Origin of the sequence: Leptolyngbya subtilissima AS-A7, assembly GCF_039962255.1 — a bacterium.
Classification (GTDB): Bacteria; Cyanobacteriota; Cyanobacteriia; order Phormidesmidales; family Phormidesmidaceae; genus Nodosilinea.
The window spans coordinates 57,672-170,761 of sequence record NZ_JAMPKY010000013.1; the positions used below are offsets into that span (position 1 = coordinate 57,672).

At 54.7% G+C, this 113,090-nt stretch carries 89 protein-coding genes, 2 tRNA genes and 4 pseudogenes (1 of these 95 only partly in view); 45 read left to right on the forward strand and 50 right to left on the reverse strand.

Annotation, left to right across the window (positions count from 1 at the left end; genetic code table 11):
- The 5 genes from NC979_RS23860 to NC979_RS23880 form a co-directional block, all read right to left on the reverse strand.
- Positions 1 to 1,051: the 5' portion of a mannitol dehydrogenase family protein gene (locus NC979_RS23860; RefSeq protein WP_190522402.1), read on the reverse strand. Its footprint begins 443 nt before the window's first position; 1,051 of the gene's 1,494 nt are visible here — the first part of the coding sequence; its start codon is at positions 1,049 to 1,051; its stop codon lies beyond the left edge, outside the window.
- The gene (locus NC979_RS23865) at positions 1,005 to 2,207 is read right to left on the reverse strand and encodes an ABC transporter ATP-binding protein (RefSeq protein ID WP_190522404.1); all 1,203 of its coding nucleotides are present in this window, start codon (positions 2,205 to 2,207) and stop codon (positions 1,005 to 1,007) included. Before NC979_RS23865 ends, NC979_RS23860 begins: the two co-directional genes overlap by 47 nt.
- A gap of 222 nt (positions 2,208 to 2,429) precedes the next feature.
- A complete protein-coding gene (locus NC979_RS23870) occupies positions 2,430 to 3,251 on the reverse strand; it encodes a carbohydrate ABC transporter permease (protein ID WP_190522406.1) in 822 nt (273 codons plus the stop codon).
- Position 3,252: 1 nt separating this feature from the next.
- Positions 3,253 to 4,170 carry a carbohydrate ABC transporter permease gene (locus NC979_RS23875; protein WP_190522408.1) on the reverse strand — a complete coding sequence of 306 codons (918 nt, stop codon included), beginning with the start codon at positions 4,168 to 4,170 and terminating at the stop codon, positions 3,253 to 3,255.
- A 172-nt stretch (positions 4,171 to 4,342) separates the two neighbouring features.
- Complete coding sequence (locus NC979_RS23880; RefSeq protein ID WP_190522410.1) at positions 4,343 to 5,692, reverse strand: ABC transporter substrate-binding protein; 1,350 nt, start codon at positions 5,690 to 5,692, stop codon at positions 4,343 to 4,345.
- 166 nt (positions 5,693 to 5,858) lie between these two features.
- On the opposite strand from NC979_RS23880, the gene NC979_RS23885 reads away from it, so the two are divergent.
- The 3 genes from NC979_RS23885 (at position 5,859) to NC979_RS23895 (ending at position 8,797) form a co-directional block, all read left to right on the forward strand.
- On the forward strand, positions 5,859 to 6,659 hold the full coding sequence (locus NC979_RS23885) for an SDR family NAD(P)-dependent oxidoreductase (protein WP_190522412.1): 801 nt from the start codon (positions 5,859 to 5,861) through the stop codon (positions 6,657 to 6,659).
- Positions 6,660 to 6,763: 104 nt separating this feature from the next.
- A complete protein-coding gene (locus NC979_RS23890) occupies positions 6,764 to 7,753 on the forward strand; it encodes a sugar-binding transcriptional regulator (protein ID WP_190522414.1) in 990 nt (329 codons plus the stop codon).
- A gap of 63 nt (positions 7,754 to 7,816) precedes the next feature.
- On the forward strand, positions 7,817 to 8,797 hold the full coding sequence (locus tag NC979_RS23895) for a carbohydrate kinase family protein (protein WP_190522416.1): 981 nt from the start codon (positions 7,817 to 7,819) through the stop codon (positions 8,795 to 8,797).
- A 98-nt stretch (positions 8,798 to 8,895) separates the two neighbouring features.
- Here the strand turns inward: NC979_RS23895 and NC979_RS23900 are convergent, their stop codons facing one another.
- The 3 genes from NC979_RS23900 to NC979_RS23910 form a co-directional block, all read right to left on the reverse strand.
- Entirely contained in the window at positions 8,896 to 9,672 is a 777-nt protein-coding gene (locus tag NC979_RS23900) for an intradiol ring-cleavage dioxygenase (RefSeq protein WP_242024155.1), read from the reverse strand.
- Positions 9,673 to 9,765: 93 nt separating this feature from the next.
- Positions 9,766 to 11,232 (reverse strand): xylulokinase, encoded by a 1,467-nt coding sequence (xylB, locus tag NC979_RS23905; RefSeq protein ID WP_190522418.1) that lies wholly within the window; start codon positions 11,230 to 11,232, stop codon positions 9,766 to 9,768.
- A 15-nt stretch (positions 11,233 to 11,247) separates the two neighbouring features.
- On the reverse strand, positions 11,248 to 12,648 hold the full coding sequence (locus tag NC979_RS23910) for an NAD(P)/FAD-dependent oxidoreductase (RefSeq protein WP_190522420.1): 1,401 nt from the start codon (positions 12,646 to 12,648) through the stop codon (positions 11,248 to 11,250).
- A 690-nt stretch (positions 12,649 to 13,338) separates the two neighbouring features.
- Here NC979_RS23910 and NC979_RS23915 point away from each other — a divergent pair.
- Entirely contained in the window at positions 13,339 to 13,908 is a 570-nt protein-coding gene (locus tag NC979_RS23915) for a type 1 glutamine amidotransferase domain-containing protein (protein ID WP_190522422.1), read from the forward strand.
- A gap of 520 nt (positions 13,909 to 14,428) precedes the next feature.
- Here the strand turns inward: NC979_RS23915 and NC979_RS23920 are convergent.
- Positions 14,429 to 15,334 carry an AEC family transporter gene (locus NC979_RS23920; RefSeq protein ID WP_190522424.1) on the reverse strand — a complete coding sequence of 302 codons (906 nt, stop codon included), beginning with the start codon at positions 15,332 to 15,334 and terminating at the stop codon, positions 14,429 to 14,431.
- Between the two features lie 82 nt (positions 15,335 to 15,416).
- On the opposite strand from NC979_RS23920, the gene NC979_RS23925 reads away from it, so the two are divergent.
- The 3 genes from NC979_RS23925 to NC979_RS23935 all read left to right on the forward strand — a co-directional run bounded on the left by NC979_RS23925 (position 15,417) and on the right by NC979_RS23935 (position 16,623).
- Entirely contained in the window at positions 15,417 to 15,584 is a 168-nt protein-coding gene (locus NC979_RS23925; protein WP_190522427.1) for a hypothetical protein, read from the forward strand.
- Positions 15,581 to 15,736 (forward strand): class I SAM-dependent methyltransferase, encoded by a 156-nt coding sequence (locus tag NC979_RS23930; RefSeq protein ID WP_347403968.1) that lies wholly within the window; start codon positions 15,581 to 15,583, stop codon positions 15,734 to 15,736. The genes NC979_RS23925 and NC979_RS23930 overlap by 4 nt, the downstream gene beginning before the upstream one ends.
- 80 nt (positions 15,737 to 15,816) lie before the next feature.
- Entirely contained in the window at positions 15,817 to 16,623 is an 807-nt protein-coding gene (locus NC979_RS23935; protein ID WP_190522428.1) for an aldo/keto reductase, read from the forward strand.
- A gap of 50 nt (positions 16,624 to 16,673) precedes the next feature.
- Here the strand turns inward: NC979_RS23935 and NC979_RS23940 are convergent, their stop codons facing one another.
- Positions 16,674 to 17,219, reverse strand: a complete 546-nt coding sequence (locus NC979_RS23940; RefSeq protein ID WP_190522431.1) for a pyridoxamine 5'-phosphate oxidase family protein — start codon at positions 17,217 to 17,219, stop codon at positions 16,674 to 16,676.
- Positions 17,220 to 17,314: 95 nt separating this feature from the next.
- Here NC979_RS23940 and NC979_RS23945 point away from each other — a divergent pair, with 95 nt between their 5' ends.
- Together NC979_RS23945 and NC979_RS23950 are read left to right on the forward strand one after the other, a co-directional pair.
- Positions 17,315 to 17,578 carry a hypothetical protein gene (locus NC979_RS23945; protein WP_190522433.1) on the forward strand — a complete coding sequence of 88 codons (264 nt, stop codon included), beginning with the start codon at positions 17,315 to 17,317 and terminating at the stop codon, positions 17,576 to 17,578.
- 1,778 nt (positions 17,579 to 19,356) lie between these two features.
- Positions 19,357 to 20,184, forward strand: a complete 828-nt coding sequence (locus NC979_RS23950) for an SPFH domain-containing protein (protein WP_190522436.1) — start codon at positions 19,357 to 19,359, stop codon at positions 20,182 to 20,184.
- Between the two features lie 368 nt (positions 20,185 to 20,552).
- On the opposite strand, the gene NC979_RS25500 is transcribed toward NC979_RS23950, so the two are convergent.
- Positions 20,553 to 20,675 carry a zinc-ribbon domain-containing protein gene (locus NC979_RS25500; protein WP_199308976.1) on the reverse strand — a complete coding sequence of 41 codons (123 nt, stop codon included), beginning with the start codon at positions 20,673 to 20,675 and terminating at the stop codon, positions 20,553 to 20,555.
- Positions 20,676 to 21,107: 432 nt separating this feature from the next.
- On the opposite strand from NC979_RS25500, the gene NC979_RS23955 reads away from it, so the two are divergent.
- Together NC979_RS23955 and NC979_RS23960 are read left to right on the forward strand one after the other, a co-directional pair.
- On the forward strand, positions 21,108 to 21,473 hold the full coding sequence (locus NC979_RS23955; RefSeq protein ID WP_190522438.1) for a PadR family transcriptional regulator: 366 nt from the start codon (positions 21,108 to 21,110) through the stop codon (positions 21,471 to 21,473).
- Positions 21,463 to 22,236 (forward strand): hypothetical protein, encoded by a 774-nt coding sequence (locus NC979_RS23960; protein ID WP_199308977.1) that lies wholly within the window; start codon positions 21,463 to 21,465, stop codon positions 22,234 to 22,236. The genes NC979_RS23955 and NC979_RS23960 overlap by 11 nt, the downstream gene beginning before the upstream one ends.
- 602 nt (positions 22,237 to 22,838) lie before the next feature.
- On the opposite strand, the gene NC979_RS23965 is transcribed toward NC979_RS23960, so the two are convergent.
- Positions 22,839 to 24,575, reverse strand: coding sequence for a tetratricopeptide repeat protein (locus tag NC979_RS23965; RefSeq protein WP_190522440.1), 1,737 nt, complete (start codon positions 24,573 to 24,575; stop codon positions 22,839 to 22,841).
- A 68-nt stretch (positions 24,576 to 24,643) separates the two neighbouring features.
- The gene (locus NC979_RS23970; RefSeq protein ID WP_190522442.1) at positions 24,644 to 25,009 is read right to left on the reverse strand and encodes a hypothetical protein; all 366 of its coding nucleotides are present in this window, start codon (positions 25,007 to 25,009) and stop codon (positions 24,644 to 24,646) included.
- A 322-nt stretch (positions 25,010 to 25,331) separates the two neighbouring features.
- Between NC979_RS23970 and NC979_RS23975 the strand changes: the two are divergent.
- Positions 25,332 to 25,547 (forward strand): annotated as a pseudogene (locus NC979_RS23975) (IS1 family transposase); the annotation flags it as partial.
- A 149-nt stretch (positions 25,548 to 25,696) separates the two neighbouring features.
- Positions 25,697 to 26,365 (forward strand): tetratricopeptide repeat protein, encoded by a 669-nt coding sequence (locus NC979_RS23980; RefSeq protein ID WP_190522444.1) that lies wholly within the window; start codon positions 25,697 to 25,699, stop codon positions 26,363 to 26,365.
- Positions 26,366 to 26,516: 151 nt separating this feature from the next.
- Here NC979_RS23980 and NC979_RS23985 read toward each other — a convergent pair whose 3' ends face one another.
- Complete coding sequence (locus NC979_RS23985; protein ID WP_190522445.1) at positions 26,517 to 27,206, reverse strand: response regulator transcription factor; 690 nt, start codon at positions 27,204 to 27,206, stop codon at positions 26,517 to 26,519.
- Between the two features lie 59 nt (positions 27,207 to 27,265).
- Complete coding sequence (locus tag NC979_RS23990) at positions 27,266 to 28,561, reverse strand: ATP-binding protein (protein WP_190522448.1); 1,296 nt, start codon at positions 28,559 to 28,561, stop codon at positions 27,266 to 27,268.
- A 324-nt stretch (positions 28,562 to 28,885) separates the two neighbouring features.
- On the opposite strand from NC979_RS23990, the gene NC979_RS23995 reads away from it, so the two are divergent.
- The 4 genes and pseudogenes from NC979_RS23995 (at position 28,886) to NC979_RS25455 (ending at position 32,515) form a co-directional block, all read left to right on the forward strand.
- Positions 28,886 to 30,274, forward strand: a complete 1,389-nt coding sequence (locus tag NC979_RS23995) for an efflux RND transporter periplasmic adaptor subunit (protein ID WP_190522450.1) — start codon at positions 28,886 to 28,888, stop codon at positions 30,272 to 30,274.
- A gap of 265 nt (positions 30,275 to 30,539) precedes the next feature.
- On the forward strand, positions 30,540 to 31,769 hold the full coding sequence (locus NC979_RS24000; RefSeq protein ID WP_190522452.1) for an ABC transporter permease: 1,230 nt from the start codon (positions 30,540 to 30,542) through the stop codon (positions 31,767 to 31,769).
- 3 nt (positions 31,770 to 31,772) lie between these two features.
- Positions 31,773 to 32,224 (forward strand): annotated as a pseudogene (locus NC979_RS25450) (ABC transporter ATP-binding protein); the annotation flags it as partial.
- Between the two features lie 93 nt (positions 32,225 to 32,317).
- Entirely contained in the window at positions 32,318 to 32,515 is a 198-nt protein-coding gene (locus tag NC979_RS25455) for a hypothetical protein (RefSeq protein ID WP_431191116.1), read from the forward strand.
- A 503-nt stretch (positions 32,516 to 33,018) separates the two neighbouring features.
- Here NC979_RS25455 and NC979_RS24010 read toward each other — a convergent pair.
- The 4 genes and pseudogenes from NC979_RS24010 to NC979_RS24025 form a co-directional block, all read right to left on the reverse strand.
- Positions 33,019 to 33,387, reverse strand: coding sequence for a hypothetical protein (locus NC979_RS24010; RefSeq protein WP_190522454.1), 369 nt, complete (start codon positions 33,385 to 33,387; stop codon positions 33,019 to 33,021).
- A gap of 290 nt (positions 33,388 to 33,677) precedes the next feature.
- On the reverse strand, positions 33,678 to 34,106 hold the full coding sequence (locus NC979_RS24015; RefSeq protein WP_242024156.1) for a nuclear transport factor 2 family protein: 429 nt from the start codon (positions 34,104 to 34,106) through the stop codon (positions 33,678 to 33,680).
- A 3-nt stretch (positions 34,107 to 34,109) separates the two neighbouring features.
- A complete protein-coding gene (locus NC979_RS24020; RefSeq protein ID WP_190522455.1) occupies positions 34,110 to 34,454 on the reverse strand; it encodes a hypothetical protein in 345 nt (114 codons plus the stop codon).
- A gap of 91 nt (positions 34,455 to 34,545) precedes the next feature.
- Positions 34,546 to 34,781, reverse strand: a pseudogene (locus NC979_RS24025) (IS4 family transposase); the annotation flags it as partial.
- A gap of 29 nt (positions 34,782 to 34,810) precedes the next feature.
- On the opposite strand from NC979_RS24025, the gene NC979_RS24030 reads away from it, so the two are divergent.
- The gene (locus NC979_RS24030) at positions 34,811 to 35,134 is read left to right on the forward strand and encodes a tyrosine-type recombinase/integrase (protein WP_347403969.1); all 324 of its coding nucleotides are present in this window, start codon (positions 34,811 to 34,813) and stop codon (positions 35,132 to 35,134) included.
- On the opposite strand, the gene NC979_RS24035 is transcribed toward NC979_RS24030, so the two are convergent.
- Positions 35,126 to 35,449, reverse strand: coding sequence for a site-specific integrase (locus NC979_RS24035; protein WP_190522457.1), 324 nt, complete (start codon positions 35,447 to 35,449; stop codon positions 35,126 to 35,128). The genes NC979_RS24030 and NC979_RS24035 overlap by 9 nt on opposite strands.
- 564 nt (positions 35,450 to 36,013) lie before the next feature.
- Positions 36,014 to 36,098, reverse strand: a tRNA-Ser gene (locus NC979_RS24040).
- 182 nt (positions 36,099 to 36,280) lie between these two features.
- On the opposite strand from NC979_RS24040, the gene NC979_RS24045 reads away from it, so the two are divergent.
- Positions 36,281 to 37,585: a TldD/PmbA family protein gene (locus NC979_RS24045; RefSeq protein WP_190522459.1), complete on the forward strand. Its 1,305-nt coding sequence runs from the start codon at positions 36,281 to 36,283 to the stop codon at positions 37,583 to 37,585.
- Here the strand turns inward: NC979_RS24045 and nei are convergent.
- Both nei and NC979_RS24055 read right to left on the reverse strand, forming a co-directional pair.
- Positions 37,575 to 38,402, reverse strand: a complete 828-nt coding sequence (gene nei, locus NC979_RS24050; protein WP_190522461.1) for an endonuclease VIII — start codon at positions 38,400 to 38,402, stop codon at positions 37,575 to 37,577. The genes NC979_RS24045 and nei overlap by 11 nt on opposite strands.
- Positions 38,403 to 38,408: 6 nt before the next feature.
- Positions 38,409 to 39,581 (reverse strand): tetratricopeptide repeat protein, encoded by a 1,173-nt coding sequence (locus NC979_RS24055; RefSeq protein ID WP_190522463.1) that lies wholly within the window; start codon positions 39,579 to 39,581, stop codon positions 38,409 to 38,411.
- A 217-nt stretch (positions 39,582 to 39,798) separates the two neighbouring features.
- On the opposite strand from NC979_RS24055, the gene NC979_RS24060 reads away from it, so the two are divergent.
- The 6 genes from NC979_RS24060 to NC979_RS24085 all read left to right on the forward strand — a co-directional run bounded on the left by NC979_RS24060 (position 39,799) and on the right by NC979_RS24085 (position 47,652).
- Positions 39,799 to 39,966: an isochorismate synthase gene (locus tag NC979_RS24060; RefSeq protein WP_190522465.1), complete on the forward strand. Its 168-nt coding sequence runs from the start codon at positions 39,799 to 39,801 to the stop codon at positions 39,964 to 39,966.
- Between the two features lie 714 nt (positions 39,967 to 40,680).
- Entirely contained in the window at positions 40,681 to 42,582 is a 1,902-nt protein-coding gene (locus tag NC979_RS24065; protein ID WP_190522468.1) for a transketolase C-terminal domain-containing protein, read from the forward strand.
- 105 nt (positions 42,583 to 42,687) lie between these two features.
- The gene (gene atzD, locus NC979_RS24070) at positions 42,688 to 43,734 is read left to right on the forward strand and encodes a cyanuric acid amidohydrolase (RefSeq protein ID WP_190522470.1); all 1,047 of its coding nucleotides are present in this window, start codon (positions 42,688 to 42,690) and stop codon (positions 43,732 to 43,734) included.
- A 42-nt stretch (positions 43,735 to 43,776) separates the two neighbouring features.
- On the forward strand, positions 43,777 to 44,334 hold the full coding sequence (locus tag NC979_RS24075) for a sugar O-acetyltransferase (RefSeq protein WP_190522472.1): 558 nt from the start codon (positions 43,777 to 43,779) through the stop codon (positions 44,332 to 44,334).
- A 343-nt stretch (positions 44,335 to 44,677) separates the two neighbouring features.
- Positions 44,678 to 46,723: an EAL domain-containing protein gene (locus tag NC979_RS24080; protein WP_199308978.1), complete on the forward strand. Its 2,046-nt coding sequence runs from the start codon at positions 44,678 to 44,680 to the stop codon at positions 46,721 to 46,723.
- A gap of 497 nt (positions 46,724 to 47,220) precedes the next feature.
- Entirely contained in the window at positions 47,221 to 47,652 is a 432-nt protein-coding gene (locus tag NC979_RS24085; RefSeq protein WP_190522476.1) for a hypothetical protein, read from the forward strand.
- A 38-nt stretch (positions 47,653 to 47,690) separates the two neighbouring features.
- Here the strand turns inward: NC979_RS24085 and NC979_RS24090 are convergent, their stop codons facing one another.
- From NC979_RS24090 to NC979_RS24105, 4 genes are all read right to left on the reverse strand, one after another.
- The gene (locus NC979_RS24090) at positions 47,691 to 48,068 is read right to left on the reverse strand and encodes a hypothetical protein (RefSeq protein WP_190522478.1); all 378 of its coding nucleotides are present in this window, start codon (positions 48,066 to 48,068) and stop codon (positions 47,691 to 47,693) included.
- Positions 48,069 to 48,081: 13 nt separating this feature from the next.
- The gene (locus NC979_RS24095) at positions 48,082 to 48,939 is read right to left on the reverse strand and encodes a TIGR02587 family membrane protein (RefSeq protein ID WP_190522480.1); all 858 of its coding nucleotides are present in this window, start codon (positions 48,937 to 48,939) and stop codon (positions 48,082 to 48,084) included.
- 67 nt (positions 48,940 to 49,006) lie between these two features.
- Entirely contained in the window at positions 49,007 to 49,954 is a 948-nt protein-coding gene (gene rbsK, locus NC979_RS24100; protein ID WP_190522482.1) for a ribokinase, read from the reverse strand.
- Positions 49,955 to 50,043: 89 nt separating this feature from the next.
- Positions 50,044 to 50,316, reverse strand: a complete 273-nt coding sequence (locus NC979_RS24105) for a hypothetical protein (protein WP_190522484.1) — start codon at positions 50,314 to 50,316, stop codon at positions 50,044 to 50,046.
- Positions 50,317 to 50,558: 242 nt separating this feature from the next.
- On the opposite strand from NC979_RS24105, the gene NC979_RS24110 reads away from it, so the two are divergent.
- A complete protein-coding gene (locus tag NC979_RS24110) occupies positions 50,559 to 51,974 on the forward strand; it encodes a NupC/NupG family nucleoside CNT transporter (RefSeq protein ID WP_190522486.1) in 1,416 nt (471 codons plus the stop codon).
- 179 nt (positions 51,975 to 52,153) lie between these two features.
- Here the strand turns inward: NC979_RS24110 and ggt are convergent, their stop codons facing one another.
- From ggt to NC979_RS24125, 3 genes are all read right to left on the reverse strand, one after another.
- The gene (gene ggt, locus NC979_RS24115) at positions 52,154 to 53,746 is read right to left on the reverse strand and encodes a gamma-glutamyltransferase (RefSeq protein WP_190522489.1); all 1,593 of its coding nucleotides are present in this window, start codon (positions 53,744 to 53,746) and stop codon (positions 52,154 to 52,156) included.
- Positions 53,747 to 53,886: 140 nt separating this feature from the next.
- Entirely contained in the window at positions 53,887 to 54,903 is a 1,017-nt protein-coding gene (locus tag NC979_RS24120) for a response regulator (protein ID WP_190522490.1), read from the reverse strand.
- Positions 54,887 to 57,778, reverse strand: coding sequence for a response regulator (locus tag NC979_RS24125; RefSeq protein ID WP_190522492.1), 2,892 nt, complete (start codon positions 57,776 to 57,778; stop codon positions 54,887 to 54,889). Before NC979_RS24125 ends, NC979_RS24120 begins: the two co-directional genes overlap by 17 nt.
- Before the next feature lie 420 nt (positions 57,779 to 58,198).
- On the opposite strand from NC979_RS24125, the gene NC979_RS24130 reads away from it, so the two are divergent.
- Positions 58,199 to 58,672: a hypothetical protein gene (locus NC979_RS24130; RefSeq protein WP_190522494.1), complete on the forward strand. Its 474-nt coding sequence runs from the start codon at positions 58,199 to 58,201 to the stop codon at positions 58,670 to 58,672.
- An 88-nt stretch (positions 58,673 to 58,760) separates the two neighbouring features.
- Here NC979_RS24130 and NC979_RS24135 read toward each other — a convergent pair whose 3' ends face one another.
- The 5 genes from NC979_RS24135 to NC979_RS24155 all read right to left on the reverse strand — a co-directional run bounded on the left by NC979_RS24135 (position 58,761) and on the right by NC979_RS24155 (position 61,692).
- Positions 58,761 to 59,396, reverse strand: coding sequence for a DUF4142 domain-containing protein (locus NC979_RS24135; protein WP_190522496.1), 636 nt, complete (start codon positions 59,394 to 59,396; stop codon positions 58,761 to 58,763).
- Positions 59,397 to 59,576: 180 nt separating this feature from the next.
- A complete protein-coding gene (locus tag NC979_RS24140) occupies positions 59,577 to 59,996 on the reverse strand; it encodes a DUF2267 domain-containing protein (protein ID WP_242024157.1) in 420 nt (139 codons plus the stop codon).
- 406 nt (positions 59,997 to 60,402) lie between these two features.
- The gene (locus tag NC979_RS24145; protein ID WP_190522500.1) at positions 60,403 to 60,864 is read right to left on the reverse strand and encodes a hypothetical protein; all 462 of its coding nucleotides are present in this window, start codon (positions 60,862 to 60,864) and stop codon (positions 60,403 to 60,405) included.
- 24 nt (positions 60,865 to 60,888) lie between these two features.
- Complete coding sequence (locus tag NC979_RS24150; RefSeq protein WP_190522502.1) at positions 60,889 to 61,116, reverse strand: hypothetical protein; 228 nt, start codon at positions 61,114 to 61,116, stop codon at positions 60,889 to 60,891.
- 270 nt (positions 61,117 to 61,386) lie between these two features.
- Complete coding sequence (locus NC979_RS24155; RefSeq protein ID WP_190522504.1) at positions 61,387 to 61,692, reverse strand: hypothetical protein; 306 nt, start codon at positions 61,690 to 61,692, stop codon at positions 61,387 to 61,389.
- A gap of 508 nt (positions 61,693 to 62,200) precedes the next feature.
- Here NC979_RS24155 and fusA point away from each other — a divergent pair.
- Complete coding sequence (gene fusA, locus NC979_RS24160) at positions 62,201 to 64,294, forward strand: elongation factor G (protein WP_190522507.1); 2,094 nt, start codon at positions 62,201 to 62,203, stop codon at positions 64,292 to 64,294.
- Positions 64,295 to 64,568: 274 nt separating this feature from the next.
- On the opposite strand, the gene NC979_RS24165 is transcribed toward fusA, so the two are convergent.
- Together NC979_RS24165 and NC979_RS24170 are read right to left on the reverse strand one after the other, a co-directional pair.
- A complete protein-coding gene (locus NC979_RS24165) occupies positions 64,569 to 65,573 on the reverse strand; it encodes a protochlorophyllide reductase (protein ID WP_199308979.1) in 1,005 nt (334 codons plus the stop codon).
- Positions 65,574 to 65,757: 184 nt separating this feature from the next.
- Entirely contained in the window at positions 65,758 to 67,221 is a 1,464-nt protein-coding gene (locus NC979_RS24170) for a phosphoglucomutase/phosphomannomutase family protein (protein WP_190522511.1), read from the reverse strand.
- A gap of 363 nt (positions 67,222 to 67,584) precedes the next feature.
- Here NC979_RS24170 and NC979_RS24175 point away from each other — a divergent pair.
- Positions 67,585 to 67,658 (forward strand) — tRNA-Pro (locus NC979_RS24175).
- A 343-nt stretch (positions 67,659 to 68,001) separates the two neighbouring features.
- The gene (locus NC979_RS25460; RefSeq protein WP_431191115.1) at positions 68,002 to 68,265 is read left to right on the forward strand and encodes a hypothetical protein; all 264 of its coding nucleotides are present in this window, start codon (positions 68,002 to 68,004) and stop codon (positions 68,263 to 68,265) included.
- A gap of 162 nt (positions 68,266 to 68,427) precedes the next feature.
- On the opposite strand, the gene NC979_RS24180 is transcribed toward NC979_RS25460, so the two are convergent.
- The 5 genes from NC979_RS24180 to NC979_RS24200 all read right to left on the reverse strand — a co-directional run bounded on the left by NC979_RS24180 (position 68,428) and on the right by NC979_RS24200 (position 77,498).
- Complete coding sequence (locus tag NC979_RS24180; RefSeq protein WP_190522513.1) at positions 68,428 to 68,568, reverse strand: hypothetical protein; 141 nt, start codon at positions 68,566 to 68,568, stop codon at positions 68,428 to 68,430.
- A gap of 173 nt (positions 68,569 to 68,741) precedes the next feature.
- Entirely contained in the window at positions 68,742 to 70,598 is a 1,857-nt protein-coding gene (cas12k, locus tag NC979_RS24185) for a type V CRISPR-associated protein Cas12k (RefSeq protein ID WP_190522515.1), read from the reverse strand.
- 528 nt (positions 70,599 to 71,126) lie between these two features.
- Positions 71,127 to 74,423, reverse strand: coding sequence for a helicase-related protein (locus NC979_RS24190; RefSeq protein WP_190522517.1), 3,297 nt, complete (start codon positions 74,421 to 74,423; stop codon positions 71,127 to 71,129).
- Positions 74,420 to 76,288, reverse strand: coding sequence for a phospholipase D family protein (locus NC979_RS24195; protein WP_199308980.1), 1,869 nt, complete (start codon positions 76,286 to 76,288; stop codon positions 74,420 to 74,422). Before NC979_RS24195 ends, NC979_RS24190 begins: the two co-directional genes overlap by 4 nt.
- Entirely contained in the window at positions 76,272 to 77,498 is a 1,227-nt protein-coding gene (locus tag NC979_RS24200) for a DUF6361 family protein (protein WP_190522519.1), read from the reverse strand. Before NC979_RS24200 ends, NC979_RS24195 begins: the two co-directional genes overlap by 17 nt.
- A gap of 286 nt (positions 77,499 to 77,784) precedes the next feature.
- Here NC979_RS24200 and NC979_RS24205 point away from each other — a divergent pair, with 286 nt between their 5' ends.
- Positions 77,785 to 79,632 (forward strand): tetratricopeptide repeat protein, encoded by a 1,848-nt coding sequence (locus NC979_RS24205; RefSeq protein ID WP_190522521.1) that lies wholly within the window; start codon positions 77,785 to 77,787, stop codon positions 79,630 to 79,632.
- 40 nt (positions 79,633 to 79,672) lie between these two features.
- Here NC979_RS24205 and NC979_RS24210 read toward each other — a convergent pair whose 3' ends face one another.
- From NC979_RS24210 to NC979_RS24230, 5 genes are all read right to left on the reverse strand, one after another.
- The gene (locus NC979_RS24210; protein ID WP_190522523.1) at positions 79,673 to 80,074 is read right to left on the reverse strand and encodes a hypothetical protein; all 402 of its coding nucleotides are present in this window, start codon (positions 80,072 to 80,074) and stop codon (positions 79,673 to 79,675) included.
- Between the two features lie 60 nt (positions 80,075 to 80,134).
- Positions 80,135 to 80,383 (reverse strand): NfeD family protein, encoded by a 249-nt coding sequence (locus NC979_RS24215; protein WP_190522525.1) that lies wholly within the window; start codon positions 80,381 to 80,383, stop codon positions 80,135 to 80,137.
- A 273-nt stretch (positions 80,384 to 80,656) separates the two neighbouring features.
- Entirely contained in the window at positions 80,657 to 83,875 is a 3,219-nt protein-coding gene (locus tag NC979_RS24220) for a UvrD-helicase domain-containing protein (RefSeq protein WP_190522527.1), read from the reverse strand.
- On the reverse strand, positions 83,862 to 86,639 hold the full coding sequence (locus NC979_RS24225) for a PD-(D/E)XK nuclease family protein (RefSeq protein ID WP_190522529.1): 2,778 nt from the start codon (positions 86,637 to 86,639) through the stop codon (positions 83,862 to 83,864). Before NC979_RS24225 ends, NC979_RS24220 begins: the two co-directional genes overlap by 14 nt.
- A gap of 3,683 nt (positions 86,640 to 90,322) precedes the next feature.
- Complete coding sequence (locus tag NC979_RS24230) at positions 90,323 to 90,634, reverse strand: hypothetical protein (protein WP_190522531.1); 312 nt, start codon at positions 90,632 to 90,634, stop codon at positions 90,323 to 90,325.
- Between the two features lie 217 nt (positions 90,635 to 90,851).
- Between NC979_RS24230 and NC979_RS25465 the strand changes: the two are divergent.
- The 4 genes and pseudogenes from NC979_RS25465 to NC979_RS24245 all read left to right on the forward strand — a co-directional run.
- A pseudogene (locus NC979_RS25465) lies at positions 90,852 to 91,088 on the forward strand (pentapeptide repeat-containing protein); the annotation flags it as partial.
- A 24-nt stretch (positions 91,089 to 91,112) separates the two neighbouring features.
- On the forward strand, positions 91,113 to 91,457 hold the full coding sequence (locus NC979_RS24235) for a pentapeptide repeat-containing protein (protein WP_347403967.1): 345 nt from the start codon (positions 91,113 to 91,115) through the stop codon (positions 91,455 to 91,457).
- Positions 91,458 to 92,427: 970 nt separating this feature from the next.
- Positions 92,428 to 94,437: a beta strand repeat-containing protein gene (locus tag NC979_RS24240; protein ID WP_190522535.1), complete on the forward strand. Its 2,010-nt coding sequence runs from the start codon at positions 92,428 to 92,430 to the stop codon at positions 94,435 to 94,437.
- Positions 94,438 to 94,900: 463 nt separating this feature from the next.
- Entirely contained in the window at positions 94,901 to 96,199 is a 1,299-nt protein-coding gene (locus NC979_RS24245) for an ABC transporter substrate-binding protein (protein ID WP_190522537.1), read from the forward strand.
- Between the two features lie 8 nt (positions 96,200 to 96,207).
- Here the strand turns inward: NC979_RS24245 and NC979_RS24250 are convergent, their stop codons facing one another.
- Positions 96,208 to 97,263, reverse strand: coding sequence for a serine/threonine-protein kinase (locus NC979_RS24250; protein ID WP_190522539.1), 1,056 nt, complete (start codon positions 97,261 to 97,263; stop codon positions 96,208 to 96,210).
- A 2-nt stretch (positions 97,264 to 97,265) separates the two neighbouring features.
- Entirely contained in the window at positions 97,266 to 98,591 is a 1,326-nt protein-coding gene (locus NC979_RS24255; protein WP_190522541.1) for an AAA family ATPase, read from the reverse strand.
- A gap of 438 nt (positions 98,592 to 99,029) precedes the next feature.
- Between NC979_RS24255 and NC979_RS24260 the strand changes: the two genes are divergently transcribed.
- The 10 genes from NC979_RS24260 to NC979_RS24305 all read left to right on the forward strand — a co-directional run bounded on the left by NC979_RS24260 (position 99,030) and on the right by NC979_RS24305 (position 112,624).
- Complete coding sequence (locus NC979_RS24260; protein WP_190522543.1) at positions 99,030 to 99,272, forward strand: NfeD family protein; 243 nt, start codon at positions 99,030 to 99,032, stop codon at positions 99,270 to 99,272.
- A gap of 155 nt (positions 99,273 to 99,427) precedes the next feature.
- Positions 99,428 to 100,216: a tetratricopeptide repeat protein gene (locus NC979_RS24265; RefSeq protein ID WP_190522545.1), complete on the forward strand. Its 789-nt coding sequence runs from the start codon at positions 99,428 to 99,430 to the stop codon at positions 100,214 to 100,216.
- Between the two features lie 42 nt (positions 100,217 to 100,258).
- Positions 100,259 to 100,486, forward strand: a complete 228-nt coding sequence (locus NC979_RS24270) for a hypothetical protein (RefSeq protein ID WP_190522547.1) — start codon at positions 100,259 to 100,261, stop codon at positions 100,484 to 100,486.
- A 250-nt stretch (positions 100,487 to 100,736) separates the two neighbouring features.
- Entirely contained in the window at positions 100,737 to 104,825 is a 4,089-nt protein-coding gene (locus NC979_RS24275) for an alpha/beta fold hydrolase (protein WP_199308981.1), read from the forward strand.
- A 1,348-nt stretch (positions 104,826 to 106,173) separates the two neighbouring features.
- Positions 106,174 to 106,503, forward strand: a complete 330-nt coding sequence (locus NC979_RS24280; RefSeq protein ID WP_190522549.1) for a hypothetical protein — start codon at positions 106,174 to 106,176, stop codon at positions 106,501 to 106,503.
- Positions 106,504 to 106,712: 209 nt separating this feature from the next.
- A complete protein-coding gene (locus NC979_RS24285) occupies positions 106,713 to 107,294 on the forward strand; it encodes a phosphatase PAP2 family protein (RefSeq protein WP_190522551.1) in 582 nt (193 codons plus the stop codon).
- Between the two features lie 359 nt (positions 107,295 to 107,653).
- Positions 107,654 to 108,325 carry a C40 family peptidase gene (locus tag NC979_RS24290; protein WP_347403970.1) on the forward strand — a complete coding sequence of 224 codons (672 nt, stop codon included), beginning with the start codon at positions 107,654 to 107,656 and terminating at the stop codon, positions 108,323 to 108,325.
- 12 nt (positions 108,326 to 108,337) lie between these two features.
- Positions 108,338 to 108,559: a hypothetical protein gene (locus NC979_RS24295; RefSeq protein WP_190522553.1), complete on the forward strand. Its 222-nt coding sequence runs from the start codon at positions 108,338 to 108,340 to the stop codon at positions 108,557 to 108,559.
- A 1,006-nt stretch (positions 108,560 to 109,565) separates the two neighbouring features.
- On the forward strand, positions 109,566 to 110,078 hold the full coding sequence (locus NC979_RS24300; RefSeq protein ID WP_190522554.1) for a hypothetical protein: 513 nt from the start codon (positions 109,566 to 109,568) through the stop codon (positions 110,076 to 110,078).
- Between the two features lie 32 nt (positions 110,079 to 110,110).
- Entirely contained in the window at positions 110,111 to 112,624 is a 2,514-nt protein-coding gene (locus tag NC979_RS24305) for an ATP-binding protein (RefSeq protein WP_190522556.1), read from the forward strand.
- Between the two features lie 129 nt (positions 112,625 to 112,753).
- On the opposite strand, the gene NC979_RS24310 is transcribed toward NC979_RS24305, so the two are convergent.
- On the reverse strand, positions 112,754 to 113,090 hold a 337-nt coding region (locus NC979_RS24310; protein ID WP_206755272.1), incomplete at its 5' end, for a hypothetical protein.

Sequence of the window (113,090 nt, forward strand, 5' to 3'; positions counted from 1 at the left end):
TGGGGGTGACTTCATCCATCAGGTGCTCGACAGCCTGGCGAATTTGGGCATTGGCCATGGCTTCGTGAACGTAGCTGTAGCCTTTGAGCGAGCCGAGATAGCCAATCAGCTGGTGGCTGGTGTTGAGCAGCCGGATCTTCATCATCTCGTAGGGGTGGACGTCGTCGGTCATCTGCACGCCGACGCTTTCCCAGTCGGGGCGTCCGGCACTGAAGCGATCTTCAACCACCCACTGCAAGAAGGGCTCGGCCACCACGGGCCAGGCGTCGTCAATGTCGAATTGGTCGGCCACCATTTGCAGGTCGCCGGGGGCGGTGGCGGGGGTAATGCGATCGACCATGCAGTTGGGGAAGGCGACGTTCTCTCTGATCCACTCGCCCATGTCGGGGTTTTGCAGCTCGGCGAAGGTGGTCAACATTCTGCCCACCATATCGCCGTTACCCTGGATGTTGTCGCAGGAGAGCACGGTAAAGGGTGCGATGCCCCGTTGCTGCCGCCGGGCCAGGGCGGCGGTGAGAAAGCCGTAGACTCCCTGGGGCTGGTCAGGGTTTTGCAGGTCGTGCTGAATGGTGGGATGGTTGGCGTCGAATTCGCCCGTGCCCTCGACGACGTAGTAGCCGCCTTCGGTGATAGTCAGGGTGACGATGCGGCACTGGGGGTTGGCCAGGACTTCGATGACAGCCTCGCGGTCGGCGGGGGCGAATAGGTATTGGGTGATCGAGCCGATGACGCGGGCGTCGTCACCGGCTGGCGATCGCTCCACCAGGGTATACAAACAATCCTGAGACTCCAGGGCATCGCGCATTCTCTGGTCAAACTCCAGCAGACCGACACCGCAGATGGCCCAGTCGCTGCCGGGGTTTTGCTCCAGGTAGTTGTCTAGATAGAGCGCCTGGTGGGCGCGGTGAAAGCCGCCGACCCCGATGTGGACAATGCCGGGGGTGACGGCGCTGCGATCGTACCGGGGCACGCGCACGCGATCGCTCAGCTGGCCGAGCGATCGCTCATTCAGCTTGACGAGGGACTTCGTGGTGTTGGATGGGCTGTTCATAGGTCTGCTCTCGCGGGGCTTTGGTTTGTAGCGGGACTTCGGGATGGCGGGTGAGGCTGAGGGGATGGCGCTCGGCTTTGGGAATGGCTTGGCCTTCGCCATCGAACAGGTGGCAAAGGTGGCCATCGATGGTGACGGGAACGCGATCGCGCACCTTGGCCCGGCTGTTGCCGTCGGTCTGCACGATAAAGGTGTCGCCGCCAGCGACCTTGACGTAGAGGTAGGTTTCGCCGCCCAGACGCTCCACCACCAAGACTTCGCCCATCAGGGTGGGGTTAGTGGCATCGATCCGCAGGTGCTCGGGGCGAATGCCCAGGGTGGCGCGATCGCCCGCCATCAAAGTTCTCGGCTGCACCGGAATGGTAATGGTGGCATCGCCCGGCAGGCGCACGGTGGTGCCAGAATCTTGCACCCCGGTGGTTTGCACCGAGAGAAAGTTCATCTTGGGCGAGCCGATGAACCCGGCCACAAACAGGTTGCGGGGATGATGGTATAGCTCTAGCGGCGAACCGACCTGCTCGACTACGCCGCCCTGGAGCACCACAATCTTGTCGGCCAGGGTCATAGCTTCGATCTGGTCGTGGGTGACGTAGATCATGGTGGATTGCAGGCTTTCGTGCAGCCCCGACAGCTCAATGCGCATCTGCACCCGCAGCGAGGCATCCAGGTTCGACAGGGGCTCATCAAACAAAAACACCTTGGGGTTGCGCACCAGGGCTCGGCCAATGGCGACCCGCTGCCGCTGCCCTCCCGAGAGCTTGCCCGGCTTGCGATCGAGCAATGGCTCCAGCTGCAAGATCCGCGCCACATCCCGTGCCCGCTCCATACGCCGCTCCTTAGAAACCCCGGCTAGGCGCAGGCTAAAGGCCATATTCTCGGCCACGGTCATGTGGGGGTACAGGGCGTAGGTTTGGAACACCATCGCCAGCCCTCGTTGGTCGGGCGGCACATCGTTCATGCGCTCGCCATCGACGAGCAGGTCGCCGGAGGTGATGTCTTCTAAACCGGCGATCATGCGCAGCAGGGTCGATTTGCCGCAGCCGGAGGGGCCGACAAAGACGACAAATTCTTGGTCATGAATGTCGAGATTGACGCCTTTAATAACTTCGTTGTCGACGTAAGTTTTATGGATATCTCGTAACGTGACGGTTGACATAGGTGGCTCACCTTATTAAGTGAAAAGTTAAACAATTGTGGTTTTGCTGAGAGGTCTTTTGGGAAAATTATCTGTCATAGCAATAGGGCCTTGCTGGTCCTCCCCTGCCCCCCTTAAAAAGGGGGGAGTGCTGTTCAAATTCCCCCTTTTTAAGGGGGAATTAGGGGGATCTCCACCTTCGCTACAGGAAACAGAAATTTGCGAACAACCTCCAAACAATTTCTACTTGACGGCCCCAAAGGTGAGACCTCGCACCAGCTGCCGCTGGCTGACCCAGCCAAAGATCAAAATGGGGGCGATCGCCATGCTAGAAGCCGCCGATAGCTTTGCCCAAAACAAACCCTGGGGGCTAGAAAATGACGCAATAAACGCCGTCAATGGAGCCGCATCAAAGGTGGTCAAATTGAGGCTCCAGAAGGCTTCATTCCACGACAAAATAATCGAGAGCAGAGCAGTGGAGAAAATTCCTGGCAGGGCTAGGGGCAGCAGCACATGCACCAGTTCCTGATAGGTAGAAGCGCCATCCATGCGATCGGCTTCGAGAATTTCCTTTGGCACTTCTTTGAAGAAGCTGTAGATCATCCACACCACAATTGGCAGGTTAATCAACGTGTAAATGATGATTAAACCGATGCGGGTGTCTAGCAGACCCGTTTCTCGTGCCAAGATGTAGATCGGCACCAGCACGCCCACGGCGGGCAGCATTTTGGTCGACAGCATCCACAGCAGGGTGCTCTTGGTGCGCTTGGTGGGGAAAAACGACATGGCGTAGGCTGCCGGAATCGCCAACAGCAGCGACAAAATCGTCGCCCCCAGGGAAATCACCACGCTGTTCAAGGCAAAGTTAAAGTACGAGGCTCGAGTCTGCACCGCCACGTAGTTTTCTAGGGTGGGCCGAAAGAACAGCTGGGGCGGCGTGGCGACCGCCGCCACCTCGGTCTTAAAGCTGGTGATAAACATCCAGAAAATCGGGAAGAACAGCAGGCAGGCCACCAGCCAGCCCAGCAGGGGAATCCACCAGCGGTAGGATTGCTTAGTTGCCATATCAAGAGTCCAAATTACGAGCAACACTGCGCATCAGGAAAATCGCCACGATGTTGGCCAGCACGACGGCAATTAAACCGCCCGCCGAGGCTCCACCGACGTCAAATTCCAGCAGCGCTTTGAGGTAGATGTAGTAGGCCAGGTTGGTGGTGGCGAGGCCAGGGCCGCCCCCGGTGGTAACGAAAATTTCGGCAAAGATGGTGAGAAAGAAAATCGTCTCGATCATGGCGACCACGGCGATCGCCCGATTGAGGTGAGGCAGCACCACAAAGCGGAACAGCTGCATGGCACTGGCACCATCCATGCGGGCCGCCTCCATCTGGTCAGTATCGAGGGACTGAATTGCCGTCAGCAAAATCAGCAGGGCAAAGGGCAGCCACTGCCAAGCCACGATGATGATGATCGCCAGCAGCGGAAAGTCGGCAAACCAGTCGATCGCACCCAGGCCGAGCCCCCGCGTGATCTGGGCAAACAGCCCGTTCACCGGGTGCATCAGCATGTTTTTCCAGATCAGGGCGCTGACCGTGGGCATGACAAAAAATGGCGAAATTGCCAGCACCCGCGCCACGCCGCGACCGGGAAACTCCTGGTTGAACAGCACCGCCAGCACGGTGCCGAGGCCAATCGTAATTGCCAGCACCGACACTACCAGCACCATCGTGATGCCGATCGAAATCCACAGAGTCGGGTCGGTGAGAATGTAGGCAAAGTTAGCGAAGCCGACAAACTCGCGATTGTCGGGAATCAGCAGGTTGTAGCGCTGGAAGGCAAACCAGATGGCCATCGCCAGCGGCACCACCATCCAGAGCACCAGCAGAATCACCGACGGTGCCACCAGCAGCCGAGCGGGAATCGAGCGGTGCGATCGCGCCCGCGCGGGCGGCGGCGAGTGGGTAGGGGTTGCGATAGATGAGGTCATGGGGAAGGGGTGGATAGGTGGATGAGTGGGAGGGTGGGGGAGTAGGCGAGTGGGAGGGTGGGAGGGTGGATGAGTGGGGAGTGTTGGGTTATTGGATGTTGGGTATCAGGTATCAGGTATTGGGAAAAAGCAACTACCCATCCACCCGCCTACCCTCCCACCCCCTACCCGTCTACTCGATATAGCCGGTATGACGCATGAACCGTTCAGCGACGGTTTGCGACTGGGCGATCGCTTGGTCAACCGAGACCTGATCAGCTAGGGCTGAGGCCATGCGCTGGCCGACTTGGGTGCCGATTGCCTGAAACTCAGGGATATCGACGTACTGCACGCCTTTGTAGGGGGTGGGCAGTGGGGATGGGTTGGTGATATCAGCTGCCTGGATGGAATCCAGCACGATTTTTGCAAAGGGGGCGGCTGCTTGATAGTCAGGGTTCTCGTAGGTGGAGGTGCGGGTGCCGGGGGGTACTGAGACCCAGCCGTATTCGTCCGCTACCAGCTGCACGTACTCCTTGGAGGTGGCCCAGGCGACGAAGCGCTCGGCGGCCTCGGGCGACTGGGATGTGGCTGGAATTGCTAGCGCCCAAGACCACAACCAGTTAGAGCCGTTGGGGTAAGACTCGACTGGGGCGCGGGCAAAGCCGAGGCGATCGGCCACCTGCGACTGCTCAGGGTTCGAGAGCAGCCCGGCAGCGACGGTGGCATCGATCCACATGCCGCACTTGCCGGTGGAGAACAGGGCCAAGTTTTCGTTAAAGCCGTTGGAACTGGCTCCGGGCGGCCCGTACTGGTTCATCACATCAACGTAATAATTGACGGCGTTTTGCCACTCGGGGCTGTCGATGGTGGGCTGCCAGTCCATGTCGAACCAGCGGCCGCCGAAGGTGTTGACCAGGGTGGTGAGAAAGGCCATATTCTCGCCCCAGCCCGGCTTGCCCCGCAGGCAAATGCCGTAGACGCCGTTGGTTGGGTCGTGCACCTGGCTGGCCCACTCGCCCACCTGGGCATAGGTGGGGTTGGGGGGCACCGTAATGCCCGCCTTGTCAAACAGGTCGGTGCGGTAGTAAAGCATCGAGCTTTCGCCGTAGAAGGGCACCGCATAGAGGTTGTCTTCGTAGGAAAGCCCGGTGCGAATCGGGTCGATCAGGTCGTCAACGTCGTACTCGGCGGGCAGCCCGTCGAGCGATCGCAGCCAGCCCCGCCTGGCCCAGATTGGCGTTTCGTAGGACCCAATCGTCAATACATCGAACTGACCGCCCTGGCTGGCCACATCGGTGGTGGTGCGCTGGCGCAGAATGTTTTCCTCTAGCACCACCCAGCGCAGCTCGATATCGGGGTTGTCGGCTTCGAAATGGCTCGACAGGTCTTGCATCACCACCATGTCGCCGTTGTTGACGGTGGCGATGGTTAGACGAGTGCGGTCCCCGGCCTGGGGGCCTGCTGAACAGGCATTGACCAGCTGCACCAGCAGCAGGCCAATGAGGAATGCTGCCAGCATTCGGGCTCGGCGAAATAAGCGCATCGCACGGCTCCTCGAATTGCTAAAAAATAAACTAAATTGAACTTATGCTCTAGTCATGGGCAAAAGCCCAATAATGGAATCATACTGATGTCGCTTCCCAGGGGCGAGGCGTTCAGTAGTATTCGCAACAATTCTTGATTGCAGTTCTAATCTTGAGGCCACCTGTATGAGCGCGACGGCAACCTACGATTTCCAGGGCAAAACCATTCTGATTACTGGTGGGGCGGGGGAAATTGGCAAAGCTACCGCTCACCGATTTGCCGCCAACGGAGCAACAATTGTGTTGCTAGATATTAACGAGATGAGGCTGGCCGAGGTCGCCCAGGGGCTAAAAGACTATGGCAATCCTGTGTACACCGTTCGCTGCGATGTCACCGATGCCCAGGAGGTGGCCGACATGATTGCGATCGCCGTTGAGCAGGTGGGTCAGCTCGACTATGTGTTTAACAATGCCGGCTACCAGGGTGCGTTTGCCAAGACCGATGAATATCCTGAGGAAGACTTCCAGAAGGTGATCGACATCAACGTGGTCGGTGTGTTTCACATTCTCAAGGCCGCTGCCCAGCACTTGCGGAAGGCGGGCGGGGCGATCGTCAACATGGCTAGCCACGCCGGGGTAGATGGGCCGCCCAACATGCTGGCCTACGCCGCCTCAAAGTTTGCGGTGGTTGGCATGACCCAGACCGCTGCCAAAGACCTAGCCCCTTATGGTATTCGCGTTAACGCTCTGTCACCGTCGCTAGTTGGCCCCGGCTTCATGTGGACTCGGCAGACTGAACTACAGGCGGGGGTAGGATCGCAGTACTTTGACGCCGACCCCAAAGTGGTCGAGCAGCAGATGATCAACTTGGTGCCGCTGCGCCGGTTGGGTCGGTTGGAAGAAGTTGCCAACGGAGTTGCTTTTTTAATGAGTGATGAGGCTAGCTATATTACTGGCTTCAATTTGGATATTACGGGAGGACAATAGAATTGAGCAAATATTCTCTAGCGGACGATATGCTCAATCATTCTTTGGGTAGATCTTTAATCAAATAAAATCCTTCTTTAGGCAGTGGTGGATGAGGTGACCAGATGGGAGACATGTATGCGGAGAAACGCGATGGTCGGAGACCGGCCCAGCAGGGCCATCGTAGGCTTGACCTAGCGGCCCACGCCGCCTGGCTCTACTACATTGCCGGTAATACCCAGGAGGAAATTGCCGCTAAACTCAACGTGTCGCGGCAGGCAGCCCAGCGCTTGGTGGCCTTGGCCGTCAGCGAAAAGCTGATCAAATTTCGCCTCGACCATCCCCTCAGCCACTGCATCGCCCTGGCCGAGGCCCTGCGGGATCGGTTCGCTCTATCGATGTGTGAAGTCGTGCCCGACCCCGCCGTCGGTGGCGACCTCTACAACGGCTTGGGCGTCTGCGCGGCGACTTACCTGGAAACCTATCTTGTTGCCAGAACCCCTTCTATTCTGGCCTTTAGCTCGGGGCGCACCCTGCGGGCCATGGTGGATCAAATTCCCTCAATGGATCAGCCTCAGCACAAGATTGTCTCGATTGTGGGCAACATGTCGCACTGCGGTCTGGCCGGTCGCCATGAGGTGGTCATGCATTTGTCTGATCGGGTGGGGTCGCAGACCTATCCGGTGCCCACTCCAGCGGTGGCCACCAGCGTGGAGGAGCGCGACCTGCTGCAAACCCAGCGATCGTTTCTGGCGGTTAAGGCCCTGGCGGAGCAGGCGAAGGTTACTTTTGTTGGCGTTAGTCACATCGCCTGGAACGCGCCCCTGCACGAGGACGGCTTTATCAACGATGCCGAACTGACCGAGTTAATTGAGCTGGGGGCTGTGGGCGAAATTGCGGGTTGGGCGTTCAACTCCCAGGGAAAGTTGCTGCAAGCAGGTACCAACAGCCGAGTTGCGGGTGTGCCCCTAGAGCAACCAGCCCGGCGTCTGATCATCGGCGTTGCTGGGGGGCTTCGCAAAGCCGAGGCCATTCGCGCGGCCCTACAAGGTCGGCTGATTAGCGGGTTGATTGCCGATGAAGCCGCCGCCACAGCGATTTTGATGAAGGGATAGCTGTTATCGACCCGAGATCGGCTAGCTCGGACAAATGGGTTTAGAGCGATTTAGGAGAAAACCATGACCGAGCCCGTGATTTGTTTAGGAGAATGCTTAGTCGATCGCCTGTTTGAGGTCGGTGAAACCCCTGGGGCAGCCTCAAGCCAGGGCATCGATTATCCCGGTGGAGCGCCGGCTAACGTGGCCTCTGCGATCGCTAAACTCGGCACCCCCACCCGCCTAGTCAGCGCTCTGGGCGAGGATGACCTGGGCGATTGGCTAATTGAGGTCTTGCAGGAGCAGGGGGTGGCATGCCAGATTCAGCGGGTGGCCGATATGCCTACCCGCACGGTGCTGGTGCAGCGGGATGAAACGGGCGATCGCCAGTTTATCGGCTTTAGCGCCCCCGACCCCGCTGCCTTTGCCGATGCCTACCTTACCCCCGACTGGATAGATACCGTCGATTTTAGCGGGGTAAAGTATAAAGTGATGGGGACGCTGGGCTTGGCTTACCCCACCACCGCCAGCGCCATGGAGCGAGCGCGGGATAAGGCCCAGCAGGCCGGGGCCAAAATTGTGATCGATCTAAACTGGCGGCCAGTGTTTTGGCCTGAGGTAGAACTCGCACCACCCAAAATTCGGGAATTTTTGCAGATCGCCGATCTGCTCAAGCTCTCTAAGGAAGAAGCTCAATGGCTGTTGGATACGGATTCCGCTGCTGAGATCTGCCAGCAGTTCCCCCAGTGTGAGGCCGTGCTGCTCACCGACGGGGGCAACGGCAGCACCTGCGCCACGAAACAGCACAGCGTCTCACTCCCGGCCTTTGATGTCAGCAGCAAAGATACCACCGGGGCGGGGGATGCCTTCCTGGCCGGAATTCTTCATCAGCTTTGCCAGCGGGGATGGAATGTTTGGCAAGACCCAGCTGAGATTAAAGCGGTTTTGCGCTACGCCAGCGCGGTAGGGGCACTGACGACGTTGAAACCGGGGGCGATTGCCGCCCAGCCCACTCCCCAGGAGGTCGATGCCTTTTTACACCAACAGGCCGCTGCCTCTAGCTAAAAAATCTGAAATTCCGCTTCAAAACCCGCATCTCCGTAGGGGCATAGCATGCTATGCCCCTACAACTTAGAGGTCATTAAAAGGAGCTGGACTGCCGATCAGGTTAGCTCCAGCCCAATCTCAAAATGTCCGGTGTAGCCCTCCCCAGCTTGGGTGAGGGAGAGCATGAGCTGATCGCCACCGCTGCGAAAGATACCGTCATTCTGATTACTGGTAGTGCGCTGGCCTCTAGCGTTATAGGGGGCCTGGGCGTAGATGCGATCGCTCAAAGCATCGTCAAAATAAAGCTGTGAGGTAAATTCATAGCCCTGATTTGCGGCAGTATTGCTGCGAATTTTGAAGTGAATATGTACAGCCCGGCCCGGATACCAACCTGGGTAAATGGTGGTGAACTCAACCGTGCCGTCAGCGTTGGTGACTTGGGACCCGCGCAAAAACTTTTGGCCTAGGGTGTTGGCTCTGCGATCGGCTACATCTGAATAGGCTCCCGTGGCATCGCAGTGCCAGACGTCTACCATTGCGCCTGCCAGCGGCACACAGGCATTAGCACCTACTTGGGAAACGCGAAATTGCAGCGTTAGGGGAACACCCGGTTTCACGGTGCCAGTCGTCGGGTCAGAGCGAATATCAGAGCGATTTAGCGCTTCATCAACAAAATAGGGGCCTTCGGTCTGCTGAGGGCGTACGGTGCAGGCAGGCTGCGCTGCCGCTGCCTCGGTCGGGGTTTGGGCTACGGTACTGCTCAGTTCAGCCGAGGCCGAGGGCTTGCGGAAGCAGCCGAATAGCGAAACCATCAAGGTGCCACCGATGAAGCCTAGGGCATCGCGACGCTTGAGGCTGAGGCCATCCGTTCCGGATACATATTGTCTTGGCATTAGGTTAGGGGCATTGGTACATCGACAGCTTCCATTGGGCCAAACCAAAATGACGGTTTACCCTAAACTTGCATTACAGCGTTGTCATCATCCCTACCTCACCACTTTGAGCGACTCGTAAAGTGGGGTGTATCGTTCAAATGCCGCCTCATAGGCTGCGTGCTTTTGGGGCTGCACCGCCTCGATCGCCTCAGGCAGCATGTCAAACGCCTCCGCCAGTGACGGATAGGCCCCTACCCCCACCATCGCCAAAATCGCCGCTCCATAGGCCGCTCCCTCCTCGGCTTTAGGCGCGACCAGTTCGGTGTGCAGTACATCCGCTAGTAGGTGGAACCAGAGGGGCGATCGCACCCCACCCCCCGTTGCCAGTAGCTGATTCACCGGAGAAATTTCCTGAATTACCTCTAGGGCTGCCCGCAAGCTAAAGGCCACCCCCTCCAGCACTGCTCGAATCAGGTCGCCCTGGGTGTGGGCCAGCGACAAATTCACCCAAGCCCCCCGCGTGTCGGGGTCGAGGTAGGGGCTGCGCTCGCCCGCCAGGTGAGGCAAAAACAGCACGCCCCGCGCCCCCGGTTCAGATTTTTCGGCCAGAGCCATCAGGTCGGCAAAGGCGATGTCGGGAGCAAAGGTGTCGCGGTACCAGCGCAGGGCCCCCCCCGCCGCTAGCGTTACCCCTAGCAGGTGGTAGCCGCCATCGGCATGGCAAAACAGGTGCACCCGCCCTTGGGGGTCGGGGGTGGGAACATCGCAGGGGGCAAAAATCACCCCCGACGTGCCGATGCTGAGGCTGCCCCGCTTCAGATTGCGGTCTGAAATTCCTAAACCAATGGCCGCTGCGGCATTGTCACCGCCCCCCGCTACCACGGGCAGTCCTGCCGGGAGTCCTGTCCGCTCAGCCAGTTCCTGCTTTAGCCGTCCAGCGATCGCGGTTGATTCGACCACGGTAGGGAACAGGTCGGGGCTAATATCGAGAGCAGTAAGGATGTCCTGATCCCACTGCCGGCTGGCCAGGTTTAGACAGCCAATGCCAGAGGCATCAGAGGGTTCCGTCACCGCTTCGCCAGTTAGCATATAGCCGAGGTAGTCCTTAGGCAGCAGAATTTGTCGCACCTGCTCGTAGGCCTGGGGTTCCTCCTTACGTAGCCACACCAGTTTCGGCAGCTGAAACCCGGTAATCGCTGGATTGCCCGTCCGCTGAATCAGGTCTGAGCGGGACACCGCTGCCTCAATCTCCGCCACGGCAGCCCCCGTGCGCTGGTCATTCCAGAGAATTGCTGGGCGAATCACCTTGCCCGCCCCATCGAGCGGTACCATGCCGTGCATTTGCCCTGACAGCCCTAGGGCGATCGCTCGCTGCCCCTCAATCTGTCCGGCTACCTCACTTAGAGCCGTCAAACTAGCCTCGACCCAGTCGGCAGGCTGCTGCTCCGTCCAGCCGGGGTGTGGCGTCAGCAGAGGATAACTCTGGGTTGTTTGGGCAACCACTTGGCCTTGCAGATTGACGGCGATCGCCCGCACCCCGCCGGTTCCCAAGTCTAAACCAATGACTACGTCTGCCAATTCAGCCTCCCCTGTCTACGATTCTGCAATGACCGGTGCCTTGAATTCCCCTGAGCTGCGCTCTGGCGCATCATGCCGCTCAACCCGCTGGGGCTCTTGATCCACAACCATCGGCTCATCCAGACGGCTCTCTTCCCAGGTAATCAGCCGTGACCCGCCCTTGCGAGTGAAATAGCTCCACAACCACTGGATCATCACCACCAGCTTGTTGTCAAACTCAATTAGGTAATAGATGTGCACAAAAATCCAGATCAGCCAGGCGGGGAAGCCCCACAGCTTGAACCGTCCCATATTCACCACCGCCGCGTGATGGCCGATCACCGCCAGGCTGCCCACGTCGTCGTAGTGGAAGGGAGGCATCTCTTTCCCTTGAAGCCGCTGCTGAATCAGCTTGGCGATGTAGGCCCCTTGCTGCATTGCCACGGGTGCGACGCCGGGCAGGGGCTGCTCGCCTTGGTGGGCAAAGTGCGCTAAATCTCCCACCACAAAAATGTTCGGCTGCTCGGGCAGGCTTAGATCAGGATTCACAATCACTCGACCTGAGCGATCGAGCTGGGCCCCGGCCCGAGCAGCCAGCACCTTGCCCAGTCCAGAAGCCCTTACTCCAGCGGCCCAGAGAATGGTTTTGGCCCGCACCTGCTCTGTCTGCTCGCCCTGACGTACCGTCACTACATCGTCCTCGATGTCGGTTACTAGTGACTGGGTGCGCACTGTCACGCCTAGATCCTTCAGCGATGCGGCGGCTTTGGCCGACAGGTCAGCGGGGTAGGGCGGCAGTACGCGATCGAGCCCTTCCAGCAGCAAAATGCGGGCTTCGGTGGTGTCAATGTGGTGAAATTCGTCCTTAAGCGTGTGAAAAGCCAGTTCGGCTAAGGCCCCAGCCAGTTCCACACCGGTTGGCCCACCACCTACCACTACAAATGTCAGCCAGGCCCGCCGCCGCTCTGGATCTGACTCTTTTTCAGCCGCTTCAAACGCCCCAAAAATTCGTTTCCGCATTTCTAAGGCATCTTCAAGGGTCTTAAGCCCCGGTGCGGCGTCCTCCCATTGGTCATGGCCGAAGTAGTGGTGGCTAACGCCCGTGGCCACAATCAGCGTGTCGTAGGGCAGAGTTGTATGGTTTAGTGTCACCTGCTGCTGCTGGGGGTCAACATCAATCACCGCATCCATCAGCACTCTGACATGGCGGTAAGCACTCAAAATAGTTCGCAAGGGGGATGAAATATCCCCGGGCGACAGCTTGCCAGTGGCAACTTGATAGAGCAGCGGTTGAAACAGGTGAAAATTTCGTTTGTCAATTAACGTGACTTCAACGTGTTGAGACTTTCCCAAGGCTTTAGCGGCATAAAGCCCGCCAAACCCTCCTCCAACAATCACAACCCGGTGAGGCTTGGTCTCAATAGCGGTATTTTTCATGGAACTCGCTCCATCTTAAATAGTCTCTGCTGAAGATCGCTGGGGAGAATCTCGCTGTTTTAGGCTGTTTCAACACAGCGCGCGATCGCTCTATTGGACAAACTATGTCAGCCGATTTTTAGAAAATGTAGCTGGCTCTATCAACCGAAAGACATAGCTAATCGCTGCTTTGCCAAAAAGCTGTGGTCCAAATTAGCGCTGATTAGCTTCAGTTTAAGTATTCAAAAGGGACTTGTGGGTTCTCAATCTTCCATCACAGTTCTCAATCCAGTAAAGACGTTTTTAATCCCTGCTTTTCGTTGGCAACTGCAGTAGTAGACCCATTCGTCTGCCCTGAGGTAGGTTTAGCGACGGCGGTTTGGCCCTACCGCTCTAGGTGTGGCTAAACCGCTGCCGTGAACGGACTAACTCCACCCGCGGCTAGACGTTGCCCTCGGTTCAGATACCTAAGCTGAAGACAGCTCTTGGCAACAAATCTGCAAGCTTCAGCCTGTGGCCCCGACCAGTTAGCAGGCGGTGTAACCAACGCATCCGCAACGGCTAGCACAGCCCGTCAAATTGAGTGAATGGATGCTGATTGTGCTTAGCACGACTGAGGATGTGCTGCCTTAATTTCATGGGCAGAATTTGGCTGAGAGCGGTGGAAATCTAGAACCGACAGGCAAAACCTTAACCCGCAGGAGAAATAGCATGGCCCAAGAACTTAAAAACCGCAAAGTGGCAATCTTAGCCACCGATGGATTTGAGCAAGTTGAGCTAACCGAGCCCAAACAGGCCCTCGAGCAAGCCGGTGCCCAAGTCCATGTGATCGCCCCTGAGGGTGACTCCATTCAAGGATGGAATCACCACGACAAAGGCGACACAGTGCCGGTCGATCGCACCCTTGATCAGGTTCAGCCCAGCGATTACGACGCTCTCGTCCTGCCCGGTGGGGTGCTGAATCCCGACCAGCTGAGAACTAACGAGCAGGCGGTTCAGTTTATCAAAGCGTTCTTTGCCGATAGCAAACCCGTAGCGGCAATTTGTCACGGGCCTTGGACGCTGATTGAAGCCGATGTGGTCAAGGGTCGCACCGTCACCTCCTGGCCGTCTCTAAAGACCGACCTCAGCAATGCCGGTGCCACCTGGGTTGATCAAGAGGTGGTCGTCGATCAGGGGTTAGTTACCAGCCGCAATCCTCACGATTTGCCCGCCTTCAACAGCAAAATCGTGGAGGAATTTTGTGAGGGCAAACACGTGGCCCAAGCCCAAGCCGTTTAGTCCAACTTTAATCCTTAAGCTCTATCCGGCTGGTTTCTGCTTCCTGCTGAACGCAAAACGTTGCTTGTTCTCGACTGATGCTCCTAAAGCGAACTCCCCGCTAGCATCAGTCGAGACGATGACCCCGTAGGCGATTCAGCGGGGCTTAACGGTCCAGACCGGGCTGATCTACAAAATCAAGCTTTGCAACGGAGAGGGAGGCATTCGAACCCTCGCTGGGTTCCCCCAAAGCAGTTTTCGAGACTGAAGTATTAATGTCTAAAACGCTTTGAAATCAAAAGGTTTGGCGTTCAACTATTTTAAACGATCTAATTTTGAATTAAAACTGTCTCTGCCCCCAACTTGGCTAAAGATATATCTTGAGCTTTAGGGTGGTTAAGACAATGGCCTATTTTTCAGATTTGCTTATATTTGGAAATGTGCCATTGCAATGGTGAGGTCAGTTAAAGCTCACGGCATATTAGGGCGATCGCCTCTCGCACCATTGCTCTTCTATTGTTGGCCGTGCCAGGATACCAGCCTAGCTATGTAACAACGATAGATGGACTAGAAGGGGAGTCACTATCGCCAGGTAAAGAGGTACTGCAGCGGAGATAAAGCTAATAACAAAGCGGGTGTCGAGATCGTTCTCTTGGGCAAAGAGTAGGGTTAGCAGGCTAGGGGGTAGGGCTGCTCCAGCGAGGACAGCGGCTTGCTCCACGCCCTGAAGACCGAAGGCTTGGGTAACTGCCCAGCCCAAGCTTAACCCGCAGCCAATCTTGGCTAGCACCAGGAGGGCATAACGCCCCACAGATGCAAGTTGAACCTGAAACTCCATTCCCAGTAGCAGGAGCACCAGCAGTAAAAAGCTCCCCTCGGCAATATTTAGTAGGCCCAGAAGCACCTCATTCATCCAACCCAAAGCATTGAGTAGTAGACCCAGCACAATGGCCCAGAAGAAAGGCGTTTGGGCCAGCTTCAGAGCTACCGCCCGGCCTGTGACCTCAGCACGGCCAAACCAGGCAGAGAGGCAGTAGACCACCGTGAACAGATAGATAGCCTGGGCTAGGTCGAACAACACAATTCGACTGAGGCCCAGATCGCCAAAGGTGAGCAGCATGATGGGATACCCTACCGCACCGCCCTCAAAGGTGGGAAAGGTGGTCATCAGAGCCCCAGCCTTTGGTTTGTCCCACTTGAACCACCAAACTCCAGAGAAGGCGATCGCCGTCAGGCCCACCACTACGACTAAGGCAGACAGCGGCAGGTAGATAAGTTCTGGGGCAAAGGTGACGGTGGCCAGCGCCCGCAGAATCACCGCTGGAAGCACCAGTGTAGTCAGCAGCTTGCCAATGGTTTTGGCATCACCAGAGTGCAGCACCCCAGCCCGCCTCAGCCCAAACCCCAGGCAAGCCACCAGGATCATGGGCAGGAGTTGAATTAGCATCGGCACTAAATTGATGATGGTGAGCCTTGGGGGTGGCCTGCGGCTGGTAGCTTAAGAGCTAGAACTGCCCCAAGAAGAATCGATGGCCATTTCCTTCGACCGAGCCGCTGACTTCTACGACAATACCCGCACCCTGGCTCTAGAAGTGTCTGAACGGCTTACGGTTGAGATTTTAAGGCTGGGGCAGGTTACCCCAAATACAACCTTCTTTAGCCTGGTATCGGCACCGAGTGCATTGCTCTGCCCATAGTTGAGCGGGGCTATGCCTACACCGGGGTCGATATTTCAGAGGCGACAATGGGCAAGCTCAGGCAAAAGTTTGAGGGCAAGGCCCATCGACTGATGCTGGTCGATGCTGATGCAATCGCTGTACCCTTCATTGAAGAAGATAAAAATGGGTAGCGTTTTAGGGGTCAAGGATTTAATTTAACGTCGAGGTAGTAGTTTCCCGCCTTTCTTGAGTCTGTGGAGACAAAGCCGCTATGGACATTCAAACAATTCAGGGCAACTCCGCCAGCATGCTTGGACTAGCAGTACAGCAGACTATGGAGTCGGGCTGTGTTGATCTGGCTTGGCAAGCTGGTGTCAATTACTTCTTTTCCTATGGCATCGGAAATAGCCCTATTGTCAATGATTTGAAGCAGCTATTACGGCGGCATAGAGAGTCCGTCATTGTGGCTACAGGGAGCGAGAAGCGAGAGATTAGCCATTGGCAAGAGTACGTTGAGCAGGTACAGCAGACCCTTGATATCGACACAATAGACGTGCTCTTTGCCGAATATGTCTCCCCTACCGATGATTGGCAGCAGGTAAAGGCCTTGGCGGATCAGCTCTATCGTTGGAAATCTGAGGGGGTAATTCGGTATGTGGGCATCACAACCCATAATCGAGCGATCGCCCAGCAGCTTATCCAAGAATCTCTCTGTGATGTTCTAATGCATCGCTACAACATGGCTCACCGTAAGGCTGAAGAAACCGTGTTTCCCATGGCAGAGGCCGCTAAAATCCCGGTCGTCGCCTTTACAAGCACTCGTTGGGGAACGCTCCTTCAAAAACCTACAGACTGGCCTACTGCCCCGCCAACAGTTTCTGATTGTTATCGCTTTGGATTGTACCAACCCGCTATTCGGTTAGTGCTAACGGCCCCCAAAACCCCCAAGACATTGGAAGACAATCTTGCTGCTCTCACATCTCCACCAATGTCTGAGCACGAAGTTATGCACTGGCGACAGTTTGGAGATTTGGTCTATGGCAGTGGCCAGGATAGTTTTGAAACGAGCTGGCCATAGTTGAACCTCTTCTAAAGAGAATTGCTGCGAGTAGATGATTTGATAGGAAGCTAATGCTTGGTGGCGAGGCTGGCCAAATCAAGCTGAATCTTCGTGTCTATCAAAACGGTCTCACTTAGGGCTATACGCTCTCCAGTGATCCATACATCTTGGGGCTGGAACCGATAGAGCCGTCGAGGGGAGGGGGCGAGGTAATCAACAGGCGATCGCTGCTGGCCCTTAGCTGCCCGCTTTAGCAGAAGGGGAATCACCCAATCCACATCCTCTGCTTCTACTTCAGCCGCAGTGCCAGAGAGATAAAGCCCTTGGCCTTTGCCCTCTTCCCGATCCGTACTGTAGATAGCGATCGCAGCCCGACCCTGGTTGGCATAGAGGTTTTGAGAGTGCTGGGCCACCATTGCTGAAGACCAGTACAGGTTCCAGTCAGAATCGTAGGTGAAGAAGAGTGGGGAGACCCAGGGCAAGCCATCGGGGGAACTGGTGGAGAGGGTGCCGTAGATAGTGCCCTCAAGGATTTTTCGTGCCCTGATGATTACCTCTGGAGTTTGACCATCAACAGTATTGACCCAGCCGTTCTCAGCTGTAGCGATAGACATAGTTTGCGGCCTTCTGGCAATAGCTCTATTCAGAATAAAGCGCTTTGCTGGCTCATGGGCTGAACCTCATAGCCCTCACTAATCCGTAAATTGGGTTGCTGACTAGCGGCTACTGCAAGGCGATCGCTGCCGATGGTACCTATCGCGGGCAAAGAGGGGCCAGCACTGAGCGGGGCGACAACGATGCCATCAGCCGCTATATCGACAATCAGCGCATGGAAAAGCTTCTGAAGCCGTTCATTGAGAAGATTCAGGGTGAGGCAAAAAAGCCGAGCCCCCAGCCATATTGGGGCATGCTGACAGAAGTGCTTTGTATGGAAACTAATCATCAAGTAAGCACAGAAGATAATCTCCCATAGATGCTCGATACTGGGGTAATCCGTCAAGCGAAAGTTGGCCTAGCCCAACTCGTTTTCACCTAACGGCTTGAGAGGCAATATGAGGGACAATCATTGATCCTACCCTCTTGAAACTTTTCCTTTTTCACTTGAATTTTCCTGCAGTAACTGAAGGAGAATTATTAGACAATTGAAAACAACAATAGATTTAGCGAACAACTGAATTACGCCAAGACATCAAGATAACAATCAGAAGTAACGCTTGAATAAACCAGGGAGCTAGAGTAAGACTTGCGAGCAAACTTAGAAGCGATACAATTGCGGCAAATATCCTGACCATCTCTTCCTGTGCCATTTTCCTGAGATACAGGGCAAAACAGGCGATCGCAAGTGAGGTTATAAGCGGAGTAAGCACCATGACAAACTAATCAATGACGAAATTTTTTTTTGCGGCATGTGAAAGAGAGGAGCAAAAGCCAACTGTTGATAGATATCTCAAACTAGTAAGCACATTCTGGAAGGCTCTCTTGTTGAGCCTCCACATCGCGCAAAGCAAATTGGCCGTGATGTAAGTGGTATTAACTCAGTAAAAAAAGAGTCAACGCAGAAGCAGAAAGAAGAATATTGAGCGCATAAAACTGAAGTTGCATGAATACCCATGCAACTTTTCGAATCCAACGAATGGATTACGAATCCAACCTAAATAGATTCCCAATAAAAACTGTAGGACAATCATCTTCAGGTTGATAAACTGAAGTAACTATCCTTGTCTTTCAACTAGGATCTGAAGCGGCTGTCAATTTATAGCAAAAACTTGGTGGGGTTCAAGTCGCACAGTGTTGCCACAGCGAAGCGATTACAGCAACTTCTGCTTGACTGTTCTTTCCCAGTGCCGAGCGGCAAAGTGATCAAAGTTTGAATTTGCAACTGCTTTTTCAGCAGACTTTAAGTGTCGATGAACGTTGGCATTCATTTTCCTAACAGGCTTAGTGGTTAACTCAGGTAAACATTTTTAGTATACCATGATACGGTTTGCAATTGATTTTTAAACAGCAATTAGTATGCCATCCGCCATAAATGAGTGATCGGGATTAGATTAATCTCAATGCTGAGCATTAGAAAAATAAATGTATTGACCCCAAAGTCAGCATATTTCCAAAAACTCAGCAGAGTATGAATGGCACCAATTCAACCCCCATGGCTTTGACTATACAGGGTCCGATTGGAAAGGCTACCTGACCGAGATAGGCCAGCGATACCCGATGAAGTGGGCCAGCCTAGGATGCAGCAATTGAGCCTGCTGTAGTGCGATTCAGAGTGGTTAGCGCAATTTTGAGAGCATTTCTGAGAACGCTTTTTTGAGCATTGCCCAAATGTACTGGGCAAAGCGTTGTGAACTGTTGAACGGTGGAATCACAATCCACTTATCCGCTGCAGCTAGGGTTGACGCCTAGTGCCCTAGCTACTCAACCAATCTCAAATGACCGCACAACGGAATCAGGGTCGCGATCGCACGTGGAGTCATCAGTGAAATGAAGCGATCGAACACTTCAGGGAATACTTGGACCATCTACCCCTCAAGGACAGGCTTGCAAGGCTGACCATCCTACAAATCCAGAACCCTATTTAGCCATGATCCGGAAGACGCTCAATGTATTTTTCCCGCTAGCGAGCGGAGTCATTTTGTTCCTGCTGGCGAAAGAAGCTTTCAATGCTGCCTTTCCTTTTGCCCTGCCAGCCTCAGTAATCCTGGGGCTAGCAGGCACACTCTCTGTCCTTTACGCTTTGGCGCAAATCAAATGAAGACCAAGACCCTTGGAATCTCGATTGTTCTTTTTGCCACTCTTCTCGGCGGCTGCGCTACCGTCCCTCCCGGCAATGTTGGGGTGAAGGTCTACCAGGCAGGCGGCAAGCGTGGTCAGATGGAAACCCTTGAGGTGGGGCGCTACGGTGTCAACCCGGTGACCGAGGACATCTACAACTTCCCCACCTACCGCCAGAACCTGGTTTGGGAGCGCAGCGACAACCCTGACCAGAATGAGCAGATTACCCTCAACTCATCTGAGGGCGCTAGCTTCACGGCAGACGTGGCTATCTCCTACAGCTTCGCCCCCGACAAGGCCGAGCAAATCTTTTCTGAGTTTCGCCAGTCCCCTGAAATGATTGCTGATGTCTACGTTCGACGCATGGTGCAGGACTCCTTCAACCGAGTCGGCTCCACCATGAAAGCAATCGAAATCTACGGAGAGCAGAAAAGCCTGTTCCTCGATACCGTCCTCAAGGAGATTCAGTCCGACCTAGATCCCCTCGGCTTCCAGGTCCACTCCATCAGCTTTGTCTCCCTCCGTCCAGACGCAGAGCTACAGGCTGCCATCAACTCTGTCATCACCGCCAAGCAGGAGGCTGAGCGGGCGCGACAGGAAGTAGAGAAGGCGAAGGCCAACGGTGAGGCAACGGTCGCCACCGCCCGCGCCCAGGCCGAAGCTAACCGCCTTCAGCAAGAGTCCATCTCCGCCGAACTACTCCAGCAACGTGCAATCGAAAAGTGGAACGGGGTTCTCCCTCAAGTGACGGGGGAAACCGTCCCGTTTATCAACCTCCAGCAACCCGCTCCGCCCGCCCAGTAGCCTGCACCGCGATCGCACATAAACGGTTCAAGCATCGCGGTCAGTGATCAGCACCGACCAAAATAAATCCCACCGGCCAGTGCAGCCAGTGGGAAATTCTCAGGATGTATCACAAATATGCTGAGCCTAGATTGCCCCGATTGGTCGAGGCCCGCGCAGGGGTAGCTGGATGGCTTAGCTGTGGCTTTGGAGTGGGTTGAGTAGTTGCGCCGGTGGGACAGCTAATACCTAGCAAGGGTATCCTGCTCTTGCTGTTGCATCAATCCCTCGGACTCTCGCTCAAGCCCATCTGCATAGCGCTGGTTTGACAAGTCGTGAAGATACGCACAACCCAGTGCGGCGGCAGAAAAGACTCCTACTATCGTCCACTAGACCACCAACTCTACAGTGCCTGTCACTTGTGCTCCACAAGTAGGGCACGGCTTCGCTTTGCTGCTCACGTCGCGGCCGCATTCCTTGCACTTGATAGCTGCCATCACATCGACCGCCATAACACCGCTGCAAGTTTAGCCTCAGGCAAATGCGATCGCCAGCCGCCAAAATTTTGGCCGAATAGCTGCTCGGAGAGGCAGCTCGGCTCATTCAAAGTCGATATTTCAAAAACCTGGTTGAGTCTAACAACTAAAGTCGGCGGCTGTACCCATTTGCATTGAAGACAGAGGTCTCTCATTAATCCGCTGCATTGACTGGTTGTCTTAATACCACCTTTGATCACTCCAACTCCTTATCTCGAAACACTTCACCGATCGTCCCTAATCCCCTATCTTCAGCATCATGGTCTGGAACGGTTGTAACTTAGTGGCGATCGCGTCAGAACACAGTCCAAACCGATTGCCACTGAGTATGTTTTGGATAAGCGCGATCGCTGACTCAGAATCTTAGTATCGCATTGACATATATCCGCTGCGGATATAGTATGAAGCATGGCTAAAAAGAATACAACCCATAAACCCCTTACTCCAGCAGTGTTTTATATCCTTCTTGCACTCTCCACACAGGAGAGCCATGGCTATGAAATCATGAAGCGGGTCGAGTCGGATTCACAGGGAAAGGTAAAGATGGGGCCTGGAACGCTCTACGGCTCGATTGGTCGCATGATCAAGGCGGGGTTGATAGGTGAGAGCGATAAAAAGATAGACCCAACAATGGACGACGAGCGGCGGATCTATTACAAAATCACCGGGCTCGGTAAAAAAGCACTCGCTGCGGAATTGGAGCGATACAGCGAAATTTTGATGGTTGCTCAACAAAAGCGAATCTTTCCGAATACTTTTGCGTATGACATCTGAACGCTTAATACGACGATACCGAAACTGGTATTCAAAACTGCTTCGTCTCTACTCAAAGCCGTACTATGAGCGCTTCGGTGAGGAAATGAAGCAAACTTTCACTGATATTCTCCGAGAGCGTGCCCAGGAAAGACGAGGGTTATTGGGTTGCGCTCTTTGGATGTTCATTGAAACATTTGCAGGAATTATGAGAGAGAACATAACAAATATCATTATGCAAAACAAAAACGTTATTTACCTTGCGCTCGGAACAGCATCCATATTGCTGCTGCCCTTGTTAGCGATGCTGTTTACCGATCAAGTAGTCTGGGACCTGAGCGACTTCATTGTTGCCGGTGCCCTCATCTTTGGTACGGGTCTTGCTTATGAACTGGTAGCGAAGAAAGGGGGCACTATGGCGTACCGAGTAGCTGTCGGTATTGCCCTTGCGGCAGCGTTCCTGCTCGTCTGGATGAACCTTGCCGTTGGGATCATCGGGTCTGAGGACAACCCCGTTAACCTGATGTATTTCGGAGTGCTCGCCATTGGAATCCTTGGTGCCACCATGGCGCGTTTTCGGCCACAGGGAATGGCACGCACGTTAATTACAACAGCACTCGCTCAGGCATTGGTTCCTGTGATCGCACTGATCATCAACAAGCCTCAGGTGACCTCGGTAGAAGCATCCATGGGTGTGTTAGGTGTACTGGGTCTGAACGCGTTTTTCGTCATGATGTTTATCGGATCAGCTTTGCTGTTTCGGCGTTCCAGAATCAGGCTATGAATTGGAGCTCAGGTGTGGTTAAACTCAGCGGAATGAATGGCTGCTCCGCTGAAGTCGCGAAAGTAATCACGACTTTGGAGCCCGAGCGAGGCTTGCGGGTAAGCTCAAAAGCACCAAAAATTCGTGTTAATCCCGTTGGCTGCCTTGTGATGTAATCCTGCACAAGGCTAATAAATTGTCTCCTGACTTGCTCGCAAGCCTGCGACCTTTCATCTACTGATACGTTGTTTTGCACCAGCACCTCTGCGAGAACACCACTATCGGTGTGTTACTGATAAGACTGCCAAGTTTCATCAACCTGCACTCCAAGTCGAATGTCACTCAATGCAATGGTTGCGTGTCCTCATCAGATAACGCTTCTGGCTGCGGCTACAAAAGAATTTGTAATCCCAAAAGTAACTCCGTTAGTCCGATGCACCAAAATGGTTATACTGCCTCTCAGCCGATGTATTCAACTTAGTCAGAGTACTAGCACGGTAGGATTTAGAGCTGATCGCGCGCGTCATCGACAATGCCTCCGACGGCAGCTCCAGCGGCCTGATGTGCGACAGTAGTACGACGGTTTGAGAACGCAAAAACGACTGCTTGCGCTCCCATATCCCTCATTCCTCTGAGGAGATAGACTGAGTCGCTTGTAGAGCTTGTACCAACACCTCAGCTGCTCGTTCACGATCGGAGGTGCCAAACAGCCCAACAATCCTATCCTGCGTCCGCGTCACGAACCGCCGTATCCCATGTGCCTCAGCCGGTGGCTCAGTATAGGCACGAGCGATCGCAATCAACGCCTGTGCGCGATCGACCGGCTCGACAATCAATTGCGCCGTTTGCAAAGCAGCATCAAACTGCCCTTGCTGAGCAAATCCTTGCACCACTGAGGGTAGGAGCCATTCGATGCCTTCACTTTGAGCCAGTTCCATTGCCTGCTCCGGTTGCCCAGCCGCAGCATAGCCCTGCACGATGTCTGGCATAAATCCCTCTAGCTTGCCGGTTTGAACGAGCTGCAATGCCTGCTCAGGCTGGCCTGCATCGAGATACCCAACTGCCACTTCTGACAAAATGCCTTTGACCTGCTGTGCCTGAACAACCTGCCACGCCTGATCTAGCTGCTCTTCTTGCAAATAGTGTCTGACGATGCCGATCATCGCACCGTTACGGTTAGGGTTAGACTCCGCTAGTTTGACTGCCTCGTCTAAATTACCTGCTGCAGCATAAGCGATCGCAATGTCTCCCAACGCCCCCTGCCGCTCGCTGACCGGCTGGATTTCCTCGACAATTTGCATGGCTCGCTCGAAGTCGCCAATTTTGGCATGGCCAACGGCTACTCGACCCAGTGCATCCGCATCGGCTCGACCTCGCAAGGCATTAGCGGGGGCGATGGCTTTCCCAACCTGATGGGCCTCTTCCAGTGTCGCCACGGCTTTGTCGTTTAGACCTACCTGCTGGTAAAGGAGCGCCGCATCGACAAATTGAATCACTTTATCGAGGGGAAGCGGGGCAGTAGGAAGGTTACGGATTTTGGGAAGGGTTTGATCAAGAACCGCGATCGCCCGATCGTTTGCGCCTAACTCCGTAAACTGTCGTGCCGTCCAAAGCAGAGCACTTCCCTGCAACGAAGCCCTTTCGGGGTTGTCGGTCTCCACAGTTTCCGCGCTCAGAATGGCCTGTTCTAGCACTATCTTTGCAGGTTCAGGATGCCCTGCTAGAGCTAGATTCATGCCCATCATGTTCAACGTTTGCGTTTGGTAGTAGGCATCGTCAATCGTTTGTGGCTGGCCGAGCGCTTCCTTAATCGTTTGTGTCTGGGCGATCGCTTCCTTTAGTAACTCGTCCGCTCGCCAAGATTGTCCTACGTCCAACAAATCAGCTGCAATCTCCGACAGGGCAAGTGGGGCTCCCATCCCGCTGGCTAGCGCGATCGCTAACTCAAACTGGCCCTCATCGGACAATTCCACAGCCCGGTTCATCAACGATTCGGTCGGAGAGGTGGCACTGCCACTACATCCGGTTGCCTCTTGGGCACGGGCAGTTTCAATGGCCTCTGTAACCTGTCGCTTGCCTTCTGTCTCCTGCCCAATCAGCCAGTAGCTACCCGCTACCTTGGCTAGAGAATTTGCTTTGAAGCAGGGTTGCATCGCCGCTGCTGCTTCCAGGGCCTGCTCAGAAATAGTGGCTGCCTGTTGCGAATCACCCAGCTTTGCATATTGAAAGGCGATGTCTGATAGCAATCTGGCTTGCAGATCCGGAGCGGGTAGGGCAAATGCTTGTTTCGGTGTAAGTATTCCAAGAGCGGGTAGGGCGGCCAGGAGGAGAAGTTTGGCACAGAGCACGTTAGATTTCATAGTGACTCGATAGAGCTAGGAAGTTTGAGTAAGAGGCTGTTATCTGAAAATGCACCCTTGATACTGAATTAGGTTCGAAACGGCGAAAAAAGCCATTTAAGCAACCTTTGAAACAGCCATGGGATGAGACTGTAAAAAGCAACATTGAGGGCAAATGCCTCAAGATTTGCATAGAAATAATCTTCTGGCCCGACCTTACCCCAGCCACTTGTAGGGGAATTAGCCTCCGTATCTTGAACAAACGGCAAAGGGAAGCCTGCCTGCTGCTCACCAAACATGCACTGTCCAATTTGGCAGGATTGAGCATCTCTGCAAAGTGTTTCACAATGAGCAGGTTGCTTGTAGCGCAAAGAGGCGATCGTCAACCCCATTGCCATCAAGATGCTCAGGCTAATCTTGATTCCTCTATGAGCTAAAGAATCACTGCTTGTCATTAGGAACTGACTGAGGATGCGATCCCGATATGGATAGCTTAGGACTACGAAACCTAAGCGAACCTGATCTACCCTCAACTCTGAATGAGTTTTTATTTTGGATGATTAATTTAAGAAGTTTTGCCAAGCAAGAGATGGAAACATTGACGACAGCGGCATGCATCGGTTCCCACTGTCCCTCTCTAGGAACCCTAACCGCTTCCCCCTGCCATAATGCACTTGCCGTCAAAGCCCTTAAGCATTGGCTCAAACCTTGAGCAGTTTGTAGAGCACCGGAATCAACGTCGCAGTCACAATTTGGCCATCCTTGGCCCGCAGGGTGGCTCAAAATGCGGCATTTAGAAGACGCTGCATTGCGTATCGTCGACGTCAGAATCTTTATGCCAAAACTCGGGCAGGGTTGCAGCGCAGCTTAGATGTTTAGTGGTTCATCTACAATTAGGTCAGACCGCACTGGTGATTAGGTAAACGGACAACCTTGGCAATAACGATAGGTCTCTGCTCTCGCCCCTTATCAACCCAGGAAATCTTTGTATGAGAAAGGTTCTATGTATCTCCTCTTGACGAACCAGTGTCCGATAAACTTGTTTCCTTAAAGTACCTTTTCTAGCCTTGTTTGTCTTAGTAACTCCGCAGTACGGTTGAAGCGTCAGCGATAATCTTCTCCCTCTCTCCCTTAGAAAGCAAATGCTTCTACCCTCCCTGCGCTTCACCCAACTGTTACTGTTGTTGATCACCCTACCGCTAGCGCTTCTGACACCTGTTGCTATGCCACTTGCAAGAGCGCAAGAAACTCCGAGCGAAATTGACCCGACTAGCTTTCAACGTGATGAAGAAGCTGAGCGTCTCTTATATCAGGGTTATGATCAGTTTAAGACCGATCAATATCAGGAAGCCCTGCAATCGTTTCAAGCTGCTTTAGAACGTTTTCGTCAGAATGGCGATCGCTACCAAGAAGCACATGCACTGTTTGGTCTTGGCCTTGCTTACGATTATATGGGGCAGCTTGAGCAAGCCATTGAGTCCTACCAGCAAGCCCTACAACTTTACCGAGAAACCAGCAATTACAACTGGGAAGTGTGGTCGCTCAATCGCGAGGGGGAAATGTGGTCGCTTATATCGATTGCAAAGGTGCTGATTGCTCAGAATCAAACTGACTTGGCAATTGACTATCTCAGGCAGTCTGTTGAAGTGTTTGCGGCAATCCGCGATGAATTGATGGCTCGGAATGTATACATACCTTCTAATTTTGATTCACTCAAAGAGCCTTACCACTGCTACGCCAAGCTGCTAAGACAGCAAAATCGCCCTCAAGAAGCGCAACAGGTGCTTGATTTGGTCAGGGAAGTGGAATAAAGAATCAGCGATCGAGCTTAATGATATGACCCTAAGCGTACTACGGGAAACCCGCATTCTCTCGTTGACTGGTTGTGGCAATAACACATAGGCTAGCTGCGCGCACAGGCAACCATACCGGCTCCAGAAATGCCTGTATAGCTCATGAGAACTAAGTGGACTCAAGTCGCAGCTTCGCTACTTTAAGGCTATCTGTTTGAGGCCAAAAGCCGCTAGCATAGAGCGCCGCCTGGGTACGATCGCGCAGCTGCAGCTGGCTCAGAATACTGGTGACGTGATTGCGCACTGTGCGCTCAGAAATGTAGAGCGTCTGGGCAATTTCGCGATTGCTGAGGCCGTTGCTAATCAGCTTCAGCACCTCCTGCTCACGGGGCGACAGCCCCTCTAGCTCAGGGGGAATCAGTTCGGCGGGGGCCGCAGGGAACTGAGTTTTTTCGAACAGCCCTGGCCCCATGTGGGTGTAGCCCTGGTGCACGGCGCGAATTGCGATCGCTAGCTGATCCACAGGGGTCTGCTTCAACAGGTAGCCCTTGGCTCCATAGCGCATGGCCTGCTGCACATATTCGTCATCGTCGAAGGTGGTGAGCACCAAAATCTTTACCCCCGGAAAGTCGTCGCAGATCTGACGAGTAGCGGCGACGCCATCCACCTGGGGCATGCGCACATCCATCAGCACCACGTCGGGTTGGCGGGAAGTGGCGTAGAGGGCAGCGACCTGATCGACAGCCTGCTGACCGTTTTCGGCCATGCCGACCACGGTGAGGTCGGGTTGAGCCTCTAGGAGGTTGGTTAAGCCCTGGCGGATGATGGTTTGGTCGTCGACGAGGAGGAGGCGGATCATAGGTGGGGGAGTGAGGGGTGGATTGAGTAGGGGCAGTCGCGATAGCACTGCACCGATCCTTAGGCGGGATAGTCGATCGCCATAGGCAGCGGCAGAATTACGCTGATGCGGCAACCTTCGTGGGGGGCACTCCAGATTTGGCAGGTGCCGCTGAGGGCGATCGCTCGTTCGCGCATGCCTCGCAGGCCGAAGCCTGTGGTGTTTTTGCTGGGATCAAAGCCCTGGCCGTTGTCGAGCACCTGGAGGTAAACGCGGCTGGGCTTGGCCCCCAACTTGACCTGCACAGTGGTGGCTTGGCTGTGCTTGACCACATTGGTAATCGCCTCTTGCACAATGCGAAACAGGGCCAGCGTGATGTCGTCGGGCAGGGGTTCGGGCAGCTCGACCGAGCAGTCTGAGGTGATGCGGGCCGATTGGCACAGCTCGTTGACTAAAAGGGGTACGGCGATCGCCAGCGATTGCCCCTGTAAAGGGTTGTTGCGCAGGGCTGAAACCGACTTTGACACATCCCGCAGGGTTTGATAGGCCGAGTCTTTGGCGTTGGTGAGGTAGCTACGGGACTGGTCGGCTTGGGCGGGTAGGTAGAGCAGGGCATTCTCTAGCAGAATGGTTTGGGCGGTTAGCGCATGGCCTAGGGAATCGTGGATTTCGCGGGCGATGCGGTTGCGCTCTTGCAGGGTGGCCTGGTTTTCGATTTGGGCGGCGTAGCGACGGAGCTGTTCGTGGGCGACGGCTAGCTCCTGCTGACTTTGATACACCGACAGCAGCGCATTCACCAGCAGTGACACAAACACCAGCACCAAGCCAAACACAAACATGGCGTTGGTTTGAAACACATTGATGCACATCTGGTCGGGGGGAAAGCCCACCTGCTGCAAGAGATCTTCGTGGATGGGAATGCCGCGATAGGCGATCGCCGCCGCGCCGTGAAAGAGAAAAATAATGGCTACCACCCCCACCTGGCCCCAGGTTTTGAACCGCTGGCAGCTGCGCACCACAACCACCAGACCCAGCAGCGGCAAAATGCGCATCATAGCGGGCACATGGGTCGTGGCTAGAGCCAACAGCAGCAGCAACCCTAGCTCCATGGTTGTGTAGAGCAGTTTGTGCGATCGCTGCACCGGTTGCCACAGCCCCACACCGCCCAGCAGGGCAATGATTAGCAGCTCTAGCCAGGCCACCCCCATTCCAAAGGCCACGCCAAAGGAGGGCAGGGTTAAGCAGACGGCAATGCCCAGCAGCACCCACTCGACGTAGAGCAGTTGGCGCCGTGGTGAGGAATGGCTGAGGTCAGCCCCAAAGGATGACGCATTCTGGGGGTCGGGCTTCAACGCGCTGAGGAACTCAGATTTCACCAAGGTTTGCTCCCAAACCAGCTAGCTGCCTCCCACTGTACAGGTCGCAAATGGCTGTGACCAGGGGCTAACCTCCCACTGCGGCCCGGCTTCAGTAGGACAAATCTCCTACCTCTGAGTCACTCTCACAGCGACATTTGCCCTAACAGGTTTGGGAGCTTTGCTTCAGGCGTGGGTTAAGGCCAGCTCCTTAGGATGGGGCTAACCCAACTGAGTTGGTTGTGTGTTCCATCTTTTCACTCCCTATCACCACTCTCGCTTCCCGTGGTCCCACTGTTGGGGCTAAGGGAAGCTTTCCTCACTACGGTTGCAGCTAGAGAACCTATGGCAAAGCATTTTTCAACTACCCCGGTAGCGGAGGAGCGATCGCCCGATGCCGATTCTGTAGATGTGGGGGCAAAGCCAAGGCGCTGGCTGCGCTGGCCCCTGTGGCTTTGGCTGCTGGGCTTGCTAGGCTTGCTGGGGCTGGTGCCGATTGTCGGCCCGCGGGTGGGGCTGTTGCCACCGCCTTCTCAACACCCGGCGACCAGTAGTGATCTCAATGCCTTGACCCAGCCGGTCGAAACCGCTGCGGTGACGGTGCGAGTAGAGGGGCGGGGCAGCGTGGTGGCGGTGACTACGGTGAATCTGAGCCCCAAGACCGCAGGCCGATTGGAGGCGCTCTATGTAGATCAGGGGGCCATAGTAGCGGCGGGGCAGGTGCTAGCCCGCATGGAGGTAGGCACGCTGGAGGCTGAGCTGGCCCAGCGTCGCGCCCAGCTAGCCCAGGCTGAGGCTGAATACAATCGCACCGTAGCAGGCAATCGGCCCGAGGCAATTCGTCGGGCTGAGTCGCAGGTGGCCTCAGCCCAGTCGCAGGTGGCGTTGGCAATAAGTCAGCGCGATCGCTTTCGTGACCTGGCAGCCCAGGGGGCAATTCCTCAAAACGAGCTAGATCAGTACGAAACTGAGGCCCGTAGCGCTGAGGCCAGTCTGAATGAAGCGCAGCAGCAGCTGGCCGAAACCGCTAGCGGCGCTCGCCCGGAAGAGATTGAGGCGGCGGCGGCGGCGGTGGCAGCAGCCAGGGCTCAGGTCGAGATTATTCAAACTCAGCTGGGTGAGGCGACGATTCGGGCTCCGTTTGGTGGGGTGGTGACGCAGACCTATGCAACGGTGGGGGCGATCGTGACACCGACAACCAGCGCTTCGGCGACGGCTTCGGCGACCTCGAGCTCAATTTTGGCCCTGTCTTCGGGGCTGGAGGTTGAGGTTGAGGTGGCAGAGGCGAGCATTGGTCAGGTGGCGGTAGGGCAAACGGTGGAGATTGTGGCGGATGCTTTTCCGCAGGAGTCTTTTAGCGGCCAGGTGAAGCGGATTGCGCCGGAGGCGCTGATTGAAAATAATGTGACGGTGTTTCAGGTGACGGTAGAACTGCAGACGGGACTGGATCGGCTGCGGTCGGGGATGACGGTGGCGGCGACGTTTGTGGGTGAGACGGTGGCGGAGGCGCTGCTGGTGCCGACGGTGGCGATCGCGACTGAGGATGGCCAGCTGGGGGTGCGGGTGGCGGATGGGTTGGGCAATCCGGTTTTTCGGCCAGTGACGGTGGGGCTGACGCAGGGGGGAAAGACGCAGATTTTGACGGGGGTGGAGGGGGGCGATCGCGTTTTTCTGGATATGCCAAGGGAGGAGGGGGGAGCGCCGTTTAGTCCGCCGTCGCCGCCGCCGGGTTGAGGCGGCGAGCAATTGAGGTCAAGAGCCAAGTCTGCCGCTGGGGCCATTTCGCAGGCCCCAGTCCCCCATCGAGCAGGACGTTCCGTCGTCCTGCACCTCACGGAAAAGATGGGCTAATCATCGGTTTAAACCTCCGTTCTGCGAATGAATCTGTGGGCAACTGCGATTGACCTCATCTCATATCCCCATCTTTCTCATCACCCTAGCCACCTTATCCCCTACTGCCTACCCTCCCACCCGCCTACTCATCCACCCATCTACCCCTATGTCTCTCAACCTTCTTGAAAACGCCACGATGGCTGTCAAAGCCCTGAACGCTAACCGGATGCGCAGCGGCTTGACGATGCTTGGCATTGTGATTGGCAATGCGTCGGTGATTGCGATGGTGGCGGTGGGGCAGGGGGCGCAGAGTTTTGTGACGCGGCAGTTTGAGGCGTTGGGGACGAATGTGCTGTTTGTGACGCCGGGGGATGCGCAGCGGGGGCCGCAGGCGGGGGTGGCGCGAGCCGATACGCTGACGCTGGCGGATGCGGAGGCGATCGCGGCGGAAGTCTTAGCTATCCAGGCGGTGTCGCCGGAGAAGAGTGAGCGGCTGCGGGTAACCCAGGGTGCGGCTGAGACCCAGGCCAATGTGATTGGCACTACGGCAGATTACCCGGTGGTGAGGAATGTGACGGTGGATCGGGGACGATTTTTGCACCCCGTGGATGCCCAGGGGGGCTTAACAGCGGCGGTGTTGGGCAGCGAGGCAGCGAAGATTTTATTTGGCAGCCAAGACCCGCTCAATCAACGGGTTCGCATTGATGGAGTGGGCTTTACGGTGGTGGGGGTAGCGGCGGCGCGGGGGGCATCCTTTGGTCAAAACCAGGATGAGGCGATTTATATTCCCATTGAGGCGATGGTGAGCCAGATTACGGGGCTGGAGGTAGGCCAAACCAGCCCCACGGTGCAGACGATCGCCGTGTCGGCCCGCAGCGAGGCCGATACCAGTGCCGCACAGTACCAAATTACAAATCTGCTGCGTCTGCACCATGAGCTGCGCGATCGCGACGACGACTTTACGGTGCAGAGCCAGCAAGAATTGCTGTCTACGGCGGCCAGTGTATCCGATATTTTGGTGCTGTTGCTGGGGTTTACGGCCAGCATTTCGCTGCTGGTGGGGGGCATTGGCATTATGAACATCATGCTGGTGTCGGTCACCGAGCGGACCCAGGAGATTGGTCTGCGCAAGGCGATCGGGGCCAAGGGCGCAGACCTAATGGCTCAATTCACCATCGAAGCGGTAATTTTGGCGGTTACGGGCGGGCTGGTGGGCGTGGTGTTTGGCGCTGGCGGCGTGGGGCTGGTGGCGCTGCTGAGCCCGCTGGAGGCAACGGTGAGCTGGGTGGCGATCGCCCTTTCCTTTTCGGTCTCTGGCGGTATTGGCCTGGTGTTTGGCATTTTGCCCGCCCGCCGCGCCGCCCAGCTCGACCCCATCGTTGCCCTGCGGAGCTAAACCATGGCCCTGATCGAACTCGATCGCGTCAGCAAAACCTACAGCAGCGGCGAACTCGCTGTCCACGCCCTGCACCCCACCAGCCTCACCATTCAAGCGGGTGAATACTGCGCCATTGTGGGGCCATCGGGATCGAGCAAATCGACCGCCATGGCCATTCTTGGCTGCCTCGATCGCCCCACTGCGGGTACTTACCGACTCGACGGCCACCCGGTAAACAGCCTGGGAGCAAACGTCCTGGCCGAGATCCGCAACCGCACCCTGGGCTTTGTGTTTCAGCAGTTTCACCTGCTGCCCCAGCTCAGCGCCCTAGAGAATGTGATGTTGCCCATGGTCTACGCCAACCTGCCCAAAGCCAAACGCAGGGCGCGCGCCACCCGCGCTCTGCAAAGAGTCGGCCTCGGAACCGCCTCCACAACCGCCCCAACCAGCTCTCCGGCGGTCAGCAGCAAAGAGTTGCGATCGCCCGCGCCATTGTCAACCGCCCTAAACTCCTGCTTGCCGACGAACCCACCGGCGCCCTCGACTCCCAAACCAGCCAAAGCGTGATGGCCATCTTCGCCGACCTCAACCGCGACGGCATGACGGTCATTATGGTCACCCACGATCGCGAAGTGGCCGAGCAGTGCGATCGCACCATCACCTTCCGCGATGGCCAGATCATTGCCGACTCCCACTCCCCAGCCCCCTCACCCAATAGCTCCATCAGAGATACCAACCAACTCATTCGCAAAACAGAGGTTTGAACCGATGATCAGCCCATTCTTTCCATTAAATGTAGTGGCTCGCGAACAATAACCTCATACTCGCAAACGGCTTGATTTTGATCTGAGATTAAATGCCAATAGTTGGGCCGTTATGCCTACAATAAATGGCAATGAGCTCAAATTATTTGCAAGCCCCTCACAAACGGTATGTTTGGCTCAGATTAAATAGAAATGGCTCGAAGCCTTTTATGGAGTGCGATTTGGCCACTAAATCTTTGGATGGCTAGCTGCGCGCGCAGGCAACTGCTCAACCCGCAGGTCTTCAACAGGCTAGCCGATTGAGCACTCAATTTGATCGATAATCACCTCAGCTACCTCCCTGCATTGTCGTTCTGCCCATTCAAGGTCGATATTTCAGGAAACCGGTTGATCGCAGGAGGTATAACGATCGCGCTTGCCGGACGTAAACAACCCCGGCGACTCTGCTGATCCTATTAGTGCGTTCCGGTGCGGCAGGTTTGTTAGCTAGAAATTACAAAATGCTAATCGCTATCTAACGATTGCAGTTCAATACTTAAATCTCCTCTAATAAGGTCAATACGGTTTCGTTGCAGTGATCGAAGCCCAATTAGCTCAAAGATCATGAAACCGAAAACGGCTACTGCTCCAATCACTAGCCAAACCGCAATAGACGTAATTTGTTTTGTATAACCAACAACGCAAACATATAGCCCGATTCCTAAAACACACAAGCCCAAAATTCTGAGCGCTTCTTCAGTCGAATAACCAAGCAAAGATACAGTAGTATTCATAAACACGGTGGAGAGTAATCTTGCTGCGATCGTCAATACTGCTCCATAAATAAAGCAAACAACACTGTCAACGAGAAGAGTTGTTCTGAGCGACGGCATAAGCGAACTCCTTTCCAGTTTCTTAGCTGTCAGGATTGTTACTAATCCACTGTCTATCAAAAATTATAGCTTGTAGCAGTTTTCTGCCTTAACAAGTAATTCTAAAGCCATGTTTCACATAGCTATCGAAGCTATTTAACAACTGAGATGAGCGGCACCAGATAGTCTCGGCTGCACGATCAAAATCTCTCGATCGCCCGCTTTATCAATTGGCTAGCTGGATACCACCACCAATAAATCTCAACGACTCGAACGTTCGCCATTACGAAAGTCAAAGAAAGCTTAGGCCTTCAAACCATCGCGGTAACACTGCCACCAACAATCTGCCAACCGCTTTTGCCGCCACGCCAAACTCTCATGTAGCGGTAATCACCTGAGAAAGCATTTCCTAAATACGTGCCGCTCAAGAAAACGTGAACCGACGCAAGAGCAATGTGTTCGCTCAAAACTCGTATTTCTAGCTCTTTAGGCACAAATTCGTGAAACTGAGTGCCACCAGTACGGTGCAAATCTAAATCCATCGCTTTAGTTGCTAGTTCACCAGTTGGCCCAGCGAAAAGCAGGTCATTAGCAATGAGCGCATCTAATTCAGATACGTCAGAAGCTGACATTGCGGTGTAAAGCCGCGCCTCACACTCGCGAATTTGGGTTTCGATTTCTGGATTCATATAGTTAGCGCAAAAAGGCACCGCCCGGCTTCCTGACATTTGCTGACTCAAAGATTACCTTTGGCCGCGCACAACTTGCTCTTCTGGTGGTGCACCTAGGAAGACGACGCGCACCTGTTGGGGCTGAAAAATCCCAGGGACACTAACTTGCGCCGTCGCTTGCGGGATAGCGACACAGCGGGTAAGGGCGGAGTCAGGATTGTTGGCATTCAGTGCAGTCACATAGATGGTGGCGCGGCGTCCGAGCACCTCGCTGTACGACAAAACAGGCAGCAGTGAGTCGAGGCAGCCATTCAGGGTGAACTGAAGCGAAACCCGCGTTTCTGACCCCGTGACGTTATCGGCAATGGGAATGCGGACAGCTTGGATTTCGGTAATTCGACCTCCAATCGCCGTCAAGCTTTCAGTGCGAGCCGGAACCGGAATTGCTTGAGCAGTAGTGGTCGCGATTGTGGTTAAGGCTGCTGTGATGGAAAAAATTCGAGCGACCCTAAGCACCAGACAAGAACTGTAAGACGTGGAGAAACTCATCGGTTTTTTGTTCAAGATTAAGCACGATGTTTCTAAGATAGTCAAGCCGTAGCGAAACATGCTCTTGGCTGTGCGCCCATGCTTTTTGAGCTTCAACGGCTTGAGGTGATGGAGCCACTCGCCCGTCAAGATTATCCAACACAACGCCAGCGAGAGCAAGGCTAAGAGCTCACTTAAGCGCTCACCATCAAAAAGCGGTCAAACAAGCGGGGAGTTATGCGGGGATTCAGAAACGGGTCGGATGTCATACGTTTCGCTACAGTTTTGCTACCCATCTGTTACAAAATGGCTACGACATTCCTACCGTGCAGGAACTCCTAGGCCACAAGAATGTGAAAACTATGATGGATTTACACCCCTGTGCTGAATCGGGGTGGTCGCGGGGTTGTCAGTCCGTTAGATGGATTAAGGGTTTTGTGCCCACCTACGACGGCGATGGGGGATTTTTCGTCTTTGGGGTTGCACAAGTTTGCCCCTACCTGTTCTCCCATCTGCTGGTTGTCTCTGCCCCAATACGAATTTGGGAAACACCACCTCAGCTATGTTGAACTGCGATCGCCACCTGTCCGGCAGCGGCCAAACATCACGGCGGTCCGTATTGCTGTCGTCCAGAATTGATGTCTTGCCAGTGTCAACAGCAATGCCTTTGGTGTTGGCAATCCTAAAACCTCGTGGGGGCATAGGCCATAGGTAGCCATCAGCCCATAGACCCACTTCCATCCAGGGTTAGCAATCGCGGCCCAGATGGTCTCTATTTCGCCATCGCTAGGCACATTGTCAAGGCTTAGGTGACCTTTGACACCGCTGAAATTCACCGCTAAGCCTGCAAACGAAGCGACTTGCTCAAAGGCGATATCAATCATCGCGACGGCCCTTTGTATCTATTTTGGAGCGCTCTGTATGTGGCTGAGCAGCAGTTTTCGGGAGGTTTATCAGGTAGCGACTCTAAACGCTCTCGGTAATTCTTACGATAGGTGCTGGTACTGACCTCGGCTACCTTAACTTCCGCATACTCTTTACCCTAGTCGGCTGCACTCAACTATCTGAGCTGCCCCCACCTTTCTCCCGGTCGGCCCAGGTGAATCGTTCCATATTCAGGTCAGACTCAAAGTGGTGGGCTTTGGCTGTAGCCACTTTTACACCGTCAGGGTTAGTAAACCCCGAGTGAGATCGTAGTCTACTTATTGCCTCGGCCCTCACCAAGACATTTGGCTGAGAGCCCCGTAAGACTAGCTTGCGTCCTCGCTGTAGTCCTCGCTTGATTCGGTTTAGCACCTAGTTTGTTTGTTCTATAGTCTGTCAATGCGGTTCATGGAAAAAAATGATCTAAATTTTCCACGCAGTTATGGCATTGGGGTCAAAAAAACTGCCCTAACTGCTGGGGAGTCGCAGCTAGGGTTTATGGCTGAAAGCCTTGAGCCACGGTACGGAGAGGGAGGGATTCGAACCCTCGTTGGGTTTCCCCAAAGCAGTTTTCGAGACTGCCGCATTCAACCACTCTGCCACCTCTCCAAAGGGGCGTTGCTATTCTACCGCTGAATCGGGTCCATAGACGACCCAGAGCCGAAAACCCGCAGAAACCTGTCGGCGAAGCGAGTTTTTGGGGGTGAGCTATCTAGACCTGTGCCCTTTGCAGGGGTACCGCAATCCGGGAAGATGAAGTAGCTCCGTTACGCCCCCGCTCACTCACTGCCATGGTGCCTGGTCTAACCGACGATTCGCTAGCTGAAAAACTCATAGACCTGGCCCTTAAACGGGGAGCCGACGCGGCGGAGGTGCTGCAATCGCGATCGCGATCGCGTCCCGTCTTTTTTGAAGCCAATCGTCTCAAACAGCTTGAAACCTCCGCTGCTCTGGGCACAGCCCTGCGCCTGTGGATCAATGGTCGGCCTGGGCTGGCGGTGGCCTACGGCAATGTTGACCCCGAAGCCATTATTGATAAGGCCATGGCGATCAGCGCCCTCAACGACCCTGAAAACATTGACCTGGTCGCAGGCAACAGCCGCCACTACCCCGATATGGGCCAAGAGGTGCCTGTGGAGCAGCTGATCGAGTGGGGACAGGCGATGATCGATCGCATACGCAGCGCCTACCCCGAGGTGATCTGCGGCGTGGATGTGGAGTGTGATGTAGAAACCACCCGCATTCTCAACACCAAAGGGCTCGACTGCCACTACAGCGACGCCACCCTGAGCAGCTACCTGTCGGCCGATTGGGTGCGGGGCGATGACTTTTTGAGCGTGAGCGATGGTCAAACCCAGCGCGATCGCCTAGAGGTGGATACTTTGACCGACCAGGTGTTGCAGCGGCTAGCCTGGGCTGAGGAATCCGCCGAGGTTAGTACCGGACGCATGCCGGTGATTTTTACCGCCAAAGCCGCCGATATGATCTGGGGCACGCTGCAATCGGCCCTCAGCGGCAAGCGAGTGGTGGAGCGATCGTCTCCCTGGAGCAGCGCTTTGGGCGAGCAGATGACCTCGCCGCGCGTGACGCTGCTGCAAGATCCGGAGGCGGGGCCGTTTAGCTGCCCCTTCGACGATGAGGGTACCCCCACCCAGCGGCTGGTGTTTATCGACCGGGGAGTGGTGACGTTGTTTTACTGCGATCGCGCTGTCGGTCGCACCCTGGGGGCTGGCTCCACGGGCAATGGCTTTCGGCCTGGGTTGGGCAGCTACCCAACTCCCAGTCTTTACAACACCCTCGTTGAACCGGGTACGCGATCTTTAGAAGCACTCATTGCCAGCATTGACAACGGGGTGTTGGTTGACCAAATTTTGGGCGGTGACCCCGGCATTGCGGGCGATTTTTCGGTCAACATTGACTTGGGCTACCGCATTCACCGGGGCAAGTTGGTGGGCCGCGTCAAAGACACCATGGTGGCAGGCAATGTCTACACCGCGCTCAAGGACAACGTGGAGCTGGGCAGCGACGGCGACTGGAATGGCTCCTGCTACACGCCTTCGGTACTGCTGGATGGGTTGTCAATTACTAGTGGTTGATCGGCTGACACTGCGGACAGACATAGCAGCGTCGCCCACCGATCATGATCTTGGCGATGGTGTTACCGCAGCGGTGGCAGGGTTTGCCCTGGCGGCCAAAGGCCCAGTGGCGGTAGTCGCGGCGGCGGTAGCCGGTTTGCTTGAGGTGTGTAGCTAGGGCCAAATCATTGGTAATGCCGTTGTGCCGGTATGACTGCTGAGGCAGGGCCAGAGCGGCTGCGGCAAAAGCGGCAATTTGCTCAGCAGTGCAGTCTACGGGCCGCTGGCTGGGGTGAATGCCCGCTACGTAGAGAATTTCGGTGCGCAGATAGTTGCCGATGCCGCCGAGGAAGCCTTGGTCGAGCAGCAGGGTGGCAAACTGGCGGCGGCGAAAGGGAGTGCTCAGGGTGCGTTCTGCTACCTCTGCTGGAGTGAGGGCGGTATCGAGGGTGTCGGGGCCAAGTTTGGCGATGTAGGGATGGGCGGGCACAGCCTCAGCCGTCAGCACCTCAATGTCTGAAGCACTATAGAGTAGCGCCCACCGCTGGGGGGTATGCACCGCAAACCGCAGCTGGCGACGGGTGGCGGGGATGGCGTTGGGCTTGCAGATTACCCAAATGCCGTAGAGCTGGTTGTGGCTATAGACCCCCAGCCCGTTGTCGAAGTAGGTGACCATGGCTTTGCCGTAGGGCTTTACCGCCGTCACCGTGCGGCCAATCAGCTCTTCCTCGTAGGGTTTGAGGTGGTCGAAGGCAAAGAACACATCATTGGCGATGTGGCCTGCGATCGCCCGATGGAGCCTGTCGGCCGCCCGGCGAATTTCGGGACCTTCGGGCATGGGCTACTACTCGTAGCCCCAAAAGGCCATCAGCTCACGGGCGCGGGCTGCCCCTTCTGTATTGCCCTGGCGGGAATATAAAATTGCCGCCAGCTCCAGGTTCGAGAGCGCCTGGGCCTCCAGCCCCTGCCCGTGGAGCGCCAATCCCAGGTTATAAAAGGCGGCTGGGTCACTGGGTAGAGCATCGACCACCTTACGGTAGGAGAGCACTGCCTGAAGGTACTGCTCCCGTTCGAGCAGCAGTTCGCCCAGCAGGGCATGAGCGGCAACTATCTCGGGGTCGAGGCGTACCGCCCGCACCAGGTAGTCAAAGGCGGCCTCGCGATCGCCCTGTTGGTAGAGCACGTAACCCATCTGGTGCTGGGCATTGGCGTTTTGGGGCTCTACCCGCAGCGCTTCACGCAGGTTTTTGGTCGCCTCGGGGTAGTTTTCTTGCAGTATGTAGATGTTGGCCACACTGACGTGAAGATCCCCATCGTTGGGGTTAGAGCGCAGCCCCTCGTTTAAGTAGGTCAGGGCTTGGTCATAGTCCTCTTGCTGAATGTAGAGCGACCCCAGCGCCGCGTATACCTGGGCGTTGCCGGGGGCAATGCGGGCCAGATTTTGGTAGGTGGTCAACGCCCCATCGTAGTCGCTGCGCTCGATTTGAATGCCGCCAATCCCCAAGTGGGCGTTGACCTCACGGGGATTGCTGCTGAGAATGCCCTGGTATGTCTCTAGCGCATCGTCAAGCTGGCCGTTTTTGTACTGGCTGTGGGCTAGACCGTAGCGAAAAGCCAGGTTACTGCCGTCAAGGGCGATCGCGCTTTGGTAAGCATCGATCGCCTCGCCGTAGTTTTCCTGCTGCACGTAGAGGTAGCCAATACCCGAAAACAGCCGAGGGTTGCGGCTGTCAATGGCGGCTGCCTGCTGATAAGCTGCGATCGCCCCGGCATAGTCGCGGGCCGTTACCTTAGCCTGGCCCTGACGCAGCAGTTCATCTACCTGCTCTTGCTGGGCGGCGCTGAGGCCGTTACTGCTTTGTGCCAGCCACAGGGGCGGCACCGGTTCAGGAACCTGCCCAAAATCGTTTAAAGCTTGGGAAGGCGGCGCTGGAGCATCAGCTTGAGCATTGGGAATGACTACCCCACTGCCCATGAGCCCGCACAAAATAGCGATCGCCGCGTGACTGCGTTTCACAGGAAACTCTCCTTACTGGTAAGCCAAATCGTTAAGGGTCCATTCCATATATTACAACTTGCCAACCGCTGTAAAGAATGGTCACTGTCGCACCGCCAGCCTCGGGTGATCCCGTAGCATTTAAGTATCAGGGTACACCAAATAACTCAGCCCTGACCCGCTACAAGCATCGCTACAATCGCCTACATCAATATCCTTAAGCCGCGAGGTGCCAGTCATGAAAGGTCTGAATCTCTCAGTATTTGGCTACTTTTTTGATGGGTTAATGCAATATTTTGCCGAGCCCGTTAGCAGAATATTTGGCCCCGACGATGACAACTATCCCAGAACTGGGGTGCAGCCCTTTGATGGCGACGCCTACGCCGAAACGGTCGAAACCCTCTAGAAAAACATGGTTTTTTACAACTCATTTCCTACCCAAAGCCCGCTTGCTAAGGCAGTAAGCGGGCTTTAGCGTTTAGGGATTAAGCAGCTAGCTAGAATGTCCTTGCAGGAGTATCCCCACACTAGAACTTAGTAGATTAATGAGCGATAGGTGTGCAAGGAAATTGGCTTGCTACCGGATTTAGCGGCTTACTTTTAGACGTTTGCCCCAACACCGATCCGAAATAAACTTACCGGCCCATCCACTCATTTTCCCCTTCATCCCACTTCATCAGCGCCCAAAACCGTTTGTTTGGTACAAAAGCCTGGCTTTTTTGTTCCGCGATCGCTCTACTACTCTGCCAAAAACCCGGTTTCTTCCGCGGGTTGCCAAGGTTTACCGCCATAGGTACAGAAACCCGGTTTCTTGTAGTGGGTGGGCGGCGGGTTACGGCGGGGCAGGGGTGGTGAGTTAGGTGCGCAGTCTCGGACCGCTTAACCCACCCTATGGATCATTAAGACCACCCTCACCCATCCACCCCCTACCCATCCACCCACCCACTCCATTCCCCCTTAACCAACTCTTACCGAATAAAACTTCACAGCCTTGCCAGAGTATTGAATGATAGAGGTAGTGGATTTTTGCTATCCAAACTTGAGCGGTGGACTTGCTCACTATAAAAAAACCTTGCTTTGCTCCACGCTTCTCTCTCACCAGCCTATAGGACGAAACACTATGACAAGCTTTCCCATTGACCTAGGCGCATACCAGCGAATTTCCCTCGATGCGTCTAACCCCACCCTCACCGACGAGCAGCGCAGTGCCCTCAAGGCCAACATTCAGCTGTGTCGGGATGCGATCGTGTTCTTCACCGCCACGGGTGCAGCGCGGGGCGTGGGCGGTCACACCGGCGGCCCCTACGACACAGTGCCCGAGGTGATGATTCTCGATGCGCTGTTTCGCGGTGCGGGCGACAAGTATGTGCCGATTTTCTTTGACGAAGCGGGCCACCGGGTGGCGACCCAGTATCTAATGTCGGTGATCAACGGCGACATGCCCGCCGAAGACCTGATGCACTACCGCGAAGCTCACTCCAAACTGCCCGGCCACCCCGAACTGGGGCTCACCCCCGGGGTTAAATTTAGCTCTGGGCGGCTAGGTCACATGTGGCCCTACGTCAACGGTGTAGCCCTGGCCAACCCCGGCAAAGTTGCCTTCTGCCTCGGTTCCGACGGCTCCCAGCAGGAGGGCAACGACGCCGAGGCGGCCCGCTTTGCGGTGGCCAACCACGTCAACGTCAAGCTGCTGATCGACGACAACGACGTTACCATTGCCGGTCACCCCTCTAGCTACATGGGCGGCTTCAGCGTCAAGAAAACTCTTGAGGGCCACGGCCTGACCGTGCTCGAAGGCGACGGCGAAGACATCGACAGCCTCTACGCCAACATCTGCAAGGCGATCAACACCCCCGGCCCCGTGGCGGTGGTTAACAAGCGGGCCATGGCGGTCGGCATCGAGGGCATTGAGGGCAGCACCCACGGCCACGATGTGATCTCGGTGAAGGCGGCGATCGCCTACCTCACCGCCAAAGGCCACACCGCCGCCGTGGAGATCCTCGAAGGCATTACTGCCCCCAAAAATACCTACGAGTTTCGGGGTTGCAGCAAAGTTGTGGGGGCCAACCGCAACGTGTTTGGCGATGCCATGGTAGAAGTGTTGGGCAAACTGGACGAAGCCACCCGCAAGGACAGCGTGCTAGTGGTCGACAGCGACCTGGAGGGGTCCTGCGGCCTGGCCCAGATTCGCAAGGCATACCCCGAAGTCTTCATCAGCGGCGGCATTCAAGAGCGGGGCAACCTGTCGGCGGCGGCGGGCTTTGGCATGGCCGAGGGCAAGCAGGGCGTCTTCGCTACCTTTGCAGCCTTCCTCGAGATGTGCATCTCTGAAATCACTATGGCGCGGTTGAACCGGTCTAATCTGCTGTGCCACTTCTCCCACTCCGGCATCGATGACATGGCCGACAATACCTGCCACTTCGGCGTTAACAACTTCTTTGCCGACAATGGCCTGGCGGACGGCTATGAAACCCGCCTCTACTTTCCCGCCGATCCCAACCAGATGAAAGCCTGCGTCAACAAGGTGTTCCACGACCCCGGTTTGCGCTTTATCTTCTCGACCCGCTCGAAGGTGCCGATGATCCTCGACACTGAGGGCAACGAGATGTTTGGCGGCGACTACACCTTCACCCCCTGCAAGGATGAGGTGATCCGCGAGGGCACGGCGGGCTACATCGTCACCTTTGGCGACTCGCTCTATCGCGCCCTCGATGCCGTCGAGCGGCTGAAGCAGGAGGGCATCGACGTGGGCCTGATCAACAAGTCTACCCTTAACGTGATCGATGAAGAGACCATGGCCAAGGTGGGCAAGGCCCCCTTTGTGCTGGTGACCGAGGCCTTTAACCGCAAGACTGGCCTAGGCAGCCGCTTTGGCTCTTGGCTGATGGAACGGGGCTACACGCCCAAGTTTGCCTTTATGGGTACCAACCACGAGGGCAGCGGCGGCCTGTGGGAGCAGTTTATTCACCAGAGCATTGACCCCGATGGCATTATGGCCAAAGTGAAGGAACTGGTGGGTTAGATCCCCTTGTCCCCTTTTTTAGGGGATGCCAGAACCCCGGTTTCTTAGGGAGCCGGGGTTTTGTGCGATCGCAGCCCACTGAATTTGCTGGGGAAGTTATCGGCGATGAAAGTTGATGTATTTAAGATCGCCCAGAGTGGCCCCGACGACCTGAGCGGTCTAGCCGCACTGGTGCAGCAAGGAACCTTAGACCCCAAAACCATTGTGGCGATTTTGGGTAAAACCGAGGGCAACGGCTGCGTGAATGATTTCACCCGTGGGTTTGCGGTAGCCACCTTGAAGGGATACCTGAGGGGGCTGATGGGCGATGAGCTGCTCGACCAGGTGGTGTTTGTGATGTCGGGAGGCACTGAGGGAGTGCTAAGCCCTCACATGACAGTGTTTACCCGCCAGCCCCTCGCTCTGGCGGAACCGACTCAGACCGGACTGGCCCTGGGGATTTGCCACACCCGCGACTTCTCGACCGATGAAATTGGCACGTTGACGATGGTGGAGGTGGTGGCGGCGGGAGTAGAACGAGCGATCGCCGCCGCTGGCCTCACCGCCGAGGCGGTTCATTTTGTGCAAATTAAATGCCCGCTGATCACAGCGGCTCGCTACACCCAGGCCGCTATTACTCAGGACAGCTATAAATCGATGGCTTACTCTCGGGGAGCCTCGGCCCTCGGGGTCGCTCTGGCCTTGGGCGAAGTGCAGCGAGGCGATCTCACCGCCGCCGACATTTGTCACAACTACCGCCTCTATTCCTCAGTGGCTTCGACCTCGGCGGGGGTCGAGCTGCAAAACTGCGAAATTCTAGTGCTGGGCAATGCTCCCCAGTCCCATAGCCGCTACCGTATCGGCCACAGCGTCATGGCCCACGCCCTTGATATTGCCGCTATCAACCGAGCCATCCACAGCGCTGGGGGAGTGGGCGAAGGCGGCCAGATCGTGAATGTATTTGTCAAAGCCGAGGCCGACCCCTCGGGGCAGCTGCTCGGACACCGCCACACTATGCTCGACGACTCTGATATCAATCACACCCGGATGGCTAGGGCGGTAGTGGGGGCTGCGATCGCCGCCGTTGTGCAAGACCCGATGATCTATGTGTCAGGCGGCAGCGAGCACCAGGGGCCGTCGGGGGGCGGTCCGATTGCCGTCATCGTTGTATAACGTAGACATAACCAAGAGTCTTGGCTTAGAGAGGGTAGTCTCATGGTGAACACCGAGCGGGAGAAGATGCTGGCGCATGAGCTCTACCGAGGGGCAGACCCCGAGCTAGTCGCAATGCGGCGGCAGACTCAAGAAAAGCTGTATCGGTTTAACCATGCTCTGCCAGCAGAGCTTGAGGTTCGGCAGGAGGTAGTGCGATCGCTCTTTCACACCATTGGCCCCAACTTCGAGATTACTCCGCCCTTTTTCTGTGACTACGGTGACCACATTCGAGCCGGCAAAAACCTTTACCTCAACACCAACTGCACCATTCTTGACTGCAACTGGGTAACGCTGGGAGATGATGTAATGCTTGCGCCCAATGTGCAGATCTACACGGCCTACCATCCTGTTGACCCAGCGGTACGGCTGAGTGGGTTAGAGATGGCAGCTCCCATTATGATTGGCAGTAATGTATGGCTAGGTGGCGGTGTGATTGTTTGCCCAGGGGTGACGATTGGTGACAATACAACGATTGGTGCAGGCAGTGTAGTGACAAAATCTATTCCCGCAGATGTAGTTGCGGTAGGCAATCCTTGCCGAATTTTACGCAAAGTTTAGAATTGCGCAACTATATCATTATTGGTTGAATTATTGCGGTCGATTGCAACAAGTTGCCTGACTTTTTCTGATATTTATCTTCTTGAAATCTTAGCTATCCTGCCTAACCTATGACGCTCTCCACAGTGGGATGGGAACACTAAAGACCACCGATTGATTGCGGGTTTGAGCTATGGGATTTTCTGCCTCTAAGACTTGCGCTTGTCAGAGTATTGGTCGATGTCAGGCTGGAGAGGCAGGTCGACTTTTTCTGTGGTTTCCAGTTCCCCATACGTTAGCGAAAGTCATTCCTTTTCTAAAACAAGAATCGCTCGAATTTGAGCTAATGCAGGAGCGGCCGGGTTTGACCATAGCCTGCAAATCTGGCCAAGCCCAGAATGTTGCCCAAAGATTGGCTCAGCTAGTAGCACCGAGAGAACTAAAAGAAACCCAAGTTCTATTTGTTCGGGGTGCGGTGCAGCCCCAGCTGCAAGATTTTAGCGACATTTCCTCCCTACAGCGTTTTATCAAGATCAGTCAATCCGATTGGCTAGTGGATATGTTGACTAGCGATCGCATCACCAGCCATTTTCAACCAATTGTTTCCATTGACGACACAGCTCAAATCTATGGGTATGAATCCCTTTTGCGTGGGCTAGATGAACAGGGTAATTTGGTTATGCCAAGTTCCATTTTTGAGCTGGCAACCGAAGCGGGTTTGTTGCCGCAGCTAGACCGGGTGGCTCGCCTTAGCGCCATTAATCAAGCGAGTCAGCACAACTTGACGGGGCGTATTTTTATTAACTTTTCCCCCACAGCGCTGTATGACCCAGTGTCTTGCCTGCGGAGCACAGTAGACGCCATTGATAGAGCTGGCATTCGCCACGACCAGGTTGTGTTCGAAGTTGTTGAGTCAGACAATCCTCAAGATTTAGACCACCTCAAAACCGTATTGAGATATTACCGAGATGCTGGTTTTGCCGTGGCCCTAGACGATTTGGGGTCTGGGTATTCTGGTCTGAACCTGCTCCATCAGCTACGTCCCGATTTCGTCAAGCTCGATATGGAGCTAATTCGAAACGTTCACCTTGACGTTTATAAAGCTTCCATTACTGAAAAGCTTTTAGAAATCGCGCAAAAACTGAATATTAAAACCGTTGCGGAAGGGATCGAATGCATTGAAGAGCTGAACTGGTTGCAGGAACGGGGTGCTACCTTCGCCCAGGGCTATCTGATTGCTAAACCCGCTGCTACACCGGCTAAAACGACGCCACGCTTCAACGCAAAAGCGGTGGCGCTCACCCCAGCGCCTTTGCAGCCAACGATGCAAAAAGTACAGCACCAAACTGCACCTGAGCGCATTGTTGCGGCCGTGACTCAACACATTCGACAATCGCTGAAGTTAGATGAGATTCTCCAAACTACAGCAGATGAAGTTCGACAGCTGTTTGAGGTCGATCGAGTCGTAATCTATCGGTTTGAACCTGACTGGAGCGGGTTAGTGGCGGTAGAGTCTTTGGCAGAGGGGTGCCCATCCATCTTAGGTTTCCATGTCATGGATACCTGCTTTAAGACGACCCACGCAGCCTACTACCAGCAGGGCAACACCCGGGCGATCGAAGACATTGAAACGGCAGGGCTGATGTCGTGCCATATTGAACTGCTTCAAAGCCTGAATATTCGAGCGAATTTGATTGTGCCTATCCTGCAAAAAGAGCGGCTGTGGGGGCTTTTAATTGCCCACCAGTGCAACGAGACGCGCCAGTGGCAGCAGTCGGAGGTCAATTTACTTTATCAACTCGCTGGGCAAGCGGCGATCGCCATTCAGCAAGCGGAGCTATATCACCAGCTGCAAACCGCTAATCAAGAGCTTCATCGCTTGGCTTCGGTAGATGGGTTAACCCAGCTGGCCAACCGTCGCTGCTTCGACGCTCGGCTGAGTGCAGAATGGCAACGGCTGGCCCGAGAGCAGTCTCCCCTATCTTTAATTTTGTGTGATGTAGACTGCTTCAAACTCTACAACGACACCCATGGCCACCTAGCTGGAGACGATGCTCTGCGGCAGGTAGCCAAAGCCATTGTGCAGGCGTCTAGGCGTCCATCCGATTTGGCAGCCCGCTACGGTGGCGAAGAGTTTGCGATTATTCTGCCAAATACCACCGCCGAGGGGGCGATCGCCGTGGTCGAAGCAATTCAGGCTAATTTGGCGGCTCTACAACTGTCCCCTCCTCAATCTCAGACCAGTGACCTGGTGACGCTTAGCTTTGGCGTAGCAACTGTTGTGCCGCAGAGCCAGCTGTCGTCTGCAACGTTGATCGCTACCGCTGATCAAGGGCTTTATCGAGCAAAAGCCCGAGGGAAAAACTGTGTGGTGCAGGTGAGCTATGGAGAAATAGCGACGTCATCCTAACAATTTACCGTTGTCAGGGCTGCGGTGCGAAGTAGCCAGATATAGCTACCTCACCTGAAGGTATTGACCGAAACGGCGATCGCGCTTTTGCGCCACTAGCCCTGACTTGGAGATTACGCTAAATCCTGCTTGGCTACCCCCGATTCAGAAGGGCGAATGCAATAGAGTCTCCGGCTCGGCTATGCCTACGCCTCTACGGTTTGGCCTCTTGGGAATCGGGGTTGTTTGATTTGTATTTGGTACTAGACCCCGCTGAGCCTGCGCCTCGGGAACTCGGGAAGCGATCGCTGGTCAAAGAAACTGCGCAGCACGGTGAACTGTTGATGAGATTAGTTTTACGCTGTTCTGTCCAGGAGGCTGAAAGTATTGCCAGGGGACTTTTTGCACTGGCCACTGCTGGTTTATTGGCAGGGGTTTGGTGGCTCTGGTACGCAGATAACTGGGGCCTAACGCCAGCGCGCGCCGCCCAGCGAGACGGTTTTTGTGACAACGCCCCGGTGACTAAAACCCAACGGCAAACAGCCACCACAGCAATTGTGGTCTGTCAGGGGTTGCCAGGTTCCTTAGACGGTGGGCATGTAGCGGTATGGCGGTTGCCTTGGAGACTGTGGTGGGCCTCTCCCCAGGGAGCAAACTTTAGCTATCGCCCACCCGACGCCATTTCAACCGAGCGGGTAGACTACGTTCACTATGGCCCTACTCAAAGTGCCTACACCTCGCTAATTTTGCTGGGCCGAAGCCGTTCTTCGGACGTGGCGGCTGTAGAAGCCCGCTTGAGCGATGGTAGAACGCTAAAAAATGAAGTAACTGACGGATTATTTATCTTTGATGCGCCCATTCAGGCCGTAGGGGTCAAAGTCGATGAGCTAAAGCTCATAGGCCACAATAACCAGGTCGTGCAGCGCATTGAAGTAAAACCGGGTTACTGAGCATTGACCGCTCTGGAAAATGCCCAACTTTAAGGAACTCAGGGCTTCTGATAGCTGATCACGCGCACCGATGCCGCTGATGGTTCTTCGCTGAAGACCAGCACCCCTTCAGCTTGGGAGCGGGCAGGGATGAAGTCGAAGGTGGTGTTGGCCACTTCTTCCGGGCTGGTGGTTTCTAAGGTACCTTCAACCGTGACTTCGGCGGCGGTGGCGTCGCCTTCGTTGGTGATGGTAATGGGTAGGTAATAGTGGTCCTGGGCGGGCCGTACTTCACCCGGTTCCACCGTAAATTCGGCAGGTTTCGTCGATGGTTGAAGCCATAGCGAAGCCACCGTAGCAACTACCGCCGACAGCAACGTGAGGGAAATGCCGAGGGAAAACCATTCGGCTCGATTGCGGGTGGGCTTTTCAGACATGGAGTTTGAGGAGTTAGACAGCCAGACGGCCGGCCGCACCGCCAATGGTGCAGGGCAGGCCCAATACGATGATATAGCTCACCCACTGATTAATTGGGTCGCCCACGCGAATGACCTGAAACAGCCACAGCATGAGTGTTGCAGCGGCCAGCGCAATTAGGTAAGCGGCCACAGTCTCGCTAATTGGTTTTTGAAACAAGCCGGACTGCGCTCGTCGCTGCCGCTGAGCGCCAAAATTGGCCTCAAACACAATGATGTAGGACAGCAGCAGCGAACTGGCCATAATCAGCAGCAGGCGCGTGGGCTCTAGAGAGCTGGAAATCATGGGGATTTCATCGGTAGGCGCGATCGAGGAGCCAACGACGATCGCGCCTAGGAGGGCGGCCCCGGCATCCGATAGCGTGCTGCGCAAGGGGTGGTCACGCTTTTGGGCGGATTCATCACCGTCATCGCCGCCGGTTCTAAGCAGAAGGTTGTTGGCAATGCCAACCCCGATTGAAAAGGGCAGCGACAAGGTGATCAGTCGGCCCATGATGGCGTCTATGCCGGTCTCAATGTGAAGAATGTCGAGCAACGTCAGACTGAGGGTGGCGGTGAACAGGGCGATCGCCAGCCCCTCGGCACTTTCGACCAAAATCTGGGTGCGGCTACGGGGCTGCTCAGCGCGAAATCCGCCTTTGATATTCAGCAGCACCAAGGCCAGGTAGGCCATACCCAAAATCAGCATCATACGCGGCGGCGAGGTGAAGTTGCCCTTCCACCACACCTCCATGGTGTAGAGGAAGGGGGCACCAAACAAAAATGCCCCGGCAATGCCGCGCATCAAATCGCTAAATTCTGTTTGCCAGTCCTGGATCTTGATTCGTACCATGCCATCTTTTGCTGAGGTTGCCCTTAATTTTGGCAGATTCTGGCACCGCTAGATGCCGAAGCCAGTTCTAAAGGTGCTTGAAGCTGAAACGCAGGGCCGCCACCTGCGATCGCTCAGGCATTGATGGCTGTGCCCCCGGCACCATGACCGCCGCCGCAGCCACAGCGTTGGCGAACTGTACGGCTTCCTCCAGATCCATCGCTTCAGCCAGGCCAACGGCCAGGCCACCGTTAAAGGCATCCCCAGCCGCAACAGTATCGACCGCCGTCACCGGCAGAGCTGGCTGGTGAAAGGTGCGATGGTTTTCGGCGACTACAACACCCTGGTCGCCCAGCTTGACGATGGCGATCGCGACGCCGCGTTGCACTAGCTGCTGAGCTGCTTCGGTGGCGGTAGCGACATCGGCCACGGCCAGCCCAGTGAGGTGACTGGCTTCGACCTGGTTAGGGGTAAGAATATCCACAGTTCTAAGAAACTCTGGCGGGAGGTCAGTGCGGGCGGGAGCCGGATCGACAATTACCAGTGCCCCCTGAGCTTTAGCGGCCTTGGCGGCGACCATGACCAGCGGCAGTGGTACCTCAAACTGAAGCAGCACTAGATCGCCGGGCCGCAGCTGGGTTGTGAGGCGATCGACATCCCCGTCGCTGATTTGGCCATTGGCACCAGGTATGACCACAATGGTGTTTTGACCAGCGCTATCGACCGCGATCGCCGCCACCCCCGTCGATACCTCCCCGTCAACTGCCACCCCGCTGGCATCGACCCCAGCATTCTGCAAACCTTGAATGAGTTGACGGCCAAAGTCATCGTCGCCGACTCGACCGACCATTCTTGTCGCTGCTCCCAGCCGCACCGCCGCCACCGCCTGGTTGGCCCCCTTGCCGCCGGGGAGCGTCTCAAACTGGGTGCCCAAAATAGTTTCCCCCGGCTGGGGTAGGTGGGGCGATCGGCAGACCAGATCCATATTCAGGCTGCCAAACACGTAAATGGTCTTGGGCGATGGGTTAAGGGTCATCAGTAACGGGCGCTTAAACAGTTAACCGTTCGAACGGTGGAGCGTTTCAACCCAGGTAGGAGAACGGATTTGGCTGCTGCCAAAACCTCTTAAAACAGTTCCCTATCGTCGTCATCGTCAAGGGTGCTGTAGGGCGATGGGGGGCGATCGCTGCTCCAGGCCCACCAGGGGGTGGCGCACTCGCCGCAGTGATAAAACTCTTGCCATTTGCGGCGGTGGTCGGCTCCGTAGACGGGCGATCGGCGGTTGATCCAAACGGCTTTAGCCTGGCGGCTCTCGGCCCCACACTGGGGGCAGCAAAACTCGCTGGCGTGGGTGGCAGACTCGGCCCAGTCGGGCGAAAAAGGGGAAAAAGCTTCCATAGGGTGGAGCGGGGGGTCAGTTCTATTATGAGCCAGTCGAAGGATGGTTTGAGGCTTATGGTCTAAGGTCTACGGTTCAAGGTTTATGGTTCTAGGCAAAACCGTGGACCGTGAGCCTGTTACCTTACAGTTGGCATCTATCCCAGGGTTAAGTTCTAGAACAAGCCGCTTCGCTAGCGACGATCTTCGGCATAATCGGTGGCAGGCTCGCCAATTTTGGGCCAAAAGGAGAATGGCACCGCATGGCACTGCGTTTGATTTCGCTGCTAGGGATTTTTGGCCTTTGCTTTATTGCCTGGCTAGGTTCAGAAGATCGGCGGCGGGTACCGTGGAAGGTAATTGGCTGGGGCATTGCCATTCAGCTGTTAGTGGGGTTACTGGTGTTTTTGCTGCCCTTTACCCGCTCGGTAGTGGTCTGGCTCAGCTCTATTCTCAACGCCCTAATCGATGCGTCTGATGCTGGGGCTCGGTTTTTGTTTGGCCCCATTTTTGTGCCCGACTTTAACCAAACCGTTGGCCCTGCTGGAGCTGGACGCTGGATTGCTCGTGCTCTGACGCCGCCCTTTACCGCCGTGCCGGGCGATCGCTTGGGAACCGACAACCTCAACCTGGGCTACATTTTCGCATTCAGGTCGCTGCCCCAGGTGGTGTTTTTTGCCTCCATTTTTGCGCTGCTGTATAACTTGGGCGTGGTGCAGCCAATTGTGCGAGTGTTTGCCCGCTTCTTTCGCTGGGCGATGAATATCAGCGGAGCCGAGGCCCTGGCGGGGGCGGCGAATATTTTTGTCGGCATTGAGTCGGCGATCGCCATCAAACCTTTCTTGGAGCGCATGACCCGCAGCGAGCTGTGCGCTGTGTTGGCGGGCTGTTTTGGCTCTATTGCCTCCACGGTGCTGGGCCTCTACGCCGGCTATCTGCGGCCCATTTTTCCATCGATTGCGGGCCACCTGATGTCGGCCTCGGTACTGACAATTCCAGCCTGTTTTGTGATGGCTAAAATTTTGGTACCCGAGCGAGAGGTGCCCGACACCCTAGGCAAGGTGCCCGCCGTCGACTTGGCCGACGACGAGCAGCAAAGCCCAATGGATAGCCTGATTTTGGGTGCCCTCGACGGCGTCAAAATGGCGGTGGGCATTGTTGCCGCCCTAATCGCCATTCTGGGGCTGATCGCCCTGCTCAATTTGCTCTTTGCCCAACTAGCCAGCCTGTCCACCAGCGAGTTTGCTCTCTGGCGCGTCATCGGTCAGGTGTTTAGCGTGATCACGCTGCAGAACATTATGGGGGTGCTGTTTTTGCCCCTCACCTTTCTCACCGGAGTTTCCCTTGATTGGCAAGAGCTGTGGCTGTCGTCGCAGCTGATTGGGCGACGGTTTTTAGAAACAGCGATCCCGCCTTATATCGGCCTAGCCAATGCTGCTGCCGAGGGTACGCTGAGCGATCGCGCCCTGGTGATTGTTAGCTACGCCCTCTGCGGCTTTGCCCACCTGCCCTCGGTGGGCATCTTTGTCGGCGGTCTCTCGACCTTGGTACCCTCCCGCCGCAAAGACATTAGCGAAGTTGCCTGGAAAGCGCTGTGGGCGGGCACCCTTGCCACGCTGATGACCGGCTGCGTGGCGGGCATCTTTTTCTACGAAGGCGCGGCAGTGCTGGGTCGGTAAGAGGCTTCAGTTTTCAGCAGATGACCGTCCGCCTTGGTGTCTAATACGAAATCTGCCTTGAGAAACCCCGGCTCAAAATAGAGATCTTGTAGGGGCATTGCAGTGCAATGCCCCTACAAACCGGGTGTAACTGAATAGGATTCGGTATAAACCCGTAATAGGTTAGTCTTGACCAAGCCTTAGAGGCCTGCGATCGCTCCCTCACTGCGGCGATCGCAGCCGCCCAGCAGCCCATCTGGATTCACCTGAATGGCGTGGGCGTGGCCCATTTGCTCGGCCCATGCAGGAGCCTCGGTGACCTGATGTCCTCGCTGCTCTAGGGCTTGGCGAACTTCAGCAGGAATCCAATTTTCCATTGCCAGTTGGGTAGAGGCCTCGCCCCAGGTGCGACCCCACAGCCAGCGAGGCAGATCGATCGCCGCCTGGGGAGAATAGCCAAAGTCCAACATTCTAGTCAGTAGCGCCAGCTGGGTCTGAGGCTGGCCCTCGCCGCCCATGGTGCCCAGCACTAAGTAGGGCTTGCCGTCGTTGAGCACTAGACCGGGCATGAGGGTGTGAAAGGGACGCTTGCCGGGTTCTAGAGCGTTGGGGTGGTCGGGGTCAAGGGAAAACAGCGAGCCTCGATTTTGCAGGGGAAAGCCCAGCTCAGGCGGCACTACCCCCGACCCAAAGTCGAAGTACAGGCTTTGAATCGTCGATACGGCATTGCCCTCACTGTCTACTACGGCGAGGTAAACAGTGTCGCCGCCGATCTCCGGAGTCGGGTAGCCTTGGGCCACGGCCATACTCAGCCGAGCTCGGCGGCGATCGCCATAGGGTTTCGAGATCAGCTCTCCTAGCGGAATGTCGGTAAAGTCGGGGTCACTCAGCCAGCGATCGCGATCGGCAAAGGCCAGCTTGGTAGCCTCTACCAGCAGATGGTAATAGTCGGTGGTGCCGTGGCCGATGGTGTGCAGGTTAAACCCCTCCAGCACATTCAGCATTTGCAACACCGTAAACCCTTGGGTGTTGGGGGGCAGCTGGCACACCTGGTGGCCCCGATAGGTGGTGCTGATCGGCTCTACCCAGGTAGCGCTGTGGTGAGCGAAGTCGTCGCGGGTCAGCCAGCCGCCCAGAGCGCTCAGGTAGTCTAGGGTCTGCGCGGCGATTTCTCCCTGGTAAAAATCTTGGGAACCAGCGACGGCTAGGCGGCGTAGGGTTTTTCCCATCGGTAGGTTAGTCACTTGCAACCCAGCAGTCGGCACCTCACCTCCCGGCAAAAAGGGATTTTTCTCGCCGCCGTAGGCCCGGAGAAACTCAGCGTTGGCCCGCGTCCAGCGAGCCTGGGATTTGGAGCAGGGATAGCCCTGTTCGGCTAGGGCGATCGCGGGCTGAAGCAGGTCAGCCCAGGGCAGACGGCCAAAACGCTGGTGCATTTCGCCCCAGGCTGAGACACCCCCCGGCACTGTGATTACTGCCTGGGGGCCGCGCTGAGGAATGGCAGTTAGACCTAAGGATGTGAAGCGATCGCGATCGCAGCTCGCTCCCGCCCTGCCCGAGCCATTGAGACCGTAGAGCTGGCCTGAGCTAGCCTGGTAGCCCAGCCAAAAGCCATCGCCGCCCAGCCCGGTCATGGCGGGGTAGACCACCGATAGGGCCGCTTGGGTGGCGATCGCCGCATCGACTGCGTTGCCCCCCTGACTGAGCACGTTGAGGCCAGCGGTGGAGGCCAGGTAGTGGGGGCAGACCACCATCGCGGAAGGGGTAGCAGATGGGGCAGAGACTAGAGCCATAGCTAACTCAGGACTACATCAGCGTTGGGCCTAGAAGATTAGCATTTTTGCGGTGCACGGGTTCTGGGCGTTTATCGTCGGCCCCATCGTGCTGTCGGTGATGTCTACTGCGTTGAACAACTTTTTTGTCGGTCGGGCTCTCAAGCCTCGGGCCAAAGAGCTCGCAGGATAGGGGTAGTGCTAACAGCGCCTGGGTTAACCGATTGCCCAGGGCTAGGGGGCATCACGTAGATAGCCTGGTACTGGTTGCGGCCTTGGGCCTTGGCCTGGTAGAGGGCCTGATCGGCGGTAAACACCAAGTCAGAGGGCAAATAATCGGCCATGGGTAACACGTTGGCAACACCGCAGCTAATTGTGACGATCGCGCTGGGGGCTGTGTTGTGGGGCAATCCCCGTTGCTGAACCGCTGTCACCAGCCGCTGGCTGATGACGGTTGCCCCCTCCAAAGTGGTGTTGGGCAAAATAATGGCAAACTCTTCACCGCCGTAGCGGGTAACAATGTCGGCTGGGCGGCTAATGCACTGGCTGAGGGTTTTGGCCACTTCTTGAAGACAGCGATCGCCTGCCTGATGCCCATAGTGGTCGTTGTAGTCTTTGAAATGGTCAATGTCGCAGATCACCAGCGACAGCGACAGGTGTTCGCGCACACCCCGACCCCACTCCTGCAAGAGATATTCGTCAAAGCGGCGGCGGTTGGCCACCTGGGTGAGGCTGTCGATCATCGTCAGCTGCTGGAGCTGGTAGTTGGCCTCCCGCAGCTGAATCTCTAAGCGGTGCTGCAAAATTAGCCGCCGCACCCGCTGGCGCAGCACTGCCCAGTTAATCGGCTTGGTGACATAGTCGACCACCCCAATTTCAAACGCCTGATCTACCGATTTTTCGTCCTCTAGGCCGGTAATCATCAGCACCGGTGCCAGGTTGCCCTGGGTTAAATCCTGTAGTCGTCGGCAGACCTCAAAGCCGTCTACCACCGGCATCAACGCGTCCAGCAGCACCAGATCGGGCACGTGATAAAAGTACAGGTTTAGGGCCGCTTCTCCATGGGCAGCTTCGATCACCTGGTAGCCCTCGCGCTCCAGATAGCGGGTCAGCATATGGCGGATAAACGGGTCATCGTCGGCTACCAAAATTACCGCTGAATCAGAATTGACTGGCATGGTTGGTGACCTCCTGGGAAACCAAGGCAGACTGTAGGGCCGTTTTGACCTCAGCTAGAGCGTAGTGAATTGATTCCACCTGGTCAGCGACGAGCGGACTGGGGGCCTGGCGTAGGGCCGCTTCTAAATCTCGGCAGAGGACCGCGAGGTGGTCGGCACTCACGGAGGCGCTGCTCGACTTGAGGGTGTGGGCAGCCCGTTGCAGGGTGAGCCAGTCGTGCTGAGCCAGGGCAGCGAGCATGTCGGCCATGAGCTGGTCGGCACTCCCAAGGTAGCTGACAATCAGGTCGGCCATAAAGCTAGGGTCGCCGCCTACGGTGGTGGCAAAGGTGTGTAGTGCCATCAAATCGACCGCGAGGGCGGTGAGGGGGGCACCAGCCTCTAACACCCGAACGAGCTCCTCCAGGCGAATGGGTTTGCTGATGTAGTCATCCATGCCGGCCTGGAGACACTGTTCGCGATCGCCCTGCATGGCGTTGGCGGTGACGGCTACCAAGCGGGGGCGGCGGGTGGGCCAGCGCTGCACGATCTGTCGGGCGGCGGCGAGGCCGTCCATTTCAGGCATTTGCACATCCATCAGCACCAGATCGTAGGGCTGCTGTTCGAGGGCGTCCAGCACCTCGTAACCGTTGGCGGCTACATCGGCCCGGTAGCCCAGGTGCCGCAAAATTTGCAGGGCTACCTTTTGGTTCACTACATTATCTTCGGCTAGCAAAATTCGCTGAGGGCACCGCCGCCCCAGGTCGACGTCCATCAGAGCCGGTCGGGGGCGCGGCGATACACGCACGGCCTCTGGCTGTTCGGCCAGGGCAGCGGCCAGAGCGGCCATCAGCTGGTTCTGCTTGACGGGTTTGGTCAGGTAGGCAGCAAACAGGCCCTGCTGGGCAATGCTGTGGTGCCAGCCCAGAGAGGTCAGCATCACCAGGGGCAGCGATCGCTCCATAGACCGCTGGTGCAGGGCCTCGGCTAGAGCCAGACCGTCCATGCCCGGCATCTGCATATCTAAAATGGCTAGGTCAAAGCGCTGGGTCTCTAGGGCCTCTAAGGCGGCCAAGCCTGAGTCTACAGTCACCACAGCCATACCCCATCCCTGAAGCTGAAGCTGAAGAATTTTGCGGTTGGTAGCATTGTCGTCTACCACCAGCAGATGACGGCCCTGGAGACTGTGGGCAGGGGGCGACCCGACCAGCCGCGGCGGTTGCGGATCAAGGGTGGCCTGCAGGGTGAAGTAAAAGGTTGACCCCTGACCCTCAACACTTTCTACCCAGAGCGTGCCCCCCATTAGTTCGCACAGCCGCTTGCTAATGGCCAGGCCCAGGCCGGTGCCGCCAAACTGCCGGGTGGTAGAGGCATCCACCTGGCTAAAGGGTTGGAACAGGCGGTGCAGACGAGCCGCCGGAATGCCAATGCCGGTATCTTTGACCGCCACTTGCAGGGTGACTTGGTCGCTGGTGGTCTGCGGTTGAGCCTGGACTGAAACAATCACTTCCCCATGGGGGGTGAACTTGATGGCGTTGTTGACCAAGTTGACGAGCACCTGACGCAGGCGGCTGACATCGCCCATCAGGTGTTGGGGTACCTGGGGAGGCAGCAGGTAGGCTAGCTCTAAGCCTTTCCCAGAAGCTTTAGCGGCCAGCAAATCCATGGCTTCTTCTAGGCAGGTGCGCAGGTTAAAGGGCTGGGTTTCTAGATCGAGCTTGCCCGACTCAATTTTTGAAAAGTCGAGGATGTCGTTAATGATGGTCAGCAGCGCATCGCTGGCGTTGCGAGTGGTTTCGACAAAGTCGCGCTGCTGGTCAGTGAGGGGGGTGTCAAGCAGCAGGCCGGTCATGCCGATCACGGCGTTCATGGGCGTGCGAATTTCGTGGCTCATCATGGCTAGAAACTCGCTTTTGGCCTGGTTGGCGGCCTCAGCGGCGCAGCGGGCCTGGTCGAGGTCTTGCAAGTGCTGGTGCAGCTGGGCTTCGGCAAGCTTGCGATCGCTAATGTCGGTCTGAATGCCCACAAAGTGAGTCAGCTGGCCGTGGGGGTCGTAAATCGGTGAAATACTGAGCTGGTTCCAGTATTGTTGGCCATCCTTGCGGTAGTTGATTGCCTCTATAGTGCAACCTTGGCCGCTGGCCATGGCTTGACGCAGGGTTTCTAGGCCAGATTGATCATGCTTGCCCCCCTGCAAAAAGCGGCAGTTGCGCCCCAGGGCTTCGGCGGCGGAGTAGCTAGTGATGCGCTCAAAGGCGGGGTTAACGTAAATTACTGGATTGTCGGGCTGGCGGGCATCGGTAATCACGATGCCGTTGCTGCTGGCGGCGATCGCCCGCTCTTGCAGGCGCAGGGTTTCCCGCAGTCGCTGACGCTCTAGGTCAGCCTGCTGAATCTGTTCGATCTGGTGGTGCAGATCGAGCTGGGCCACCACCTGGGCAGCCAGTATTTCTAGGGCCTGCCGCTGCAAGGCGGTAAGGGTGCGAGGTACATGGTCAACCACGCAGAGGGTGCCGAGGGCGTAGCCATCGGTGGTGATCAGCGGCATACCGGCGTAGAAGCGCAGATTCAACTCCCCAGTGACTAGGGGGTTATCAAAGAAACGTTTGTCTTCTAGGGCATTAGGCACCTCCATTAACTTCGGCTGCAAAATGGCGTAGGCGCAAAAAGCCACATCGCGGGTAGTTTCGGGTACAGCAACGCAGCCCACGCGGGCTTTGAACCACTGGCGATGCTGGTCGATGAGGCTAACCAGGGCGATGGGCACATCACACACCATTGCCGCTAGTCGAGTCAGATTGTCGAAGCCCTCGGCGGGGGGCGTGTCGAGAATGTGATAGTCGTGCAGCGCCTGCAAACGACAGGCTTCGTTGATGGGTAGGAGTGCAGGTTGCATAGACCATGGCCCTTCAGAACAAAGACTCAGGGCGAGGCTGGTCTCGCAACCACACCCCACTGAGGGAAGCGACATATCCTTCAGAGTACCCAGTTGGATGTATTAGGTTTTACCATTTTGGCTGGATCGGGGTCGGCAAAGATACTGAGCTGGGCAGTTGTCTATGCTCGTCCAAAGCTGAATTTGCTCAATGCTCAAGGCTAGCGACTGGCGCTGGGCCTGTTGCCAGGAGATTTCTCACTGCTGCGGAGTTGGGAGCCGAGATTGTGAGAACGGAGGTGGGCGGGGCGATCGCTCCTAATTCCAACCGGTGGGAACCTTAAATTCAGGGATTTATGGAGCAATCGAACTGCATCGCTGCGGTTGAGTTAGCTGTTGGATGCCCGGGTGCGTCTGGAGAGTTTTTTCTGAGGACTGGTGATGAAACTCAACAATTCTGTCCCCATTGGCAGCGACAATCTGCTGGCTCGCATGGCTCCCGAAATAGCCGCGACCTTTAGCCCTGCTCAAATTCAAGCGTTGCAGGCAGCGCTAACACCGCGCCGCCATGCAATCAATATTCGTTTATCGGTGCCGTTGGGCATAACGCGGGTTTACTTAGTGCTGCTGGCCGGTACCGAAGGGCGATCGGAATCTCGCCGTCGTCACGAGGCCGCTCAGCACCCTTTGTGGACGCCGATAAATTTGCTGGTAATAGCTAGCACTATGGGCCTAGGCATTTTCGCGCTGCTGGCCATGTTACAGATTACCAACGCCGATTTACCTGCAGTCTTTAATCCCAAGGCGGCCCCAGCAGGTATTCCTTTCAAAGCAGACCGCACCAGTTGTGAAGAGAGTGGTCGTACCTGGCAAGAGGGCGACTGTCTTGACTTTGGCCACGACCCCACCTTCTAAAGTAACGGCAGGTCAAAGCTAAATTCTGTTTAAGGTTGCTCTAGAGACTGATAACTCACTCCCTAGAGCAACCCCTACTTTTTAACGGCTACATGTCTGCCGGTGGCTGAGAATTGGTTGTGGCGTAGTCAGGCAGCATGGCGTTGGCCATTTCGTAGTGCTCTTCAATGCTGGGCAACAGCTGTGAAGCGTAAGCAATCAAGCTCGGTGACTCACCTTGTGCCACTTCAGTGCGGTACAGCGAGATCGCCTTTAGATGAGCATTTGCCTGTACGCCAACATAAGCTTGATCAAACTCAGCACCAGAAAGCTGGGTCAGCTGTGCTGCGATCGCCTGATCAAGCGGATCAACGCGCTCGCTGGGCAGCTCAAAGCCTTGCTCAGAGGCCTGTTGAGTAAGAACTTCATTAGCGCGAGTGTGCTCATCAATCATGCGCTGAGCATACTGACGAATCGCTTGATCTTGGGATTTCTCTAGCGCCAGGCGGGAGGTGTCAATTTCAGCATTGTTGCCCTGGTAAGCGAGCTTGAAAAATTCCTGATCCACCGTTGTGACAGCCGCCCTTTGAGCGCCTTGGGAGGTCTGCTCAGCCGGGGTAGAGGTACCTGTCTGGCTGATGCGCGTGGTTTCAGCAAAACTCGGTAACGCTACCAGAGATGCGATCGCGGCAGCACCAGCAGCGCCCATCAAACGCTGGGTCAAACTGTAATTTAGTCGAGTCATGGTCTTAGATCTCCTGTTCCTGCTTAGTCTGCTCTGTGGTTAATTACTAACCATTGCTTCAGCGTAGAAGCCCACTTCAAGAGAGCCGTCTGTCACAGGGTCCATTAACGCCGCCTGAAGAGTTGATCTAAACCCAGAGATGACTAAGCAGAAAAGAAACGGAAACCGCGATCGCAGAAATTAGGCCGCCTGCCACATCTCAGAAATTTTGCCGGGCAGAAATTCAGCCACTTCTTGAACCCGCTCCTGGGACAACTCGTCCTTAGTGGCAGAAAAGACGGCAGTGATAATTGTTTCTGCATCGGCTCCTGGCAGGTTGCCTTCCTGCCGTAGGCGCACTAAAAAGTTGTCGGGGCTAATATGCAAATTGGGGCGAATATGGCTGAGAAAGCTCACCAGGGGATTGGTATCTTCCCACAGATCTTCCACCTTGTCGGGAGCATTATCGTCTAGCTCATCGGCAACGCGATCGATCGCTTCATTGCTCATCACATCTCGCATGGTCCGATACACCACTTCCGTGGCGTTGCGGGCTTCCTTTAAATCCTTCAGGTTGCCTTTTGTTCTAACTTTCTCTAAAAAGTCCTGGTATGTTTCCATAAGAATCTCCATGAGTTTTTGTTTGAACGCCTTAGATCCAACCCATAGCAACTGCTATGGATCAGTAATGTAGTAAAGCATTCCCAGGCAGCTAAAAACTAGCCAGAATCATTTGCTGATACAATGACACATTTACCACTTCGAAGGCAGCAAACTGGCGTCGCAAGCTACAGAACAATCTCCGGCATCTTAAAGGTTTGATAGGCAAAAGGGGTCTACCGCAGGCTAGAAGGCCAGCGAAAACGTTGTGTTATTGGTGGGTTTTGGCTCAAGATGAGGGTAGGCAGCTACCTTGTGAACAGGGAGAGTTTCTAGCTCAAGCGCGCTACCTAATTGGGCATTAACCCTGGTCGCTCTAGCGCTAAATTTTCTTTTAGCGGTGAATACAAAATACTCTTTAGAGACATCAATGGGCTGACTGTAACCGGTGGCCATGATTATGCGGTTCTTTAACCCATTGATAAGTTACTAGGTTAAGCAGTAACCCGATCAAAAATAGAAATGCCATTAGGGCTACTTGGTACCAGGCTATGGGCAGAATAGTCAGATCAACTATTAAGTGAGCTATGTTGAGCACTGAATAAATTAGTGTTAGCCAAAAGTGACCTATCCGATACCATCGTGAATCAAGTAGGCAGGTACCGGTGATGGCTATTAGCGGCATCGTAAAGAATGCCAGCATCAGCCACAAAATAGGAGAAATTTCGCCAATGTCGGTAGCCACGTGGCCGTGGGGTGCTAGCACGCTCAGGCCATGGAACAACGGCATGAGTGCTAGCTGAGTGTGAAAAAGTGTGCCCAGCAAAAACACCGTCCACAGGGCAATAATTTTGACGGCAAACGATGGTTGTTCCTTTGGTTTGAGCATCACTTTGCCTCTATCACTAAAACGTTAGGGCTCGTGCACCTCTTCTTCGCTGCGCTCTAGCAGGGTGTCTGCGGTGTGGTCTTGGTGGTGGCGTTGCTTGGCCATGGCCTGACGAGCTTTTTCCTCTACTGATGCAGCGGGTGATTCGTGGAGTTCGCCATCGGTGCGGCTGAGCAAGTTGTCGTGGTTGTGGTCGACGTGCTGACGCTGTTGAGCCAGTCGTTCACGGGCCTGGTCGTCTGACTTATCCATAAAAGCTGTTCTCTTCAGAAAGTATGCGCTGCGGAGATGGAGCGCGATCGCTAGTGACCATCGCCCCTGTACTAATTTTCCAAGTTATTGATGGACGAGCGATCGCCCCTGACACGATTGTTTAGCCTTCTCAATCGCCCGCAATCTCTTCTGAGAGTGTTCTTGCAACACCAGGCAGAGTCCACCTATAACTAGGGCATTGCTTGAGCGGGAATACCTTGTGCAATGAGCAATGTCCAGCCGAAAGCCAACGCTGTCGAGGGTTCAGGCTTACGGCACCGATGCTGTGGCAACAGCACTCTCAGACCCAACCGGGCGAATCACCAGCGTATTGAATAGGCTAATGTCGGTCCCCTCAGGAACCGATAGATCGAAGGCTCCACTGGTTTGTGGCAGCGGCCCCAGAGCAATGGGGCGTTTAGCCATATTGCCGTTAATGGTTAAGAACGCCTCCAACGCCTCCCCTTCGGCAGCGGTGGTAAAATCCTTTAGCGATAGGGTGATGCTGCTGCCCACAATGGCAGCTCCTACATAACCGCTAGCGGTGTGGCTGTCTGTCCCAACGACGCTGCCCATAGCCTATCTTCCTTGCTCTAAAACGCCCGGCCATCATTGTAGAAAGAATCGGCTCTAACTTTGCCGCTGACTTTTGGCTATTTGAGGGCAAGACTGTAGCGGGTCAAACGGCGTTAGCCCTGGGACGCTGCTTGGGATTAAACCGGTGCGATTTGTGGAGCGTAAAGCCTAAGGCATCCCAAAAACAGGAACCGAATCGGAACGAGTATCTTGGGGGCGATCGCTGTCGGCAAATGATGGGTTTTCCCCACTCATTCCAGCCCCAATGGCGGCTATCCTGGGAAAAGAACTCAGTAATCGATCTCCCCCCTTTCACGGATGTGTCAGGGGGTTTTACAATAGTTCATATTAGGTGTTGTTGCCTCGGCCCCAGCTCAGACTCCCCGTCATGGTCTCGTGATAGAGTTTTCTGTTGTCAAGGCTACCAAATCGACAACCCAGACCCCGTCTGAGTAACCCATGAAGATGGTCACCAGCGGTCCATCGCCCAGAATCCGGAGAAGCAGTTATGGCTAAAGACATCACCCGTTATCGCAATATTGGTATCTTCGCCCACGTAGACGCGGGCAAGACCACCACCACCGAGCGCATCCTCGCTCTCACCGGTCGCATCCACAAAATCGGTGAGGTTCACGATGGTGCCGCCACCACCGACTTCATGGAGCAAGAGCAAGAACGGGGGATCACGATTCAGTCGGCGGCCACCACCTGCTTCTGGAAAGAGCACCAGCTCAACATCATCGACACTCCGGGCCACGTTGACTTCACCATTGAGGTGTATCGCTCCCTCAAAGTGCTTGATGGCGGCATTGGTGTTTTCTGCGGCTCTGGCGGTGTAGAACCTCAGTCTGAGACCAACTGGCGCTACGCCAACGACTCCAAGGTAGCTCGGGTCATCTACGTCAACAAGCTCGATCGCACCGGCGCTGACTTCTTCCGAGTAATCAAGCAAGTTGACGGCATTCTGGCGGCCAAGCCCCTGGTGATGGTGCTGCCCATTGGCACCGAAACCGAATTTGTAGGCGTGGTTGACCTGCTCACCCGCAAGGCCTGGGTGTGGGATGAGTCGGGCAAGCCTGAGAACTACACCATTCAAGAAGTTCCCGAGGACATGAAGGATCAGGTCGAAGAATACCGCGAGGCGCTGATCGAGCTGGCCGTCGAGCAAGACGACGACATTCTCAATAAGTATCTTGAGGGTGAAGAGATCTCCATTGATGAGATCAAGTCCTGCATTCGCAAGGGCACCCGCGAGCTGGCCTTCTTCCCCACCTACTGCGGCTCCTCCTTTAAGAACAAAGGGGTACAGCTGGTGCTAGATGCGGTAGTTGACTACCTGCCCAACCCCCTCGAAGTGCCTGCCCAGCCCGAAGTCGACCTCGAGGGTAACCCCACCGGCAAACTGGCTCATGCCGATGCCGAGAAGCCCCTGCGGGCACTGGCGTTCAAAATCATGGACGACCGCTTTGGCGCGCTCACCTTCACCCGCATCTACTCGGGTCACCTGAAGAAGGGTGACACCATTCTCGACACGGCCACCGGCAAGACCGAGCGCATCAGCCGCCTGGTCGAAATGCACGCCAACGATCGCGAAGAAGTGGACTCGGCCCAGGCCGGTGACATCGTGGCGCTGATCGGTATGAAGAACGTGCAGACCGGCCACACCCTTTGCGACCCCAAAGATCCCGCTACCCTGGAACCCATGGTCTTCCCCGACCCGGTGATCTCCATCGCGGTGTATCCCAAGAAAAAGGGCGACAACGAGAAGATGGGTATGGCGATCAGCAAGATGGTGGCCGAAGATCCCTCCTTCCAGGTGGAAACCGACGAAGAGAGCGGCGAAGTCATCCTCAAGGGCATGGGCGAACTGCACCTCGACATTAAGGTCGACATTCTCAAGCGCACCCACGGCGTCGAAGTCGAAGTGGGCAAGCCCCAGGTGGCTTACCGCGAGGCGATCACCAAGCGCCTGGCCGACAGCTACACCCACAAGAAGCAGTCGGGTGGTTCGGGTCAGTACGCCAAGATTGACTATGTGATCGAGCCGGGCGAAACCAGTACTGGCTTCCAGTTTGAGTCGGCGGTGACCGGTGGTAACGTACCTCGGGAATTTTGGCCGGCTGTGCAAAAGGGCTTTGCCACCAGCGTTGACCGTGGCCCTCTGGCGGGTTACCCAGTGGTTGACCTCAAGGTCACCCTCACCGATGGCGGCTTCCACGCGGTTGACTCGTCGGCGATCGCCTTCGAAATCGCCGCCAAAGCGGCCTACCGTCAGTCGCTACCCAAGGCTGGTCCCCAGCTGCTGGAGCCGATCATGAAGGTCGACGTGTTCACCCCCGACGACTACATGGGCGACGTCATCGGTGACCTCAACCGTCGCCGTGGCATGATCAAGTCCCAAGATCCCGCCGCTACCGGCGTTCGGGTGAAGGCTGATGTGCCCCTGAGCGAAATGTTTGGCTACATTGGCGACCTGCGCACCATGACCTCGGGTCGTGGCCAGTTCTCCATGGAGTTCTCTCACTACGCCCCCTGCCCCAGCAATGTGGCCGAGGAAGTGATCAAGGAAGCCAAGGAGCGTCAGGCGGCTGCCGCTAAATAGGCAGTAGGGGCACAGCATGCTGTGCCCCTACCTCTTCGGATAGTAAAACGCCCCGGTCAGAGTCTGGCCGGGGCGTTTTGTGTTTGGGTATTGGCGTTGCTGAGTTCTGGGATGAACCGACCTGATTCGCCCTCTCCCTAGCCCTCTCCTAAGGGGAGAGGGAACAGGATTTTCGGCTCCCTTCTCCTTTGGAAGAAGGGCAATTCATTACATTCAGCAACGCTGGGGTATTTAGGTAGGGGCAAACGCCGTTTGCCCCCAGGCGTCTGCCCTCCTAAACCGAACCAGCGGCGGCAGGGACGTGCCGTGCGGTTTCGTCATCTAGCCCCACCAAGCGAGCGCTCAAATCCCATAGCTTGCGGGCCTTGGCGTCATCTAGGGCTTCGTTCGACACCTCTTGGGCGAAGGAGCGGCGGCCGGGCTTTTGGCGATTGCCCCAGCTCCAGTACATGCCGGATTCCTTAAGCTCGGGGTCGGTGACTACATCGGCCACTCGCTCACCCGCCAGTTTTTGGGTGACGTAGCCGCCCGTGATGTTCTTCTGAAACCAGGGGAAGATGGTCTGAAACGCCTTGAAGTGGTTGCGGAACAGGGGCGTATCGGCCACACAGCCGGGATACAACGAGCTAAAGGTGATGCCGGTCTCGTCGTGGTAGCGGCGGTGCAGTTCGCGCATCGTGAGCACATTGCACAGCTTGCTGTCTTTGTAGGCTTTACCCGACTTGAACTTTTTGTTGTTGATCATCGAGATCGGGGCTTTGAACCCGGCCTCAAAGCCCTCTAGGTTGCCCAGATCGGGGGGCGCGGGGATAGGAATCTTGCCGCCCAGCTCTTTGGGGTTGGCGGTGACGGTGCCGAGGATGATCAGGCGCTTGTCGGCAGCAGGAGAAGCCTTAATGTCATCCAGCAGCAGGTTGCACAGCAGGAAGTGGCCTAGGTGATTGGTGGCGACGCTGATTTCGTAGCCATCTTCGCTATACATTGGCTCTTTGAGCAGCGGGTAGTAGACAGCGGCGTTGCAAACTAAGGATTCCAAACTGCGGCCCGTGGCCCGAAAGTCGCTGACAAACTGGCGCACGCTGGCCAGAGAGCCGAGGTCGAGGTGGATGATGCTGTAGCGATCGCTCGGTATGCCGAGCTCTTGGGCTACCTGCTTCGTTTTATCGATATTGCGGCAGGCCATCACCACATGCCAGCCGCGATCGGCCAGGGCCTTAGCGGCGTTGAGCCCCACCCCAGAGGAAGCCCCGGTCACAATGACTGTTTTCTGCTGTTCCATAACCATCTTTAAGACTGAAAAATCGCTTCTAGCATTCCAGTCTTAAGGATTGCATACGCATTGCAGCACTGTCTTAACGTTTTTTGAGGTGTTGTTACATAGGGTATAGGGTTTAAGGGTGTAGGGTTCAAGGCTGAGCATCGAACCTCATACCCGATACCCTGAACCTTAGGCTCCTCTCCACCTAGGTAAACGAACTCGCCCAATCCTTCGCCCAGTGCAGATGCTTGTGCACCTCATCGAGGGTTTTGGCTTCGCTGTAGAGGCGCAGCACGGGTTCGGTACCGCTAAAGCGGATCAGCAGCCAGCTGTCGTCGGCGAGGGTGAGTTTGTAGCCGTCGATGTCGAGAATGTGGGTGACGGCTTTGCCGGCGACTTCGGCGGGGGGAGCGGTGGCGAGGGCGTCGAGCAGCTTGGCCTGCACTGCCATGCTGGGCAGGGGCAGATCGATGCGATCGTATTCGGAGAAGTAGCCGGTTTTCTCTTGCAGGCTGCGGTAGTAGTCGCTGAGGTCGAGGCCGGAGGCGACTACGGCTTCTAATACATAGAGGGCCGACATCAGGGCGTCGCGCTCGGGGATGTGATGGCCGTAGCCGATGCCGCCAGACTCTTCGCCGCCCAGCAGCACTTTGGCATCCTGCATGCGATCGGCGATGTATTTGTAGCCGACGGGGGTTTGGTACAGCTCCAAGCCGTTGAGCTTGGCCACGGCAGGGATCAGGTTGGAGCCGCTGATGGTTTTGACGATTTCGCCGCTGTAGCCCCGGCGCGACTTGAGGTGGTCGATCAGAATGGGGATGAGGATTTGAGAGCTGAGGAAATTGCCTTGGCCGTCGACGGCGGCGATGCGATCGCTATCGCCATCAAACACCAGACCCACTTTGACGCTTTCTTTGGCGGGATACTCTTTGACGGTCTCTAGCATTTCGCCCAGGTACTTGGGCAGGGGCTCGGGCGGGTTGCCGCCAAACAGCGGGTCGGCCTCGCTGTGCAGCTCATGAATGCTGCCTTCGCCCAGCAGCCGGGGCAGCCCACCGCTGGCAGAGCCGTACATAACATCGGCAAACACGGTGAGCTTGCCGCTGGAGATGGCGGTCTGAATGGCGGCGACATCGACCTCGGCCTGGAGGGCGGTGCAGTAGTCAGGCCAGGGGTCGAAGGTTTCGATCTGGCCGGGTTTGCCGAGGGGGGCGGGGGGATTGGGCAGCAGCGCCTCGACCTGTTTGGTCACCTCGGGGGAAACTGAGCCGCCAAAGGCTCCTTTAATTTTGAGCCCGGAGTAGGTGGGGGGGTTGTGGCTGGCGGTAATGACGACCGCCCCGAGCAGGGTCTGGTGTTTGGCGGCGTAGCTAAAGGCGGGGGTGGGGGCGTAGTCTTGGGAGAGCAGCACGTCGAAGCCCTGGGCAGCAATCGCCTCAGCGGCGGTGCGGGCAAACTCGGCGGCGAGAAAGCGGCGATCGTAGCCGACGGCGATGGTGCGGCTGCCGGTTTCGGCCCCAAAGCACTGGTGCAGCACGTGGGCCGACACTGCCGCCACCTGAGCGACGCGCTCAAAGGTGAAGTCGGCGGCGATAATGCCGCGCCAGCCATCGGTGCCAAATTTGATGGGCTTCGGCGTAGCTGGAATGGGGCCTGAGGGTGCTGCCATAGCAGATTCCAAATGTCGGGGGATAAAGAGCAGATTTTCTCTGAGTTTACCCGCTTAATTCGGCGGTGACACGGCTAGGGCGACGGCACTACGCACAATTTACCCAACCGGCTGGTTTTGCCGAAAAGTCTAAAAGATTGGCGAATTCTCCTGATGCGATCGCGGCTTGGGCGCAAATGCTAGGTGCGTTGCGGGATGGTGCAGCTACTTTAGGGGAGCGAGGGCCAGCTGGGGCTCGTGGCGCGGCGGATAATTGGGGCTGGGTTGTAGGATGGCGCAGGCTTTAGATGCTGCGAATCGCTGCTGCTAACCTAAATTTTGCCAACGGTGGGGGGCTGTCGTGTTACCCTAGTTGAGTAAAAACGGGATGTAGCGCAGCTTGGTAGCGCACTTCGTTCGGGACGAAGGGGCCGTGGGTTCGAATCCCGCCATCCCGATTAATGTCGAGTAACGGTTTAGTTATTGTACGTTCCGGGACTATTTGTCATCGTTCCGGAATTAGTGTCACTGTTCCAGAATTAGTGTCGTTCACCCGTACATCACTTAATCGAGATGGCGGGATTCGTTTCAATCCATGCTCTTAAATAATAGTTCAAATAAACTATCGAGGTCGTGTTTGTTATTCAAGACCGTTGATTTCCTTACTTACGAGCTGTGGAAGCTAAGGACGACGGCTCCTACCTGGTTGTCCATGAATATGCGACCAGTTTGACCTTTATAGGCTGTAGATGCCTAGTGCGACATTCTTAGCGCTACCAATCCGCCACGATCTTTCTAAGTATGTTTCAATTCTCATTGGCTGTAGAAGCCCAGTGCGACGAGGATGGCGATGGCGGCTATCAATTTGCCTACGAATGGGTTCAATCTTCATGGGCTGTAGAAGCCCAGTGCGACGAGCACGTCAAAGCCGCCTGCGTAAAGTTTATGGAGTTTCAATCCTCATGGGCTGTAGAAGCCCAGTGCGACGGCACCCAATCACAGGCCTTGGTTCGTAGGCCATATGGCTCCTTTGATCGCGAACCTACCTTTTTGCAGCCTATTTAACTCGCCAAAGTCTTCCGTATAGCATTTGAATGCCAATCGGGAAGGCTTTCAGGCTGCGCGAACCTACCAGGAAAAAGTCCTGCACTTGGGGTTCGCGGAGGCTAAGATGTTGATATGGGTGCATGGATTACTCCTTGGTCGGAGTTGTTTTGGCAGCCAACACTACAGTAAGTCCGTCCTCTCTTGCTGGGTGCGCCCCTCATCCTGCTGCACGGTGCCCGATTCCAGACGTTCACTAGCAACAGCAGCATCGGAGTGGTCAGCTACCAGGGTCAGAAAGTAAAACTGTGGTCTCACAGTCAAACAAACCCTTATTTTTCACAGAGCAGAGGCTTGCGCATGTTCTGCGGCGCTTTTAGTACAAGCATTCTACTCTACGAAAGAGTTCTTGTACAGCAGAAATTTTTAGGGTTTACGTTAAGCATTTCAAGTCAGCACTACAAACTTGGCTAAAACACAAGATGTAAGGTCTAAAGCTAGGTAGAAAGTGCCAAGCGCTTTTCGTAGGCATGAAAGCCAAGGTCTTTGGCCTTCTCTTGGGGAGAGCCAGAATGCCCTTGGCGTGCAATTTCGATGGTGATGCCACACTGTCCGGCTTTGGAAGTGATCGCGTCTTGGAGACGACCGTAGCTCCACTGGTGAACTTGGGTACGGTAGGCTTTGGCATATTGCTTTTGGCCGTCTACGAAGTCGGGTACTTTCACTACGGCTCTCTGTTTGACTTCAGCTTCAACGATTTCGCGAATGTGGGCCAGGTCGGGTAGAACAATGCTGCCTGCTTCGTAGGCATGGGCGATTTCAACGATCGCCTTTGCTAGCAGCCGATCTACATGTTTGCCCAAGTCAGATTCTGTAGATATACGTTTGCCGCCTTTAATACGCTGCCGGTGACCGTGGTGAGATATTCGTACCCGTTCGGATTGGGCGCGTTGGAGTAGTGGGTAGTGCTCGCCGAGCAACTGTTTGGTCGAGCGGTAGGATAGCACCTCTTGGCTGAGGGCATTGACGACAGCGACCGTAGCGGGCTTGTCTAGGCCCATGCTGACGCCTACCAAAATGTTTGCCTTGGGCTGATATGGGGGCCGGTTGGGGCGGGGGTAGGGAGTCTGTAACCGCTCGATGGTGGATTCTAAACGGCGCACGTAGCCCTGTTGAGTTTTGGAGAGGGCTGCCTTGGTGTGCATGGACTCTAGCTTGGTGGCGGTCTTGGCAGCTTTGTCCGTCATTACCTGCTGAGTGCCTTCTAAAGTCCACAGGGCGGTATCTACAGTACAAGATAGGTTGAGATGGTAGCGATTCCAAGGCTCTAGTTGGTTTTGGTGTTTCTTGGAAGGAATCCACGACAGCCGGGCCGACCGCAAGGTAAAGAGACCAGCTGAGTGACGATCGCCCCCTGCCTTTTTAGTCTCTTGATCCGCCAAAAACCGCTCGAACCAATGCTGGTGAGGCTTATCGCAGTAAATCTTGAACGTGTACTGCCCAGTACCCTGGCCTTGAAAGCTCACCAGCAGGTGGCCCTGGTTATCTCGCGACCAGACCAAGGTTTCGGCGGTTTCGTAAATGATTGGGAAAGGAAATGTAGCGGGTTCGCGGGTAAGTGCTTGGTGCCAAACGCTGTAACTTTCGTCATCCAAGGGGGGAGCCTGGATGCTCTGGATGAGGGCTTCGGTCTGAATGTTGCCAGTTAGATCGCGGCCTTTAGGGAGGCTGGCCTTGAGTTGAGTCTCTAGACGCTGAATAGCTATTTCGGCTTTGCGGTAGCGCTTTTCTAAATCTTCCAAGTCTTCGATCGCAGGGTCAAGCTTAGCGCTGCGTTTGAGCAAGTAGGCTAGGGCATTTTGGCGGAGTGGTTTCTTTGCCCTTCCGTATTCTTGGAACAGGTGCTTGAAAGGGTCAGGATCCTCGACAGTTTTGAGAATGCGGGTTGCGGTGACCTGTAGTTTCTCCAGGCTACACTTGGCTTTGTCGGCTAGGGTGGTGTCAGGCTGTAGAATGTCGAGCCAGCGGCGTTTGCCCTCCAGCCGCCACTGCTTACGGCGTTGCAGACTGAGCCAGCTTTTGAAGGTATAGGTGACCTGCTTTTGGGCTGAGATGTAGTACCAGACAGGTTGATCGGCAAAGCGGGAATCTTGCTTTAGGGTGTCGATGAGCACTTTGGCGGGGGCGTCGGGCAAGTTGCCTCGGCGCTGCCAGGTAGCGAAGTCTGGATGCTGGGGAATTTGGTGGAGGACTTCATTGATGAGTGGAGTGTTGCGCTCGGCCATGAGATGCCAAATTGCCTTACGGGTGGCTTTTGGGGCAATTAGACGGCAGCGAATCGTCTTTTGACTCATTAGTTTATGCGTACTAATTGATGCCGTTAGTTTACCGTTTATAGCGAGAAACTACATAGGGTTTGTTGGCTGGGTCAAGGTCTGTAGACAATGCTTTTGGGTCCAGGGACAGCAAGGGTGCAGGTGAAATGCTTTGTTTCTTGTGGCTACTCTGTAACAGCAGGACGCTAAGTACCCACGTGCGCGAGCAGCTTATTAAATTAGGGGCATCCTGAAGCCGGCTGGGCTCAACGAAGAATAGGCTAGGGACATACTTGAAATCCCCGGTAAGACAAGTAAAGCCTCACATGCTAGACAGACAGCTGAAGACCGAGAACGACCCTGTCCTCGGCTTAGCAGATATTAGGAATCATGCCCCATGGCCCGATCAAAGCCCCGTAAGCTACCAGAAAACTCCAATCATTCTGGAGCAGATAACTTTTACGGCCCAATGTGAGGGTTACTGACAATATGCTATGTGTCAGCTCAAAGATGTCAGGCAACTTATGGACGAAGCTTGGGAGATAGCAAAAGCATAGGGCACGAAGCTTAAGGGCACAGTGCTGTACCGACAAGACCTGGCGGCTCCAAATCAATGCGTAACTCCTCAGTAACCTGCTCAATGTCGGCGGGTGACAAGTAGTTCAGCAGATAAGCTACTAAGTCTTCTTGCCTATTTTGACCAAAAACCATGCGGTAGACGGTCAAAGAGCGCTTTAGCGCCTCTAGGCGTTCGCCATCTTGACTTAGAGGATAGTTAGGGACGTGGCGTTCAATTTTAGCGCCACCTTCTAGGGGATAGATCCAGAAGGGAATTAGGTCTGATGTGCCTTTGGGGCGATCGCTTACGGCAGCGGCAAACAAACTATCCCACGGATTTTTGTTGGGCTGATTAACGACCCGTGTGCTGTAATTTTGAGCCAGGTTTTTGCGGACGGCATGACCTTTATAGCGATGAATGCGTCCCTCTCGCTGTTCTAGATCGACAGGGTTGGTGGGCAGGTTCCAGTGAACAATCGCATGGCAGTAGGGGTGAAAGTCGAGCCCTTCTTGGCCAATAGAGGTGGTCGCTAGCACAAAGGGGCGGAAGGGGGAATTGAAGGCATCGCGCACATGCTCTGAACGGTTGAGAACGCGATCGCTATCGGAAGGATTATCACCAAACCGCAGGGCAAAATGGCCCCGCATTTTGTAGCAGCCTTCTGAAGCCCGCTCAATCTGGTTGGGGTGTAGCCGCACCTCGTCTACCGACATCACTGAGGTGCGCAGGCTGAGGGCTTCGCTGATGGTATTGGTGAGCTGGGCGGCAATCTCTTCTGCGGAGGCCTTCAGCAGACCAGAGGACTCCAGCAAAATGTGCATGTATTCATCTAAGACCGATTGCAAGCCACCATCCAGGCAGTATTCCAATACTCTGCGCCAGTAGGGTTCCTGGCGATTCATCCCCCGCAGCAGGGTAGTGACCTCAGCCTGATTGAAGAGACTGCGAAATGACCAGGCCAGTTCAGCTGCCTTATTGCGGATTTGGATGTTGGTTAGCGACTCGCTCTGACCAATGACACGCATCAGGGAACGAAGAGCGGTGATGGCAGGGCTAGCGATCGCCACCTGAGCCAGCACCTCTGCAAGATCGGCGGGGGGACGGCCTAAATCGGCGACGAGGTCTTGAACCTGTTGGGCATGGTGGACGTGCTCGGCCCACAGAGATTCTCCCTCGGGCTGTTCGTCGGCACCAGCGTCTTGACGACCTTTCCATTTGCCTGCCAAATCAGCTTGCCCAAACCAGGCTTGGGTCGCTTCCGGGTCTCGATGCCAGTCCAGCAGCATCGGTGCAGCCCAGTACCAGGTTTCATCCTCTGGGCCAGACTCTGGAACCTGAATGTTAAATGTCGTCTTGAGAGATTCCAGCAGGCGAGCAATGGTTTGCTGGGTGTGAGCCAAAAGCGCCTGCTGCGAGGGCCGGTTAGACGATTGCAGGGCAAAGGTAAGCGGGTCGCACTCTCTGGCCAGCACTGTACTGGGGTAGAGCAATCCTAGGACAGGCATCCCGGTCAGGCGGGTGTTGGCTTTGCCAAACCGCAGTAGGGGCCGCCGCCGTTTGCGGGCCTCTGAAGAATTTTCAGGGGCCTCCTCAAAGGCAGAAATCATCTGCCGCTCGGCCTCGTAGCTCAGTAGGGTGGCAATGACCTTGGGCACCACCTGCCAGGAGGAAAAGACTAGCCGCTTAGTTAACCGCGCTAGATCTGGGTTTTTGAAGGGGCCTGCCAGGTCGTAGTACGGCAGTGACGGGGGTAGCCACAGAAGTTGCCAAGCGCCAGTATTCACTGTGTCAGCCATCAATCCTCGCAAGCGGGCATTGCAGGGGTCAATTTTTTGATAAGTCTCTAACTCGGACAACGACAGGGTTAGCTCTGGATGACTGCTTAGCGTCTGTAACATCTTCGCTGTATGCTCTGAACCTGCGATCGCATGACCAAAGGCCCGCTTGATTTCGTAGTTCTCCATGAAGTTCAGCAGGTAGGGGGCCGACTTCCAATACTCCAAGGTGTCGTGCTGACCCAGGAGTTCTCCAATCTGCTGAAGAGCCAGGTAAGCCAACACATCTTGGGTTTCTAGCTTGGTGTTGGTCGAGGGGATTTCGGCCAGCATGCCGTCCCGGTCTGCCGAGGCTGACAGGCGCTCGGTGCGGGCCATCACCTGGCGCAGGTCGTGTTCTAGCTTTGACTTCAGCGTTTTGAGATTCTCTAAGTTGCCGTCCTTTAGCGCTAACAGCTCCCGGCGATACTGACCCAATAGCGCTTCAAAGTACTCAGACTGGTCTGCATGGGATTTGAGAAAGCGAATGGTTTGGAGAAAATCGCTGTAGTGGTTACCGGTGGCCTGCTCGTGGGCCATGGTGTACATCTTGTAGGGCGTGGCGGAGAGCAACACGACCTTTACAGAGCTATCTTCGGCCTGGTAGCTAAAGAGTTCATGAGCCAGCTGGCTAACCTCGTTAGTGTCTTCGGCATCCAGCAGGTGCTTGAACCGTTGAAATTCGTCGAGGATAATCAGATCGGGCTCTAGAGCCGAAATACAGGCTCGTGCTAGCAGGGCTCTAAGGTCGCCAACAAATTGATTGCGAAGGCGACGATCTTCTTCGGGGACATGTTCTCTAAAGCGATGGAAGCGATCGCACAATTCCTCAAATCGAGTGTGCAAATCTGGTTTACCTATCGCCCTATCGTCTTGAATTTGCTGCTTAAGGCGGGTGTGAAAGGCAGCAGCGAGAGTTTCATCGATAGAGCGATATCGCTTAAACCAGTCTACGTGTCCCCTGAAATTATCTTTTCCAGATGTGCCCTGAAAAATATTGAGGGGAGCGGCTTTATTTTCAAATTGCCAAACTTTGTCTAACAACTGATGTAGCAAAATCCGCTCTTCGGCCATGCCCAGGCTGGACTTCATGTCAAACGAAGTGCCTGGGGTAAACGAGACAAAGTTAATGCGATTTTGTTTCAGACCGTGCAGTTGCAAGGGCAGCAGGGTGATCCGTGAGGCAAGGCTAAAGTCTCTAGTGCCGGTGATGTTTAGCCGCTGAATATTCTGGCGAGCGATCTCAGCGTTGGAGCAGATGTAGACAATATCAATACGGTCTACCTTATCCCAAAGATGGTCTACGGCTTTGGCAATCAGGCCACGGGCCACGAGGGTTTTTCCCAGCCCCACTTCATCGGCAATTAAAAAGCGATTGGTGGGGTTAGGGTCGGTGTAGAGCCGCTGAAAAGCATAGTCAACGGTGCGGCACTGAAAGTCTTTGAGGCCATCCAGCACAGTCTGAGGGTTCGGGCGAGTCTGATGGGTCATGAGTCTAGGGTTTGGCGCACGGCGTAGATGGGTTCCCAAATTTCCTCGAAGTTGTCTGGCAGCATGGTCTCGTCTTCAGGGAACTGGCGCAGGTCTTTGACCAGGCTATGGATGCGATCAAGCTGGGCTGGATTGCGGTTTAGGGCCTTGATCAGAGCCTCGAACAGGGGGAATTGCGGTAGGTAGGCCGTATCGCCGGATGGACTGCCCTCTACGGCAAGCGTAGTCGTGCCGCTGATGCCCATGGCCTGGGCCAGCTCTCTAGCGTCGGCTTTGGTATCGGCCAGCAAAAACATCAGCAGCCGCAGCACCTGGTTTTTGTCGTTGAGGAGCGATCGCAAAATCTGCTGCCGTCGGTTCTCAGGCATTCCTTCAACGGGTACGTTCATCACAAACGATCCCAGCCGCCGCTTGCCGTCTTGGCTACGAAGCTCAAAGGCAATGAATGAGGTCAGTGCTACGCAGGTCATCGGCGCAAACGTAATCACTGGGCTAACGGGGTTGCTGAGCGGAACAGCCAAGTTTGGGTTATTTAAGGGATAGCAGCTCACCTGAATATCTGAGGGGATGTGGATCGTCTCCTGGTCTTGTCCAGAAAGCTCTAGACGATAGTGGTCTGAATTATCCTCCAAAGGCGAGACCACGGCCCGCAGTTGCCATTTCAGCACTTGCCGTTGCACGGCTTCTGCCATTTCTATCCATTCGTCTATAACGACTGGGATGGGTTCAGCGGATGGTCTAAAGGGTTCTAGCAAACTCCTTAAATTCACCTCGTTGTCTTTGGGCTCAGTCAGCAGTGTATCGATGCCAAAGGTGGCCTTGGGTCCAACCAGCTCCACCAAAAACTCCACATTGCTGAAGAATGCGGCTTGGGTGGCATTGGCTGAGCCTGTCCAAATGCGGGTGGTTTTGCCTGCGTCTGCCACATACAACTTGGCGTGCAGCCCTACCAAAGGAGCCAACTCAGATACTTCTGAGTTAGTGTCAGTATCGTCATCTTCAGGGTTGGCCCCAAGGCTAAGCTGAAACAGCTGGTCAAATTGGCTGAGGGCGTCAGGCTGAAGGGGTGCTAGGGACTCTGGGCGAGAAATCAAAACGTTGCGGCGGCCCAGCTTGCCCAACCGATTCAGTGCATCATCCGACACAAAGGGAGATACGATCAGCAGTCGATCAACGGGGCCTGATATCGGGGAAGAGCTGGTTTCACCAATACCTATAGGATGAAAGCTCAGCTGCTGAAACCCAAGGGGCAACTCGAAGACAACCCTTTGAATCTCTTGCTGAATGAGGTCAACGGCCTGTTGGGTGTGGTGAGGCACTGCGCTATGGTGCGCTAGCTCTGGCAAACGGCGCACAAAATCGCTAAGGGGTTGGTTGGCGGGGATTGCGCGATTGCTCAGTTCGCCATCCAGCCGCAGGATGGTATCCCAGGCGCGGTCAAAGGTTAGGTTGCGACTTAGGCAGAGTAGCCGATAGCAGACAGGCTGTTTGGGAGCCGTGAACCGTAGAATCCAAACTTTGGGGTGAAATAGGGCACCGGCTTTGGGGGCATCGACCTCAATCACTGACTCTTCAAGATAGCTGAAGAGCTGGCTCGGTTTCTTCGGCAGGGTGATTTTGCCGGTTTGGCAGAAGAGGCTAATGCGGTTGGCGTACTGCTGCATGGTGGCGAGCAGCGCCTGGGGCTGGTGCACCAGGCTGCCCTCTTCGTTGGCCCAGTCGAAGGAGGTGAAGGCTAGGGGTGCCGTCAGTAGGGTAAGCAGGTCTAGGGTGAAGGTGGTGCCGATGGCGCAGTCTAAGGAGTAGTCTTCGGGGGACCGCAGAGACTCGAAGAGGTGGGCGCGATCGCTAGGCTGCAACATCATAATCGGCCTCCTGTTGGGCTAGGCCAGTGAGAACATCGTTCAAGATTTTGCTAACTGTGGGCCAGCGAAAATTGAGCTGTAAAGCACCTGAATTCCCCAGCCACAGCTCTAGAGCACGTGGGTTATCTAGTCTTGCCTGCTGACCCTTGAGTGCGACTTCTCGGTCGTGAATCAAGGCTTTGGCAGCGGCATTATCGGCTACGGAGAAAGCGCTGTCGGGATCAAGGGCCAGGTCAAACCAATAATTGACGAAGGACTGGGTTATTCTCACCGGTCCAGCCTGTTGATTCACTAACTGCCAGAAGGCTTGCCGGTTCCACCCTTGTAAGGCTTCAACCCGGGCGCTCAATTGGGTGGCCCACTGCTGTAGGTCAGTTCGGTACAACTCAGCTAAGGTCGCGTCAGGTTTGGCTTCGGCCAGCATGAGGTTATAGAGCAAGGCCGCCCCGTGGATCAGTTCTGAGAAGTTCTGGGCGTGAAGCAGCTGCTCTTGCAGGTCAGGGGGAAGGCTATCTACGGCTGGGTGCTGCCATGGAAATCGAGACTTTGACGGTTCTGATTGACGCACGAGGTGGGCTAACAATGACCTGGGATGCCGTTGGGCAATGCGATCAGCCAGGTATTCAGCTTCTTCTGCTGTGAGGCGGAAGGATGCACTAGCGGGGAAGTCTGCCGGAGCCTGGGGCAAATGGGGATCCCACTCGGTACTTTGCAGACTCAGAATGTCACCATCGTCGTTGTGCTGGGTGCGGCGGCTCGACCGGTTCAACCGGTCAAAGGCCTGGTGATACTCCTGCTGGGATCCCCCATAGCGATAGATACCCCAGCTGCCCAAGCCGTACCAGTAGATGCTACTGGGTAAGCGTTTGAGCGCGGCCCTAGATACTTTGCCGATGGTGCCGTCTTTGTCAGCGCTCTCGGCCAGGATGTTGATGAGGGCGACCTCTTGCTGGCGCAGCTTACCATCGACCTGCTGGGAGGTAGTCTTGCGGTTGACTAGGTCTTGGTAGACCCAGGGAATGAAGAGAAAGTAGCGGGCACGGGTTTGGATGGTGCTAACGCCCGGAAAGAACAGATTCGCGAAGGCGTCACGGATGGCCCCAATGCCCAGCTCGTCGCGGGTGGTCTGTTCGCGAAAGAGGCTGATGACATCGAGCATTTTGCGTCGATCTTGCTCGGAGTAATCGAGCCAGGTAAAAGATGAAGCCATGGGAAATCTTGAATGGTGAGGCATGGTTGCCTGCTTCTCTATTCAGGCTTCCCAACTACCATCCGCAGTATCACGGGGAATGAATTAAGCGAAGTGGGTGAAAGCTTTAGGAATCTGGGCTCATCTTTATCGCCATACCCCAAAAAGAATCTGTACTTGTACGCTACCGTTCTACAAAATTAGCTAGCTAAAGGAAATCTTGTTCACACGGGATATGGTGCCAGGGCAAGGTTGAAAATGTCATAATTGGGCCATTATCCAGAGCCTAAAGTGGTCATCGACTGGTATGCCCTACACGCGAGCCGCTTGCCCTGAAGGTGTTGAGTTAGCCAAACGAGCGCTATCTAAGAAAGGCTGGACTCGGAGATATCTACTCTCCCAGGTTGTTTTAGACGATGACAGCCGCGATGACAGTGAAGATCAAAAATCACCCATCAGCGACTCGACGGTTAAGCGTTTTTTTCAGGGCAAGCCTATTCAGGCGGCTGTATTTGGCGGCATCTGTGCGGCTCTGGAGTTAGATCCGAATGTGATGGAATGGGGTGCTCAGCCTGCCTTACCCTCTGATGTGGCGATCCCGGCAGTTGCTGCAAGCCCTAAGAGCACCCTGCCCTATCTTTGGGGGTTGCCCCAAGATCGCAATCGGTGCTTTACCGGACGCGATGAGCTGCTAAGGGATATGCAGGCTGCTTTGGCCAAAGACCGGCGGGTGGCGCTGGCCGGGCTAGGGGGTATTGGCAAAATCCAGACTGCCTTGGAATATGTCTACCGCCATTTGGATACCTACCGCCACGTTTTTTGGGTCAAGGCCGAGCAGCCCGATGAACTGATGGCTGACTATGCGGTCATTGCTAACAGCCTGCAAATACCGGGGTATCAGCAAACCGAGCAACCGGCGGTGGCGAAGGCATTTCAGCGGTGGTTGGCAGCACAAGAAGGCTGGCTGCTGGTTTTAGATAATGCCGACGATGTGGCGATGGTGAAACCCTGGTTGCCGGTGGGGCCACAGGGGCACCTAATGCTAACCACCCGCGCCCAGGCACTGGGTACGGTGGCACAACGGCTAGAGATAAAACAACTGTCCCCAGAGGATGGGGCGCTGCTGTTGCTGCGGCGGGCCAAACTGGTGGCCGAAACCGCAACGCTTGACGCTGCCGACGCTGAGGATAGAGCACTGGCCCTGAGCTTAACGACGGAGTTAGATGGTCTGCCGCTGGCCCTAGACCAGGCCGGGGCCTATATCGAAGAGCAGTGCTTGACCCTGACTGAGTATTTGGCGCTGTACCGGGACGAGAAAGCTACCCTGCTGGCGACCAGGGGTGAACTGACCGATGACCACCCCAGCGTGATGGTAACGTTTGCGCTGGCGTTTCAAAAGGTGGCGGAGCAAAGTACGGCGGCGGCTGACCTGGTGCGAGTCTGTGCGTTTTTGGCCCCCGACGACATACCTGAAGAGCTTTTTACAACGGGTGTGGCTGAACTGGGGGAGTACCTGAGCCCTGCTGCTAGCCAGAAAAAAGTATTAAATGAGGCGCTAGCGGCTGCCATTCGATACTCATTGGTAAGTCGTAACCGGAATCGCCAAACCCTGACCATTCATCGACTGGTGCAGGAGGCATTGAGGGTGGAGATGGCGGAGGAAGAGCAGAAACAATGGGCTGAGCGAGTGGTAAATGCAGTTACTGAGGTATTTCCTAATGCGGATTATGAAAATTGGCTTCAGTGCCAGCGAATTATTACCCATGCTGAGGTTGCTACTCAACTGATTGGTGACTATAGCCTGGAGTCGAAAACGACTGCGCTATTGCAAATCCGAACGGGCTATTACCTTGATCAGCAGGGCCGTTATAGCGACGCGGAACCGCTGTATGCCGAAGCCTTAGCAATGGATAAACGGCTGCTGGGCGATGAGCATCCGGATGTGGCCACTAGTCTGAATAATCTGGCTGTGCTCTATAACTCTCAAGGTCGCTACCACGACGCAGAATCTTTCTACCTCGACGCTTTGACCATCCGCAAGCAGCAACTCGGGGAAAGCCACCCTCATACAGTTACTACCCAAAATCTACTGAAAGCACTCCGAGAAACTATGCAATTGCAAGGTAGCCCCGATGATGTAGACCAGCCGGTATAGTGTCAAATGCTTGGCATTCACCACTACACTCTTATCGAGCCTAAAACCCTACTGGGTAGGTGCCTTTCTTTAAGAAATCAGGTGAACTAACCACCTCACACAGGTTAACGGGCAGCGCCCCTGGCGACCAAACCAACACCTCACCCCCCAGCCCTACCCCCTGGATCTCCAGCCCCGGCAACTGGGTGCGGTACAGGGTTAAAACCCCTAAGTCTTGAGGTTTCTCGCTATACAGGTAAAGCGCCCCCTGCATTAGCCCCTTGGTCACCGGGGCCACCGCCTCACAGGCCACCTCACACCCCAAATCCCCCGGCTGCTCACACAGGTTCCGTGCCCCGTGGTTTACCACCGTCTCCACATACGGCCCCAAGGTACGAGGGTTTGTATACGCCAAGCTACCCACCACAATGCTAGCCACCACCATCGTTAGCAAACGTTCCATAATGTCCTCCAAAAGGTGTGTTAACAGGTCACCGTCCTCTCGCTGCCAGTTAAGCCAGGGCTAAGCCCCCAGCAGTTGCTCACTACTGGGCAAAATCAGCAGGGTGTTGCCCTGCCGACCCAAAATTTGCACCGGCTGACCGACCACAAACGTAAGTCCCAGGTCAGCGGTGTAAGAGCGAGCAAACCAGTGGGTACCCCCATACCGAATGCGGCCAGGGCAGTCTCCTTCCACCGCTTCGTCAATGACTCCAACAGCCGAGGACGGAAACCACTCAATCGGCGGTGGTGGCAATTGCAGAAACCCCATGGGCAAACCCCACAACGAGATGGCGTTGCAGGCCGACACCCCGCAGAAGCAAGGCTCTAAACCTGCTGCAACGACCCACCTGTTAGAGGTGCATCGCTGCATGGACTCGTTGTCCCATAGGGGATCGGTCACCCAAAGTCACCTAGGGTGCAGCTGGGGTCAGCTAGGGCCAGAGGGCAGAATTAGGTGAAGATCTCTTTGAGGTGACTTTGGCTGCGTTCCCGTCTTATGACAGAGATATCGGGTTGCGGGTGTGGGATAAGCAGTGATTTCTTAGACGCCAGCGCTTGGGTCAAGCGCCTCACTACAAATCTCTCCATAAGGACATATCCCACAATTGTAGTGAGCTGCATTGGGGGTAAAATCGCCGCTCATCAATTTGCTTATCAGGGCATTGGCTTGATGGTCGAAGTCTTGTAAAGCTCCAGCCTCAAAAGGGTGCAGATGGTCGTGGCGCAGGTAGGCCAGGTAGGCGTTGGGTTTACTCGTGGCGCGGCTATAGGCCCAGAGCTGAAACTGGTGGTGCTCTGGGTGTATGGCCTGGTCAGTCTTAAAATCGAGCACAAAATCTTCGCCCACCAAATCCACCACGCCGTTGAGAGTGAGATCGCCCACGGTGAGTGAAACCGGGTGTTCCCAATGTGTCGCACCCGTTCGATGGGCCGAATAGATCGGGGAGTGGTGAAAGGCTTGGGCCAAGGTCAGCGCTTCTTCGACCGCAGTTAGCGGTAGGTGGGGGGCGTAGGCAGCCAGAGTTTCAGCCTGGTCAATGCTGAGTTCCAGGGCCTTATGGGTGAGTTTTCCTAGCTCCATTCCCAAATTGGCAGTGCTATTGCCGCTGGTGTAGCCGGGGTGGCCATCCACATGGCGAAACTTAAACCGCAGGGGGCAGATCGCGTAATCGCTCAGGGCGGTGACGGAGAGCTCGGCAAAGCCCGCCCTAGCAGGGTAGAGCATGATTTGCTCGGGTAGCCCTGGAAGGTTAGGAGCGACGGGGGCTACGGGTTGGGCTAGGTCTGGCGCAAAGGGGATGGGCGCAGGAGCAATTAGACCGTCTAGACCAGGCTGCAAAATGTCGAGGCTACCACCAGCGGCTTTGGCAGCGGTAAGGATGAGGCGATCGCGTGCCCGAGTCAGGGCCACATAGAGCACTCGTTTGCTTTCCTCGCTGTCGGCGGCTTTTTTGCGCTGCTCCATCAGAGTGTAGAGGGCCGATTTTTGCCGTTCTCCCTCCTCATCCTCTAGCTTCAAGGCCGCCCCCAGATCCGGGTCGAAGCGCACCAGGGGCGAGTCGAGAGGCGACTGGCGGGCCAGGTCGGGCACAATCACCACCGGCCACTCCAACCCCTTAGAGCCGTGGATGGTCATCAGACTGACGGCATTGCCCCCGGCCAGGGCGGGGCGGGGCACCTCGACCTCGGCAGCCTGCAACCGCTGGAGCCGACGGATGACGGCCAGCACATCAAAGCTTCCTGCCTCCAGCGATCGCACAAGTTCCCCAAAGCCCTGCCAGTCAGCCAGTCGGCGCTCGGCACCGGGCAGATTGGCGATCACGGCGGTGTAGCCGGTGAGGCGATCGCCCAGTTGCAGTAACCGGGTCGGCGCTTCGGTGCGACGGGCAATCAGCAGCTCACCCAGGGTCTCTCTAGCGCGGCTCAGGTCTGGGGCGGCACTGTCTCGCAGGTGCCTCCACCAGTCCGTTTTCTCGGGCAGGGTTTGGGCAAAGGTGTAGAGGGTGGTATCGCTGAGTGCAAAGAAGGGGCTGCGCAGCACCGCCGCCAGGGCCAAACTATCGGTGGGGTCAGCTAAAAACCGCAGCAGCGCCCCGGCATCTTTGGCTTCGCGGGTGTCGAGCAGGTTGCCGCCCCCGGCCTGCAAGATAGGGATATCGCGAGCTGCGATCGCATTGCCATACAGCTCTAGTGGACCCCAGGTGCGCGACAAAATGGCTATGTCCTTGGGTTGAATATCCCGCAATCGGCCGCTGGGCTTGTCGTGGACTTGCAGCTTCGCCGACAGCATTTCCTCCACCAAGTCGGCGATTTTCTGGGCTTCCACCCGGCGGCAGGCATCAGCATTGGTGTCAATGTCTTTGTCTTTCTGATATTCCTCATCCACCGTCACCGTGTAGAGCTGGATCTTTGGGGTAGGCTCTAGGGTTTCCTGACGGTGGGCGTCGAGGGACTGGTGCAGATCGGCCAGCACGGGGGCAAACACCTGGTTGATTTGGGCGACCAGGGCCTGGTGGGTGCGAAAGCTGAGACTGAGTTTGACGGGGTCATCGCCGGGGTGAATATGCTTTTGCCAGGCTTGAAACACCCGCACATCCGCCCGCCGAAAGCTGTAGATGGATTGTTTGGGATCGCCGACGATGGTGAGGGTGGCTTTGGCGGTGAGCGTTTCGAGCAATTGCCCCTGGATGGGGTTGGTGTCTTGAAATTCGTCGATCAGAAACACTTTCCAGCGCTGGGCGTAGTAGTCTTGCACCGCCGGGTCTGCCAGGGCTTGCAGGGCGTGAACTTCGAGGTCGTTGAAATCCAGAATCCGCTGCTGGTACTTGGCCTTTTGCAGGAAGTCGCGCACCCAGGCAAAGGCTCCGCGCAGGTTGGGCAGCAGGGCATCGGTCTGGTCGTCGTAGGCGTTGGGTGCCAGGGTGATCAGTCCGGTTTTGATCGCCTCTCGGGCCAGGTCGCGCAGCGTAGCGATCGCCGCTTTCACCGCCGCCAGGGCCTCTTTGCCACCCCAGTTCTTTTGGCTACCGACGTTGATTCTCAGACTGTCGAGCCTGTCTAACGCCTGGGCGGCATGGCCCTCTCCAAACAGGGCGATCGCCCCCAATACCGCCAATCGATGCTCCTCCAGTTTGTCGCCGGGGGCGGCGTAGGCTTGCAGAATGTGCTTGCTGCTCAACCAGTCCGGGTGTGACAAAAATTCCTCTAGGGCCTGAAGTTGAATGCGCTCTACCCAGGGCAGCCAGTCGTCGCGACCTTTCTCCAGGGCCTGGGCAGCGGTGAGCGGATCGGCTAGCAGCGCCTGCAATACGTCCCGCATGAGCGAGTAGGGAATGCCCAGGTAGAAGTGGCTGGGCAGTTGGGCCAGGGCATCGGCAAAGACATCGGCCTGCCAGATGGGGCTTTCCAGCTCATCCTGCACGGCAAAGTCAGGGGGCACGTTGGCGATGGTGGAGTGTTCACGGCAGATGCGAGCGGCCAGGGCGTGGAAGGTGCTGATTTGGGCCGCTTCTAGCTCGGCCAGCAGGTCGGGGCGATCGCCCATAGATGCAGCGATGGTAGAGCGGATGCGCGATCGCAGTTCCGCTGCCGCTTTTTCGGTAAAGGTTACGGCCACAATTTGCAGGGGCGAAAATCCCTGCTGTAAAAAGTACCGATAGCGTTCCGAAAGCATATGGGTTTTGCCAGTGCCTGCCCCTGCCGTGACTGCCACACTCTTAGGACTGTAGGCGGCACGTTCTTGCTGTTCAGTCAGTCCCATGGGTAATCTCCTTACGGCTGAGGCGGTCGCCCTGGCGACACAGGGCATCAAAATCGCAGTAGGTGCAGGCCTTTCGTTCCGTGTCGGGCTGCACCGGATAGTGCCCCGTCTCTAAATGGGTTTTGCAGCGCTCGATGGCGGCGGGCAGTTCGTGCTGGGGTGCCTTCGACGAGAGCGCGATTTTCTCTCTGCCGCGAATCGAATAGTAGTAGGCATCAGCAACGGGTTCATCAAACAGGGCTGGGCCAGCGGCCTCCCGGTAGAGCGGGAGCTGGAGGTCGATACAGGCTTTGCCGGTTTGGTCTTTGATGCCGGGGGGGCGGCTTTTGCCGGTTTTGTAGTCGATTAGCACCAGCCCGGCCTCGGTGCGATCAATCCGGTCGATGCGGCCCCGTACTTTCAATCCGTGCCATTCCCCCTCAAAGTCGCCCTCCAGCAAAACCGGCTCTGCCCCGGTGGGCAAAAAATTGGGGTCTTGTAGGGCCAGGGCCAGGATTCGCAGATGTTCTTCCCGGCGCAGAGTCCAGGCGGGGAGAGTGGTGGGAATGAGTTCGCGTTCTGCGATCGCGAACGCTTCGTGTAGCATCTCTAGGTCGGCGACCTCCAACTCTGGGTGCTCGCCCCAGCCAGCCAGCACTAGCTCCAGCACCCGGTGATAGAGCTGGCCAATCTGGCTAGGGCTGAGGTCGTCGTCGATTTCCTCTGGTGGCCCCAGCTTCAGGAGTTTGTTTGCAAACCAATTGAAGGGGCACTGGCCCAGGTTCCGCAACTGCGACACACTAAAGGGCCAGTCGGCATAGTCGAAGGGAATGCCGATGACGCCGTCGTACTCGTTGGCAGCGGCGCTGCTCTCGCGATGCTGTTCGACGGCATAGGCGTGGACGGCTGCTAAGAGTACCGGATCTTCGGTTGGGGCGTTGTGGCGCAGAATAGTGCGGCGATGTTCTTCCAAGCTGGCGATCGCAAGGGCTGGCGGTTCACTGAGTTTCAGCCCCAATTGCGCCAGGTAAGGGCTAGACAAGAGTTCCTTGCGCCCCTCCAACTGGGGATAGGAGAAGACTACAGCGGTGGTCACCGTTTGCAGCAAAAAGTAGACATTCAGCGCCTCTCTCCGAGCCATTTCGGCGGCGCTGGGCAGCGTCACCTCCTGGTGGCGGAGCTGCTGACGTTCAAAGAAATCCAACAGTGGGTCGTTGCCAGTCGGAGCAGGCAGCACGCCTTCGGCAATGCCAATGACAAATAGGTGGGCATATCGTGCCCCAACCACCGAGCGGGGGCTGTGCAGCTCGACCCCACCGCGACCCGGCTGGGCGGGTACGGTTAAGCTATCCAGCAAGTCCCGCAATTCCTGGCGAAACTCTCCCCAGCTGAGGATTTCCGCTTCGGGTTCGGCCAGTTCCCTCAATGCATCGCGGAACCGGTTAAACGCCACGCTCTCCCTCGCCCAGCGGGCGCAGCGGCGACGCAGATCAAACCGGCCCAAAATGCTTTGCCACAGCTCTACCCAGGTGTCGCGGCGGCGGGCTTGGTTGATCTGGGCCAGCAGGTCGAGGTCGAGATCGAGGTGGTCTTGGGCTAGGGCTTTCCAGGCGGCAAAGTCCTGGGGATGTTGGCGGCGGGCGGTGGCCCAAAAGTCGCGATCGGGGTTGCTGGCTAGGACATGGCTGAGTAGCCGTGCTGTGCCCTCGAAGGGAAATTTGGCATCAAGCACGTCCACCAGCAGATTCAGCCAAGTTCCTAGGCGGGTGCTCAGCAGCGGGGTTTGGTAGAGAGCTCGCAGGGGCACACCGTATTCCCAGGCGATGTCGATCAGCTTGGGGCCATAGGCGACTTCATCTCTGGCGACAATAGCGATGTCGCGGGCCAGGGTACCGTCGTTGAGTAGGGCTTTGACCTGGACCAGAGTCCCTCGCACCTCTGCTTCCAGGGTGCTGTAGGCGTAGGAGGTGGTGGCTGGAGAGAGACCGGGTTTCTGCGTCCCATTTTGCTGTCCCTGCCCTAGCTCACCGCTAGAAACCCGGTCTCTGGCCCCGCAGAAAACTTGGCTGAGCGATTCCCCGATAGCAAAGATTCCAGGGTTCTGCTCAGACTTGGCGGTTACGTTCTCACCCTTGCTAGAACCCTGGTATCTGGTATCTAGTTCACTCATAATCTGCCAGCCTTGCTCTACCAGCCAATCCACGGATGCTTGGCTATCGGCAAACAGCGGTGACTCTGCGATCGGCAAAAACAGTACGCTTTCGTCAGCAGCCAGAGTATTGATCCAGGCTAGCTCATCGGGGCGAGGCTGAAAGTAGCCGTAGATAAGCAACTGTTGGGGGGGAACCTTGCTCTCGGCAGCTTGCCAGTAGAGATCTGCCCCATCAATAAAGCCTTGCTCACTCAGGGCAGTTTGATAAGCCTTTGCAACTTCAAGAAGCTGGGCGGTGCGGAGAGAGGTGGCTGTTACCGTAGAAAGATTTGGGCTGCTTTGGAGGAGCGATCGCACCCCTGGCAGCCAGGCTCTAGCGGTACCGAGCCCATCCACCGGCTGCGCAATGTCTTGCACTACCCGGCGAAACAGCTGTTGAGCGGTGCGGTCAGGGGCGATTTTCTTACTCCCAGCCTCTACAGCCTTGCTTGCCAACCGGCGCAGAGCCTGGTGCTGCGCGTACAGTGCCCTAGCCGCCAAGCGTGATGGGGTAACGATTTGATAGCCAGGCCGCGTTGACCATTCCAGGGCAGTGGCATAGCTATTGCTGGGAGTTAAGACAAATCTTGCCATGCCAGTCTCTCCATTATTCCGTCGGGCTGCGGCTGTAAATTGGCCATCAAGACGCTGTGCTAGCCACACACCACATCACTATGAAAGCTAAGTTTTTTAAGCCTTCTTAGCTTGCCCAGACCGATGGGGGAAAAGTTTAGGCATTCCACCAAAATCATGATGATAACTTCACCATCCACCGCCATCCATGGACGCTTACAAGCGCACGCTCCGCCTTTCTATTTATTGGCGGCTAACGTTGAGATAGCGGAATAAAGCCTTCGGCGGCTTTGCCTCCTGAGGTGAGCCCCCCGTTTATCTACAGCCCAAGTACGTCAGCCTAATATTTCTGGCTACCCTTAGCAAAAGAGGGCTCTATCGTTACGTTGCCAGCAGGTGTTTAGGGGTAATTTGACACGTGGCCAGTCCGGTAAGAACCTAGCAGCCGACACCATGTTTTCTTCCCCTTGCGGGGAAGTGGTTTGAAAGCAAGCCCTACGTCGCCAACTCAACACCTGCCCCCTCACGTTTCCGTCCCCTTGCGGGGAAATGGTTTGAAAGTCGCCGTCGCGGCACCCTACAACAAGGCCAAAAAGGTACAGTTCCCGTCCCCTTGCGGGGAAGTGGTTTGAAAGGCAACTTCGCCAATAATCAACGCCACAACCTCAACGGCATGTTTCCGTCCCCTTGCGGGGAAGTGGTTTTAAAGTACATACCGTAATATGCCTATTGCCAACCTTGTGAAGTTTCCGTCCCCTTGCGGGGAAGTGATTTGAAAGAAATCGGGCGATTTGTTTAGTGCAAGGTTTCTATGTGTTTCCGTCCCCTTGCGGGGAAGTGGTTTGAAAGGATCTGGCCTACGAGACGCTGGTGGTCAGCTTCTACATATTTCTGTCCCCTTGCGGGGAAAAGGTTGGAGTAACTTATCAGGAGTCCCGGTCGAGGCTATGCCCACCAGCACTAGGTTTCCGTCCCCTTGCGGGGAAAAGGTTGGGGTGACTTACGTCTTCAACAAAAACTACAGGTGGCAGAGGGCATTTCCATCCCCTTGCGGGGAAAAGGTTGGGGTGACTGACAGGGCTGCACTGGTCATTCACAGTGATGGCTGACGACAAGTTTCCGTCCCCTTGCGGGGAAAGATTGAGGTGACGTTTATTTAAACCCCTCTGAATTTAGAGATCTAGATGTTTCCGTCCCCTTGCGGGGAAAAGGTTGAGGTGACGCCAGCATTATCAGGACTACCGCATCGTCATTATCGAATTTCCGTCCCCTTACGGGGAATGGGTTAGGAAAGCAGTCACAGCACGGAAAGACGTTAGAGGAAATTGGAGAAGCGTTTCCGTCCCCTTACGGGGAATGGGTTAGGAAAACTTTGAAGAGTATTTTTCATCCCTCATGGAGGATTGAGTTTCCGTCCCCTCGCGGGGAAGTGGTTTGAAAGCGGAGGAGTACCCCGTCATGCTCCGGCGCACAAAGGCCCTGCTGTTTCCGTCCCCTTGCGGGGAAGTGGTTTAAAGGTATCCCCAAATTCCGCGCGGCCCGTTTGACCTGGTTCCGCAAGTTTCCGTCCCCTTGCGGGGAAGTGGTTTGAAAAGACATTGCGTATTGCACCGTACTACAGGGAAGTAGAGTTTCCGTCCCCTTGCGGGGAAGTGGTTTGAAAGACGTGTTCAGGGGCGCTTACTACGTCTACATGGGGGTGTTTCCGTCCCCTTGCGGGGAAGTGGTTTGAAAGGATTGATGAGCGCTACAGCCAGTATGCTGACCAGCGGTTTCCGTCCCCTTGCGGGGAAGTGGTTTGAAAGGGCTCTTGTCGATGGCGACTACCGCTGTGTGCGGTACAAGTTTCCGTCCCCTTGCGGGAAAGTGATTTGAAAGACTACGGGCTTGATAGTGTTTGCAGCGGGTTTATCAATTGTTTCCGTCCCCTTGCGGGGAAGTGGTTTGAAAGACCCCTGCTCTGAATAAAGCTTTAGAGCAGGTTCTAGAGGGGTAAAACCACGGATAGGCAAACCTTGCCCTGTCTTACCCCACAAACCACAAAAATAGATTTAACGAATAGCCTGTCATCCTTACGGGCCAAGCTATCCACGGAAGTAAATAAAACTATGCGGTTTTCAAGGTTCTGCCGACCTATGGCGGTCAGCCATATTTGCCAACAGTAACCCAGATTTTTCAGCGTACAATAACTTTCCTAACCCATTCCCCGCAAGGGGACGGAAACTCCATGATCAGGTTGTGACGGTATTGATATGGAGCTGCTTTCCTAATCCATTCCCCGCAAGGGGACGGAAACTTTCATGGTTTTAACCTCCAGAGTGAATAGTCAACTTTCCTAACCCATTCCCCGCAAGGGGACGGAAACAAGTTATGGGTGATATTAGAATCGAAGACATACTGTGTCTTTCCTAACCCATTCCCCGCAAGGGGACGGAAACGATTAAGCGAGTGAGCTTTATAAGCATCAAACTCTAGCCACTTTCCTAACTCATTCCCCGCAAGGGGACGGAAACTCCATGATCAGGTTGTGACGGTATTGATATGGAGCTGCTTTCCTAATCCATTCCCCGCAAGGGGACGGAAGCTTTCATGGTTTTAACCTCCAGAGTGAATAGTCAACTTTCCCAACCCATTCCCCGCAAGGGGACGGAAACCTTTAGATGTCATATACGGCAATATAGAATCCATCTTGACCCTTTCCTAACCCATTCCCCGCAAGGGGACGGAAACAGATAGTAGCTAAACTCCGACCGACGGTTATCGCGAACAGCTTTCCTAACCCATTCCCCGCAAGAGGACGGAAATGGGAGCTTGACTTTTCCGTAATCGTTGTATTTCGGTTGCCTTTCCTAACCCAATGCCCGCAAGGGGACGGAAACATGGCGATATCGTCTCCGAAGGAAAGCACCATTGAGTCCTTTCCTAACCCATTCCCCGCAAAGGGACGGAAATCCCTAACACGGCTGACCAGGCTGCGTCATCGTCTGCTGCCTTTCCTAACCTATTCCCCGCAAGGGGACGGAAACTCTAAAGCCGCCTCAGCCGCCTCAGCCGCCTCAGCAGCTTTCCTAACCCATTCCTTGCAAGGGGACGGGAACCCAACTGAGCGACAGTATGAACAGCGCTATCTTTCAACAGTCTTTTCTAACCTATTCCCCGCAGAGGGACAGGAACTGCCCTCACGAGCAGCAATGTCCAAGTCAATGTGAGACTTTTCTAACCTATTCCCCGCAAGGGGACGGAAACTCTGAGTTCTCAACGTTGCGCCAGAACTCGGCCTTAACTTTCCTACTCATTCCCTGCAAGGGGACGGAAACGATTACACCAGCTCGATTTCTGGATGTTCACAGGTTGCAGCTTTGTTAACCCATTCCCCACAAGGGGACGGAAACAATAATTGGGATACGAGCAAAACGGGAAACTGGCGATCGCGAGAACTAGCTTTCCTAACCCATTCCCCGCAAGGGGACAGGAACAGTTTTCTTTACCTCTAGAGAACTGTTATCTCCATCAAGACTTAGTCAAACCTGGCATCTGACCCTCAATTGGGGCAAAGTTTTCAATCGACCCTTTGAGACCTCCACAAGAGGCAGACTATTGCTCTTATTTAACTTTCTGCCAGAGCAAGCTGAAAAGATTATCCAAGATTTAGTGGGTTTTGTTTAAGCAATGCGGGAGCTTCTGGAGTTTCCACCAAAAACTGCTTAGGCATCCCCCCTCAGCGATCGCCGCGCTAGCTTGCTATGGGTCTTTGCTGTCTCATAGGGAATGCTCAGATCTTCAGCAATGGTTTGCAGCGAGTCGCCCAGCTCTCGCCGTGCCAAAACCGTCGCCCAGGTTTCCGCCGAGTCTTGGGCGCGGGTGCCTCCAGTGCGCTTCTTTTGGTTGACAAAATAGGTCGTCAGTTCCTCGATGCGATCGGCTAGCAGCCTTTGGGCTGCAGGCACTGGCTGAGGCTCAGCCTGGCTCAAGTGCCAGCCCAAGCGCGTTTGCCCCAGGCCAAAGGTTGTCCACAAAACAAATCGCAGCTACTAATCCCTTGCCATTCAACAGCTTGATGCTTTGTTGGAAATCTGCAACATCAGAATGAATTACCAAGAAGCAAAAACCTTTTGTCAAGATAGATACTGGTTAATAAAAATTCTTGTCAGAATACCACTAGCACAAGCTACAAGGGTTATAGCAGAGCAGGGTTAGAGTCAGAATGTACGCTTACTAAGAATTCCATAGACAATGCCTAATAAAAAAAGAAGTTTTAATATTGGATTATTTGTAGTATTTTCTATCTCAACCATTATTGTAATAAGCTTTTGGTTTCTACCTCTTAACGCAAATAGTCGCAATTTATTAGTCCTCAGACGGCCCAACTTCAGAGCAGCCGACTTCAGTGGAGCCAACCTCAGCGGAGCTAACTTCAGAAGGGCCAACCTCAGAGGGGCTGACCTCAGAGGAGCCGACCTTAGAGGGGCCGATTTCAGAAGGGCCTACTTCAGAGTGGCCGACCTCAGTCGGGCCAACCTCAGTGGAGCTAACTTCAGAAGGGCTGACGTCAGCGATGTCATCCTCTGCGAAGCCAACCTCAACAAAGCAGACCTCAGAGGGGTCAACCTCAGAGCCAACCTCTTCGGGGCCAACCTCAGCGAGGCCAACCTCAGCGGGGCCGACCTCAGCACGGCCGACATCAGAGAGGTCAACCTCAGCGGGGCCAATCTCGAAAACATCAAATGGGACGATGAGACACGATGGCCAGACCCAACGGAAGTTGCCAAAGCTAAAAACATCCCTGAAGCCTTAAAGCAGCAGCTAGGAATTATAGATACATCCCCTGCACGGGGTTGAGTGAGTAATCGTTCAGAAAGTTACGCTAAGGCTGTACAACTTTGTCAGCAAGGCATAGAGGCTCCTATGCCCTTAACGACAAATAGCCTGGCTCATCAGCTAGGCTTATTACTAAAAATGGGTGAAATCAGCCGCTTGGACGGAGGTTGAACTACTTTTCTAAAAATGTGCCTCCAATAAAATTATCTGGTGAAAAATCTAAGGCTCTAACCCTCATGCTGCTGTTGATCAGTTGCCTGCGCGCAATTAGCCGATCTGACTTACCCCGCCCCTGTACCCATAGGATGCTCTGATGTAGCTGAGTGGTGATTGTCCAGCACAGTCTTAAACAAATTTTGGAACGTTTCACGAAAGAGCTGCCAAGAGGGGCTTTGCTGCTGCTCTGTGGCGCGGGGCAGCTACTCCAGGACTTAGAGTAGTTTCACTTCTTGGCAAGCTCGATAGGCCTGTTGGCTTTGGGCCTAGCATAGCGGCTCAAAGCCGTGTGTCGATTGCACGTCGCTCTTGAAGAGGGGCAGAACCATATAGTGAGATCGCGGATCTTGCCAGGTGCTTTTTTGCTAGCAAACGCGCCTGGCAACGGCCAAGGCGCAAGAAACTATGGAGCCTAAAGGAATTTTACGTAGTCAATCGTAAACCTAGTATAAAGAAAATATCTTGCTGCTTGAGTAATTCAGTAAAAACTCGTAGGTTTTGACTGATGATTAATTCAGACTAAAGCAGCTTGTCTTGGCTGAGCAAGCCGTATTGATCCAGCTAGAACAACGTGGAGCCTCGTGTTCTGTGGGGTAACCGAACTCTTCTCCGAAATTGAAACCTGATCCCTGAGGAGAAGAGGTGATTGCTTGTGTTTGAACATAAATCGCTCCTGGTTCACCCTGCACCGTTGCCGTCTAAACCTACTTTAGGCCCACGTACTCCCGATCTACTCCGGGTTCTGCTCACTTCTTAGTTTTATACCAGGAGATTTATGTTTGACCCCGTGCTTAACCTTTCTGACCTCGACGGCAGCAACGGCTTTGTAATTAACGGCATTGATGCGTTTGACCAGTCGGGCCTCTCTGTCAGCAATGCAGGGGATATTAACGGCGATGGCATCGACGATCTGCTCATTGGGGCAAACCTAGCGGACCCCAATGGCAACTATGCGGCTGGCGAGAGCTATGTGGTGTTTGGTGGGGCCGGTGTGGGCAGTGAGGGCAGCCTTAATCTCTCTGACCTCAACGGCAGCAACGGCTTTGTGATCAATGGCATTAATGAGGAGGACAACTTAGGCACCTCCGTCAGCAGTGCGGGGGACATCAATGGTGATGGTATCGACGACCTGATCATTGGGGCACACGTAGCAGACCCCAATGGCAACAGTTTGGCTGGCGCGAGTTATGTGGTGTTTGGTGGGGCCGATGTGGGTAGCAGTGGCAGCCTCAATCTCTCTGACCTCAACGGCAGCAACAGCTTTGTCATCAATGGCATTGATATGTTTGACAACTCTGGCCTCTCTGTCAGCAGTGCGGGGGACATCAACAACGATGGTATCGACGACCTGCTCATTGGGGCATATGGAGCAGACCCCAATGGCAACAATGTGGCCGGCGAGAGCTATGTGGTGTTTGGTGGAGCCAGTGTGGGTAGCAGTGGCAGCCTTAATCTCTCTGACCTCAACGGTAGCAACGGCTTTGTGATCAATGGCATTGATGTGTTTGACTTCTCAGGCTACTCCGTCAGTAGTGCAGGTGATATCAATGGTGACAATATCGACGACCTGATCATTGGGGCAAACCTAGCGGACCCCAATGGCAACGGTAATGCTGGTGAGAGCTATGTGGTGTTTGGTGGGCCCAGTGTGGGCAGTGGGGGTAGCCTCGACCTCGCTGCCCTCAACGGCAGCGACGGCTTTGTGATTAACGGCATTGATGTGGGTGACAACTCAGGCCTCTCTGTCAGCAGTGCAGGGGATATCAACGGCGATGGCATCGACGACCTGATCATTGGGGCACCCTCAGCAGACCCCAATGGCAACGGTGATGCTGGCGAGAGCTATGTGGTGTTTGGTGGGGCCGGTGTGGGCAGTGGGGGCAGCCTCAATCTCTCTGACCTCAACGGCAGCAATGGCTTTGTGATTAACGGCATTGATGTGGGTGACAACTCAGGCTTCTCTGTCAGCAGTGCGGGGGACATCAATGGTGACAGCATCGACGACCTAGTCATTGGGGCAATCCGGGCAGACCCCAATGGCAACGGTGATGCTGGCGAGAGCTATGTGGTGTTTGGTGGGGCCGGTGTGGGCGCTGGGGGCAGCCTCAATCTCTCTGACCTCAACGGCAGCAACGGCTTTGTGATCAATGGCATTGATGTGTTTGACCTCTCAGGCTATTCCGTCAGCAGTGCAGGCGACATCAATAGTGACAGCATCGATGACCTAGTCATTGGGGGAGCCGCAGCAGACCCCAATGGCAACAGTGATGCCGGCGAGAGCTATGTGGTGTTTGGCCGGGCCAACAATGTGGGCAAAACCATTAACGGCAGCACCGGCAAGGACACGCTCATCGGCACCGCAGGCAACGATACCCTGAACGGCGGCAATGGTGCTGACCGTCTGGTGGGCGGTGCTGGGGGCGATGGCTTAACTGGGGAAAATGGGGCTGACACGTTTGCCATCTCCGGCTTGAGTGACTCGCTGTTGAGCAACTTTGACCGTATCACTGACTTGAAAATCGGCACCGATGTGATTGATGGTCCTACTGCTGTCAGTGCGGCCAACGTGGCAGAGCTAGGTGCCGTTGCCTCTCTGAATCAGGCGGGTATCAGTGCCGTGCTGACGGCGGATGCTTTTGGGGCCAATCGAGCAGCGACCTTTAGCTTGGGCTCTCGCACTTTTGTCGCCTTGAACAACAACACGGCTGGATTTCAGGAGGCTGGCGATGCCGTAGTTGAGATTACTGGGTTTAGCGGCAGTTTGACCAGTTTGGCTATTGCCTAATTTTCACGTCAACTCAGTGAGGTGCGATCTCACTGAGTTTTGCCGCTCTGTCATTATGTACAGTGCGATCCGCCTCATCTACCCACCTGTGAAAGCCTGTTAGCCTTCCAATAATGGTTGGCAATGCTATTCAGCTGTGACTGGTTGCGGCGCGGGGCAGCTACTCCTGATACTAATTCTTCCCCAACACCTGCCAAAACCGCCTCGACTACTGCATTAGCCGCCTCGATCCACCTCAACAGCACCCTCAACTTGAACCCTAATCCCTGCTTTAGCTGCTTTCAAAGAAAGTAGGAAAATACGTCTCTTCGTCACCTGATATGACGTCAAAAGAGAGGTCAGGCTGCGTTGCAAGAATAGCCCCACCGTTGGGGAGCTGTCCCTTAAATCAGCATGTATTTATGCCTAATCTAGGCCAGCTTCGCCTATTCTGGACGAGACTGGTTACGGTCAAGCTCGACTTATGCGTCTTCCGCCTTTCAAAATTCCAAATCGGTTAGCAATCGCCTTTCTGGTCGGTTTACTCCTGGTGCAATTCCTGGGTCTGGCGGTTTGGTGGGTGAGTTGGCCCTCGTTAAGCCCGACGACGCTGTCGTTTGTGGTGCCGTTAGATGAAGTGGTAGCCTGGCAACGGCTAGTTGCCGACTTTAATGAACAAAACCCCGACATTCGCCTGGAACTCGTTCAGGGGGATTACAACACTGACCAAGCCAAAGCGATTTATAGCGCCGATCTCAGCAGTGGTAGCCCACAGTATGACCTGGTGTATATGGATGTGGTATGGCTCCCCTGGTTTGCCAGCAAAGGGTGGCTGCAAGATTTGTCGGACTTGTTACCTGAAGAGGAATTAGCGAAATTTCTACCGAGTGAACTGGCAGCAGGACGCTATCAGGACACTCTGTATCGGCTCCCGTTTAAGGCCGACTTGGGGCTGCTGTTCTACAACAAGGCGCTCATGGTCGAACTGGGAATAGAACCCGCCCAAACATTTGAAGAATTGATGACCCAATCCCAACAAGCACAGGCCCAGAATCTGGTTTCGTGGGGCTATCTCTGGCAGGGACGCAGCTATGAGGGGCTGGTGGTAAATTTTGTCGAAGTATTAGCGGGCTATGGCGGCTTTTGGATTGAGCCGAGCACAGGAACCGTAGGGTTGGATCAGGAGGAGGCAATCGCCGCTGCCACCTTTTTAGCGGACACAATTCGTCAGGGCGTCTCCCCTCAATTGGTGACCAGCTACGGCGAAACGGAGTCCTTCAGTCAGTTTTTGGCAGGACAAAGCCTATTCGTACGAAACTGGCCCAACTTCTGGAAACGAGCAAATCAGGATGATTCGCTGTTAGCGGGACAGGTGGATCTAGCTTCGGTGGTCGCGGCGGCTGGTCGCGCTCCCCAAGGCTGTCGCGGTGGGTGGGGCTTTGGCATTGCCCAAAATACGGCTCATCCCAAGGAAGCGAGACGGGCGATCGCATTTCTTACCAGTGCCGCTGCCCAGGAGCAGTTTGTCCTCGATTTGGCCCATCTGCCTAGCCGTACTGACCTATACACTGAGCCCAAAATTGTGGCTCAGTATCCCTTCTTTCCTGAGGTCCTGGAGGCACTAGAGAGTAATTCCGTCTTTCGTCCCCAAATTCCCCAATACGATCAGGCCTCTAAAATTCTGCAGGTCCACCTCACGAAGGTCTTGGGAGGGGGTGCCACTGCCGAAGACGCGATGCGGGCAGCGGCACTGGAAACGGGGGAATTGTTGGCAGCTCCGTAGAGGCGATGTCAGGTTGAGGAAACTCGCTTCATTACCCATGCCTGCCCCGTTTCTAGGAACGGTCGCGCGTCTTGCTGCTGTACCCAGCGCCAGCCCAGCACCCCATGCAAGAGCAGCAGGGCAATGTTGAGTCCCATCAGCCATTGCATCCAGAGTTGATCGGTGTTCTGTCCGGGTCTCACGGGCTTGGCATCGAGCCGTCGCAAAATCTCCTGGACATTGAGCGGCCGCTGTCCGGGAAAGGGGGCCATTAGGTCGTCGATCAACTCGGCGAACCAATGATCGACGTGAGGGGCAGACTCGCGCCAGTTTAGGGCACCCGTCGCTTCATCGGTTTCCAAATCGACCGGATGTTGTCCGGTCAGGAGGTGAACCAGCGATCGCCCTAGGGCATAAAAGTCCGACTGAGGTACGGCTTTGCCGTTGATCTGCTCCAGGGGGGTGTAGCCAGGGGAAACGATGCTGGTAATATCCCGCTGACCACCGATTTTCGCCAAGTAGGTATTTGACATCTGGCGAACGGTACCGAAGTCAATCAGGGCCAGTTGTCCTTGGGGTCGCAGCATCAAGTTGGAGAGCTTAATATCCCGATGGAACAGCTCCGTTTGGTGAATCAGGGCCAAAATTTTACTAGCCTGCCGTAGCCACTCCTGCGCCAGGGTTTGATCGACGGGGCCATGCTTTGCCAACCACTGCTCCAGCGTCAGCCCCGCAATTTTTTCCATCACTAAGCAAGCCAGCGATTGGCCTTCAGATGTTGTGACGGTAAAGTAGCCATCAGGCGCGATCCGAGGAATGCCGGGATTGTCGAGCCGTTGGAGAGTTTGGGCTTCCCGCTCAAATAAGGGCTGCAATTTAGGCTGCTTGAGTACCTTCATAACTTTTAGCCCGTCCTGATCCGCCACCTCGAAGATATCGGTCGGGAGCCAGTCATCTAACTCTCGCAGGGGACGCAGTAGACGATATCGATTACAAACTACCAGCTCCGTCCCACAGGCCGCGCACTTGGTTGACGCGTCGGACTGCTGCCGTTGAGGGCATTTGGGGTTGATGCAGTAGCTCATGACTACGCCTCACGGGACATGCGCTCGCGCACGTACTCCATCACGACGGGCCGCAGCGTGAAGCCCGCCGCGCTTTTTTCGACCAGCGACCGCCGTACCAGTGAGCCCAACGGCTGCAAGATATTCGGCGTGAGTTCCTGCTGCAATCGCCCTACATCAACGGGGTGCCGAATTCTTGCCAGGGTATAGAGCAGCTCTTGCTCCGCCGCTGATAATCGTTGGAACTGCTGCTCAATCAAAAAGCTTACGTCGCTGGTAATCAGGGTAATCCGCTGCTTCAAAAAGTTGCTGACGCTGCCGCTAAACAAGTCGCGGATGTTGGAGGCGACAATCTTCAGCACTAGGGGATTGCCGCGATAGATGCGGATTAACTGCCCCCACTGCTTTTCGTCCGATAGATTCGCCTCTTGCAGAATGCCTGCAGCAGCAGGTCCGAGGCCAGGCAGCTCGAGCGAGCGCACTGGGCGACTGGGCCCATCCAGCATGACGATTTCCTTGGTTGACTCCCGGCTAGTGATCAGAATACAGCTCTGGTGCTGTTCTTCGCCGAGCCGTCGCAGCAGTTCCCCATAGTTTTCGTAGCCGTCCCGGTAATGTCCGGCAAAGTCCCCTTCGCGCAAAATTGTGTCCAGGTTATCGAGCACAATTAGGCATCGATGAGTGCGCAGATACTCCATCAGGCCACAGAGCTGGTTGTGTAAGTCCCCTTCGGGCACCCCTTGCAGACTAGGAAACTGTGTTAACCAGTGGTGCAGCATCGTTGCCAGCGGCGGCGCATGGCGCAAAGATTGCCAGATCAAGCACTCAAACTGGTTCTGGATTTGCTCTGCCAGTTTTACCAGCAGGCTAGTTTTACCGATGCCGCTCTGCCCCAAGACCATGACCATGCGGCAGGCATGGGGCTCAGTGGTCCAGGTTTGTAGCGTCTTCAGTTCGTCTTCCCGCCCATAAAATACAGGCACATGCGGTACCTGCGACCAGTTGATTTCTAACCGCGCTGACTCATAGCCTGCCGCGGCTAACCAGTCCCCTACATTCCGCCAGCTTTCCAATGTATTCAGGTCACGCTGGGTCAATACTTCGACATAGCGGTAGAGCGTGTTGCTCAGACTGACCTCAACGGTTTTAGGCGCAGTAAAGCGCTGGCCCGCAATCTCGGTTGGACTGTAGCGGCAAAGCAATCCCCGCAAGAGTTCCCGTTCTACCGCTGTTAAGGACGGCTGCTTATGAGGGGCAATCTCTTGTTTGGCAATCGCTAAATCAGCGTACAATTTTTCCAGGTCCCAGTGGGTCTGCGCTTCCTGGAAGAGATCGTGCTCAGCAGCCATGGGCTAGAGAAATAGTGTTTTTTTCACCGTTTGTGCCTTTTAGCATAGCAGCCACTAGGAAAATTGCAGCCCGAAAATGCAGTGCTAAATCACGATTCATACCCCAATTCATAATGCAACTTATAGTCTGCATAACCCTTGTTTTGCCTAAGATTTAAGCAGTTGAGGTGAAACAACTGAAATGACACCTTAACTGTCATTACCACCAAACTCATATGGAGAGCATTGCAAAGTTTCTGGAAGCCCAGTCAACTTCCACATCAGGCTCACAGAACCGCTACTACGGTGGTGGCGGGGGGGTAATCAACGGTCTGTTGATGCCATCGCTTTGCCAAAACCTCTTGAAAACCTGTAAAGTCAGACAGTTCGAGCAATTTGAAAAGTGAACTGCATGACATCTATAAATTCCTGATTCGATTCACAGGAGAAAGATTCGGAATGTTTAACCTTAAAAGCTTTCAGAAGGTGCAACCCCTCAATCCCTTCTATCCTGGCTTGTTGGCGCAAACAAAAGGCTATGTCGAGCAGGCTATCAACCCGAATCGACGGGGACGAGTGCGCTACCAGTCGACTTACTGGTTTGGGATTTGTGCCGATGCGCGATCGCTACCGCCCGGCACGGAGGTTACTGTCCTCGGTCGGCGAGGCAACACACTGCTTGTGCAACCCATCGTTTCCTAACGTCACTAGCTGTCCTCAGGGGTACTGGTTTCCTAACAGGATATAAACGGTTAGAACCTTTTCCAGACAAGCCTTTCAGATTTTATCTGCATAAATTTGAGTTTGTTTTCCCTAAATACTGATGAGCCCACCTGAACAAAACCCGGAGTAAGTCCATGGTGTTCACCCGTTGCAAACCGCCCTCCCCCAAAGATCGAACTACCCTATTGATCTGGCTGCTGGTCATCGTGCTCGGGACCTGGACCGGAGGACGCATTTATCGTCAGTATTCTGCTGACGTCTCGCTTCCCCATTCGATTCGCGAAATCTTGCCCTATTACAAACACCTCAATATTGGGCAGGAGTACTTCACACAGCAGGAATACGATCGCGCGGAGTTGGCTTTTCGAGACGCAACTGAAGCCAACCCCAATCGAGCTCAGGGACACTTTTGGCTAGGCCAAGCATTGTCGGAACAGGGTCAATTTCTAAAAGCCGAGGAAGTCCTTAAACAGGCCATTGCCTTAGATGCTGAGTTAGAGGGAGCCCACAGCGCCTTGAGTAACGCGATCGCAGAGCAAGGCCGATACGAAGAAGCGATTCAGCGCGCCCGCATTGCCATTGAACAATTCCTTACCGATGCTAACGCCTACACGGTTTTAGGCTTTGCCCTGGCACAACAGGGTCAGTACGAGGCAGCGATCGCCGCCGGCCAAAAGGCGCTAGAGCTTGACCCAACTCAGGCAGGTGCCCACAACTCATGGGGCGTCGCTCTACTTAACCAGAGTAAGTTGGACGCCGCTAAAGATCGATTCGAGCGGGCGCTGGAGCCATCCCCCGACATGGCTGGGGTGCACTACAACCTGGGACTGTTGCTGTATCAGCAGAAAAACTATGAGGCCGCGATCGCCGAATTTGAAGAGGCCATTGCAATCAATTCTTTCTTCCCCAAGGCCTATACCTAATTGGGTTGGGTACTGGCTCAACTAGAGCGCTACGACGAGGCCATGATTAACCACGAGGAAGCCCAACATCTTGACCCTGACAATGCCTTTTTACATTGGAGCAAGGCGTTCACGTTACTCCAGCAAGGTAAACGAGAAGCGGCGGTTGACACTCTAGAAACTGCCAGAGAACTAGCCAAAGCTCAAAATCAAACCGACCTCCTGGCCGAAATAGAACATTTATTAGCTGAATTGGCTGGGTTAACCCTTACCTCCTACACAAGAAGTTGACCAGGTTTATCCTATGCACACCTTGTACAAACTCTCACTTTTGCCCCTGTTGCTAACCACTGGCAATGGTTTAATCGCCAGCCCACGCTGATTTCCATCGGCTCAAACGCCCTAACAAGTCGCTCAGGCTAGTGATGATATTCGCTTATTAGCTTTCAAACATGACCGTTATCAGGCTACGGCTGTCTGACTCTCACGAGTTGATCTGATTGCTTTGGTAAACGCACTTTATCCCTCAGGATGTCTCCTTATGTCTAATTTTGACGTGAACCCCGCTGAGGTGAATACTGCTCTAGATGCTGCATCCGGTTTACCAGGCAGTTCTCTTAATTTCAGTCGGGATATATTCAGCCAACCGCTGCACCCGTCAGCCACTGCCCTTGACAGCCCGCATCATCCACTGCTGCATCCGGACAATACTAGTGATGGCACATTCGCTCAACTTGATCCGCTGACGGGCTTATCGTCAAACAGAAGTACGTTCGGTGGTGTTTATGGCGATGAGTTTGAGAGTGGTATTGCGCCGATTGACTACACAGTACATCTTGCAGGCAGAGCACTCGATGCCGTCGATCAGGTAGTTGAATCGAGTGCACCAGTTATTAAGAAAGTTGTTGGTGATGCTGTAACGCAGATCGCTGAAGCCGTTCACGATTCCATTGATATCGCTCAGAAGAATTGGAATGCATCCGATAACGAGTTGCATAACACTTTAAACAACCGCGTCAGTCAGGCAATAGGCTTCCTTAAGAAAAAGATTGGTGACCTCTCTGCTGACCCAGACGTAAAAGAAGCAGTTGATATTACGACTTACTTAGGGCGCACTGTTGCAGAGAAGGCTAAGAATTTTGTTGAGATCTCTCAATCTGCAACTGAAGCTTGGGGCGATAAAGTTTTTGACTCTACGTATGTTGATCAATCTGTCGACGCAAAAGTTGATACAAACCTAGCGAATCGAGGCAGTTTCAGCTCACCTTTTGTTGGTGTAATTGACGTCGGCTTTGAGTCTCAAGACCACGGTGCAACAGTGGTAGACACTATCCAGCAATCGAGTCAACGCTTCCCAGATTGGCTGGATGATAGCGTCGGAACAGGGCGATGGGCGGAATCGCTGATCCAGTTTGTCGATCAGTCGAAGTCTAGTGGACGTTCTGGTGCGATCGTCAATCTCAGCTTTGATTTGACTCAAATTAACCCGGATGGCAGTGTCTCAACTCGCTATGAGTTGACTGCTGAGGAAAGAGAGGCTTTGCAGTACGCCCAAGCAAATAGGGTGCTAGTTGTTGCTTCGGCAGGCAATCAGGGTGAAGCCATGTCTGCTTTAGGGCAGGCATCTCATGAGTTCGACAATGTGATTGCCGTAGGGGCCGCTGAGGGAGGACAACGAGCGGCATATTCTAGCTATGGAGCAGGGTTAGACTTTGTTGCCTCTGGTCAGGGAAGAGAAGCAATGGGGACATCTCTAGCAGCGGCTAGGGTGACAGGAGCGATCGCCAAAATTTGGGATGCAAACCCACAGTTGGACTATCGCCAAGTCGTCCAATCACTGGAGTCAACCGCGATCGATTTACAGAAGCCAGGACGGGATTCTGAGACGGGCTATGGTCAGTTAAATACCTCAGCCGCGATCGATTTGGCTGAAGACCTCACTTCTCAACCCCAGCTACTTTCAAATTCCCAACTTCAAAATACTATTGAGAGGGATCAAGCTGGTCAAGTCTTGCATAACGCCATCTTTGAACGTGACAGCTTAATTGGGCAGAAATCGAATGGTGTCATCCCCAGTGAACGACCGAATAGACTACTAGAGGGTGACGGAATTCAACCTGAATCCGCTTCTAACGTTGCGAACTCACCTTCGTTTGGATCATCATCCCTAGATCACCTGCTGAAGTATGAGCCTGGAGGGCCGTTGCAGTACGACGAACACGTGAAACAGTGGCAGCAGCGCATGAGCGATCGAGGTTGGAACATTACTGTTGATGGCCTTTACGGTTCACAAAGTGCCCAAATCGCCCGTCAGTTTCAGCAAGAAAAGGGACTGGCTGTAGATGGAATTGTCGGTCCAGATACCTGGGCAGCAACCTTCGACACCAACAATGTCACGAACTCACCTTCGTCTGGATCAGCATCCCTAGATCATCTGCTGAAGTATGAGCCTGGAGGACCGTTGCAGTATGACGAGCAGGTAAAGCAATGGCAACAGCGCATGAGCGATCGAGGTTGGAACATTGCGGTAGATGGTTTCTATGGGCCACAGAGCGCAGCAGTTGCCAGTCAATTTCAACAGGAGAAAGGACTCGATGTTGATGGAATTGTGGGATCACAAACCTGGGCAGCGACTTTTGACACAACCAACGTCACAGGCTCATTTTCTCCAGAATCTTCCTTTATCCCTGCACTATCCAGTACTTCTGCAAACAACGCTGCTCAGTCCCTAATCGGTGTGGCTCAATCTTACATTGGGGTGCGAGAGCAAGGATACAACAGTGGAGCACAAGTCGAGGCGTTCCAGCGGGCTGTAGATGGGGTAGCTCAAAATGAAGCATGGTGCATGAGCTTTGCACAATATTGCATCAAAGCAGTTGAAAAGGCAGCTCAAGCAGATTCACCAATCGTACAGTCTGAGCACTGCCTTACGGTTTGGAAAAACTCTCCCGACAACCTGAGAAGCTCTACTCCAAAACCCGGTAGTCTTGTAATTTGGCAGCATGGAAACTCATCGAGTGGTCATGTGGGCATTGTTGAGTCAGTCAATGCTGATGGCACTTTTATCACCGTCGAAGGCAATACGAATGATGGTTCTGGTGTAACTCGTGAAGGAATTGGTGTTTTTCGTCGGCAGCGTGACCTAAACGGTTCAGGAGAGATGCGCGTTGTCGGTTTTCTGAATGTATTTCCAGATAAGCAACTGTCACCTAGCACCGCTAGCGTCATGCCATTGACTGAAAAATCCTCAAATCCAGGGCTTGCGCTGGCTTCAGATTTATCCTCCACAGGGGAATTGCTGAAGTATGAAGCAGGCTCACCCATGCGGGGCGATCACGTGAGAACATGGCAAGAACTTTTGAATAAGCAGGGCTATGGAATTCAGGTTGATGGTGCATTCGGCGCAAAAACCGATGCGGCAATCCGTGAGTTTCAAAGATCTCAGAATCTTGCAGCAGACGGCATTGTTGGACCTAACACACAAGAAGCTGCCCGTAAAGCCGCTTCATTAAGTCAGACTGAAGGCTTGTCTCTAATTCCTGGTATAGGGGATGTATTCAACACACCTACTGAGCCTGCCAACTCTAATCCAGCAACATCAACTCCGACCAGTCCCTCATTCTTTGATGGAAACGTTACTCTTAATGGTGACTCTAAGCTAGTAACCTTAAAGCGCTATAGCGAGGATGGAAGCCTTCAAGCAATTGATCCAAACCAGGAAACAGTTGTTGTCGTTCATGGTTGGAAAGGGAGTGGGCAGGATGAGAACATCCAAGAAATAGCTAGGGAAGCGAGTCGTCAGGGGGTTCAGGTATTAACTCTAGATTGGGGTAGTATTGCCCAAGCAGGATTAGACGATGTGCCAAGTGTTCCTTTAACAGATTGGGATGTTCCTGAAATTCTTCCGCCTTATAACACCGCAGAATGGATTGCTCCGGTTGGTGAATGGGCATACAATAAACTGCACCAACTCGGTTTTGATCCTAATCAACTAACGCTGGTTGGACACAGTTTAGGCACTTATGTCAGTGCCGAACTTGCTGCACAGTTTGACGATGACAAAGTCAAAAATTTGGTTGCGCTTGATCCGGCATTTCCAGCGAATAACATGGTGCTTGGAGGATACGATGTTGACGGTAGAACATCGGAACAAAATTTACCTAGAGTCTTTCGCAATGTAGCAGATAATTCGCTATCTTTTGTTGCTAAAAATGCTCCGCTGACAGTTGAGCGAGTCGGAGACGCGGATACGCTTGTTGAAGATCAGGGCATTGGCGGCTTCGCTGGTGATAGCGATCAAGCTGCTACAGCCGATAACTCTTTTGTTGTTGATTTTCCGGAGGGAGAGGCAAGCAGTGCTCACACTTATGTGGTTGATGCATTCATTGATGCATTGGAACATGATTATCTAACAGTGCCTGATCTGACGCTGCCCTATCACCTGGACAACTGGTATAGCGACAATGGTAACAAGCAAACTGTATTTAATAGCTGGTTGCCTGATGGAGTGAAAGGAGCGTTTGATTTGAATCATCACGAAGGCAGAATCTCTGCGGACGCAGCAGGCGAGATTCAGAAAATGGTGCGGGTTGTTGATGATTCGGGCACAGAAGAATCAGCTTGGACTTGATAGGGTAGTCATTGTTTACCTTGCACCTATACGATTGCTATTTTCGTAGATCAGGTTGAAAAACGACAGGCTACCAAGGATTGTGCAATGCGATCGCCATTACTCAAAGTGAACTGGAGAAATTCAGCATGTGTTTTAAACGTGCATAGGTGTAAATCACAAATTGCTAGTTTTGAAAGTGCGATCGCAGCATAACAAATCGCTGAACCGGAACGGAGCATGGGTTGTCTGCTAAGTTGCAAAGGTTATTGCCAACCGCCTGCAATCAACCTATTGACTGAAATATCGATTTTGGATGGGCAGAATGATACTGCTGGGAGGTAGTTGAGGTGACTATTGATAAGCCGAGCGCTCAAGGGACTTAACCTGCTGAAGACTTATGGGTTGAGTAGTTGCCTGCGCTTGCAATTAGCCAATCTAGCTTACCCCACGCCTGTACTCACGAAAGAGCTACCAAGACATGCTGTGATGCTGCTTTGTGGCGCGGGGCAACTAACCGCTCAGCACCTGCTAAGGTGCTGAACCATAATCACTAACAATACGGCTAGCTCCACAGCAACAGCATGGCGACCTCACCCTCTACCGATACAAATGCACCGATGAGGCTATACCGAAGACTTGGGTGAAGGAGTCTTCTTAACGCTGATGCTCATACCGCCCGGGGAGTTTATGGTGGGCGCTCCTGTAGGGTGGGGCTGGCTCGGATTTTGAACCTTTACCTCCATGTAGAGGAGGCGGGGGGTGAACCTGGTTCTCCACAGCCTCCCGACTTAGAGAGCCTTGGCCTTTTAGATAACTCGGCAGAAGGTCATCGGCAGTAGATGCAGTGCCTGGGTGGATGGCTGCGCAGTTGGGGCAGTTCATTGCTGAGTAGTTCAACGGCAAGCGCCGGGATTAGCTCAATGACGATGAGCTAATCTCGCTGCCGTATCAGCTCCAGGCGTTAGAGGGAAGTTATCTCTCTTTTGTTACTCTCGCTGGAGAATAGCTGAAATGACGGAGATTCGTTCCGAATGGTTCGGGTAAATTGATAAAAAATGAGATTAAACAACATAATTTTCATTCCCCTTCCGAAGTAATTAAAGAGGGATTAGATACCTTGCTGATAAATTTTTATCAGTACTTAAAGAGCAATCTGTATAAAAGTAGCAACCAGAGTAGAAGTAAATCAGTAAAGCTGAGACGCTACTCTGATTGTCAACGTAGCAAAAATAACACTCATGGGGCATTTCCATCTGGTTAATGAGTGGTTTTTACAAGAATTTATGAATTTAAAAGTATTTTTCGAGGAATAGTAATCCTTCAAATAGAATGAAGGGGCTTTCTCAGGCTTATAGGAATAACACCCATGACCGATAGTGCAGGTGCTCCAGAAAGCTCATCTACCCAATACAGTTTGCCGGGAACAGAAAATCTTCCACAAGTGGAGCCTGGTGCAAGTGCTTGGTTCCGCTGTCCTACTCCAACTGTTGTTTCTTACGAAAGAGTTACGAAACGACTTCAAGGCAAAACTGACTCATACCCTGAAATTGGTTCACCAGAAGAACAAAAAGAGCTTGAAGAAATTCGTCAGTTTACCGCAAACGCTGAAGACGCTAATGCTCTTAACCAGAACTCTCTAAGCGCTTTCTTAACGAATCGTCTTTTGTATCTCCTCCACCTGCCGGGGCTGTTCTAAGTCAACGCACAGATACTAACAGTCCTATTATTCGTAACGGGCTTGAGTTGGCATACCTGTTTCAATCAGAGACCCCTGGAATATGGCATCGCCATATCTTGAACTTCATTCTTGCTCCAGAACCTGAGTCTAGCTTAGGCTTAAGGCTATCACCTCCTCGTCATGCTCTCATCTGGGCTACGCTTGATGTGGCGATCCATAGTGCTCTTATGGCTGCATGGCACTACAAGTGGGTAGCAGTAGAAGCAGATGGCACACAGCTTGACCGGGTTGCGTTTCGTCGCCGTCCTGCTGAAGCTGACCCAAGCTTAGAGATTGTCTACGATTTCATTAGTAGTGATGAGACCAAAGATGGCAGTCTCACAAGAGGAGCGAAACGATCAGAGCCGCAACCTTCGACAGGAACTCCCCGCCATCCTGCTTACCCGCCTGGGCATAGCACCTATTCGGCAGCGGCAAGTTATGTACTTGGCTGCTTCCTGCCGGAGTTCAAGGAGGATTTTGATAAGCTTGCTGACAACATTGGTGAAGCCCGCATATGGGGTGGGGTTCACTGGCGTAGTGATCACGATTTTGGTCAGCTTGTAGGCAGAACCGTAGGAGAACTGGTAATAAGGCAGCTTAATAAGTCCGGGATCGTGGTTTGCCCAGAGCCAAATCCAGATGTACCAGCGCGGGACGAATCAGAGGCAGCAGCTAAACAGTTTGATAGCAACAGCGGACAAGCTGATAATAACTTCTGTAGCGGTGTAGATTGCCCAACACAGCCTGAAGTTATTCAGAACCTCTAAAGAGTTTCTACAAGCTCAATAACTTTCTCTCCTCGTTAGCCCTTCTGCTTAAAAAGTTAAAGGGGAGGGAAAGTTATATAAATAACAATTGAATCTTGAAAACATAACTGCTCTCTCTTTTGTTACTCTCGCTGGAGAATAGCTGGAATGACGGAGATTCCTTAGCTATTAGGCCACCTTCTGCGATCTCTCCCTCCGGACTACTGAATTTGCTCAGGCGCTACGACTTTTGTCCCCGTACTGAAACTAGGGCCTAACGTGCATAAACCTAGGGGCCACGAGAACTATTTACTAATAGAGGTTTTTAACAGCCTCTAGTCTAATTACTTAATAGCAAGGAGAATGCTATACCTCTCAACATATCGCGAACTAGAAATTCAAAGGATCCTCAAGCTCCGCCAACGGTTAAAAATGTCCAAGCTTGGCTGAACCGAAAGGGCAGCCGTTTGAAAGTAGACGGAGTTTTTGGGTTGAAAAGCGAGCGAGCAGTGAAATCGTTTCAATCTCGGTCTAGTCTCAAGGCCGATGGCGTTGTAGGCCCTAAAACTTGGGCAGTTTTGTCAAAGGTAGGTTCTTCACCATCTCTTGGAACACCCTCTACCAAAAAAACGGGCAAGGCGATCGCGGCGATCGCATACAAAGTAGTCACAGGAGGCTACCGAGGAGGCAAAAAGCCGACCTATAAGTTTGGTGCTGAAAATACCCTGTATTGGCCCGATCTAGTTAGTCGAACTGATTGCTCCGAATTGGTACAGATTTGTGTTTCATCTCTGCTCAAGAATTCCTGGGTTGATGGTTCTCGCTTTCAATATGCTGCTACTCGCAAAATCAGCGTTCAGCAAGCGATGAAAACCCCAGGGGCGTTACTGTTTGTCTCTAGCAATGGTAAGCCTAGCGGTATACACCATGTGGCGATTTCCCTGGGTGACGGTCGAACAGCTGAAGCGCGATCAACCCGCAGCGGGGTCGGTGTGTTTAAAACCGGCATTCTCTTCAATTTTGCAGGTTTGGTTCCCGGACTAAAATATTAGAAGAATAGCATCATGAATGACGAAGTTTTTGTTGAAGAGCTGACAGAATTAGAACTGGAGCAAGCTTTTGCAGAGGTGGAAGAGGTTGATCCTTCTCTACCTGATGAAATCGACGGTGTTCCGTTTGCAATTTCTGGTGATTTTGAAGACACAGGTGATGAGCCTGAGGAAAACCCTGAGACACCGCCTTTTAATATTGAAGCAGCCTTGGAAGGGGTTACTTTCGAAGAGTAGCTTGATAGCCTTTCATGACCCTCATCTTTTTGATCTATGGCTCATAATGTCTTCATTTGACTTCAAATAGCTTAAAGGCTCTTCAGTGTTGGAGAGCCTTTGAAACCCAACTTTAGGCATAATTCGAGACGGCCTAATAATGATATCCTCCCCTGTAATAGTTTAATCTGAGGCGGTTCGCTCCAGGTAGCGAGCTGCGACCGTACTTTAACTCAAGTAACGTTTAAATAAGCTTTTCGCAATCGCCAATCCTGAATTTACCGTAGGACGGGCACTGCCCACTAACTCTCTTTGCATAAATCATTGATTTTAGAAAACTACTGATTGACAGCGGGCGCAACCTTAAACCTGTCCCTGCTGACACCACTACTTCCAGAGTGATTTTGATGATTCTCAAACGATGGATAGTATTGCCGCTGGTCATGCTGATGCTGACCCGCCACCTCTACCGACTCTGCTCTAGTAGATGAAACAGCCCTAAGCTAGAGCAGGCCGAAGACGACCACAGCGTGATGGTTACCTAACATGGTCAAACCATCGACTTAGCTGAAGGCTGGGAAGATGCCCAAATCTGCGTCGAATTTGCCGTCGATGATGTGCGGTGCTACGAGAACGAAGCAGAACTGGCAGAGGATGCGTATAGAATCATCGCTAATGGGTGTTCGCAGCTCCCGCGCCGTCCTTTTCGGTATGCCTGTATTTGGGACTAGATCAATTACCAAGGCTGCCGCCTACAGTGGCAAGATAAAGGGGAGAAACTGCTTCTAAGAGGATGCTTTAAAGGGGTCGGATTGAGGATCAAAAGCCACCTGTACAGATCACATCGTTCCTTAAAACCCTCATTCCTTCGTAGAAGTTCCTCAGTAGTTAAGGTAGTTCAAGTTACTCCAGAGGACTTTTCAAACACTCTCTCAAAGTGTTGCAAGAGTTTTCATCTACTAAATTAGCTCTCTCCGGCTTAGGAACCGGTGCCATAATCTGGGGAGAAACCTTCTTCTCATCTGTTATGGAACCTCTAACTGCGGCGGCCCTGGCGACTTTGCTGATCACCAAAATGGTTGAGAAATTGGGAGAATCCCTAGGCGAAAAGATTCCTGACCTGGGAGACAAAGTTTGGGAGCAGGTGACCAAGCTAAAAGGCTTGATGAAGGCCAAGTCTCCTGAAACAGTGGCTGTACTGGAGGCGGCTGAAAGTGCCCTAGTGTTAATAGACAGTCAGCCCGAGGTCTTTGGTTTGCCCGTCTTAACCGAGAAGGTGGAAGCCTTAGCTATAGCAGACCCTGACATCGCAGCCTTAATTGATGGGTTGGACGCTGAGGTGCGCCCTCAGCTGCCTGCGGCTTTTCAGGAAAAGGTGGTGCAGCAGGTGTTGTTAAAAGGCATCAAAGGGAAATCCCTCAAAGCGACCGATCTGAGTCAGACAGCCGACGCATCCGCTACAAGGGCAAGTCAGGAAATACTAGTCGATGTGGACTTTGAAGGAGATATTGATATAAGCAATGCCAACCAAAAGGCCTAGAGGAGAGCTCCAAAACGTCTCGCAAGGTTGTGATGGCAGAATCAGACTTGCCCCATTCGTCGACTAAACCTGCTCAAAAGGCCTTTGAGAATGTCAACGCAGGGCGCGATATCAAGGCTGATATCCGTCAGGAAAGCAACATCCGCATTGAAGAAAGCGCTGTTGGTAGCGCCATTGTCTCCGGTGATGGCAATACCATCTACGTCATTCACCAGACAACTGAGCAGCGGCCTGATTCGAGTCGAGCTGATACCGCTGTGTCCATTGGCCCTAATCCCTATAAAGGGCTCGCGGCCTTTAACGAGAACGATGCGGATCGCTACTTTGGCCGAGAAGGGCAAGTGAATCGGCTCTGGCAACGGTTTTGGGATTTAGTCGAGCAATCGGGCCGGGCTGATACCGTACCACGCTTCTTGCCAATTTTAGGGCCATCAGGCTGTGGGAAGTCATCCCTGGCGCGGGCTGGGTTTATTCCGGAACTGGCGAGAAGGCCCCTGCCTGGCAAAGAAGGGATGCGGGTGGCGGTGTTGGTACCGGGCACTCATCCGGTGGAAGCCCTGGCGGGGGTACTGGCGAAAGTTGCTACCCAAGACCCGATGCCGGTCACCAAAACACGAGAGTTTACCACTGAACTAAATCTACCAACTGCCGCCGGACTTTATGACGGTATGCGACGGATTGCCGATCTGATGCCCCAGATCAAAGACTCCCCGCTGGTAGTTCTGGTAGACCAATTCGAGGAAATTTACTCGCTTTGCAAAGACACAGATGAACGCCAAGTGTTTGTTGAAAATCTGCTCTGTGCTGCTAGTGACCCCACTGGCAACGTGTCGGTGATTATCACCCTACGTAGTGACTTTTTAGGAGAAACCCAGCGTCACCCTGTGCTCAATCAGGTGATTGGCTCAGACCAGAGCGTGATTGTGCCTGCGATGACGGAAGCCGAGCTGCGTCGCGCCATTGCCGAGCCAGCCAAGCAGGCCGGACATCCTCTGGATGAAGCGATAGTCGATCTATTAGTGAAGGATACTGAAGGGCGAGAAGGAGCACTGCCGCTGCTGCAATTTGCCCTGACGCGGATTTGGGAAGGGCTGGGTGAGGGTACCCCCCCGGCAGAAACCTATCGGCAAATGGGTGGCGTGGGCGGTGCCCTGGCAGGGAAGGCTCAGGAAATCTACGACAAGCTGCCTGAGGCCGAAAAAGACATTGCCCGACGAATCTTTATCGGGCTGGTGCAGCTGGGCGAAGGCACTCGCGATACGCGACGGCGAGCTGCCATAGAGAACCTGATGGCCAGCCAGGACAGGCCAGAAACATGGCAACAAGTGCTCGATCGCTTTTCCTCCCCAGGGGCAAGACTGATCACGCTTTCGAGTCAAGCCAATCAAGAAATCGCCGAAGTTAGCCATGAAGCCCTATTTAGGCATTGGCAACAATTGAACGATTGGCTCGATAGCAGCCGGGATGACATTCGTTTTGAGCGACGCCTGGAGGCGGCTGCCCAGTATTGGCAAGACCAGAGACGACCCGCAGGTTTGTTGTGGCAGCGCCCAGATCTCGATTTACTGCGCGACTACCACAAACGGTTACGCCACCAGATGATAGCCCTACAGCTTGAGTTCTTTCAGGCAGCGGTTGGGCGAGAGACTCGGCAAAAGATTCTCCTGGGGGGAGCCGTCAGCGCATTAGCCGTCTTAGCGGCGGGTATGACGTGGTTTGGCATCCAGGCTCATCAATCTGGGCAGCGAGCCCTGGCCCGTCAGCTAGCCGCTCAGGCAGAACAATTACTCAATGCAACCAGTGCGACACAAAATGAAGCCGGTGCCCTCCTATCGGTCAAATCCCTTGCCCCCCATAAGACGTGGCAAAAAGAATCTGGAGATGTGAATCAAGCCTTGCGTCGTGCGCTGAACACCTCACTATCCCTCGCCACCTTCAACCACGATGCCGAGGTCTTGGCGGTGAACTTTAGCGCCGATGGCACGCGGGTGGCCACCGCGAGTAGTGACAAGACGGCGCGAATACATTGGCTAGGGTCCCGTGACTTGGCCGAGCAAGTCTGTCTGAGATTGAGCCGAAATCTGACAGCCGCAGAATGGACAAACTATGTTCAGACCGATTTGACCAACTACAGCCTGACCTGTCCTCAGTTGCCGGTGCACTCCACCCTGATTGAGGAAGCTAGACAACACGCTGAAACAGGCAATGTTCAAGCAGCGACTGCATTGTTACGCAGAGTCCTTAAGCTGGATCGTGATGCGGGTCAAACGGTAGATATTGACCCTTCAACTGAGATTTTGGAGCAAGACCCAAAAACCGTTGCTTTGAAGTTTTCAGCTGTGAGTGTGGTGAGAGAGGCTGAGAACCTGGCTCGAGAAGGCAAGCTCAAGCAGGCCATCTCCCGTTATCAAAAAGCGCTTTCCCTAAATTCTGAAATTGACCTCAATCCGGCTACTGAGGATATCATTGAGGACGATTCTGAAGCAGTCGCTAATGCGATCCATGATGCAGCCACTCAATCTACAGGAAGTGGGCAATCTGATTAATTGAATTTTGGGTCTGATCTTGGCACTAGTACTCGACGGCACAATTGACATCACTATCTAGACCGTTGAACTTTAGGCTGAGCAGCCTGTCCATGAGCTAACCGATTGGGATATTTACGCCCTTGAGTACTAGTCGGGTTGCTCATCCCCTAACTTTCGATTGAGGGCAGAGCAAAACAAAGCCCCTAGCGATCGCCAGGGGCAGATGTGAAATTCCATCGCCAGGGGCAGATGTGAAATTCCATTTACGCCAAATAGCTTACCCCTGCTACCGCTCTCACCGCCCAGGGCACCATAGGCCGACAGCGGGCGCGTGCCATATCTAGATGCAATAAACCCCCACCGGCACCGGCCCGTGGGGGTTTTGTTTTGGGCACCATAGCCTGGTCGAGTGGATGTTGCTATGTACTCTGCTGATTGGGCGATGTATGCCGGGACCAACACGCTAGGAGCAGACCTGTTCTGG

Coding starts and splice junctions, on each gene's coding strand:
- NC979_RS23865 (WP_190522404.1), bottom strand. CDS start 2,207: ATGTCAACCGTCACGTTACGAGATATCCATAAAACTTACGTCGACAAC.
- NC979_RS23870 (WP_190522406.1), bottom strand. CDS start 3,251: ATGGCAACTAAGCAATCCTACCGCTGGTGGATTCCCCTGCTGGGCTGG.
- NC979_RS23875 (WP_190522408.1), bottom strand. CDS start 4,170: ATGACCTCATCTATCGCAACCCCTACCCACTCGCCGCCGCCCGCGCGG.
- NC979_RS23880 (WP_190522410.1), bottom strand. CDS start 5,692: ATGCGCTTATTTCGCCGAGCCCGAATGCTGGCAGCATTCCTCATTGGC.
- NC979_RS23885 (WP_190522412.1), top strand. CDS start 5,859: ATGAGCGCGACGGCAACCTACGATTTCCAGGGCAAAACCATTCTGATT.
- NC979_RS23890 (WP_190522414.1), top strand. CDS start 6,764: ATGGGAGACATGTATGCGGAGAAACGCGATGGTCGGAGACCGGCCCAG.
- NC979_RS23895 (WP_190522416.1), top strand. CDS start 7,817: ATGACCGAGCCCGTGATTTGTTTAGGAGAATGCTTAGTCGATCGCCTG.
- NC979_RS23900 (WP_242024155.1), bottom strand. CDS start 9,672: ATGCCAAGACAATATGTATCCGGAACGGATGGCCTCAGCCTCAAGCGT.
- NC979_RS23910 (WP_190522420.1), bottom strand. CDS start 12,648: ATGAAAAATACCGCTATTGAGACCAAGCCTCACCGGGTTGTGATTGTT.
- NC979_RS23915 (WP_190522422.1), top strand. CDS start 13,339: ATGGCCCAAGAACTTAAAAACCGCAAAGTGGCAATCTTAGCCACCGAT.
- NC979_RS23920 (WP_190522424.1), bottom strand. CDS start 15,334: ATGCTAATTCAACTCCTGCCCATGATCCTGGTGGCTTGCCTGGGGTTT.
- NC979_RS23925 (WP_190522427.1), top strand. CDS start 15,417: ATGGCCATTTCCTTCGACCGAGCCGCTGACTTCTACGACAATACCCGC.
- NC979_RS23935 (WP_190522428.1), top strand. CDS start 15,817: ATGGACATTCAAACAATTCAGGGCAACTCCGCCAGCATGCTTGGACTA.
- NC979_RS23940 (WP_190522431.1), bottom strand. CDS start 17,219: ATGTCTATCGCTACAGCTGAGAACGGCTGGGTCAATACTGTTGATGGT.
- NC979_RS23950 (WP_190522436.1), top strand. CDS start 19,357: ATGAAGACCAAGACCCTTGGAATCTCGATTGTTCTTTTTGCCACTCTT.
- NC979_RS25500 (WP_199308976.1), bottom strand. CDS start 20,675: ATGGCGGTCGATGTGATGGCAGCTATCAAGTGCAAGGAATGCGGCCGC.
- NC979_RS23955 (WP_190522438.1), top strand. CDS start 21,108: ATGGCTAAAAAGAATACAACCCATAAACCCCTTACTCCAGCAGTGTTT.
- NC979_RS23960 (WP_199308977.1), top strand. CDS start 21,463: ATGACATCTGAACGCTTAATACGACGATACCGAAACTGGTATTCAAAA.
- NC979_RS23965 (WP_190522440.1), bottom strand. CDS start 24,575: ATGAAATCTAACGTGCTCTGTGCCAAACTTCTCCTCCTGGCCGCCCTA.
- NC979_RS23970 (WP_190522442.1), bottom strand. CDS start 25,009: ATGACAAGCAGTGATTCTTTAGCTCATAGAGGAATCAAGATTAGCCTG.
- NC979_RS23980 (WP_190522444.1), top strand. CDS start 25,697: ATGCTTCTACCCTCCCTGCGCTTCACCCAACTGTTACTGTTGTTGATC.
- NC979_RS23985 (WP_190522445.1), bottom strand. CDS start 27,206: ATGATCCGCCTCCTCCTCGTCGACGACCAAACCATCATCCGCCAGGGC.
- NC979_RS23995 (WP_190522450.1), top strand. CDS start 28,886: ATGGCAAAGCATTTTTCAACTACCCCGGTAGCGGAGGAGCGATCGCCC.
- NC979_RS24000 (WP_190522452.1), top strand. CDS start 30,540: ATGTCTCTCAACCTTCTTGAAAACGCCACGATGGCTGTCAAAGCCCTG.
- NC979_RS25455 (WP_431191116.1), top strand. CDS start 32,318: ATGGCCATCTTCGCCGACCTCAACCGCGACGGCATGACGGTCATTATG.
- NC979_RS24010 (WP_190522454.1), bottom strand. CDS start 33,387: ATGCCGTCGCTCAGAACAACTCTTCTCGTTGACAGTGTTGTTTGCTTT.
- NC979_RS24035 (WP_190522457.1), bottom strand. CDS start 35,449: ATGATTGATATCGCCTTTGAGCAAGTCGCTTCGTTTGCAGGCTTAGCG.
- NC979_RS24045 (WP_190522459.1), top strand. CDS start 36,281: ATGGTGCCTGGTCTAACCGACGATTCGCTAGCTGAAAAACTCATAGAC.
- nei (WP_190522461.1), bottom strand. CDS start 38,402: ATGCCCGAAGGTCCCGAAATTCGCCGGGCGGCCGACAGGCTCCATCGG.
- NC979_RS24060 (WP_190522465.1), top strand. CDS start 39,799: ATGAAAGGTCTGAATCTCTCAGTATTTGGCTACTTTTTTGATGGGTTA.
- NC979_RS24065 (WP_190522468.1), top strand. CDS start 40,681: ATGACAAGCTTTCCCATTGACCTAGGCGCATACCAGCGAATTTCCCTC.
- atzD (WP_190522470.1), top strand. CDS start 42,688: ATGAAAGTTGATGTATTTAAGATCGCCCAGAGTGGCCCCGACGACCTG.
- NC979_RS24075 (WP_190522472.1), top strand. CDS start 43,777: ATGGTGAACACCGAGCGGGAGAAGATGCTGGCGCATGAGCTCTACCGA.
- NC979_RS24090 (WP_190522478.1), bottom strand. CDS start 48,068: ATGTCTGAAAAGCCCACCCGCAATCGAGCCGAATGGTTTTCCCTCGGC.
- NC979_RS24095 (WP_190522480.1), bottom strand. CDS start 48,939: ATGGTACGAATCAAGATCCAGGACTGGCAAACAGAATTTAGCGATTTG.
- rbsK (WP_190522482.1), bottom strand. CDS start 49,954: ATGACCCTTAACCCATCGCCCAAGACCATTTACGTGTTTGGCAGCCTG.
- NC979_RS24105 (WP_190522484.1), bottom strand. CDS start 50,316: ATGGAAGCTTTTTCCCCTTTTTCGCCCGACTGGGCCGAGTCTGCCACC.
- NC979_RS24110 (WP_190522486.1), top strand. CDS start 50,559: ATGGCACTGCGTTTGATTTCGCTGCTAGGGATTTTTGGCCTTTGCTTT.
- ggt (WP_190522489.1), bottom strand. CDS start 53,746: ATGGCTCTAGTCTCTGCCCCATCTGCTACCCCTTCCGCGATGGTGGTC.
- NC979_RS24120 (WP_190522490.1), bottom strand. CDS start 54,903: ATGCCAGTCAATTCTGATTCAGCGGTAATTTTGGTAGCCGACGATGAC.
- NC979_RS24125 (WP_190522492.1), bottom strand. CDS start 57,778: ATGCAACCTGCACTCCTACCCATCAACGAAGCCTGTCGTTTGCAGGCG.
- NC979_RS24130 (WP_190522494.1), top strand. CDS start 58,199: ATGAAACTCAACAATTCTGTCCCCATTGGCAGCGACAATCTGCTGGCT.
- NC979_RS24135 (WP_190522496.1), bottom strand. CDS start 59,396: ATGACTCGACTAAATTACAGTTTGACCCAGCGTTTGATGGGCGCTGCT.
- NC979_RS24140 (WP_242024157.1), bottom strand. CDS start 59,996: ATGGAAACATACCAGGACTTTTTAGAGAAAGTTAGAACAAAAGGCAAC.
- NC979_RS24145 (WP_190522500.1), bottom strand. CDS start 60,864: ATGCTCAAACCAAAGGAACAACCATCGTTTGCCGTCAAAATTATTGCC.
- NC979_RS24150 (WP_190522502.1), bottom strand. CDS start 61,116: ATGGATAAGTCAGACGACCAGGCCCGTGAACGACTGGCTCAACAGCGT.
- NC979_RS24155 (WP_190522504.1), bottom strand. CDS start 61,692: ATGGGCAGCGTCGTTGGGACAGACAGCCACACCGCTAGCGGTTATGTA.
- fusA (WP_190522507.1), top strand. CDS start 62,201: ATGGCTAAAGACATCACCCGTTATCGCAATATTGGTATCTTCGCCCAC.
- NC979_RS24165 (WP_199308979.1), bottom strand. CDS start 65,573: ATGGAACAGCAGAAAACAGTCATTGTGACCGGGGCTTCCTCTGGGGTG.
- NC979_RS24170 (WP_190522511.1), bottom strand. CDS start 67,221: ATGGCAGCACCCTCAGGCCCCATTCCAGCTACGCCGAAGCCCATCAAA.
- NC979_RS25460 (WP_431191115.1), top strand. CDS start 68,002: ATGTTTCAATTCTCATTGGCTGTAGAAGCCCAGTGCGACGAGGATGGC.
- cas12k (WP_190522515.1), bottom strand. CDS start 70,598: ATGAGTCAAAAGACGATTCGCTGCCGTCTAATTGCCCCAAAAGCCACC.
- NC979_RS24190 (WP_190522517.1), bottom strand. CDS start 74,423: ATGACCCATCAGACTCGCCCGAACCCTCAGACTGTGCTGGATGGCCTC.
- NC979_RS24195 (WP_199308980.1), bottom strand. CDS start 76,288: ATGATGTTGCAGCCTAGCGATCGCGCCCACCTCTTCGAGTCTCTGCGG.
- NC979_RS24200 (WP_190522519.1), bottom strand. CDS start 77,498: ATGGCTTCATCTTTTACCTGGCTCGATTACTCCGAGCAAGATCGACGC.
- NC979_RS24205 (WP_190522521.1), top strand. CDS start 77,785: ATGCCCTACACGCGAGCCGCTTGCCCTGAAGGTGTTGAGTTAGCCAAA.
- NC979_RS24210 (WP_190522523.1), bottom strand. CDS start 80,074: ATGGAACGTTTGCTAACGATGGTGGTGGCTAGCATTGTGGTGGGTAGC.
- NC979_RS24215 (WP_190522525.1), bottom strand. CDS start 80,383: ATGGGGTTTCTGCAATTGCCACCACCGCCGATTGAGTGGTTTCCGTCC.
- NC979_RS24220 (WP_190522527.1), bottom strand. CDS start 83,875: ATGGGACTGACTGAACAGCAAGAACGTGCCGCCTACAGTCCTAAGAGT.
- NC979_RS24225 (WP_190522529.1), bottom strand. CDS start 86,639: ATGGCAAGATTTGTCTTAACTCCCAGCAATAGCTATGCCACTGCCCTG.
- NC979_RS24240 (WP_190522535.1), top strand. CDS start 92,428: ATGTTTGACCCCGTGCTTAACCTTTCTGACCTCGACGGCAGCAACGGC.
- NC979_RS24245 (WP_190522537.1), top strand. CDS start 94,901: ATGCGTCTTCCGCCTTTCAAAATTCCAAATCGGTTAGCAATCGCCTTT.
- NC979_RS24250 (WP_190522539.1), bottom strand. CDS start 97,263: ATGAGCTACTGCATCAACCCCAAATGCCCTCAACGGCAGCAGTCCGAC.
- NC979_RS24255 (WP_190522541.1), bottom strand. CDS start 98,591: ATGGCTGCTGAGCACGATCTCTTCCAGGAAGCGCAGACCCACTGGGAC.
- NC979_RS24260 (WP_190522543.1), top strand. CDS start 99,030: ATGTTTAACCTTAAAAGCTTTCAGAAGGTGCAACCCCTCAATCCCTTC.
- NC979_RS24265 (WP_190522545.1), top strand. CDS start 99,428: ATGGTGTTCACCCGTTGCAAACCGCCCTCCCCCAAAGATCGAACTACC.
- NC979_RS24270 (WP_190522547.1), top strand. CDS start 100,259: ATGATTAACCACGAGGAAGCCCAACATCTTGACCCTGACAATGCCTTT.
- NC979_RS24275 (WP_199308981.1), top strand. CDS start 100,737: ATGTCTAATTTTGACGTGAACCCCGCTGAGGTGAATACTGCTCTAGAT.
- NC979_RS24280 (WP_190522549.1), top strand. CDS start 106,174: ATGACCGATAGTGCAGGTGCTCCAGAAAGCTCATCTACCCAATACAGT.
- NC979_RS24285 (WP_190522551.1), top strand. CDS start 106,713: ATGGCTGCATGGCACTACAAGTGGGTAGCAGTAGAAGCAGATGGCACA.
- NC979_RS24295 (WP_190522553.1), top strand. CDS start 108,338: ATGAATGACGAAGTTTTTGTTGAAGAGCTGACAGAATTAGAACTGGAG.
- NC979_RS24300 (WP_190522554.1), top strand. CDS start 109,566: ATGGAACCTCTAACTGCGGCGGCCCTGGCGACTTTGCTGATCACCAAA.
- NC979_RS24305 (WP_190522556.1), top strand. CDS start 110,111: ATGGCAGAATCAGACTTGCCCCATTCGTCGACTAAACCTGCTCAAAAG.